We start from the raw sequence: 115,343 nt of genomic DNA on the forward strand, positions 1-115,343 counted from the left end.
CGATAATCATTTCCTCGAAAGGCGGGGCGCAAGGGATAATGCCCTTATGCGCGTAGGCCGGTGAAGGAGGCATGCTTGGTCAGGAGACAGTGCGTATGCGGCGCGCCGCTGCACGGGCTCAACACGAAGGGCCCGCAGATGTTCGGGTTCATCCCGTCGTCGTCGCTTGCCCATTACAACTACGACTGCGAGTTCGACACCGGCGTCACGCTTCCCGGCGGCCGCGTCTTCGAACAATGCCTGACGTGCGGCGCGATGACGCTGTGCGAATACCCGACGCTCGACGGCTCGCTGCGTGGCGACGATCCGCTCATCACCTACGGCCCGGGAACCGTCTACGAGCAATGCGACATCGCGTCCGTGCCCGTGACCTACCGGTCGTTCCGCGCGCTCATGTCCTCGGGCGTGACCGGCGGCGTCATGTACTCGCAGGCGTTCCGGGCCAACCTCGCCGAGCTGTTCCGCACGGACGAACGGCACATGCCCAGCTGGAAGGTCGCCAAGGACGCGATGCTGGACGTCGCCAACAACGCGCTTGACGAGTGGTGGTACGCGTCGATCGGACGCAACTTCATCGTGCTGTACGAGGACTCCAAGGCCCTGCAGATCGTCAGCGCCTGGCACCGCATCCCGGGGACGGCGATCAAGAACTCCGACATCGTGCGCATCAACGGACTCAACGCCGACCCGCTGCGCCACGACGCGAGCGACACGATCGAGATGGCCGCCGAGCGCGAGCTCGAGATCCCCGACGAGCGCCGCGCCGCGCTGCGCATCGGCAACCATGCGCGCCTGCGCCTCATCGGATCGGGCATCATCATCGGACGCGGCATACGCGAGCTCGCGTCATGGTCGAGCCCGGAGGTGCTTGCGGAAGGCGCGCGGCTGTTCGACCGCGACGCCGTCGTCGAACTCGTGGACACGTCCTTCGGCATCCGCCACGCCGTCGTGCGCGACGCGGGGCGCGACGAACAGGTGGAGCTGCTCACACGCCACGACGTCGTCGCGAAGGTCAGCTGCACCTGCGACGCCGCGCAGTCGCATCACGTGTGCGCGCACATCGTCGCGATGGTGCTTGAGATCGCGCGGCGCTACCGTTTCCGCATCACGCTGCCGACGTCCGCGGAGTCGACGGGCGGCGCGATGACGCGGACCGACGGTGCAGCGACGGTCGACGGCGCCATGTTCGGCCACTACGCGGACGTGCTCGACGTGATGCGCGAGGACGAGGTCGACGGACCGCGCTACGACTGGCTCACCTCGTACATCGAACCCTTCGAGACGCCGTCGGCGCCGCTCTACCACGTCGAGTTCCTCACAGCGGGCCCGCTCGCGATGCACAACGTGGGATACTGCGTGTACAGCGAGGTCGTCCTGAGCTTCATCGACGTCGTCATCAACCAGGGCGACCCCGACTACGTACGCACGTTGCGCGGATACGGGCTCGATAAGGATGTGTCGATCCCGATCCTCAACGTCGACACGCTCGACGCCGAGCTCATCGACGCACTCGTCGCGATGATCGTCCACCGCGAGCGCCGCAACGAGGGATACCTCGCCGAATGCCTCGAAAACGGCGTCCTCGTGCGGCTGCTTAGGCGGCTGCGCGACATCGACGGCGTCACCGGACGGCTCGTGTGACGCGGCGTGGGCGCCGATGCCGAATGCACGGCGCAGGCGCCGCCGCCGTCGTCGCGCCCACGCCGGAAGGTGAATCACGACGTGGCGGGCCGTCCGGCGCGTAGCATGTGAGGTATGAACGAAGCAATCACGTATAGGACGCTGCGCCGCGAGGACTACCCGGCGATCACGCAGATGCTGTGCGACGCATGGCACACCGATCCGACGATGGACCACGATCTGGAGATGAAGCTCGCCGAGATCGATCTGGAGCATTGCCTGGGGCGTGCGACGGCCGCGCAGGTGGCCATCAGAGCCGGCGAGGTCGTCGGCGTCGTGCTCGGCAGGATCGACTCGCATGAGACGCGCAATGGGCTCAACAGCCACCATGTGCGCAACATGCGGCTGCTCACGTCGCTGCTCGCGTCGTCGCGCGGCCGCAAGGCGCTGCTCGACCTGAAGCGTTATGAGGACACGAACCTGAAGATGATCGCCGAGGCGAAGAAGGACGGCCACGCCTATCAGGGCGAGCTCGTGCTGCTGCTCGTCAGGCCCGACATGCGCGGCCGGGGAGTCGGCGCCCATCTGTTCGAGTGGATGACCGACCGCTTCCGCCAGGCGGGCGTCGAACGGTACTTCCTGTTCACCGACAGCGCGTGCGACTACTCGTTCTACGACAAGGCCGGGCTGACGCGGCGCGCGGAGTCGATCGTGCTCGACAACGAGCCGCACACACCGAAGGAGGACGCCGAGGTGCACGCCGAGCGTGACGCGATCGACGACCATCTGCACGCCTTCGTCTACGACAACGAGACGTCGCCGGCGAACGAGGGCGTCAACCCGCTCGGCCGCGACTGAACGGTGACGTATATGCATAAGCAGGAGGCCGAAGGCGGCTACCGGCTGCCGGAAGGCTATGAACGGTGCGCGAAACTCGCCCCCGTGCGCGACGCGCCGGACGCGTTCGGGCGCGTGCGCGCGCTCGTGGCGATTCTGCATGGTCCCGACGGCTGCCCGTGGGACGGTGCACAGACGAACGAGTCGTTGCTCAAGCCGCTGCTCGAGGAGACCTACGAATACATCGACGCCGTCGAGACCGATGATCGCGACAACATGCGCGAGGAACTCGGCGACGTGCTGCTGCAGTCGGTGTTCCAGGCGCAGGTATGCTCTGAGGACCCGGAGGATCCCTTCAGTATCGACGAGGTGTGCGACAGGCTCGTCGACAAGCTCATCACGCGCCATCCGCAGGTGTTCGCGTCCGATGACGAGACGCCGCGGGCGCTCGGCGCGGATGAGACGCTCGCGCTGTGGGAACGGATGAAACAACGCGAGAAGCGCCGGGCGTCGGTGCTCGACGGAATCTCGAAGGCGCAGGGCGCACTGCCGCGCGCCGCGAAGGTCGTCTCGAGGGTCGGCAAGTCGCAGCGGGCGGACGAGCTGGACGCCGCCTTCGATACGCCGAGCACGCTCACATATGACCACGCCGACCGGATCTTGCGGATCGTGCGCGAGGCGGCGCGTGACGGCGTCGACATCGAACGCGACCTGCGCATGCGGCTGCGCGAGGTCGAGACGGCGGTCGCGGCCATCGAGGCCGCGCGTGCGGAAGACGACGCCGATGGCGGCCTCGATGGTGCAAGGGCCGCCGGCGCGGATCGGAGAACGGAAGGAGACGACGATGCAGATCAGTAAGAAGGATTTCGACGCCGCCGTGCGCGAGGCGATCGCGGGACTGCCGCAGAAGTTCAAGGACGCGCTGCAGAATATCGCGATCACGACCGCCGACGAGCCTACGAAGGAACAGCTCGAATCGGTCGACGCCGAACACGGCGAGCTGCTCGGCCTCTATCAGGGCACGCCGATCACGAAGCGCGGGTTCAGCTTCGCCGGCGAGCTGCCGGACGTCATCACGATCTTCCGCGGCCCGCACGAGCGCGTCTGCCATACGCACAAGGAGCTCGTCACGCAGATCCAGAAGACGGTGCTGCACGAGATCGGACACTACTTCGGCTTCGACGACGCGTATCTGCATTCGCACGGCTACTGACCGGCGGGCGCGTACGTCGCGGGTCGGACGCGGCGCTGATATCCGGGAACGCCGATGGCGCCCCTCATATGAATACCTGCCCGAGGTCTCACCGTCAGCGGGCTCGGACAGCTCGACCATCACGGCATCAACCTGCTCATCTCCCGCAGCGAGGTGGCCCGCGTCGCACAGCAAAGGCATGCTCGGCAGCGGTTTCCTCGTGGGTCGTGCATTACAGGCGAGGTATGCCAAAGCGGTCAAAGAGGCCAATGATTTCGTCCGGGAACTTTCGCCACGAGAACGCGATATCATCCGCACAACTCGAATAACCACAGCCCCGCCCCACGCGCCGTCATGGCGTGAGGAGCGGGGCGTTTTCTCGTATCTGAAGTTTTCATTAAATTTTCATTACATCGGTACCGATATGTATCGGCTGTGGTTGCCTGCTTCGATAGCTTGTTATACCAGTAATCGCAATGCCTCACACGATCTGCGAGCCGAAGGGCCACAGGGCCAGCTTCGCCATCTTGAAGGATTGAATGCCGAAGGGAACGCCGATGATCGTGATGCAGTTGAGCAGGCCTGCGAAGCAGTAGCCGATCGCCATCCACACGCCGACGAGCACGACCCAGATGATGTTGAGCAGCAGCGATCCGGCGCCGCCGCCGTAGACGACATGCGTGCCGAAGGGGGTCAGCGTCAGCTTCGCCATCTTGAACGCCTGCAGCCCCAAGGGGATGCCGACGATCGTGATGCACAGCACCAGGCCGACGATGAGCCACGCGAGCGCGATCTCCAGACCGCCGAGGATGAGCCACAGGATATTGCCGATCAATCTCATACCAGCAGTATACGGACGACTGCCGCTTATCGGTAGTCGTTGCTTACGGGAGGCGGTTCTCTCGCGGATGTTCGGCGCCGCTGTATGGGCGGCGGAACGCACACCGGCGGCCGTCGCCTCTTGCGCATGGATGCCTGGTCCGGCAAGCCCTGCTTTTGCACGCAGCCATCGCTCTTACGGGAAGCGATTCTCGCGTGCGCGATCCGATCGTCCATGGACGGATGCCTCTTACGGGCAACCGGTTGTCTACGGCCGATCGGCTGCCCGTAAGGTTGCTGCCCGTAAGACGACCACCTGTAGAACGGCCGCCCATAAGGCAGATGCCGACGGGACTTTATGCGAGCCGTCGCGGAATGCTGCCATACTGGGGGCGCGCGTCATGCGCATCACATCACACGCAGGGGAACCCCGCGGCCGTCGCGCCCGGGGTTGAGAAGACCTCGGTCTGACCCTTTGAACCTGTTGGTTGATACCAGCGTAGGGAGTCGAATATGATCACAGCCGAATCCGGCAATGCATCCGCCATCACGTTGACGAATCTGCCGCCGTTCGCACGGCGGATGCGCGAAGCGGCGAATCCGGTGTGGGAGGAAGGCTACAGGCAGCCGTTCATCCGCGAGCTCGGCGCGGGCACGCTGCCGACGCGCAAGTTCGCGTTCTACCTCAAGCAGGACGAGCTCTATCTCAACGATTACGCGAAGGTGCACGCGCTCGCGCTCACGAAGACTGACGACGCGGAGATCATGAAGTTCATGGTCGACGTGCAGCGTGCGATCTTCGACGTCGAGAAATCGCTGCACGGCGACTATCTGGCGTCATACGGCATCACGCCCGAGGAGATGGCGCACGCCAGGCAGTCGGCGTTCGCGCGTGCCTATACGACGCATATGCTGTCGGTCGCGTACGGCGGCGACCTGCTCGACGTGCTCGTCGCCGTGCTGCCGTGCGCGTGGGTGTACGCCGATTACGGTCAGCGGCTTGCGGCCGAGTTCGCGGACACGCTTGACGCCAACCCGTACAAGAGCTGGATCGACACCTACAAGACCGACGAGTTCTGGCAGTCGTCGGCATGGTTGCTCGAACACATCGAACGGCTCGTCGCGCACGCCGATGAAGGCAGGCGCGAACGACTCGTCGAACTGTTCATCCACGGCGTCGAGAACGAATACATGTTCTGGGCGAGCGCGTACGACGAGCAGATGAGCTGGAAGCCGCAGTGGGAGGCGCTCGACGCGCAGTGACCTCGCGATGATCGCGCCGGTGCGCCCCATAAGAGGATGCACATCCCGTAAAGAGGGGCGCCCCCGTAAGAGGGCGGACGGCCGCCGGTGAAGGATCGGCGGCCGCCGCGGCAGGGAAGGGCCCGGAACGGCCGAGAGGGGTGCGGTCCACCTTGGTTGGTGGACCGCACCCCTCTCGGCCGTTGAACATGCGCTTCGTCCGGCGCGCGTCACTCGCGCACGAGGCGGATATGCTCCACATCGTCGCGCTTCGAGATGCGGAACAGGACGAAGCGGTTGCCGATGACCTGCACGACGTCGGCGCCGAGCGCGGCAGCGAGGCCTTCGGCGGCTTCGCGCGCGTCCATGCCGGAGCCGTCCTGGACCTGCCCCTTGATCAGCTCGCGTTTCTCGATCGTCTCGTCCGCCTGCCGGATCGCGGATTCGGTCAGGTCGTTCCTGCCGATGTACACGAGCGGCCTGAGCTGGTTCGCCATCGCGCGCAGCTGCTTCGTCTGCTTCTTCGTCAATGCCATGGGCGTCGTCTTCCTTCTGTGACGTGGTTCATCGATTCATCAAGTGCGTAACCGCGCCATCATATCCGACGCACCCGATCGGCGCCCGGTGGAAGACGGCGTCGCCATGCGGCATCAGAAGTCGAAGTCGTTCGGATCGGCGCCGTTGCGCGTGTCGGTGTCCATCGCGCTGATCCTGCGCATGTCCTCGTCGTCGAGTTCGAAATCGAACACGTGGATGTTCTGCTGGATGCGCGTATTGTGCACCGACTTCGGCAGCACGATCATGTCGCGCTGCAGATGCCAGCGGATGACGACCTGCGCCGATGACTTGCCGTATTTCTCGCCGATTTCGATGAGTCGTTCGTCCTTGAGCAGGTCGCTGCCGGTGCCGCCGAGCGGGCTCCATGCCTCGACGGCGATGCCCAGCGCATGGCAGTAGTCGACCATGTCCTGGTTCGGGAAGGTCGGGGAGGACTCGATCTGGTTCACGGCCGGCTTGACGTCGGTGTTCGCCAGCAGCTCGTCAAGGTGGTTCTTCGCGAAGTTGCTCACGCCGATGGCATGTGCGCGGCCGCCGCGGTAGATCTCCTGCATCGCGTCCCATGCGTCCTGCCAGCCTTCCGCCGGCCAATGGATGAGGTAGAGGTCGACGTAGTCGGTGCCGAGACGGTCGAGGCTCTCCTGGAACGCGTCCATCGTGCGATGCCTGCGGATGTCCTCGTTCCACAGTTTCGTCGTGATGAACACGTCCTCGCGCGGCACGCCGCTCGTGGAGATGGCTTCGCCGACCGACTTCTCGTTGCCGTAGATGCTTGCCGTGTCGATGTGACGGTAACCGCATTCGAGCGCCGCATGCACGGCGTCGACGGTGGTGCGGCCGTCGGGCGTCTGGAAGACTCCGAGACCGACCTGCGGGATGAGCACGTCGTTGTTGAGTACGACGTCATGGGCTGTGGGCTTCACGATTCCTCGATTCCTCGTTCGCTGCGACGTACCTTCGGGCCGCCTGCACGCCGCGTGATCCGGATGCGCCGGATGGCAAACGGACGGGCCGAAGGGACTTGTCCCTGTGCGTCCCATCGTAGAGGTCGGGCGCAGGATATGCGCCGCAATCAGCGATGCGAGGAACGGCGATGCCCCTCTGCATCGCCTACGGGCGGTACTTCGACCATGGCGTGTCTTCTGTGTGCCGAAGACGCGCCATGCGCTTACGCACCCATCGTTTACGGGTGGGACGCGTCGTCTACGGCTGCATGGCGGTTTGCTGTAAGCGGCTGCCCTTCACTTAAGGGAGCAGGTGCCTACTGGAAGCAGTACGCACGGATGTCGAATCGCTTATGGGCGGGGGTCCTCTGCATCGTGATGGTCGACCGTCTATGGGCGATCGCTTACGGGTGGCGATGCCGCGCAACGCGATATCCGGGAATCATGAATAGGCGGGCGCGTGGAAAAAAGATGTGCGGCTGCCCGTGATTGCCGGACGGCCGCACGTATACGACTCGCGAAGGAAGCCCGTGCACGGCTTGTTCCTTGTGGGAACCGTGGGCGATGACTCCGCTCCGTTGACGTTATCGTCTTCTGTTCGCGAACAGGTGAAGATTGTGTCATCGACTGTTCGCTTGTCGCTGAATCACATCATGCCATACAGTGACCTGCCTCATATGTTTTGTTCACATATTGAACACATGTGCCACGATGACCAGGATGATGGTGAGCGCGACGCCGCCGCAGAACAGCCAGTCTCGCGCACGCATCGTCAGCGGATGCCATTGCGTGCGCCGCACGCCTTCCTGATAGCAGCGGGCGTCCAATGCGAGCGCGAGGTTGTCGGCGTGCCGGATCGCACCGGCGAAAACAGGGATGACTATCGCGCACATCGCACGCACCCGTTTGGTCATGCCGCCTGACTCGATCGAGCCGCCGCGGGCCGCCTGCGCGTCGCGGATCGAGACGGCTTCGCGGACGAGCGTGGGGAGGAACCGCAGCGCGAGCGACAGCACCAGGCAGATCTCCTGCACGTGGATCCACCGACGCAACGGGTGCAGCAGCCGTTCGAAGGCGCTCGACATCGCCGTCGGCGTCGTCGTGAGCAGCACGACCGCCCCGAGGACGATGACGAACGCGAAGCGAATCATATAGAGGAGCGCGACATGCACGCCGCCTGTGGTGATCGCCCATCCGCCGATGTGCAGCAGCGGCGTGCCGTCGCGGACGACGGCGAGGTTGAGCAGTCCGGTCACGACGAACAGCGCCAGGAAGACGCGCACCGACGAGAGCAGCCGACGCACGCCGACGCGGCTCGCGAGCGTTATCGCGGCGGTCGTGACGAAGCCGACGGCGAGCTGCGGCCATGTCGACATCGCGAAGGCCGTGAACATGAGCGCGAGGATGCCGAGCATCTTCGCGCGTGGATCCAGAGAGGAGATCCAGGAATAGTCGGCGTCGCTCATGGAGATCGTCTCCGAAGGCATCGGACGGGACGATCGTTCGCACACGCGTGCGCTGACGGCGGTGCATGCGTGTGCGTCGCCGTCAGCGCCGCTTGCGTCGAGGGTGGGATGCGGCTGCCTGTCCGTGCCACCCGTAACCTTCTCGCATGGTTCGTCGACGCCGTCACGGGCGACGGGACGCGCCTCGTGCCCGGTGACGCTCTCCTCATCGCCGATGGCGTCGGCCGAGGCGCCGCGCGCCGCCGGATCGTCCGACGGCGGGAATTCGACGACGGCGTCCGCGAGCACATGCGCCATCGTGAGGTCGTGCGTGATCATGATGATCGTGACGCCGCGCATGTGCAGGCTGCGGATGATGTCGCAGACGCGTGCGCGTGCGTCGTCGTCAAGCGAGGCGGTGGGCTCGTCCATGACGAGCACCTTCGGGTGGCATGCGAGCACCCCGGCGATCGCGACGAGCCGCTGCTGGCCGCCCGAAAGCGTGAAGGGGTCGCGGGCCGACAGATGCTCGGCGCCCACGAGTCGCAGCGCCTCGTCGACGCGCGAGCGCACATCCTCGTCGGGAAGGCCCTGATTGTGTGGGCCGTACGCCACGTCCTGCGCGACGGTGCCCGCGAACAGCTGCCGTTCGGGGTGCTGCATGATGAAACCTAGCCGACGACGCAGGGCCGAGCGCTCCCCTCGGCTTGCGTGGACGAGTTCGACGTCGGCCACGCGGATCGAACCGGCGTCGGGTTTCAACAGCGCGCACAGCAGTTTCGCGAAGGTCGTCTTGCCCGATCCATTCCTGCCGACGACCGCGAGCGTCGATCCCGACGCCACCTGTAGCGAGAAGTCGTCGAGCACCGCGGTGGCGCAACCGGGGTAGCGGAAGGTCACATGGTCGAAGACGACCGCCGGGGCCGATGCTATGGGCTGCATGCCGTGGGCGGTCGCGGACGGCGCATCCGGTAGGGAATCGGGAAGGGGGTGCCCGGTCGTCGCCGGCGCATCCCGTAAGGAATCGACGGACGGAGTCGCCGGGGTCGGAGGTACTGCGGGTAAGCGGTCGGAGGGGACTGCGGACAGCGGGGTCGGGGATGACAAGGGGCGGGCGGCGAGCGGGGATGTCGATGCGAAAGAGGCATCGTGGCCCACCGGATGCAGGCGGCCGTGCTCCAGGCGCAGTGTGCGCGTCGCATGCGCGAGTTCGGCGGCGTCATGGGTCACGATGATGATCGCGGTGCCGCGGGCCTGGATGTCGTCGAGCGCGGCGAGCACCTCGGCGCGCGCCTCGGGGTCGAGCATCGCCGTCGGCTCGTCGAGGATGAGCAGCCGCGAGCGCATCGCGAGCATGCCGGCGATCGCGATGCGCTGCTGCTGGCCGCCCGAAAGATCCGCCGGATTCGCCTCGGCGAACGCGGTCATGCCGACGGTCGCGAGCGCGTCGCGCACACGTTCGCCGATCTGTTCGCGCGGCGTCGAGAGGTTCTCCGGGCCGAACGCGACGTCCTCGGAGACGACGGTCGTGACGATCTGGTCCTCGGGATTCTGGAAGACGATGCCGATGTCGCGGCGCGCGCGGCGATAGGCGTCGGCGCGCGCGCCGACGGCGTCGTCGAAGACGGGCTCGCCGGCGAGTTCCACGGTGCCGCCGTCGGGGGCGGCGAGGCCTGCGGCGAGCAGCGACAGCGTCGACTTGCCCGAGCCGTTCGATCCGACGAGCGCGACGCGCTCGCCCTCCCGCACGAGCAGGTCCACGCCGTCGAGCGTCCAGGTCGCGCCGCCGTCGTGGCTGAACCGCACGTCGCGCATGTCGACGACGGTGCGGGGGGTCGCCGTCACTGCTGTCCCCGGTTGAGCAGCGTGGAGATCGGCTTGTAGACCAGGAACGTGATGACGCCGTTGAGCGCGAACTTGATGAGGTTGAACGGCAGCAGCACCGGGACGATGAGCTTCGCGACGTCGGCCATCGACATATGCGCGTACATCGGTGTGATGACGAGGTTCGCGCCGAGTGCGACGACGAGCGCGAACAGCGCGCCGACGAGGATGCCGACGAGCGCCGATGCGCGGGTGCGGCGACGACGGTAGATGAGCGCGGCGGGCACGGAAAGGGCGAGCGCCACGAGCACGGACATCAGCGTGCCCCACGGATTCGTGAACAGGTGGGGCAGGAAGCCGAGGACGCTTACGATCGCGGCCGCCGATGGGCCGAACGCGAAGCCGGCGACGAGGCACACGACGCCGGAGGGGTCGTATTTGAGCCATGGCGCCGCGGGCATGAGCGGGAACTCGATGAAGCTGACGGCCATCGAGAGCGCGACGAACAGGGCGTACATCGCGATGCGGCGCGTGGACCAGCGGCCCACGTCGCCGACGCCCGTCGAATGCGCGTCGTCGGGACGGTGGTCGCGCGGCGTGCGTGCGGCGGATGCCGAAGCGATCGCTGCGGCGGGGGTGCCGGTAACGGTCGTGTCGTCGTCGGCGCGATCGTCAGTGGATGCGCCGGTGGTGGCATCGGGGGTGATGGCGGTGTTACCGTCAGTGGATGCGCTACCGGTAACGGCTGGGGAGGCGGATCGGACATCGCCGTCACCGGTCGGGTGGGCGTCGGTCGTCTGGTTGGATGCGGGCATGAGGGCATCGTTGATTATGCTCATCGCAGAGCTCCGTTTCTTTCATCCGGACTGTCACCGTTGGCTTCGGAATTCGACCGAATCCACCGCTTTCGCGGGTTGCGGGCTTCGCCGCAGACGCATCGGATGCGCGGCGCTACCGCCAGTAAGGAATTGCACCTTCCCTGAAACTACGTTCTCCATCTGTATACGCAGGTCGGGATAAACGGACGCCGATGCCTCGCCCCGGACGCATCGGAAAACGGGGAGGACGGCGAATCGTAGGGCAAACGATGGGCATGAAAACCCTTATATGACGCGCAAATGTGAGGAAACGCAGCATGGCAATCGTTATCACGAAACATTGTTCCAGAATGTGGATAGTTTGCGAAACATGAATGTTTACCGACTGAACTAATATATTATGTATGTAGAGGCCGTCATCCCGGATACATGATGCTTCCGCGGATGGGCCCGAGATGGTGGATCACTGGGTGACACCCTGGAAACGGTAAGGAAGGTTGACGATGATTGAGACCGCACAGGCGTTCGGCGTGGACATTGGAGGATCGGGCATCAAGGCCGCGCCGGTCAATCTGGAGAAGGGCGAGTTCGCGGAGCCGCGCCTGAAGATCCTCACCCCGGAGCATTCGACGCCTAAGGCGGTCGGAGACATCGTTCGGCAGCAGCTCGAACACTTCGATGTGCCCGAGGACGTCCCGGTCGGCATCGCGTTCCCGGCGCCGATCAAGCCCGGACAGAAGCTCGACTACATGGCCAACCTCGATCAGTCCTGGATCGGCGTCGACGTCACCGAGGTCTTCTCGGAGGCCTGCGGTCGTCCGGTGACCGTCGTCAACGACGCGGACGCCGCCGGCGTCGCCGAGCAGCGCTTCGGCGCGGCGGCCGGCCAGGAGGGCCTCGTCATCGCGACGACGCTCGGCACCGGCATCGGCACCGCGCTCATCTACGATGGCGTGCTCATCCCGAACACCGAACTCGGCCACATCCAGCTGCCGAAGGGCAAGGGCGACGCCGAGAAGTACGCGGCCTCTTCGGTGCGCGAGAAGCTCGACATGGGCTACAAAAAGTGGGCGAAGCGCCTGACGAAGTACTACAGCCTGATGGAGCTGTACTTCAGCCCGCAGCTGTTCGTCGTCGGAGGCGGCGTGAGCCGCGTCTCGGAGAAGTTCCTGCCGTACATCGACATCAAGACGCCGATCGTCGCCGCGAAGCTGCACAACGAGGCGGGCATCATCGGCGCCGCGTACTACGCGAGCACGAAGATGCAGAAGAACGAGGACGCCGCCTGAGCCGGCGGACATGCAAGGCGTCGTGAGCGGCGCCGAAACGTTGTGAGGGGCGGACGCCGGAGCGAACACTCCGGCGTCCGCCCCTCTATTCTCCATGCGCCGTCCCGAGAATCATGTCGTCCGCCGTTACGGGCAGTCGTTTATGGGAAGCCGTTGTTACGGGCGGCTATTGCTGCGGGCTGCTGCCGTTACGGGTGGTTGTTCTTACGGGCGGTCGTCGTTACGGGCAGCCGTTGCCGCGTGTTGAGTTGTTCTTACTGGTGGTCGCTTTTACGGGCGGCAGTCGCCACGCGGAGAACGGCGCAGGCCCCATCGAAACGGTGACTCGTACGGGAAGGCGACGGCGGCAACCGCCTACGGGAGGTCGTTAAGGGCGGCGGACGGCTGCCGCCTGCGGAAAGCCGACGAAAAACGAACGAAGATGTGGAGGTGCGCGTAGATTGGTGATGTGCGTTTTTCCCGAAGAGTAGACATCGATGAACCAAATCCAATCGCGAAGGCCGAGGCCGCGTTGAAGGCGCGGGGGATACGGCCGCTCGCGCTCAATGATTCGAATCCGACGCGGCATGGCCTGGCGCCGTCGTCGCTTCCGTCGGTCTACGCCGCCGAGCCGCGCGGACAGCGCTATGCGCGCGAGGCGATCGCCTCATACATCAACGCTTCCGTCGATTCCGGCGTCCTGGACTTCGCCGGCGAGCGCATCGCGGCCGATGCGGCATGCGCGGCCGGCGTCGTCACGGGTGGCGCCGCCGGGACCGGCGCCCGTAAAACGGCGTATGCGGAGGATCGCATATATAAGGACATGGGTGAAAGAACGCAGCGTGCCGCCGGTAGCGCAGATGCCGCCGGCGATGGTGATGCGGGCGTGAACGGGGCCGGCGGAGACGATGCCGCCGATAAGGATTGCGCCGCCCGCGGCGGCAGAGCCGCCGGTGACGATGGTCGTGCCGTCGATAAGGATGGAGAAGGCGCTGCCGATGACGCCGATGACGATGCCGCTGCCCGTAAGGAGGGGAAGTCGCGGGAGGCGGAAAGGCCGGCGGATGCCGACGATGTGTATCTGCTCAGTTCCACGTCGCAGGCGTATGCATGGCTGATGAAGCTGCTGTGCGACGCCGGGGACGCAGTGCTCGCGCCGAAGCCCGGATATCCGCTCATCGAATCGATCGCACGGCTTGAATGCGTCGAGGCGCGCTTCTACCAGCTGCGTTTCGACGGCTCGTGGTTCATCGACATCCCGCAGATCGAACGGATGCTCGCCGAGGACACGGATCGTCGCATCCGGGCGATCGTCGTCATCAACCCGAACAACCCGACCGGCTCCTACATCAAGCCGGGGGAGCGTGAGGCGCTCGTCGCGCTGTGCATCCGATACGGGATCGCGATCATCGCCGACGAGGTGTTCTTCGACTACCCGTTGGAGCCGTTCGACGGCAACCGCAGGCTCAGCGGCGAGCGGCGCGTGCTCACCTTCGCGCTCGACGGATTCTCGAAGACGCTGGCCGCGCCGCATGCGAAGGTGGGATGGATCCGCGTGTCCGGACCCGCCGACGACGTGCGCGAGGCGCGGCGCCGACTCGACGTCATCGCCGACGACTTCCTGCCGATGAGCGAGCTCGTCGCCCGCGAGATTCCGACGATGCTGCGCGAGGCGCCCCGTCAGCTTGACGCCGTCGGCACGCGCATCCGCGCGAACCTGGCGACGCTGCACCGCATGCTCGACGGGGACGGCCTCGGCGTCGTCGACGTGCTGCGCGCCGAGGGCGGCTGGAACGTGCTGCTGCGTTTCCCCGGCGTCATCGACGAGAACGACCTTGTGCTGTCGATGATCGACGACGCCTGTACGAGCGGGCAGCCGGGGTATTTCTTCGACATGGCGTCGAACGGCTACCTCGCGATCTCGCTGCTGCCCGAAGCGCGGCGGTTCGAACGCAACGTCGCGACCGTGCTCGACGCGGTGCGTCAGCGGCTCGACATCGCCTGATATTTGCTGCGGATGAGCTGCGTGTAGAAGTCTGTCGCATGCTGCGGGTCGCCGTCGAAGACGATGTGCGCCTCGTCCATGACGAGCACACGCCGGATCTCGTAGCGTTCGTCGGCGATGAGTTCGACGTCGTGCGTCGTGAACACGACCGGCCTGCCGTAGCGGAACAGCCGTTGCGCGACATGCGCCGAGCTGATCTCGTCGAGGCCGCGCGTCGGTTCATCGGCGACGAGCATCGCCGGCGCATGGCAGCAGGCGACGGCCATCGCGAGCAGATGCAGCCGTTCGCCGTCGAGCGCGTCGAGCCGCATACGGCGCACGTCGCCCAGATCGAAGGCGGCGAGCAGGTCGCCGATGCGCGCGGCGCGCTCGGTCGGCGGCACATGGTGGCGTTCGAGATAGCCGTCGAGCGCGTCCTCGAGGGATTTCGCACGCTGGAAGTGCGCGCGCACATGGTCGAGGCTGACATAGCCGATCGCCGATCGGATGACCGTACGGTCGGCGCGGCGCGACAGGTCGCGCGGCTCGCCGTCGACGGCGTAGTCGACGACGCCGGACGTCGGCGACTCCTGTGCGCCGATCATCCGGATGAGCGTCGATTTGCCGGCGCCGTTGAGTCCGATGACGGCCACGTTGCCGCCGTCGTGCGTGATGCGCAGGTCGGTGGGTTCGCAGCCGACCGCGCCGTCCGCGTAGACATAGCCGGCGCCGCGCAGACCGATGTCGACGGTCTCGGCGGGCGGCCGGCGTCGGCGGGAGGGGAACAACGAATCGAAAACGCTCATGCGGCCATTGTATCCATGCGTGTCCATGCGTCGCCGCCGTTTGCGCCCGTGGGCGTTACCGGGCGCTCCGCATTCACCGTCGGCGGATGACGCCGCCGGTGGCGAAGCGCGGCGATGCCGTCGGTGACGACGGGCGTCACCGACGGCGCAATGCAAGGCGCCGCCCCGTGGATGCAAGGCGACCCCGCGCCTTTTGCGGCTACGGCAGCGCGAACCAGCTGCGCACGCGGTGGAAGAGCGCCGGGTCATTGGCGACGAGCATGTCGTCGCGGCCGACGACGAAGCAGGAGGCGATGGCGAACACGAGCGCCGCGCATACGACGATCGCGACGGGCGCGCGCGTCCACGGCCATCGGCGCATCATCAGCGCGACGACGGGCACGGCGGCCACCATGAACAGCCATCCGAAATCGGCGATGTAACGCCATCCGAGGCCGCCGACGAACGCGTCGAAGACGACGAGGAGGGCCGCGAGCGCAAGCGCAGTGGCGAGCGTCGGCCACCAGACGCCGCAACGGCGGCGCACGGCGGGCCACGGCAGCGCGAAAGCGCACAGCGCGAGCGGCATCAACGCGAACAGGCCGCCGACGCACGGCTCGGTGAACGACCAGCGCGGCAACGGCGTCGGCGACAATGCGAGGAATGGGAACGCGTCGGTGAGCCGCGGCGGCAGGAACAGGTAGTAGAAGACGGTCAGCGGCATGTTCTCGGCCGGCGTGTGGAAGCGCGTCATGTCGGTGACGGTGAGCTGGTAGGCGTTGCCGAAGTCGAAGGGCGACGCGAAGCGCAGCTGGTTGTAGACGAGGACCGGCGCCGTCACGGCGAGCGCGGGGAGCAGCAGCGCGGCGCCGAGACGCGCGATGCGCCCGCGCCGGCGCCCCCGTGCCGCGCGGCGCAGGTCGGGCAGGAACAGCGGCAGCGCGAACAGCGCCGTGAACGCGAAGGTCGGACGGCATCCGATCGTCGCCGCGATGCACAGCGCGCCCCAGGCGACGCGTGCCATCGAGACGATCCGCAATGTGCGCGGGGCGTCCCCGCCGCCGCCTTCCGTGCGCACGGCGCCGAGCCACAGCCACAGGCCGAGCATCGCAAGCAGCAGGCCCGAGGAGAAGGGGACCGAGTAGAAGTTCGTGCGGAACCACAGATACGGCAGGTTCGCGCCGAGCATCATCGCGATGCACAGCAGCGCGGCGCCGGCGAGCGATGTGCGCGGCGCGACGAGTCCGAGCAGGCGGATGACGAGCAGGCAGGCGACGACGCTCACGCCGGCCATCAGCCACAGCTGCGCGCAGGTCGTCGGCAGCATGAGGCCGCCGGGCGTGAACCATGAGGTGACGAGGCGGAACGGCGCGAACAGCGCCACCGCGGGCAGCACGCCGAAATACGAGTACCAGCGGCCGTCATGGAACGCGTGGTCCCAGTAGATCGGCGTCACGCCGTCGGCGAGCATGCGCGCGCGTGAGGCGGCGTCATAGGGATCGGCGGCGCCGGCGAGCTCGTCGGGGACGGGAAGGTCGAGCCAGACGCGGCCGTGCAGCAGCGCGTCGGCGAGATGGCCGTACTGGTCGAAGTCGAAGGTGTAGCCACCGTCCTTGTGGAAGACGAGCGGCTGCTGCGCGTAGCCGATGATCATGACGCTGCGGACGACGACGTAGACGCCGAGCGCGCCGGCGGCCAGCGCGAAGGCGAGCCGCTGACGCCGGCTCGAGACGTCCAGCGCGACGCCCCACAGTCCGGTCGACGGCAGTAGCAGGATGACGAAGGCGGCGAGGACCGCCATCGCCGCGACGCGCGCCCAGTCGAAGACGAAGGGCACGCGCACGTTCGCGCGGAAGTTCTCGATCGGCACGAGCGTGCCGCGCGGCTCCTCGATCCAGATGCGCACAAGGCCCCGCGCGGGCGCGCGGAACAGCAGCGCCGACGGCGTCGCCGGCGAGACGGTGACGGACGGGGAACGCATGTCCCAGCCGTCGCCGTCTCGCGTCGCCAGCCGCAGATGGACGGTGGAGACGACGTCGTCGCCGCGCGCGCCGTCGCTCACGGCCTGCACATGCGTCGCCGGCGTCGCGTCGGCGCGCCAGTATTCGCTGCTGCCGTCCGCCTTCACCTCGACATAGGCGCCGGCGGGATCGCGCACCTCGAGCAGCCCCTGCGCGGTGCGCGACAGTCCCGGGCCGAGGGCGTTGGCGGCCGACGCGGAATCGGTGGACGCGCCGATCGAGCGCCAGTGCGCGAGATTGCACACGACGCATTCGACGATGAGGACGAGCGCGAGCGCGACGAGCGCGGAACGCAGGACGCGCATCGGACGCGGCCGATGACCAGAGCGGGAAATCACAGCCATTATTCTAACGGCACCATGGGTATCGGCGGAGACGTTGTACATTAGTCGTATGAGACAACGGCACGCAGCGCAGGGACGACGGGGACGGCTCGAAGGACGGGGCCGCGGCGACGCGCGCGAGGACGCGCTGCCGGCGCCGGTCGAGCGCATGCTGCGCTCGCTGCGCGCCATGCTCCGCTGGAGCGACGACGTGGCGCCGGACGCGCAGACCTACCGCGTCGGCGCCTTCGCGCGCCGCCACGTGTTCGACGGATTCCCGATGGAGCGGCACGACGCCCTCCCCGGATGGCTGCAGATCCCCGGCACGCGCACCTTCGCGATCGGCCTGTTCGTCCGCCATGACCGTTTCGTGCAGCTTGCGCTCGCCGACGACCGCGGACGCGTGTTCGCGACCGGCGAGCCGCGCGCCGACCTGCAGGGCCTCGAACCGCGGCTCGTGCTCGATGCCGACGGCGCGCCCGGGCCGCGCGACGGCGTCCGGCGAGGCACGCTCACCGCGTTCGACGACGATGGCGGCGTCGTCGTGGGCCGATGGACGAAGGCGCGCGCCGGCTACACGCTCGAATCGATGCGCGCCGACTTGTCCGACGCGCTGCGGACCGGACTCGGCTACCGCGACGCCGTGACCGTGGCCTTCTTCGCCGACTACCTGCAGCCGCGGCTGCGCGGGCGCCTCATCCCCTTCGGGGCCGGCGACCTGATCTGGCGTCTGTCGCGGCAGGCTCCGTTGAGCGCGATCCGCATGAGCGTGCGCGACGAGGAGGAGACGAGGATGCTCGGCATGCGCGTCTCGGGGCTTGAGGAGTACGCGATGCGGCTCATGCGCGAATCCGGCGCGCTTGACGACGTGCCAGGGCTGCTTCCCGATCACGGCGCCGAACCGATGCACACGCTGCGCTCGCCGTATTCGGGCAACTATTTCCTGACCTGGGACACGCCGATGCCCTTCGATGCCGCCCTCACGTCGCTCAAGATCGAAGGCGCCCTCAACCGCGTGGCCGCGTTGCGAGCCTGGCTCGACGGGAACGCGGCGCGCGGCGCGCGGCCGACCGAGGACACGGCGACGGCGGCGCAGATCGCGCTCGCCGACCGCACGTTCCTCGAGAATCCGGCGCTCATCGCCTTCGACACGTCGCGGGATGTGAATCCCGACGAGCCCGACTTCGGCGTTGTGAACGACTTCGTCTCCCTGTCCGCGCTGACGGCGCGGGCAATCGCGACCCAGCATCCGGACCCGGTGCGCGAACGCGCCGCGCATACCGACGCGTTGTTCGCCGAGGACCTGCACGACGCCGCGCCCGGCGGCGGCGCGTCCGACGACCGTCACGGCGAATGGGTCGTGCGCCAGACGCTCTCACGGCTCATCCGTTCGATGCGGCTGCCGTACCGCTTCGACTGCGACTTCCGGCTCAACCTCGACGGCGGCGCCGCCTCGCTCGCCTTCACGGCCGCCGGCCCGGCGCTCATGCCGCGCGGCGTCTACGACACCGGGCAGCGGGGATGGACGAGGACCGACGACGCATGGCGCGCACGGATGAGCGCGCGGTACAACCTGCGCGCCGGCATCATCTTCGCGGCGCTCATGTTCGGCGCCGACGAACGGATCGACGAGGTGGCGATACGCATCGACTCGCCCGGCCTCGAGGAGGCGATCGCCGAGCAGGACGACGTCATCCATTCGACGATCAGCGACGCGCTCAGCGCGTTCGAACGGCTCGGCGAGGCCGGCGCGGACCATATCGGCGGCAAGTCCGGTCCGAAGGACGGCGACCGCCACGGCAACCCGACGCGCATCATGACGCCCCCGTCCATGCCGTCGATGGACGCCGCACGCGAGGACGGCGGACAGGGGGCAGGCGGGGACGACGAGGACTTCGACGCGCTGATGCGCGGCGGCGGCATCGACGAGGTCGCCTTCGCCTTCGACGACATCCACCGCGACGACGGTCCCGACGATGCGCCTCCGTTCGACGCGGCGCGCGCCGCGCGGGACGCGCACGCCGCGGGCGGTTCCCCGGAGCGTACGGACGGCCCCGGACGCGACGCGTCGTCGCCCGCGACCGGCGACGACGCGATCGAACGGCTGCGCCAGGGGCCGACGATGCGCGCGCTGACGACGGTCGTCTTCACCCGCGCCATGTTCCTCGAACGTCTGGCGACGGACGGCCTGGCCGATCCGGCCGGCACCTACCGGATGTTCGGCGCGGCGCTCTCGCTGGACGCCGACGGCGGACTGGCGCCGGTGGACCCTGGATTCTCGGTCTCGGACGCGCGCTTCTCCCCGCAGGGCGCGCAGGACGCCCCCGAGGAGCACGACAGGAGACTCGACCCGGGTGCGGCGCATGTGCTCGGAGCCGCCGACACCTTCGGACTGGCGATCCAGCGCGACGACCTCATCAGCAGCGCGCTGCGCCGCTTCCACACGCTCGCGGCCGACACGCGGATGCCGTCGGCGCTCAAGGCGCAGCAGGCGATGGACGTCATCGAACGGATCGGCGACCCCGAACTGATCTCGCGCGCGACCGACGTCACGTCGGCGCTCATCGACGGCGACGACACGCCCGACCCCGCCTCGACGCTGCTCAGGGACCTCGACGATGCGCGGCTCAAGGCGCGCGACCTCTTCTTCTCCGGGCAGCCCAAGCAGGCGCTCGCCGGCGTCGAACGGGCCGTCGAGGCCCTCGACGAGGTGTACCGCGGCATCGACGGCGTGCCGCGCTACTTCAACTCGTACGCCGACCGCGTCGTCTACAACCGGCTGTTCGCGCTGCCGGACGAGCGCACCGTGCTCATCCCGGACACGCTGTTCTACGCGCATCTCGAACTCGCCGACGCGCTCGGGCAGATCGAAGGGCCCGACGCCGCGCTCAGGCATCTCAATGCGCTCGTCGCCTATGCGCCGTCCTACGCGCTCACGCATCTCAAGCTCGCCGTGCAGCTCGCCCAGAATGAGGACTGGGATTCGGCGAGGGCGGCCTGCCTGAACGCGCTGCGGGTCTCGCTCGACCGCTCCGACGCCGCCTACGCCTACTACCGCCTCGCGCAGGCGGCGTGGATGCATGACGAGTTCGAAGTCGCCTACGCCGCATACATGCTCAGCGGGGCAATCGGCGACGACACGGCGACGCGGACGACCGAGATGAACGAGGTGGGGGCGCGCGCCCAGTCGCAGTGCATCCGCCTGCCGATGACGCTGCAGGAGGCGATGGACACGCTCGAGGCACACGACGTGCCGGTGTGGCCGCGCACCGAGGTCGTGCCGATCGTGCTCGACGCGGCGCGCGTGTGCGTCGACCGCGCGATGTTCGTCCCGGCGCGCACGCTCGTCGTCGCCGCGATGCGCCTCGTTGGCGACGAGACGGACATCGTGCAGCTGCAGTTCCTGCGCTCGCTCAACGCGTAAGGTTTTTCGCGCAGCCGGCGGCGGGTCGGCGGCGCGCGGCCGATATATTGGAGGAGGTCGGCGCCTTCGGCGCCTGCGGCGCCGCGCCGGCCGGCCATGGCGCAAGGACGGAAAGGTGCGGCAGATGCAGGCGACTCGACACGACGCGGACGGACGGGACACGAGGGACGCGAAGGACGCCGTCGGATCCGACATGCGGATCGACGCGCTCCGATACGACGACAACGACGCGATGAGCCTCGACGACCTCGATGTGGACGCGCTGAGCGCCGAACAGGCGGCGCGGCTGTGGGCGAGGCTCGCGGCCTGGGTGGAGACCGACCAGATGGCCTATTACGTCGACGACGCCCCGGTCTCCTCCGACGCCGCCTACGATGCGCGCATGCGCTGCCTGCAGCGGCTCGAGGCGGCGTTCCCGCAGCTCGACTCGCCGTCCTCGCCGACGCGGCGCGTGGGAGGCACGTTCTCGAACGAGTTCGCCTCGGTGCGTCATCCGTCGCGCATGATGAGCCTCGACGACGTGTTCTCCTACGAGGAGCTGCGCGCCTGGTACGACGGCGTGCGCGCGGCGCTCGACTGGCCCGAGGACAAGCCGCTGCCGATGACCTGCGAGATCAAGATCGACGGCCTGGCGCTCAACCTCATCTACCGCGACGGCGTGCTCACGCAGGGCCTGACGCGCGGCGACGGCGTGACCGGCGAGGACATCACGATGAACGTGCGCACGTTCCAGACGATACCCGCGACGCTCGGCGGCCCCGAAGGCGACATCCCCGAACTTGTGGAGATCCGCGGCGAGGTGTTCATGCGCTGGGACGACTTCCGCGCGCTCAACGAGCGGCAGGAGGAGGAAGGCAAGGCGCCGTTCGCCAATCCGCGCAACGCGGCGGCGGGTTCGCTGCGCCAGAAGGATCCGCGCATCACCGCGGGCAGGCATCTGAGCTTCTACGCGCATGGCCTGGGAGAGCTCGTCTGGGGCACGGGCAAGCCGGTCGACGTCGCCGACGAGGTGCACGACCAGTCCGAGGCGTACGCGCTGTATGCGAAATGGGGTGTGCCGGTCTCGCCGCACACGCGCGAGGTGACGAACTTCGACGAGATCATCGCGATGATCGAATACTACGGCGAGCACCGCTACGACATCGAGCACGCGCTCGACGGCATCGTCGTCAAGGTCGACGACCTCGCCCTGCAGCGCCGGCTCGGCGCCACGTCGCGCGCGCCGCGCTGGGCGATCGCCTACAAGTATCCGCCCGAGGAGGTGAACACCGAGCTGCTCGACGTCGTCGTGCAGGTGGGCCGCACCGGGCGCGTCACGCCGGTCGCGATCCTCAAGCCCGTCTACGTGGCCGGTTCGACGGTCTCGCGCACGACGTTGCACAACGGGTACGAGGTCAAGCGCAAAGGCATCCTGATCGGCGACGTCGTCATCGTGCGCAAGGCCGGCGACGTCATCCCCGAACTCGTCGGCCCCGTGCTCGCGCGCCGCAAGGGACGCGAAGGGCGGCTGCGCGAGTTCCACATGCCGACGCACTGCCCGTCGTGCGGCACGTTGCTGCGCCAGATGAAGGAGGGAGACAAGGACCTGCGCTGCCCGAACGCCGAATCGTGCCCCGCGCAGCTGACGGAGCGCATCATCAACCTCGCCTCGCGCAAGGCATTCGACATCGAGCATCTTGGCGAGCAGAGCGCGATCGCGCTGACGAACCCGGAGGCCGACAGGCCGGATTCGGTCGAGGCGTATGCGCCGAACATCGTCGAGGTGCGGGTGGGGCCGGGGGAGGAGCCCGAGCCGTACACCGCCCCGGAGGGACTGGGACTGCCCGACGTGCAGCAGCCGGTGCTCTCGAGCGAGGCGGACGTGTTCGACCTTGACGCGCGGCGTCTCAAGGACGTGTACGTGTGGCGCGAGGCGCCGATCATCGAGGTGATCGAACGGGTCGAGGACGGCAGGCGGCGCAAGGTGCGCAAGCGCATCGGCGGCTCGGGGCTGTGGCACCGGGCGCCGGCGTTCTGGACGACGCCGACGAAGGCGAGCGGCGCGAAGCCGGTGCCCGCCGACGGCGTCATCGTCGGCGTCGATGAGCGCAGCGGCCGCGACATCTACATCTGCCCGGCGGAGACGACGCGTAAGATGCTCGACGAGGTCGACAAAGCCAAGCACACGGATCTCGACCGCGTGCTCGTCGCGTTGTCGATCCGCCGGCTCGGACCTCCGACCGCGCGCCTCATCGCGCAGCATTTCGGCACGCTCGACGCGATCGGCGACGCGACCGCCGACGAGCTCATGCAGATCGACGGCATCGGCCCCGAGATCGCCGAATCGGTCGTTGACTGGTTCGCCCAGGCGAAGGATCCGATGAGCTGGCGGGGCAAGGTGCTCGCAGCATGGAAGAGGGCCGGCGTGGGCATGGAGGCGGACAAGAACGACCTGCCGCAGACGCTCGCCGGGCAGACCGTCGTCGTGACCGGTTCGCTGGAGACCTATTCGCGCGATTCGGCGAAGGAGGCGATCATGGAACGCGGCGGTCGTGCCGCGGGATCGGTCAGCAAAAAGACGGATTGGGTCGTCGTCGGCGCCAATGCGGGGTCGAAGGCGGCCAAGGCCGAGGAACTCGGCATCCCGATGATCGACGAACGGCAGTTCGACGAACTGCTCGTCACCGGCACCGTCGAAGGCGTCAGCCAGGCGCACGCCGACAAAAGAAGCGTGTCCGCCGAAGCATGACGGGCGCGCGATGCCGATGCGACGGCTCCGCGTCGTCGGCGTCGGCATCGGCATCGACGGCGGGTCCTCCCGCGTGGCGTCGGGACGTCGTAGGCGCCGCGATATGCGTGCGGCCGACGCGCGCATGGGCGGGACGGCTTGCTCATGGATGATGCATATGCGTGGGTGACGGAACTAACGGCGCAGTTGTCTTCGTCGCCCGACGTCGCCTGACCGGGACGACGGGCGACGCTGATGACGTCGGCGACGGCAGCCGTGTCAGCGTGGATCGTCGGCGGCCGACGAGGGATAGGCGTCGATGAGCGTGCGCGCGAGGCGGACGAAGGTGTCGCCGAAGTCGTCGTCGCGCAGCGTGCCGTCCTCGTTGAGCACGGCCGGACGGCCTTCGCTTTCGCCAATCTCGCGGATGCGCGGATCGAGCGGCAGCCGGGCGAGCAGCGGCACGTCGTGGCCGAGCGCGTGCGACAGCTGCTCGCTGACGCGTTCGCCGCCGCCGGCTCCGAAGATCTCGAGCCGTTCGCCGGCATGCTCGAAATAGCTCATGTTCTCGACGACGCCGCGCACCTGCATCGGCACCTGCAGCGCGACGAGCCCCGAACGCACGGCGATGTCGGACGCGGAGGGCTGCGGCGTCGTGACGACGACGAGTTCGGCGTTCGGCAGCGCCTGCGCGACGGAGATCGCCATGTCGCCGGTGCCGGGGGCCAGATCGAGGATGAGCACATCCGGCTCGCCCCACCACACGTCGGCGAGGAACTGTTCGAGGGAGCGCTGCAGACGCGGGCCTCGCCACAGGATCGCGCGGTCGGAGCCTGCGAACATGCCGATCGACATGAGCTTGACACCCCATGACGTGACCGGCATCAGCATGCCGTTGAGATTCGTCGGCTGGCTGTGCACGCCGAAGAGGCGAGGCAGTGAGAATCCGTAGATGTCGGCGTCGATCGCCGCCGTGTCGTAGCCGAGCGCGGCGAAGGTGGCCGCGAGGTTCGCGGAGATCGACGATTTGCCGACGCCGCCCTTGCCGGACGCGATCGCGAAGATGCGGGTCTTGGTGCCGGGCTTGTTGAACGGGTTCTCGCGGCGCGCGGCCTTGAGGTCGCTGACGAGCGCGTGCAGTTTCTCGTCGGACATCGTGCCGACGTTGATGCGCGGCGTGAGCCTCGCGTACGGGTAGCTCGCCACCGCCTGCTCGATCTGCGCGGCGAGCTGGTCGGACAACGGGCATCCCGGCACGGTCAGCTCGACGTCGACGACGACGTCATAGGCGCGGTCTGTCGTGCCGTATTCATCGCTACGGGCGGCATCCTCGGAATCGTCATGGGCGGTCCCCGGATCGTTACGGGCGGCATCGTTGAGGCCGTCGCCCGTAAGCGCGGGGGAGGCGCTGCCGGTAACAGCGGGGAACGGGGCGTCGGAGGTCGGAATGACGGTGACGTTGGCGATCATTCCCAATTGCGTCACGGAACGACCCAATTCGGGGTCGATGACGTGATCCAGACGTTCCAACACGGCGTGTTCAATGATCGTCGTCTCATCGTTCATTCGATTTCGATGCCTTTCTGCATGGAGGGGAAGGATCCCGCCGAGGATTTCGCCGGGGTTGGGACAAGGCCCCACTGTATTGCATGCGGGTCGGACGCGCCAGAGGCGAACGGGACGGAAACGGGCGGCGCGGTCCGGGAAGGACGGATCGCGCCGCCCGCAGCTTCGGATGAGAAAGAGGTCGTGTTAGCCGGATGCCGCCCGTACGCACGGTACGCGCATGCGTCGGCGCCTACGGGCAGCCCGGCGGGGAACGGACGTCATCGGCGTCCGGAGGCGAAATGGTCGAGCGCGCCGGTTTTCATCAGCATCCGGTAGAGCATCCAGCTCAGACCGCCCACGATGAGCGCGCCGGAGACCACCGACGTGGCCAGATAGACGCTTGCGCGCAGCGCGCCCCAGCCGGGATTCGTGATCCAGTAGTAGACGCCGCAGCCGAGTCCCGCCAATGCTCCCGAAAGCATCGCGCTCGCCAGATTCCACACTCGGTAGGCGAGCAGAGCGAAACCGAGCTCGGCGCCGATCCCCTGCATGATGCCGACGACAAGTGAACCGCCTGCGCCCCACTGGTTGCCGAGCAGCAGTTCAAGCATCGCCGCGACGGTCTCCGCATACAACGCCGCGCCGGGTTTGCGAATGATGATGGCCGCAAGCGGGCCTGCGAACAGCCAGAACGCGTTGAGGATGCCCTCGAATCCGGGAGTGACGGCGCCGAACAGCGTCAGCGGCGCGGTGCAGATGAAATCCCACACCCAGAAGACGAGTCCGGATGAGGCGGCGATGGCGGTGGCGGTCACCAGGTCGACGACGCGCCATCGGCGTGACATATACGGGATGCGGGCGGCGTCGGTTTTGATATCGGTCATGGAAGTGCCTTTCCTTGTCACATGCAGATGATGGAAGGCACGGGGAAAGAGACGTCCGTGCGTCGGCATTACCCGATTCACGTTCATGCGGTCGAAGCTTGTGCTTCCTCTCAGCCTGCTTGGCAAGCCCCCGTGTCCGCATCCAGTAAAGCAGGGACTGTGCACTTTCGCCGTTCGAACGGATTGCAGGACGTCGGCGGTGCGGATGACCGATGGAGGAACGACGGCCCAATGAGAAGGACGCTGCCTGTAACGAAGGCGCCGCCCGTAGGAGAGTGCGGCCGATAGGCGGGCGCTACCCGTAAGGAGTGCCGCCGGTAGAAAGAGTGCCGCCCATGGGGGAATGCCGCCCGTAAGAGGACGCCGTCCGTGGGAGAGGGCTGCCGATAGAGAAAGTGCCGCCCATAGAAGCGGTAGAAGAACAAGTGCTGCACCCGTACAGGGCATGCCGGCCATAGGGGAGGAGGATTGCGCTTACGGGCGGCCGAGAGAGAAAGCGGGAGGTATGACGGCGACGATGGAAAAAACGGGCGGCACCGGAAGGGTGCCGCCCGTTTTGCTCTCATCGGATCCGGGAAGGATCAGATGTGGAAGTAGAGCTCGTACTCGAGCGGGGTCGGCTGCAGACGGGCCTGATCGATCTCGCTGCGCTTGAGGTCGATCCAGGTCTCGATGAGGTCCTCGGTGAAGACGTCGCCGGCGGTCAGGAAGTCGTGATCCTCCTCGAGCGCGTCGAGCGCCTCGGCGAGCGAGGACGGCACCTGCTTGATGCCGGCGTGCTCCTCCGGAGGAAGCTCATAGAGGTCCTTGTCGACCGGCTCCGGCGGCTCGATGTGGTTGAGGATGCCGTCGAGGCCCGCCATGAGCTGCGCGGAGAACGCGAGGAACGGATTGCACGACGGATCCGGGGCGCGGAACTCGATGCGCTTCGCGGCCGGCGACGTGCCCGCGAGCGGGATGCGGATCGCGGCGGAGCGGTTGCGGGCCGAATAGACGAGGTTGACCGGCGCCTCGAAGCCCGGGACGAGTCGATGATACGAGTTGAGCGACGGGTTCGTGAACGCGAGCACCGCCGAGGAGTGCTTGATCAGGCCGCCGATGTACCAACGGGCCATGTCGGAAAGGCCGCCGTAGTTCTTCTCGTCGTAGAACAGCGGCTTGCCGTCCTTCCACAGCGACTGGTGGCAGTGCATGCCGGTGCCGTTGTCACCGGCGATCGGCTTCGGCATGAAGGTCGCGGCCTTGCCGGCGAGCGCGGCCGTCTCATGGACGACGTACTTGTACTTCATCAGGTCGTCGCCCGCGTGCTGCAGCGAGTTGAAGCGGTAGTTGATCTCCTGCTGGCCGGCGCCGGCGACCTCGTGATGCGCGCGCTCGAGGATGAGGCCGACCTTCTGCAGGTTGGCGACCATGTCGTCGCGCAGATCCTGCGTGTGGTCGATCGGCGGGACCGGGAAGTAGCCGCGCTTGACACGGTTCTTGAAACCGATGTTCGGCGTGCCGTCCTCCTCGACGTCGAGTCCGGAGTTCCATGGGGCCTCGACGGAATCGACCTCGTAGAAGGAGCCGCGCATGTCGTTGCCGAAGCGGACCTTGTCGAAGATGAAGAACTCGGCTTCCGGGGCGAAGGAGGCGGTGTCGGCGATGCCGGTGGCCTTCAGGTAGGCTTCGGCCTTCGCCGCGACCTGACGCGGATCGCGCGAATACGGCTCATCGGTCAGCGGGTCGACGATCGAGAATGCGACGTTGAGCGTCTTGTGCTTGCGGAACGGGTCGACGTAGGCGGTCGTGATGTCCGGGACGAGCTTCATGTCGGACTCGTTGATGGCCTGGAAGCCTTCGATGGAGGAGCCGTCGAACGGCATGCCCTCGTCGAACGCGTCCTTGAGGAATTCGCTGGCAGGGACCGTGAAGTGCTGCTGAACACCAATCAGATCGGTGAAGCGAACGGAGACATACTCAATGCCTTCCTGATTGATCAGGGCCTCGGCGTCTTCCTTGGTTTCGAGTGTGGTCACGGGACCGCTCCTTTCAATAAGTGGATTACGCATATCAGCATAGGTCACAGCGTTTCGCTCACTCGAAGTTTGAGTTACGAACATGTTTCGGATGGCGCGGATGGGGTCGACGGAGCGTCGGAATCGTTCGAACGGCCGCGCTGGCGTGATGAGGGGAGCCTGGCCGCGTGCGCCGTGCGGCTGCACACGATGTGGACGCCGCGTCGCCGTGGCGGTAGTTCCTGCCGGTGGCGATCGTTATGGGTGGCCGTTCCTCGGGCATCGCACCGCGATACGCGGACGGTCATCGCAAAACGCCGGCAGGAAGGCCGACGCGGGACGCGGACGTCGACAGACAAGCGGCGTCCAGAGAAACAAAAAGGGACCGGAGAAACCGGTCCCGGAAAATCTGGGCGACGACGGTCAGCGTCCGCGCATCGCGCGCTTGCTGACCTTCTGCATGCGCATCGGGTCGATGCCCTTGGGGACGCCCATGCCGCTCTTGCGCTGCAGCGTATGCAGACGCTCGTTGAGCGTGATGAGCTGGTCCTTGGTCATCATAAACCGACGGCGCTTCTTCACCGTGCGCACAAGCTTGTTGGAGGTCGTGTTCGGAATGTACGTGCGCTTCTTGAGGATGACATTGCGCAGATCCTTGAGACGCACCTGCTTGGGGCCGGTGCCGACGCAGATGCGGTAGATCGGGATCTGCGAGCCGGCGGTCACGCCCTTGATCATCTTCTCCTGGCGGTCCATCGCGCGCATGACGCGGCCGTAGTCGCCCTCGCCGATCAGATAGATGCCCTGATAGCCGGTGCCGCGCCAGATCGCGTCATGCGAGCGCGGGTCGACCCACGCCGGTTCCTGCGGGAAGTCATAGCCCGCCCTCTTCATGTTGCCGAGGACGCTGATGGCCGCGCCCGGCTGCCCCTCGAGCTGCTTGAAGCCGACGGCGTCCGCGCGGCGCGTGAGCATGATCGTGGCGAACAGCAGGCCGGTGACGGCGGCGAGGATCATCCAGCTGATCCATCCGAACCATCCCCAGTGGAACACGAATCCGCAGACCAGTCCGATGACGATCGGAATCGCGAACACGCCGCCGACGATCCACGGCAGCGCCTTGTCCTCCCTGTGCGTGAACTGGTAGATCTGCTTGAGCTGGCTGAACATGCCGCGCTTTTTCTTCTTCGGCTGCTCGTCCTTCGATGCCATGTATCGCCTCTCCTAATTACTTTGCGAACATTTTGCGAACGCTATCGGATGCGTGCTGTTGCAATGGTTTCATACTCTATCAGCTGACCATCCCCATCTTGCGTCGCCTACGGGGCGCCCGTGGAAACGCAAGACCATGGTTGTGCATCCGGCAGGGATCGGCGTCTCGCAGGCAGGCGTCGTACTGCCCGTAAGATGTCGTGCCGCCATAAGACGTGAAGACGTCGCACCGCCCATAGGGACCCATAAGGAAACCGCCATAGGGAACGTCGGGAGAATATCCCACCGGGTGATGTCGCATTGCCGGTAAGGGATTCACGCCACCCGTAAGACGACGGCGGCGCCCGGTCCGCGCCGTGGCGTGACGCGACCGTCTTGCGCCACCCGTAAGACGGGAAGGGGATGCGTATCGGCGGGGCTGCGTCGGCTTGGACGGCGTAGCCCCGCCGTGAAGGCGAGCGGGGTCGCCGATATCAGCGGGTGTGCAGCGGACGGCCGTCGGCTTTGAGCAGCGTCTCGCCGATCATCTCGCTGAAGGTCGGATGCGGATGGATCGCGTCGGCCGCCTCATGCAGCGGGGTGTGGTTGGCGACGATCTGCTGGGCCTCGGCGATCATGTCGCTCGCGTCCGGCGCGACGACGTGCACGCCGAGCACGACCTCGACGCCGTCCCGTTCCGCGTCCCGCCCGGTGACGATCGAGAAGGAGCCGCCCGTGCCGCTCATGACCATGCGTGGATTCGACATCACCGGGAACACGGTCTCCTTGACGTCGGCGTAGCGCGCGTCCGCCTGCGCGTCGTGCAGCGTGAGGCCGACGGTGGCGAACTCCGGCGAACTGAACACGATGTTCGCGATGGCATCCTCGTTCACAGGTCTCGCGTCGAGCCCGGCGATCGTCTCGGCGACGACGAGTCCCTGCGCGAAGGCGCGGTGCGCGAGCGCATGGCCGGCGGTGATGTCGCCCAACGCCCAGACATGGTCGAGGTTCGTGCGGCCGTATGCATCGATGACGACCATGCCGGCGTCGTCGAGCGCGACGCCGCTGTCGGCGAACCATGGCTCGTCCGTGTTCGGCGTGCGGCCGATCGCGCCGAGGACGATCTCCGCGCAGATCGTACGCTCCTCATCGTCGTCGCCGAGCGTGTAGTGCACGCACGCGCCGAGGTTGATGCCGGTGTCGACGCCGCGAACATGGGCATCGCGGATGATGTGGATGCCGCGGCGCTTGAGTTCGCGTGACAGCGCGAGCGCGGCGCGGCGGTCGCTTTTCGACAACACATTGTCCTTGCGGATGAGCAGCGTCACGTCGCTGCCCGCACTGTTCCAGATCGACGCGAACTCGAGCGCGACGGCGCCGGACCCGATGATCACCGCGCTGTGGGGGAACGTGTCGAGCGACAGCGCGGCCGTCGAATCGACGATCGCGCCGTGGTACGTCGTGCCGGGCAGCTCGCGCGGACGCGAACCGGTGGCGAGCACGACGTCGTCGGCCGTGATGTCGAGGTCGCCGTCGATTTCGTCGAATCCGCCGTTTTTCGCGAATCGATGCACGTGATCCTGGCCGGGGGAGGGCACGACGCGCACGTGGCGGTCCGCTCCCAGCGACGCGTCGCCGTGGTAGACGATGATGCCGCGGTATTCGACCAGTGCGCGCAGGCCGTCGACGAGCGTTGCGACGGTGCGCTCGCGGTAGTCGCGCAGACGGCCGAAATCGATCTCCTCGAGTTTGGAGACGATGCCCATCGCCTCGCCGTGCGCGAGCGCGTCGAGCGTACGGGTGGCGGTGATGAGCGCCTTCGACGGGATGCATCCGCGGTTGAGGCAGGTGCCGCCGAGCGTCTCGTCGCGTTCGACCATGACGACCGATTTGCCGAGCTCGGCGGCGCGCAGGGCGGCGGAATAACCGCCGGGGCCTGCGCCGATGATTGCGATGTCGAATTGTAGCGATGCCACGATGCCTCCAGAAAGTTGCGATATGCGACCGATAATTGGCAACCATTGTAATGCAAGGCGTCACGGCAAGGCGCCATGGCGGTGCACCGCTACGGGGCGGCACATAAGGAAAAAGTGGAAAAAGAGATAGGGGCGGGGAATGCAGGTGCAAGCGGAAGAAGGTCAGGACCGGAGGTGATGGCGCCGTGCGTCGTCGAGACGGGACGGGGGAAGATCGGGATAAGAAAGGGGAAAAGGCAAAAGCAGCGAAAAGGGCCGGGAGGGCGTCTCGCGTCCTCCCGGCCCTTTGGCGGTGTCTTACTTAGGCCAATGGCCGCGCTTCTTGTAGCGCGGCTTCGGCAGACGCCAGCGACGCAGCTGGATCGCGCGGCTCCACGCGTAGGATCCGGTGCGCATGCCCTTGGCGACCGCCTGCTCGCCGTATTTGGCGATGAGCAGCTTCTTGAGCTTGCGCCACATCACGACGACATCGATGATGATCGCGAACAGATACAGATACAGGAGCGTCATCAGGATAAGCGTGATCTGGATGCTGTAGGGGATCTGCCTGGCGAAGGCCGTGACGATGACGGACAGGACAAGGATGACGAGCGCCACGGGGATGAAGAACTCGCCGATGTTGAAGCGGGCGTCCACATAGTCGCGCACATAGACGCGCCAGGGAAGGCGCTCGGCCTTCGGCATGTGCTGCAGGTCGCCGGTGCGCATCGCCTCGTATTCGCGGTTCTCGCGCTCGCGCAGGCGACGCTTCGCCTCCTTGCGCTGCGCCGCGCTGTCCTTCGGCACGAGCGGCCGGATGTTCTTCGCCTGCGCCTCCTTGCGTTTCGGCGTCGGACGGCCCTTGCCGGCCTGCTCCTCCTTGGGCTGCGCGTTCGCGCCGTGCACGTTGCGCTCGACCTGTCCTTCGTTGCCTTCGTCCTTCTTGTTCACTGCCATGATGCACGAGCGTACGTGAAGACATCGACGCCGAGGAGACTGCGCCGCCCTCGGCGCAGGTGGCGGCGCAGGGCGACGGAGCCGCCTACAATCGACAATCGAGACATACGACCCGTAAGCGTCCGGACCGCCGATGCGGCCGGCGCCGCGTTACGGGCGGCGCATGCGGCGCCCCGCGGATGCCGTGGTTCATACGGCGGCCGGCGAGGCATGTGCCGCCCGTAAGCGACGCGGCCCGTAGTCAGACGTTGCTCGCAGGCGCGTTGCAGACGTCGCCCGTAAGGAAACGACGTCGTCCATGCGGCGCACACGCCGTCGCGCGGCTCGTAAACACGACGTGCCGCCCGTAAGGGATTCGCGTCGCGCGCGGCGCATACGGCGCGCATGCGCGCGTCGTGCATGGCGTGCGCGGCGTGACGGGGACGGACGCTCGCTGCCGGCAGGTGCGGGCGGCGACGACGAAAGGAACGACATGGAGATATCGGCACAGGAGATTCGCGCGCGCGTGGCGGCAGACTGGCAGGGCATCATGGACGTCGTGCGCCAGAAGGTGGCGCTCAGGTCGGTGTCCGCGCAGGGCATCACCGGCGACCATATGGAGCAGTCCGCGCAGTACGTCGCGCGGATCATGCGCGAGGTCGGCGTCGACGCGCGCGTCGTGCAGTCGCACAACCCGGACGGAACCGCCGGCGCGTGGGAGGTCATCGGCTCGCTTGAGACGAATCCGGACGCGCCGACGGTGCTGCTGTACGCGCATCACGACGTGCAGCCCGTACCGGATCCGAACGAATGGGACACCGACCCCTTCGAGGTCACGCAGGTGGGCGACCGCCTGTATGGACGCGGCACCTGCGACGACACCGGCGGCATCGCGATCCACTACGGCGCGCTCAAGGCGCTCGGCGACGACCTCGGCGTCAACATCAAGATCTTCTTCGAGGGCGAGGAGGAGATGGGCTCCGCGAGCTTCATCCCCTTCATCGAGGAACACCACGACGAATTCGACTCCGACGTGATCATCGTCGCCGACTCGGGCAACTGGGCTCCCGACGTGCCGTCGCTGACGACGTCGCTGCGCGGCAACGCGACCTGCGACGTGCACGTCAAGGTGCTCGAGCATCCGGTGCACTCCGGCCAGTACGGCGGCCCCGTGCTCGATGCGAACACGCTCGCGGCGATGCTCATCGCGAAGATGTACGACGAGGACGGCGCGCTCGCGATCCCGGGCGTCGAGGGCGGCGAGCCGATCGGCGGCCTGCAGCGCGACATCGACGAGACGGACATGCGCGCGGCTGCGGGCGTCGTCGACTCCTACCGGCTCGCCGGCGACGGCTCGCTCGCCTCGCGGCTGTGGACGAAGCCGAGCGCGACCGTCATCGGCTTCGACGCCCATCCGGTCGACGGCTCGTTCAACGTGATCAGCCCGGAGACGACGTTCCGCGTGAGCCTGCGTGTCTCGCCGCTGCAGGACCCGCACGCCGCGATGAACGCGATGGTCGAGTTCTTCGAAGGCAACGCGCCCTTCGGCGCCGACGTGCGCGTCACGCCGCTCGACGCCGGCATGGGCTGGGCGATGGATCCCGACTGCGAGGCGAGCGCCGACGCGTCCGCCGCGCTCGAGGAGGCCTTCGGCGTCGCCCCGGTGAACAAGGGCGAGGGCGGTTCGATCCCGTTCATTCCGCAGCTGCAGAAGATCTTCCCCGACGCGCAGGTGCTCGTCACCGGCCCCGAGGACCCGATCTCGAACGCGCACAGCCCGAACGAATCGGTGAGCGTCTCCGGACTCGAGAAGGACGTCGTCGCCGAGGCGCTGCTGCTTGATAAGCTTGGCAGGAACTGAAGCCGCGGATGATCCCGAATGAGATCATCACGAATAAAGGAGAAGATCATCATGTCCATTGCCTCCATCATCGCCTCCATCGGTCTGGTATGCTCCCTGCAGGCCGCGCCGGCCGCCTCCATGCAGGTCGACACGATGGACGCCGCGCCGACCACGGCCGAATCGGGCAGGGCCTGCAATGCGTTCCTGCATTTGCTCGGCCTGTGCTGAGCGGCGGGATGCGCGCGCAATGACGTCGAAACGACGCGGGATGAGGCGCATCTGGCACCCATACATCGCTTTCTTCATCATTATGTTCTCGCTGTTGTATGAGCTGAATGTATGGGTGTACGCCATGCCCGTGCCTCCGCCCGGCACCTTGGCGTGGCTGATGCTGGCCCAGGCCATCGTCGTATGCTGCTATTGGTCCCCGGTGTGGGCGTCCGTCGCGGTGCTGCTTCTCAACGGCGTCGGCGAATACGCCATCCCTGGTTACGCGCAGTTCACAGCCTACTTTCTGTTCCTCGCCGTGGTGCTGATCAGCTACAGGACGTCGGTCAGGATCGCCGCGGTCCTGTGGTGCATCATGGCCGTATATACATGCATAGAGATGGCTGTGGAGCAGGGTTCCTTCTCCCTCTACGGCTGCACGGCGTTCTGCGCGGTGTATCTCGTCATGGTCGTCGTCGGCCGGTTCCTGGCCTGGAACGACCGACGCAACGAACAGTTGCGCAGGACCGTGCAGCTCGAAGTCAAGGTCAGGCAGCTGGAATCGAACCAGTACCTGGCGGCCTATCTGCATGACGCCCTGTCCCAGGAGCTGGCCCTCATCGCCATGGAGGTGCAGCTGCGGAACGCGGATCCGAGCAAGTCCGACGACGAACGGTGGGAACGCGTCGGGGAATACGCCGGCAACGCCTTAGGTGACCTGCGTGAGATCATCATGCAGCTGCGTGATGATTCGATGTCGCTGCGGTTGTCCGACAGTCAGGACAAGGACATCGCCACGGTACTGAAAAACCAAGGGAAGGCGGGCGACGAACTGCTGCACAGGCATGGATTCTCCGGCGGCACCGAGGTGGATGTCATACACGACGCGAACAGTCAGGACCGTGAGATCAACGGACTGGTCATGCTGATCTGCCACGAGATCTATGCCAACATCCTCAAGCACGGCGACGCCGCGGGACGATACCGGGTGCGCATGGAGGAAACCGCCACCCGCGTGCGCATCGTCTACGAGAACGATGTCGCCGAATCAGGCGAAGCGAAGATACAGGGAGGCAACGGCATCCGCGTCCTGCGTTCGCTCATCACGTCCATGGGCGGTACCTTCAGCCATGAACGGGCGGATGGCGTCTGGAAGGGGTGCGTCGAACTGCCGATCAGCGCAGATGAGCTGCACCCGGCGCGCGCCGTCAACGTCCGTTCAGCGGCGGCCTGACGTTCCTGGGGCGTGAGCTGGCCGGACGGGGAATGCGAAAACAGTGACCTTCCCCGTCTGGACCGGCGCCTGTGCGATTTGCGGCATGCGGGTCACGGGCAGTCCGGAATCCGCCCATCATGCCGCCGTGGACGAGCAGCCCGACGAGCTTGGGCATGGAGACCGGCTGCTCCTTCTGCATCGGTCCCCGTGCGCCGGTCGCTGTGATCTCGTCGAGATAATGCTCCATCGCGAAGCATATCATGCCGAGCACGGGAGCGTGATCGTTGATGGCGCGAAGCCGTCTGCAAATTGCCGGACCCGACCGGGGAATGAGATGCATGTCGAGGAGCACGATGTCCGATTCGTCGCACTGCGACGCCATGTCATGTTCGTAGCCGCGCAAGACGTGGATGCTGATGCTTGGCCATTGCGGCTTCAGATAGCCGTCGATGCTCCCGGCGGCGCGGGTCGTTCTCCGCCATCGCCGGAGGCATGTCTTCCTGCGTTCCATGAAGCAATGTTCATGTCCATTCCGATCTCGGCGCCCTCATGCCGGCCATGCATGGATCCATGATTTCCGCCATGCCATTGGCGTTCATCAGCCGAATGGTTTCCATGGGTCGGTGTCGTCGGTGTACATCTGATTGGCGTTCGCGACCAGACAGGTGACGACGTCGCCGTTGCCGAGATCCAGCCTGTACTGTCTGCGCGCCTGCTCGTAACGGTCTGGGTCTTCGGAATGCTGCGATAGATATGTTTCGTAGGAGGCGTTGTCCCGGCGGTATTCGGCAGCAGTGTACGAGGATTCGGCGGCGTGTTTACGGTGCAGACAGTCGACGGCCGCCTCCTCGTTGTTGGAGAGCATATCCGGATTGGCTATGCTGTAGCGGTACATCTCGTCCACTGCGACATAATGGTTCGAGCATGCGTGCATATCCGCCATCAGCTTGTCGCGTTCCTCCTCGGTCAGCGTCGAGCTGTCGGTGGATTTGATCGGACTGTACAATCCGTTGGCGTACCGAGGCAGATCGGGCTTGGTGTATCCCTTGTCGACGAGGCACTGTTTGTAGTTCTCCCACGCCTGCTCGTAATCCGCTTTGCTGACGATGCCGTCATGCGCGAGCGCCCGCTGCAGCATGTCCCGCTGCTGCTGGCTCATGCGGTCCGCTTCGTCGCTTTGGTCGTCGAGCTCAAGCAACGTGTTGATGCGTTCCGTGAAGGATGAGGCCAGCTTCGCGTTGGCGCCTGCATCGGATACGTCGGATTGTGGTGCGGCCGTCGCGCCGTCCATGCCGGCTTGATCGCGGCCGTTCGTGCATGAAGCCGTCGTGACCAATACCGCGATGGCGAGCACCGCGATCTTCCGTCCATGTGAGTTCCTCATCATCTAACCTTCTTCATCTTCATGCGTTGATGTCCGATGGAGTACGTGGGTGTCGTCCGTTATACCTTCATGATTCCCTCATCATGGCGTGGACGTTATTGGTTGTTGCGGAACGGGTACCACACACCTTCGTCTGATTCGGGATCCCATGTCTTCACATCATGCCCATTGGTGGCGAAGCAGTATTGCACCTGACTGTCGTAAAAATCAAAGGAATAGACTTCCTGTGACTTCTGCCAAGCTTCTTTGGGGGGATACTGTTCCAGGTTTGCCGAGTACTCCTCACCGTTTTGCTCGAATTCCTTCTTGAACTGTTGTGCGGTGTAGGAGGGATCCACCAGTTCTTTGCGTTTGAGGCAGTCCACGAAGCCTTCATCACGGTCGGCGTACAGCTGTGGATTGCCTAAAGATAGTCGGTACAGCTCATCCACCGACTGATACTCGCTCAATCTGCAGGCGCCTGAATCATCTTGGGCCTTATGCAGGGCGTCCTCCCCTCGGTCTTCAGCGTCGGTCACTGTTGCGTCGCCGCGGATCCCGTCGGAATACATGGTGCTGGTAGGGGCTGCATAGCCTTTATCGATGACGCACTGTTGGTAGTTGCTCCATGCTTGATCATAATCGGCTTTGGACACCTTGCCGTCATGGTCAAGAGCTCTTTTGAGAATCGCTATCTGCTTCTCGGACATCGGCTGTGTCATCGTGCCGTTCATCGCAAGAAGATTCTGAATGCGCTCGGACAGCGATGACGCGATTTTCGCGGAGGCCACCTCAGTGGATGACCCAGTGGGTGCATGCTGGGATGATGATGTATCGACGGTGCCGCATCCGGTAAGGATAAGAAGACCCACTGCTAGGACCGTGCAATATAGTCGCTTGGTATTCATTGTCTGGTATCCATTACTATAAATGATTGGAATTCCGTCAGGTTGAATCGATTGAGGCTCTGGTCCAAACTGACGGAATCGTTGGTGATATTGCAATTGTTAGGGTCAGGACACTACATACCTGACATAGTCCCCGACGGTGAGATTGGTGCCGGTCTGAACGGCGCTGCATCCCATGCCGGGGTTGCCGACGCTGGACGCCTCCTTGGAATGGCCGTCCTGCTTTGCGTAGCATTTCGTGGTATGCGACATGGAGCTCAAGGTGATGTACGAACGGTCGGCGGCGGCCGTATAGTTGCCACGGTAGTAGCCGTTCTCGATCACACCACTGCTGATCGGGTAGTAGGTAGCACTTGCCGCGTTGGCCACGGATACGCAGCTGACAGCAACGCCGGCGGCCAGCAGTGCGGACACCGCACCTTTGACGAAGGATTTCACTTTCATGATTCCTTCTCCTTTTTTCTTCGTAGGACTTCTTCGTCCAATTTGTTTCGCATCGATTCCCTGCGTCGATGTTGAATACAGCATGGCATTGGACGTTGAGTGTCGTCAACCGACCTGCGCGTTTTGCGTATATGCGGCACGCCGGGGGACTCATATGCGCAAAATGCGTAGATTGGTTGCATTGCGCGTTTATCGCTTGTATCACTGAACAATAAATACGCGGAGCGCAACGGCAGGGAAGCCGGTCGGAGGGGAGGAAGACCTATGGTTCATCAGGGAACGAAGCAGTGCAAGCGGCGTAACATGAGACATGGCGGCGCGGCATGGACGTGGGTGCTGCTCACGGCGATCACCGTGGCCGCATTGACCGTAGGCGCATGCGCGTTATGGCTGCCGGACAGGGCTCCGGCCGCATTGGACGCCGCGAGGACGCTGACGTCGGCGGGCGCGAGCGTGCAGGACTACTCCGGCGCGCAGCAGGTCAACGTGGTGCCCACCATCTCCGCGGACAAGGACCTGCTCGGCAATGCATCCGGCATCGTGACGGAGAACTGGACGGGCGATGAGATTCGTTCGGGCACGCGCGTCTACCAGGTCAACGACAGGGCGGTCGTGGCGCTGCACACGGCCACGCCGCTGTACCGCGATCTCCGGACCGGCGACAAGGGCGAGGACGTGCGCTCGCTCAATGACGAACTGGGCAGATTGGGCTATGATTCCGTGCCCGGTTCGAATGTATTCAACTGGAACACCGGCAACGGCTGGAGGCAGCTGATGATCGACGCGGGCAACGCCGGCACCGAGGAGCTGAGCCTCGCCGACACGATGTGGATACCCGCCGATGTGGTCGAAGTGCGTGACTGGAAGGCGCAGCAGGGCGCCACCGTCAGCGCGGCGACCGCGATCGGCACGGTTCCCGGCGCACTGACGAAACTCACGATCCGCGGCGGACGGCCGTCGGATCAGGAACGCAGCATCACCGTGTGCGGCGTGACATCGGCGTTGCCGGCCGGCAGCGTGGAGATCACCGATGCCGAGGTTCTGCGGCAGATCGCGCAGACGGAAGCCTACGCCGGCAAAACACCGGAGGAACGGGCGGCGGGCATAGACGCGCAGGTGACGCTCGCCGACACGATCCAGGTGTTGCGGGTGCCGGCGGCCGCCGTGTTCGGCGTCGACGGCACGGCCGCATGCATCGCCGTACGCGGCTCCGATGACGTCTCCGTGATGCCGGTGCAGATCATCAGCAGCGAACTCGGCGCGAGCCTCGTGCAGCCGGTCAACGGCAATATCGGCCAGATCAAGACCGTGGCGATCGGGCCGCAGCTCAACACGTTGCATTGCGAGTGATCATGCGATTGATTGTGGAGGATCTGGCGCATCGTTTTCCCGGCACCGATCTGCTGTTCGAACATCTGAGTTTCACCGTGCAGCCGGGAAGCACGGTGGCCATATGCGGGCCGTCGGGCTGCGGCAAATCCACGCTGCTGTCCATATTGGCCGGTTGGGAGCGGCCGTACGCCGGTCAGGTCAGGCGTGAGGGAATCATACGCACCGGCTGGGTGTTCCAGAACCCGTACGGCGTGGCCGACCGCAGCGCGCTGGACCATGCGGTCTTCCCGCTGCTCGCCAAGGGGATGACCCGCAGTCAAGCCGAACCGCAGGCGTTGGAGGCGATGGGGTTGTTCGACCTGGAATACGCCGCGGACCGCCGGTTCAGCGACCTTTCCGGCGGCGAGGCGCAGCGCCTCATGCTCGCCCGGGCCGTGTGCTCGCATCCGGACATGCTGCTCGTGGACGAGCCGACCGCCCAATTGGACACCCGCACCGCGCACTCGGTGAGCCATGTGCTCGGCAATCTGGCCGGTCAGGGCATGATCGTGCTCGTCGCCACGCATGACCCCGATACCCGGGACGCCTGCGGTCGCATCATCGATCTGGCGCATTATGCGCCACGTGAAGGGGAGGGGGTGCAGGAGGCATGAGGATCCGTTCGGTGCTATCCGAAGCCATGCGCAACATCGGTTCCGGCACGGCGCATGCCGTCGTCCTGTGCCTCGCCGTCATGCTATGCGGCGCATTGTTCGGCGGCTATGAGGCATACGACATCATCATGATGCAGCATGAGGCGCAGGCGCGCGTGGACGCGCTGGCCGACGCCGACATGGTCGCCACGGACGGCGGCGTGGACGGTGCGGCATGCGATGGTCTGCCGCAGGGCGCCGCAAGCACGGGCATGCATGCGGGAGCCGTGGACGCCGGCGCGGAGATCGCATTGCTGTCCACGCCGGGCAAGGCTTTGCAGTCGTTCGAAGTCAGCCCGGGGATGCTTGAGCTCATCGCGTCCAACGATCCGCACATCGCGTCGGTGGATTTCTCCGGCGTGTGGATCCCCGAAGACGTGGCGCGTGACTTCGGGATGAGCGCAGGGAGCCATGTGCAGACCAGCCAGGGCGCCATGGACATCGCACAGGTGTATGCATGGCCCAATGACGGGCGCGACACACGGTTCTCGTACACGTTCCTGATCCCTCGGCAGGCTTTGGGGAAGGGATTCGACGAATGCTGGGTGAGGCAATGGCCGCGTTCGCAGGAGGTGAGCGATCTGCTGTACTCCACATTGGTCGCCGACGGCCGTAGCATGCAGGCGGCGGTCATCGGCGTGAACAAGGGATTCGACGCGCAATACGACCCGCATGCGGCGTATGTCGCGCGCGTCACCCGATGGTCGCCGATGCTCGCCGCGTTGTGCGGTGCGGCGATCGGCGTCTATGCCGTGCAGCGCAGACGTCTGGAATATGCCGGCGCGCTGCATTCGGGCCAGTCCAAGGGCGCGCAGCTATTGGGCATAGGGGCGGAGGCGCTCGTCTGGTCGGCGTTGGGCGCCGTGAGCTCCTGCGCGCTGATATGCGCCTATTGCGTGCGGACGTCGCCGTCCGATGCGCAGACGGTCGTGCAGGCCGCGTGCAGGGCGCCGCTGGCGGCGGCGGCCGCAGCGGTCGTCGCGGCCGTGGCGGCCGGCGTCACGGTGCGGCAGTCGCAGCTCTTCAGACTGTTCAAGCATCGTTGATTCCCGAATGCGCGCCTTATGGGCGGCCCGCGCGCAGCCTTACGGGCGGTGCGTGCGCATCCTTACGGGCAGCAGTCGGAATCTTACGGGTAACGCGGATTCGAGTGATCGTCGCATGCGGCACCGGCAATGCCACGGGTAAGCGGCGCGGATGCGTCGCATCGCCCATCGGGCGCCGGCGGCAATGCGCACTCTACGGTCGTTCGTCACGCCCGAGTGCGGTGTGCGCGCATATGGGATGGTCGACGACGTGTGGCGAGCCGTCGGTGGGGATGACGGTTGGCGCGCGCGTCTGAACGGCGGCGCGCGATGGCGGTCGGGCGCCGTGGGCGTCGGTCGGCTGCCGGCAGATGCTACCGGTTGCGGCGTCGCAGCAGCAGACGCATGAGGTCCTTCGTCGTCGGCAGGTCGAGTTTGCGGCGTATCGCGCGGATGTGGGTGCGCACCGTCGACGGTCTGATGCCGAGCTGCGCTGCGATCTGCGTCGGATCGTTGCCGTATTCGCCCATGAGACGGTATACGTTGCGTTCGGTCGGCGTCAGCGCGTCCGTCATGTCGTCGGCCGTCGCGTCCGGTCGGGCGTCGCGTGCGAGCACGGCGCGCCGCGCCGCGTCCGTTGGCAGGTAGCCCGGCTCGGCGCCCCCGTGCAGCAGCAGGCCGATCATCGTCAGCAGCGTGCTGAGCTCCTCCTTATGCACAAGCGCCTGGCCGCCCGCCTCTCTGAACTGCTCGTCGTAGCAGGCCTTCGGGAAGCAGGTCATGCCGAGCACGGGCGTACGCCCGTTGATCCTGCGCAGTCTCGCGCACAGCTCGGGACCTGATTCCTCGAACAGCTGCATGTCCATCACGACGAGGTCCGCGACGTCGCATTCCTCGATGATGTCCTGCTCGGTGCCGCGCAGCTGATGGATGATCGCCTGTGGATAGGCGGACCTGATGAATCCTGTGATGCTATCCGCGGCGCGCGGGTCGTTGTCCACGATGATGAACTGCATATCGGCCTTCCCTCGGGCGTGGCATGTGGCTGCACGCCATGCCGCCCATAAGATCATACGATACTGAGCACGACTATAGTCGCCGCGGCGGTCGTCGGCGTCATGCGGACGCCGTCGTGCGCGGCGGGGCGGCGGAGCAGTCCACGGTCGTCGGGTCGCAATAGACTCTTGGGCGACACGGGGGCTGACGCCCGCGCGATGACGTATCGCGCGGGCGCCGGCTGAGAGAGGGTGAACCTCGACCGATTGAACGTGAATCCGGACAATGCCGGCGCACGGACGTCGTAGATCTCCCGTGCCTGAACATCCATGACGACCATCGTCATGGCGAGACAAGAAAGGCACAAGTCATGTCTGCTTCCGTCATCGAAGCGAAACCGAATATGAAATGGCGAGTCGTCGACATCGCCGTGGCTTCCGTCATAGGCGTCGCGTCCGCGCTGATCTACTGGCTGGTCGCCTGCTTCTCCGCGGCCCCGTGGGGGTTCCTCGAGGCCGTCGTGCCGGGGCTCGCCGGCGTCATCAACGGGCTGTGGCTGTTCGCCGGCCCTCTGGCGGCAATCATCGTGCGCAAGCCGGGTGCGGCGCTGTATGCGGAGATCGTCGCCGGCGTGCTCGAGGCGCTCATGGGCAACATGTGGGGCGGCGTCGGCACATTCCTCATCGCCTTCGCCCAGGGTCTGGGCGCCGAGATCGCCTTCGCGGTGTTCCGCTACCGCAAATGGAACCTCGGCACGATGGTGCTTTCGGGCGCGTTGAGCGCAGTCGGCTGCTGGGCGTATTCATTCCTCACGAACCTGCAGGCGATCGATGTGGGAAAGACGTACGGCGTCGTCTATCTGTTGGCGACCGTGGTCTCCGGCGCGCTGATCGCCGGCGTCGCGATGTGGTACCTCTATATCGCGATCGCGAAGACGGGCGCCCTCGACAACTTCGAATCAGGACGCCGGATCCGCCGCGCGAAGAAGGCGACGCTCGCCAGGTAGCGTCCCCTGCGGCGGACACGGACGCCGCACGCCCGTCGTATCGGTCGAGACGAAATCAATCCCCGTCGTTACGGGCGGCACATCGGAGGGTGCCGCCGACGTACTGGATGCGGAGGGGATATGCCGTACCCGCCGTGCTCCAACGCTTACGGGCAGCGCATCGGGGGATGCCGCCCGTAAGGTCGCGGGGTGTACGACATGCGATGAGCATCGGACGATGGGCGAGGGGCGGACGGGACGCGGCGACGATGGCGAGCATTGTCTTCCCGCATCGCTTACGGGTGGCGTATCGGAGAGCGCCGCCCGTAAGCGATGGACGCCGCGGCGACGTGCCTCCGGTAACGCAGACGACGCGCCGCGCGACGCCACGCGTTGCGCGACCCGTAGCATGACGGCGCGCGGCGGGCGACACGATACCACCCGTGACGATCGGTGTGGCGACCGGCATGGCGATTGATACGTCGGACGCCCGCAGCGGGCCGATGCGGGCGTCCGACGTGCCGACGAGTGCGGCCGGTAACGTTATGGGCGGCGCTCGTCGGCGCATGTCGGCGGCCGCGAGCGCACAACGAGTTAGACAAAGGAAACGATTCCAGTGCCCCAGACAAACGAACACACGACCACGTCGGCGACGCGTCCGGACGCTCGCGCAAGCGGAGCGGAACACGACGTCCGGCGCGGCGGCACGCTGCGCATGCGCAAGTGGGGATACCGCCACGCGTCACGTGAACGATTCGCCGTGCGAGGCCTCGACCTGACGATTGAGGCGGGCGAGCATGTGCTGCTGCTCGGAGCGTCGGGAATCGGCAAATCGACGATACTCGAAGGAGCCGCGGGACTGCTCGGCGACGAGGACGCGGCCACGCTCGCCGAACACGACGGCGACGAGCCGGTCATGGACGCGGACGGCGGCGTCACCGAAGGCGCCATCGACATCGACGGGATCGAGGTGCACCGCGCGCGCGGTGCGGTCGGACTCGTGCTCCAGGACCCGGACGCGCAGGCGATCTTTCAGCGGATCGGCGACAATGTGGCGTTCGGTCCGGAGAACCTCGATGTGCCACGGGACGAGATATGGGAGCGCGTCGACGGGTCGCTCGCCGCAGTCGGACTCGGAGGACTACAGCTCGACCGCTCCGTCATGCATCTGTCGGGGGGACAGATGCAGCGCCTCGCACTCGCCGGCGCGCTCGCGATGGAACCGAAGGTGCTGCTGCTCGACGAGCCGACGGCGAACCTCGACCCCGACGGCGTCGTGCAGATCGTCGGCGCCGTACGGGACGTGCTCGAGCGTACCGGATGCACGATGATGCTCGTCGAGCATCGCGCGGACCGCTGGATTGAACTCATCGACCGCGTCGTCGTGCTCGGACTCGAGAGGGACGACGACGAGCGCGCCGTCAATCAGGAGGGATACGACGACGAGATCGCGCGCGACGGCTTCCGCAACACGGTCGTCATCGCGGACGGCACGCCGGACGAGGTCTTCGGCGACGACACGATCGATTTCGCCGAACTCGGCATCTGGGTGCCCCAACGCTACCGGCGGCGTGGCGACGAGATCGAGCGGATGCACGTCGACGGCGAACCCGGGTGCGATCCCGCGAGCGGCCGCGGCGACGTCGTGCTGGGCACCGACGACCTCGGCATCGGCAGGAACGGCGACGCCATCGCCGAACACATCGGCATGTCGTTCCGACCCGGGCAGATCACGGCGCTCGTGGGCGCGAACGGCGCCGGCAAATCGACGTTGTCGCTCACGCTCGCGGGACTGCTCGAGCCGGTCGTCGGGCGCGTCGTGGCCGGAGCGGCGCTCGCCGAGGGGGCGCGCGGCGCGTGGCCGATCGACTGGAGCTCGACGGAGCTCGCGTCGCGCATCTCATACGTGTTCCAGAATCCGGAGCACCAGTTCGCGTGTTCGAGCGTTCTCGACGAGGTCATGCTTGGCCCGCGGCGCACCGGCGTCGACGAGGAGACGGCGCGGGCGCGTGCACGGGAGCTGCTCGGGCGGTTCCACCTCGCGCGGTACGCGGACGTGAACCCGTACACGCTCTCGGGCGGCGAGAAACGGCGGCTCACCGTGGCCGCCGCGCTTGCCGCCGCGCCGAAGGTGCTCATCCTCGACGAGCCGACCTTTGGGCAGGACAGGCGCACATGGATGCAGATCGTGCGTCTCATCCTGGGTCTGCGCGGCGACGGCGTGAGCATCATCGTCGTGACGCACGACCGCGAACTGGTGACCGCGCTCGGCGCGCGCGTCGTCGAACTCGTCGCCGCCGGCGCCCCCACACTCGGCGCCGGCGATATCACGGCGGACGATGCTACCGGTAGCGGCATGGAGGATGCCGCCCGTAACCGGAAGACGACGGATTCGCAGGCGGCGCAGACGTCGCTGGAGACAGAAGACCGTACAGAAGACCGTGTCGCCCGTAACAACGGGACGACGGCTTCGGCGGATGCGGCGATGCACGGCGAGCAGGTCGTGCGGGTGAGCGCGGTCAATGAACGGCGCGATCGCATCCGGCCGGCGAGCCGTTCGCCGTATCTGGCGTCGCTCAACCCGGTGTTCCGGCTCGGCGGCGCGTTCCTGGCATCGCTGCCGCTGCTGCTCAGCCTCGATTGGGTCTCGGCCACGGTCGCGCTCGTCGCGGAATTCCTCGTGCTGATGGCCATCGGCTTCACGCCGTGGCGCGTGATCCGGTCGACGTGGCCAATCTTCATCGGCGCGCCGGGTTCGGCGCTCGCCGTGCTGCTGTACGGCAAGCAGGGCGGCGACGTCTGGTGGCAGTGGGGATGGATCGCCGTCACCGATCGTTCCGCCCAGCTGGCGCTCGCCACGGCGCTGCGCATCCTCGCGATCGGCATTCCGGCTATCATCGCAGTGCTCGGCATCGACGCGACCGATCTGGCTGACGGGTTCAGCGAGCTGCTCCATCTGCCCGATCGTTTCGTCTACGGCGGATTGGCGGGGATGCGGCTGTTCTCGGTGCTTCAGGATGATTGGACGGCGCTCACGGCGTCGAGACGTTCGCGTGGACTCGGCGACGACAACAGGTTCGCCGCGTTCTTCCCGCAGGCGTTCGCGCTGCTCGTGCTGTCCATCCGCAGGTCGACGACGCTCGCGACGGCGATGCAGGCGCGCGGTTTCGGCGGGGGCGCCCCGCGCAGCCATGCGCGTGTGAGCGAGGTGCACGCGCGCGACTGGTGGTTCCTTATCGGCTGCGCGGCGCTGCCGACGATCGCGCTGGTGTGCGCGGGGCTCGCCGGGACCTTCTCGTTCATGGGCAACTGAACGGTCTCCGGGGGATCGATTCGTCGGACGGAACCGTCGTGCCGGCGTACCACGGCGCTACCGGTAGCGGCTGGTCCGGTCTGCCGCCGTAAGCGACGAGGGTGCGGATCGCTTACCGGCGGCGGCAATGGATGGGCACCGCCGGTAAGCGCACTTTGGCGGATCGTTCAGCGCGGCTGCGGATTGAGCTTGAACACCGTATCCGATTGCGCGGCGATCTGCGGGCTGTGCGTGACGATGATGACGCAGCGGCCGTCCTTGTGCGCCAGGTCGGTGAAGATCCTCATGATGTCCGCCTGCGTCGCACCGTCGAGATTGCCGGTCGGTTCGTCGGCGATGATGACATGCGGGTCGTCGCTCAGCGCGCGGGCGATCGCCACGCGCTGCTGCTCTCCGCCGGACAGATGCAGGATGCGTTCGCCCGCGTATCGTTCGGGAAGATGCACCTGCCTGAGCAGATCGAGCGCGATCTCCTTCTTCGGGCGGTCGAAGCGCTTGCCGGAAGCGTCCATCGTCAGCATGATGTTCTCCAGCACGGTGAGCTGCGGCAGCAGGTTGAAGCTCTGGAAGATGACGCCGATGTCGCGGCTGCGGTAGCGGTAGCGGTCCATCGTCGCCAGATCGCGGCCATCGAAGAGCACGGCGCCCCCGGTCGGGGTGGTCAGTCCGCTGATCAGCGACAACAGCGTCGTCTTGCCGGCTCCCGACGGGCCGACGATCGACGTCACTTCGCCGCTGCGGAACGATGTGCTGATGTGGCTGATGACGTTTCGGCCGCCTTTCGCGTAGGCGTAGCTCACGTCGTCCAGGACGAGTACCGGGTTACGGGCGGCGGCCTCGTCGTGCGCCGCGTTCGTCTGCTCTACGGGTGCCTTCGTCATGATGTGCTCCTTCGGATTCGATATGCGTTCGATATGTGAGTGATGATTGACGGATGCGGACGCCGTCGACGGCGTCCGCTGCGGATGATGGATGTGCTACCGGCAGCGGCCGCCGGAAGCACGGCAAACCGCTGCCGCCATAGCGCGGTCGCCACCGCCGGCGCATCCGGGGGAGTGGCGCTGCCGGCGGCACCGCTGTGCATGCTGCCGGTAACGGCGCCGTCGGCACGCCGCCGGACGCCGGCGGGCCGGAAGGCGCCGGCCTGGACGGCGGTGGGGGTCCGGTCGCGGATGGCGTCGAGACGCGGCGTCATGAACGGTCGGCCAGGATCTGCAGCGGTTCGTATCGCATGACGAACACCGCGGCGACCAGTGCCGCCAGTAACGTCAGGCCGAGCCCGACGAGGAGCATCCATCCGAGCGTGGCCCAGTTGACGGTCGCGTTGAGCTTCGCGATCGCCTGCGAAGCGCTGCCGGCGTCCTTATGCTCGCCGACCTGCTGCTGCCCGTTGTCCGGAGCGTCGCCGGAGGTCGCGTCGCTCGTGGCGCCGGCGCCCGGACGCTGCCCGGGGGCCGCCTGCATGTCTCGGCCGAACTGCTCGCGCTGCTGGGCGATTTGCGTGTGCTGCGCCTCGACCTGGGAGGAAAGCAGCGCGTTCGACACCGGTACCGATGCGGCCGCCCCGGCACCCACTCCCACCGCTAGTCCGATGAGCGTCACGGCGAGCAGCTCCACCGCGTACTGCGCCGCGACCTTGACCTTCTTCACGCCGATCGCCGTGAGCACGCCGATCTCGTATTTGCGCTCGCGGATGTTGAATATCGTCAGCACGACGAGTACCACGGCGCCCACCGTCAGCACCACGATGAGCAGCGTCCTCGCGAACTTCGCGAGGTTCTCTATCGGCAGCAGGCTCGATTCGTATTGTTGCACGTCCTGCGAGGTGACCGTGTATTCGTCGCCGAGCCCCGCCGCCTTCACGTCGCGCACGAACTCGTCGTAATTGGATTTGCCGTCGAACACATAGGTGTAGCTGAGCGTCGCCGCCTGCGTCTGACGGGCGTTGCCGTGTGCGTCGGTCACGTCGACCGTCTTGTCGGGGGTGAGCCCGAGCTTGTCGAGCGTGGAGACGGATGTGTAGATCGCGTTCGCCGGGTCGCTCGCCGTCGACGCCATCGGGCCGCCCATCGGCGTCGACGCGTCGCTTGAGTTGCTGTAGACGCCCACGACCTTGAACGTGTACGTCGTGTCCTCGTCGGCGACGTTCGCGACCGTGATCGAATCGCCGACCTTGACGTCGTTCGCCTGTGCGAGCGTGTCGGAGATGATGACGTCGCCGTCGTCGGCCGTGCCGTAGCCGAAGACCTGCCCGTCATCCATCGTGAAGACGCCGTTCGGCGCGTTCGCGATGGCCTCGTCGCTGGAGAATCCTACGAGTGAGAAGTCGCCGACCGTCATCCGTGCGCCGCCGGCGCCCATGCCCTTGCCTTCCTGAGGCGTCTGCGGAAGGTCCTGCGGTGCCGAGGCGCCGCCGTCCGATGACGCATCGTCCTCCGCGTCGGACGTCTGGTCGGAATCCGCATGTTCGGTGATGACGCCGCCGTTTGAGTCGACCGCATCGATGCCGCCGTCCGTGGCGGCGACGGACGCCGTCTCGATGTAATACGACGATGCGACGCCGTATGACTCCTTGGCGTACTGTTCGTAGTCGGCGAGCGTCATCGTCTTGCCGGCCACGGCCTCGCGCATCGCGTCCATGTCCGGCTTGCCGTCGGCGCCGTCCGAACGTGTTCCGCTCATCAGCGCGCTGCGGTCGAGCGTGATCTGCGCCGAGATCGTCGTGTTCGCGAGCGCATCCGTTCGCGCCCGCTGCGCCGCCTGCACGATGGCGAGTCCGATGGTGGCCGCCGCGGTGACGATCGCGACGATGATGATCATGAGCGCGCTGCGCCCCTTGTTGCGGGTGATGTTCCTCAGCGCGTTGGTGATGATGAACATGGTCGTCCTTCAATGGTTCATTGATCTGGATTGGTATGCCGACGGATGTCGTATGCCGACAGCGTAAAGACCCAAGTTGAGTCCGGGCGAATGAATCGCTGGGATAATGCCGAATCGGTGCCGACTGTTTTCTGAAATCTTTCTGTGAATTGGCTGACAGTGCTTCGTGGCGCCGCACCGGCGGGCGCGTCCTGCGACGCTTCCCCGTCGTCGCCGGTCATCACGTTACCGGCCTGCGCGTTGCCAGCGTCCTACAGGCTACCGGTAAGGGCATACGTCATCTGTGGTGCATGCGCTACGGGCTGCGCTCGAGTCGCTTTGGGACGGCATGAGGAAGGGGCGGATGCGTAGGGGGTGCTGCCGCCCGTAAGGATCAGCAGGAATCAGGAAGAAAAGGATGCCGCCGCCCGTAGTGGGTCATACGCGGCGGCGGGTGCTACCGAGGCATGCGTCCGGCTGCGGACAGGACGGGGTATCACGGTAGTGTGGCGGGTATGCCGATCGACAACCATGTAATCACGAACACGAGATCCGAACGCGTGCGTAGGCTCGGCGAGCTTGCATCCCGTAAGCACAGGGAGCGAAGCGGGCGGTTCATCATCGAGGGGCCGCAGGCGGTGCGCGAAGCGCTCACCTGGCAGCCCGACGTCGTGCGCGACCTGTACGTCGCCGCGGACGGGGACGCCCCTGACGCGGCGTTCGCGAACGCGACCGTCGCGTCCCTCGCGGGACTCGCGATGGGCGAGGGCGTCTATGTGCACAAAGCCACCCGTAACGTCATCGACCATGTGAGCCGGGACGCGCAGGGCGTGTTCGCGGTCGGCGACCTCGAACGGTGCCGCGAACGGCTGTCGGCACCGCCCGAGACGCCGCGTCCGTTCATCGCCGCGTTCTGGCAGGTGCGCGACCCCGGCAACGCGGGCACCGTCATCCGCAGCGCCGACGCCGCCGGATGCGACGCCGTCGTCCTCGTCGGCGACTGCGTCGACGTGTTCAATCCGAAGGTCATCCGCGCGACGACCGGCTCTCTTTTCCATCTGCCGGTGATGCGCATGGACGAGGACGCGTTCTTCGCGATGTGCGACGCCCGCAAGGCGACCGTCATCGCGGCCGACGTGTACGGAACGGAGGGCATGCCGCCCGTAGGCCTTCCCGACCTCGTTCGGCAGGGGGACGGGCAGGACGGGGCGAAGGCCGTCCTCTTCGGCAATGAGGCGCGCGGACTCGACGACGCGCTGCTGTCGCGCGCCGACGTCGTCTGTTCGATTCCGATCTACGGGAAGGCGGAGTCGCTCAACCTCGGCACGAGCGCGGCGGTCATGCTGATGACGTTGGCTATGTCGAGTCGTATTGAAAGAATGTGAAGTCGTTAAAACGTTGGAATGACGCGATTTCGCGCCAAAAGACGCCTGTTGATGAAAGGTAACTCGTGGCAGGGAACACGCAATTCGATGCCGATGCGGTGCAGCAAGCCGTCGCCGAAGGCATCGCCGCAATCGAACAAGCCTCCAGCATGGAGACTCTCAAGGCCATCCGCAGCAAGTACGCCGGCGCGCAGTCGGCGATGACGCTCGCCAGCAAGGCGATCGGCTCGCTCGACAAGGATCAGAAGAAGGAGGCCGGCAAGCTCATGGGCAAGCTGCGCGCCGACTTCGGCCGCGCGTACGGCACGAAGGAGGCCGAGGTCAAGGCCGCCGAGGAGGCCGCCGAACTCGCCTCCGAGACGGTCGACATGACGCTGCCCGTACGCCGCAAGCCGCTCGGCGCGCGCCATCCGCTGCCCAAGCTCATGGAGGACATCGAGGACTTCTTCGTCGGCATGGGCTGGCAGATCTCCGACGGCCCGGAGGTCGAGACCGAATGGTTCGACTTCGACGCGCTCAACTTCGGCCCCGACCATCCGGCGCGCCAGATGCAGGACACCTTCTACGTCAAGGGCAGTCAGGCCAAGGACGCCGCGGGCTTCGTCGGTTCGAACATGATCCTGCGCACGCAGACCTCCTCCGACCAGGTCCGCGGCCTGATCGGCCACGGCGTCCCGCTGTACATCGCCTGCCCGGGACGCGTGTTCCGCACCGACGAGCTCGACGCGACGCACACGCCGGTCTTCCACCAGGTCGAGGCGCTCGCCGTCGACAAGGACCTGACGATGGCCGACCTCAAGGGCGTGCTCGACAAGCTCGCCGTCGCGATGTTCGGCCCGGAGGCGAAGAGCCGCCTGCGCCCGAGCTACTTCCCGTTCACCGAGCCGAGTGCCGAGATCGACCTGTGGTTCCCCGACAAGAAGGGCGGCCCGGGCTGGATCGAATGGGGCGGCTGCGGCATGGTCAACCCGAACGTGCTGCGTTCGGCCGGCATCGACCCGGACGACTACACCGGATTCGCGTTCGGCGTCGGCGTGGAGCGCACGCTGCTGCTGCGCCACGATATCAACGACATGCACGACCTCGTCGAAGGCGACGTGCGTTTCAGCGAACAGTTTGTGATGGGGGAGTGATACCCAATGCCAATGGTAGATATTGACTGGCTGCGCGACGACGTCGAGGTCCCCCAGGGCCTGACCTACGAGCAGCTCGCGAAGGACCTGGTGCGCGTCGGGCTCGAGGAGGAGGAGATCCACACCTCGCAGCTGACCGGCCCGATCGTCGTCGGCTACGTCGTCGACGCGACGCCCGAGCCGCAGAAGAACGGCAAGACGATCAACTGGTGCCACGTCGACGTCGGCGACGAGTACAACGACGTCGACGAGGACGGCAACAAGGTGCCGCGCGGCATCGTGTGCGGCGCGCCCAACATGAAGGCGGGCGAGAAGGTCGTCGTCACACTGCCCGGCGCCGTGCTGCCCGGCGACTTCAGGATCGAGCCGCGCAAGACCTACGGCCACATCTCCGACGGCATGTGCGCGTCGGAGCGCGAGCTCGGACTCGGCGACAGCCACGACGGCATCATCCTGCTGCGCGACTACGGCTTCACGCCCGAGGAGTACGACGCGCTCAAACCCGGCGACGACGCGATGCGCCTGCTGCACCTCGACCAGCCGATCCTCGAGATCAACGTGACGCCCGACCGCGGCTACGCGTTCTCCTACCGCGGCATCGCGCGCGAGTTCCACAACTCGACCGGCGCGAAGTTCACCGATCCGGTCGCCGCGCTCGACGAACGTGTCCCGCACGTCGAGGACGCCGAGGACGAGACGCGCGACATCGACGTCATCATCGACGACGACAACCCGATCCACGGCGTCGTCGGCTGCAATCGCTACTACGCGCGCGCCGTGCGCGGCTACCAGCCGGGCAGCGCGACGCCGAACTGGATGCGCCGCAGGCTCACTCGCGCCGGCATGCGCTCGCTGTCGCTGCCGGTGGATGTCACGAACTACGTCATGCTCGATCTGGGGCAGCCGATGCACGCCTACGACCTCGACAAGATCGAGGGGCCGATCGTTGTGCGCCGTGCGAAGGCCGGCGAGAAGCTCACGACGCTCGACGGCAAGGAGCACGACCTCGACCCCGAGGACCTGCTCATCACCGATTCGCCCAACGGGCAGCAGGGTTCGCGCATCCTCGGCATCGCCGGCGTCATGGGCGGCATGTACGGCGAGGTGACCGACGAGACGACGAACATCCTGCTCGAGGCCGCGCACTTCGACCCGATCACGATCGCGCGTTCGGCGCGCCGCCACAAGATCCCCTCCGAGGCGTCGCGGCGCTTCGAACGCGGCGTCGACGACAAGCTGCAGCCGGCGGCCGCGCAGATGGCGGCCGGGCTGCTGGAGCAGTACGGCGAGGCGACGCCGTCGCCGACGCCGCAGGACGTCGACACGACGCCGCGGCGCACGCCGATTGTCTTCAAGGCGAACGAGGTGAAGCGTCTGGCCGGCCTCGACCTCGACCTCAACGAGATCAACGGCATCCTCACCGACATCGGCTGCGCCGTCGGCGGAGGCGGCAACGGCGAGTTCACGGTGACGCCGCCGTCGTGGCGTCCCGACCTGGCCGAGGCATGCGACCTCGTCGAGGAGATCGCGCGCATCTACGGCTACGACCGCATCCCGACGCGCGTGCCGCATGCGCCGGTCGAAGGTCATGTCGGACTCACCGCCGACCAAAGGCGCAAGCGCGAGGTCGCCGACGGGCTCGCCGAGTACGGGCTCGTGGAGACGCTCAGCTACCCGTTCGTCGGTCCCGCCGACTACAAGGCGTTCATGATCGACGCCGATCAGGTCGGGCCGGTGAGCGTGCAGATCGTGAACCCGCTCGCCGACGACCGTCCGTTCCTGCGCCGCGAGCTGCTGCTCACGCTCGCGCAGACGGTGCGCCGGAACCTGCGTCGGGGCATCGAGAACGTGAGCTGCTACGAGATCGGCCATGTCTATCTCGCCGACCCGGACGCCCCGGCTATCCCCGCGCTTCCGGGCGCCGTCAAGCCGACCGACGAGCAGCTCGCCGCGCTCGATGCGGGCCTGCCCGAGCAGCCGCTGCACGTGGCCGCGATCATGACCGGGCTCGCCGAGGACGATGGATGGCTCGGCGACAGGCGCGCCGTCGACTGGAGCGACGCCGTCGAGGCGGCGCGCCGCGTCGCGAAGCGCCTCGGCGCCGACGTCGTGCTCGATCAGCCGAAGGCCGAGGACGTGCCGACGCAGTGGCATCCCGGCCGCGCCGCGCGCATCGTCGCGGCGGGAGAGACCGTCGGTTTCGTCGGCGAGCTGCATCCGAAGGTCGACGGCGAGCTCGGCTTCCCGCATCACACGGCCGCCTTCGAGATCGATCTGACCGCGCTGTTCGCGACGCTGAGCGACAAGCCGGTGCAGGCCAAGCCGATTTCGACGTTCCCGCCGGTCAAGCAGGATCTCGCGTTCACGATGCCGGATTCGCTGACCGCGCACGAGCTCGAGGAGGCGATCCGTCAGGCCGCCGGCGACGTCCTCGAATCGATCGAGCTGTTCGACGTCTACGAAGGCGACCAGCTCGGCGAGGGCAGGAAGTCGCTCGCGTACGCGGTGACCTTCCGCGCGCCGGACCGCACGCTCACGAGCGAGGACAGCGAAGCGATCCGCGCGAGGATCGTCGAACGCGCGGCGACGCTCGGCGCGCAGCTGCGCGCGTAAGCACCCGAGGCGGGAAACCGGCGCCGATGCCGATGCGGCGCCGGCCCCCGTCTCCCGTCTTGGCGTCGTCACTCTTACGGGCTGCGGCGTCGAAGTCGATGGCGCTCGATGCGCCTACAGGCGGCATCCATGCTTACGGGCGGTATGCGGCGTGCGCAAACGTTGCGCATGGCAGGCGCGCTCGTTCGTCCTATGGGGGCCTCCTTATAGGTGGCGACTGTTCGCGACATGCACGGCCGGCGCCCGTCGTGCGCAAACGTACGGGCGGCGAACGCCGGCGTTCTTCGAGGGACGCCCATCGCGACCTTACCGGCGGCGGTCTCCCGCAATCGCGCGGGCGACGCCATTATTCGCCGTTTTCTTACTGGATGCCGCACTCGCATGGACGGTGTGCGGCATCCGCGTTTACGGGCGGCTGTTCCATGGGCGGTCAATGATCGGCGGCCAATGATCGGCGATTGCGCTTACGGGCAGCACGTCACGTAGGCGTTTTCTTTTACTGGTAGCGTGTATAACGATGAACGTCGTTCGCGTGCCCACACAAGCCGAAACGCCGCGCCATCGCCGATGGCGGGCCGCCGCGGCGGACGGCGCAGAAGCCCGCAAACGGCTGCCGCCCGTAAGGCCGGGCCGGTTGTCGCGGGCGGTTCTGCGACGTGGAAGGCGGCCGTGTGCGGCTGGCGGATGGTCGCCGCCGCGAGACGTCTCCACCCGTAAGAGGACTCGGCATCGACGGCATCACATACGTCAGGGCAACGCAGGAACGGACGTCGTGATCGACGCCCGGTAAGGACATGAGATGAGCGAACCGGAACAGAACAAGCCACAGGGCGCATCCGAGCGTGATGCGAACGTCGTGCCGACCGCATCGCATCCCGATGCGTATGCATCGGCGGCCGAGCCCGACGCGGGGCGTCATGCCGCGTCGTCCATGCAGGATGCCATGGCGCCGACGCCAGTCGATTCGAAGGACAAGAGCGCGGCGGACATTCCGGAATCGGAGGTGTCACAGGCCATCCTGAAGACCGACATGCCGGTGGAGGGAAAACCGAACGGCCTTGCGTACGGCGCGATGGACAACCAGTTCCCGCCGGACTACGACCCGTACATCTTCGGGCGTCCGGAAAACGGGGAGACGCACGAACAGATCGAGCGTGAGGCCCGTGACGAGGAGATCCGCCTCGCGCAGCGCCGCGCGCAGCTGCGTACGCCGAACCCGATGGCCATGCCGCCCGCCGCGGGCTACGGGCAGTCGTCCGGCGCGCCGCAGCCGGGACGGAACGTCGACCCGAACGCACCCTTCGGCGACCGGCGCAACTACGGCGCCGACAATCGCGGGAAGCTGCCTCGCTATGTGCAGGGCATCGATCTCGACGACCCCAAACAGAACGTGTACTACGGCCGGTGGGACATGAGCTCGATCATCGCGTTCGCGCTGTCGCTGCTGTTGCCGGTGCCCTTCCTGCCGGCGCTGCTGGGCGCCTTCGGGATGTACCGCACGAAGCTGATGAGGATGAGGGGCTTCGGCTTTGCCCTGACTGCGGTCATCATCAACGTCATCTACTCGATCGCGATGATCTGGATGATGATCAACGGCGTCTCCACCCAGGACGTCTTCAACGACATGCTGCATATGCTGGGACTGAGCGGCACCGTGGACGGCTCCTCGCCGACGCCTACCGGTACGCCGACGTCGACGCCTTCGCCTTCATCTACGGGCGACGCGTCCGGTAGCGATGTGACGTCCGCGATGGGAATGTGACGCAAATGTGCGCCGATTCCCGGCGACGACGTTCGCGATGCCGCGCAAGGCGAACAAGGAAAACGGCGCAGATCGGGAGGAAAAGGCGCCCTGGAGGAAGTTATCCACATCGACACGCCGTCGACACGCCGTCGACACGCCGTCGACACGCCGACGACACGCCCATCCGGTCACATGCCCCCGTCCGGATGGACACGGCTCATGGCGCGTCCGTACCGTCGATGCATGGAAACGCAGATGGATGGGTCGGCGTATGGGCCGACCGGATACGAAGACGAGTGCGAGCGCAGGCTCCGCGAGGGCGCGCCGCCGAACCTGTTGCCGATGCGCATGCGGCTCATGGAGCTGCAGGCGCACGAGATCACGCGATGCATGGACGCCCTCTCGAGGGTCAGCCGTGATCTGCTGTTCGGCGGCTTCACTGCGCTGAGGCTGCAGGGGGTGCCGCTGCCGCACACGCTGCAGCGGTACGGGGACACGGTCGGCGGCGACGACCTGTGCGTTCTCGCGCCGCGCCGCAACGCGCGCACCCGATTGTGCGGCGCGCGATTCTACCATATGAACATCCCGTTGCAGATCGTCGAACCGATGCCCGGCATACGATGCGTGAGCGTCGTGTGCACGTGGTTCATGCTCGCCCGCTTTCTTTCGCTGGAGGAACTCGTGACACTCGGCGACTGCCTGCTCATGCGCCGCGTCGCGCACGACCCGGTCACGATCGAGGATTTCGACGTGTTCGTCACACGGATGGAGAAGCTGGGCAAGCTGCACGCCCTCGGCAGGAAGCGCGCGCCCCGCGGCGTGAAAAAGGCTCGGCGCGCCATCGCCCTGCTGCGGGGGAACATGGAGTCGCCGCAGGAGGCGCGCCTGTCGCTGGAACTCAGGAAACGCGGGTTGCCGGAGCCCGTCGCCAATCCGTCGATCATATTGGACGACGGCACCGTCGTGCGCGGCGACCTGGTGTTCGTCGACGCCGGCGTCATCTGCGAGTACGACGGCGCGCATCATCTCGGCCAGCTGGAGCAGGACCGCATACGCCGTGCGAAGATCGAGTGTTCCGGCTGGCGGTACGTGCAGGTGACTCGCGTCGACATGGCGACGCCGGATGCGCGCGCGTGGATGGCCAGACGCGTCGCATACGCTCTCGAGGAACGCACCGGCGTGCGATATCCGACCGATGACGTGATCCCGCTCGAGGCGATCGCCGACCGTGAGCTGCGGACGATGCTTCCCGCTTGGGGGCGCGTGGCCTAGCCCGCGCCGCGTGGACGCGTGGCGGTGCACGGCGGATGCGGCGTCGCGAGCCGTCACATATCGTCACGAGGTCGCCGTCGCCATGTGCCGTCGCTCATATGGCTTATAGGTTGCATCCATGGGCAGCGTCCGTGGGATATCTGGAAGACCGCCAACCGGATGGACGCGCTTACGGGCGGTCGTGCCGGATCGACCCGGGTCCTCTCCGGGCTCTCGCCGACCGGCTGTGCTTACGGGTGGTCGTTTTCGCTGGTGCCGGAGGCGCAGGGGAGGATGCGGTGCTCCCGCTCGATTATGAATGCATAATTATGCAATGTACTGCATAAAGTGTATCGTCGTCTGTATAACTAAAACGTTGGTCGCACCGGATGCTCGGATGATGGCCCCTGCCGTTACCGGTGGCATGCGTGTGAGCGGGGCCGTCCCCGGCTCTGGCCGCGCACCCGCATGCATTCGCATGACGATCTGCCGCCGCCGGTAAGCCGTGCGGTGTTCCGATTCGGGCGGCGCGTCCCCGTCGCGGATGCCGCCCGTAAGGAATTGGCCGCCGGATGCGGAGGCGATGGGCTGCCGCCCGTAGACGAAAATGCATGGACGTGCGGACGTCTGCTTGCGCCGCCCGTAAGGAAACGGGCGGCGCAAACGGGGCGCGGAGTCATCGCCCGCCGCCGGTGCACGGCACGCGGCGGATGATCGGCGACCAACGGAGAACACTGACGACACGGCCCCGGCGGGGTCGGGAAGGAAGGCAACGGGAATGACGAAGTACACCGTCGCGGTCGCGGGTGCGACCGGCTATGCGGGTGGGGAGGCGCTGCGCATTCTCGCGACCCATCCGGATTTCGAAGTGACGACCGTCGCGGGACACTCGTCGGTCGGCGAGAAGCTCGGCGTCTACCAGCCGCACATCCCGCAATTGGCCGACCTGACCATCGCCGACACGACGGCCGAAGCGCTCAACGGCCACGACGTCATCATCCTGGCGTTGCCGCACGGCGCATCGGGCGCCCTCGCCGCGCAGCTCGACGAGTCGGCGACCGTCGTCGATCTGGGCGCCGACCATCGTCTGGAGATGCGGCAGGCATGGGACGACTACTACGGCGGCGCGTTCTACGAGCATTGGACCTACGGCATGCCCGAGCTGATCCTGGGCAAGGACGCCAACGGGCGGTACCTGCGGCAGCGTGACGTCATCAGCGGCGCCGCTGCGGCAGGCGATGCGCAGCCCGTAAGCGAGACTCAGCCCGTAAGGACGGGGGCACGGCGCATCGCCGGCCCCGGCTGCAACGTCACGGCCACGACGCTCGCGATGCAGCCGGCGGTCGCCGAGAACCTCATCGTGCCGCACACTATCGTCGCCGATCTGGCCGTCGGCTATTCGGGGGCGGGCAAAAGCCTCAAACGCACGAATCTGCTCGCCTCGGAGGCGCTCAACTCGGCGACGCCGTACTCGGTCGGGGGCACGCATCGCCACATCCCCGAGATCCTGCAGAACCTCGCGCACGCGGCGGGACTCGGCGCCGAGGGGGCGAACGAGTTCACGCTCGCGTTCACGCCGATGCTCGTGCCGATGTCGCGCGGCATCCTCGCGTCGGTGAGTGCGAAACTCACCGACAAGGCGCTCGACATGGGCGACGACGGCATCCGCGCCGCGTGGGCGAAGGCGTATGCGGGGCAGCCGTTCGTGTCCGTGCTGCCCGAAGGCGTGATGCCGGCGACACAGAACGTCCTCGGCTCGAACGCCGCGCACGTGCAGGTGGCGGTCGACCGACGAAGCCGTACGCTGCACGCGTTCGCGGCGATCGACAACCTCAACCGGGGGACGGCGGGGCAGGCGGTGCAATCGCTCAACCTCGCGTTCGGACTCAATGAAGAAACAGGACTCAGCAAGATCGGAGTGGCACCATGAGCGTAACGTTCGCACAAGGATTCACGGCCGCCGGCGTGGTCGCCGGCATCTCGTCGACCGCGGGGAAGAAGGACCTCGCGCTCGTCGTGAACGACGGTCCGCTCAAGGCCGCCGCCGGCGTCTTCACGACGAACCGATTCTGCGCGGCGCCGGTGCAGTGGTCGCGCGAAGCGGTCAAGGACGGGCGCCTCGACGCCGTCATCCTCAACTCCGGCGGCGCCAACGCCTGCACCGGTGTCGAAGGCTACGAGCAGTCGGCGAAGACCGCGCGCAAAGTGAGTGAACTGCTCGGCTGCCCCGTGGACGACGTGGCCGTATGCTCCACCGGGCTCATCGGCGAGCTGCTGCCGTTAAGCAACGTGCTCGCCGGCGCCGAGGCCGCGTTCGCCGCCCTTGACGACACCGTCCAGGCAGGCGAGGACGCGTCGCATGCGATCATGACGACGGATACGAAGCCGAAGACCGTGACGCGGCTGGGCTCGAACGGGTTCCGCATCGGGGGCATGGTTAAAGGGTCCGGCATGATCGCGCCGCAGCTCGCGACGATGCTGTGCGTCATCACGACCGATGCCGTCGTCACGCCCGAACAGTTACGGGTCGCACTCGCCGCCGGCGTCGACACGTCGTTCAACCGCATCGACGTGGACGGCTGCATGTCCACGAACGACACCGTGCTGCTGCTTGCGTCCGGTGCGTCCGGCATCACGCCGGACGCGGACGAGTTCAACGCGATCGTCGCCGACTGCTGCGCCGCGCTCGCCCGCCAGATCATCGGCGACGGCGAGGGCGCGAGCCACGACATCAAGATCACCGTGGAAGGCGCCACCGACGAGGACGCCGCGCTCGCCTGCGGGCGTGCAGTGGCCGCGTCGAACCTGCTCAAATGCGCGATCAGCGGCAACGACCCGAACTGGGGGCGCATCGTCAGTTCGCTGGGCACGGTGCCGGTGGGCGTCGCGCCCTACGATCCCGATCAGGTGACCGTCGACGTCAACGGGGTGCGGGTGTGCGACGGCGGCAAGCCGGGGCGCGACCGCGGCGAAGTCGACATGACGCCGCGCGAGGTCGACATCGTCATCGGACTCAACATCGGGGGCGCCACCGCCACTGTGTGGACCGACGACCTCACCCATGAATACGTGCACATCAACGCCGACTACGAAAGCTGAACCGTGCTCGTCGACGGCCCGCGCCGCTTACGGGCGACGGTCGGACCGACCGGTAGACGGCCACGGGACGTCATCCGTCGTTACGGGCGGCACGGCCCATGTTCGTCACGGGTGACCGTCCCTCGGCGCGGCGGCGGACATTCGTAACGGTCGGCCATTGCGGGTGGCGTGCGGCGCCGCCCGTAAGCGGATGCGACGCACGTGCAACGGTGTCCGACATGAACGTGCTGCCCGTAGGAGATGCGCCGCCTGTAGGCGGATGGGACGATGGAGAACATCGGGTCCGTGCGCATATGCGTCACGGATGCGCGACCACGGCACGCTTCGCAAGGGATGGTCGGCGGCCGCCGCGGCCTGCATGGGCCGCCGACGGCGCGAGAACAGGAGAACGATAAAGAATCATGACGAAACAACTGAAAGGTCCGGGATTCCACCTGGACGTGCATACGGATCTGCGTCCGGACCAGAAGGCCGAGGTGCTCATCGAGGCGCTGCCGTGGCTGGAGGAGTTCTACGGGAAGACGGTCGTCATCAAATACGGCGGCAACGCGATGGTCGACGATCATCTCAAGAGCTGCTTCGCCGACGACATGGTGTTCCTGCGGCAGGTGGGGCTGCATCCCGTAATCGTGCACGGCGGCGGACCTCAGATCTCGCAGATGCTCAAGGCGCTCGGCATCCATTCGGAGTTCAAGGGCGGCCTGCGGGTCACGACGCCCGAGGCGATGGACGTCGTGCGCATGGTGCTCACCGGCAAGGTGTCACGCGAACTCGTCGGCCTCATCAACGCCCACGGCCCGTACGCGGTGGGTCTGTCAGGCGAGGACGGAGCGCTCTTCTCGGCGACGCAGCGCATGCCGATCATCGACGGCAAGCCCACCGACATCGGTCTGGTCGGCGACGTCATCGGCGTCGACGCGTCCGCCGTCATCGACCTCATCCACTCGGGACGCATACCGGTCGTCTCGTCGGTCGCGCCGAACGAGGAGGACGCGACGGAGGTGCTCAACGTGAACGCCGACTCGGCGGCCGCCGCGCTCGCGACCGCGCTGGGCGCGCACAAGCTCATCATCCTCACCGACGTCGACGGCCTGTACGCCGACTGGCCGAACCGCGATTCGCTTATCGGCCGCATCGGCGCCGAGGACCTGCGCGACATGCTGCCGCAGCTCGAAAGCGGCATGCGCCCGAAGATGGAGGCGTGCATCCGCGCCATCGACGGAGGCGTGCGGCAGGCGCATATCATCGACGGCCGCAAGCCGCATTCGATACTCAACGAGGTATTCACAAGCGCCGGAATCGGCACGATGGTCGAACCCGGCGAGGGACTGGAAATGAGGAACTCATATGACAACCGAGCATGACACGAACACGGCGTCGGTCACCGGCGGCGCGGACATGGACGCGGCCGTTGACGCGACGCGCGGCACGCTGACCGAGGACAAGCGGCTGCTCGACGAATACAACGACGTGCACATGCACGTCTTCGGCACGCCGCTGCGCGTCCTCGACCACGGACAGGGCGTGCGCGTCTGGGACGTCGACGGCAACGAATATCTCGACTTCCTCGCGGGCATCGCCGTCAACTCGATCGGCTACGCGCATCCGAAGTGGATCGAGGCGGTCGCCGCGCAGGCCGCGCAGGTCGCGCACGTGAGCAACTACTTCGCGACGCGCCCGCAGATCAGGCTCGCGCAGAAACTCATCGCGCTCGCCGGCGCGCCGGAGGGATCTCACGTCTACTTCGGCAACTCGGGCGCCGAAGGCAACGAGGCCGCGCTCAAGATGGCGAAGCTCCACGGGGCGCGCCTGTGCGACGAACTCGGCACGGACAAGCCGTACCGCATCATCGCGTTGACGCATGGCTTCCACGGGCGCACGATGGGCGCGCTCTCCGCGACCTGGAAGCCCACGATCCGCGTGCCCTTCGAGCCGCTCGTGCCGAACTTCGAATTCGTCGACGCCAACGACCTCGACGCGATGAGGGCGGCCTTCGACGCAGCCGATAAGGGACCCGTGGCCGCGGTCATCATGGAGCTCGTGCAGGGCGAGGCGGGCGTGCTGCCGCTCGACGCCGCATACGTGCGCGGCGTGCGTGCGCTGTGCGACGAGCGGCGCGCGCTGATGATCGTCGACGAGGTGCAGACCGGCATCGGACGCACCGGATCCTGGTTCGCGTTCCAGCGCAAGGACCTCGGCGGCGTCACGCCGAACATCGTCACCTTCGCGAAGGGCGTCGCCGGCGGCTTCCCGATGGGCGGCATGATCAGCTTCGGTGAGGAGCTGTCCTCGCTGTTCTCGCCGGGAACCCATGGCTCGACCTTTGCCGGCAACCCGTTGGGCGCGGCCGCCGCGCTCGCGACGATCGGCGTGATCGAGGACGAGGGGCTCGTGCAGCGCGCCGAAGTGCGTGGCGAGCAGCTGCGTGCCGACCTGCGCGCCACCGACAACCCGTTGTTCGGGCAGGTGCGCGGACGCGGCCTGCTCAACGCGATCGTGCTGAAGCGTCCGTGCGCGCACGCCGCCGTTGACTGGGCGCTCGAGCATGGGCTCATCATCAACGCCTGCGCTCCGGACGTCATCCGTCTGGCGCCGCCGCTCGTCGTCAGCGAGCAGGAGGTGAACGAGGCGGTGGCGATCCTTTCCCAGCTGCCCGACGGCCTGCCGGACGACTGAGCCGCGCCGCCGCGGCGGCATAAGCCTACGGGTGTCATCACCTGCCGCATCCGCCGGCTCTTACGGGAGACATGCCGTCCTTGCCCGAGGATCGATTTCCGGATGACTTGTAAGGCCGTGGTTTGCCGGCGGGTGCGCCGTCCATCACAGGTAATGCCACCCCTGAACGACGCTCCACGCCGTTACGGGTGGCGCCGCCCGTAACGGAGCCGGAGGCGACCACCGACGACTGCCCGTAAACATGCGGGCCGGCATCGCCGATCATCGTCCGATCCGCTGCCCGTAACGCAACGGCAATCCCCGCCCGGCCACAACGCCAACACGCAAACAACCAACCACAACAGACACAGAAAAGAAACACAACAGACACAGAAAAGGAAAAGGAGGCCATCATGGGACAGCTCCGTCACATGCTGCGCGACGACGACGTCAACCATGACGAGCAGAAGCAGATTCTCGAACTCGGCATGAAGTTCCGCGAGAACAGGTTCCATCATCGTCCGTTCGAAGGGCCGCAGGGCGTCGCCGTGCTGTTCGACAAGCCGAGTACGCGCACGCGTTCCAGTTTCTCGATCGGCGTCGCCGAACTCGGCGGCTATCCGCTCGTCATCGACAAGTCGGGCTCCCAGCTCGGCCGCGGCGAGCCGATTCGCGACACCACCGAAGTGCTCACGCGCATGGCGTACGCACTCGTATGGCGCACCTTCGAGCAGTCGCGCATCGAGGAGATGGCGCGCGTCGCGACGGTGCCCGTGGTCAACGCGCTCACCGACGAATTCCATCCGTGCCAGGTGCTCGCCGACTTCCTGACGATCGCGCAGTTCAGGGGAGGCGTGGACGCGCTCGAGGGCATGACGATCGCCTACCTCGGCGACTCGGCTAACAACATGGCCAACTCCTACCTGCTCGCCGGCGCCGTCGCCGGCATGCACGTACGGGTGGCGGGGCCGAACGGATTCCTGCCCGACGACGCCATCGTGCAGGACGCCGAGGCGATCGCGGCCACTACGGGCGGCAGCATCCTTGTGACCACCGATCCGCAGGAGGCGGTACGCGACGCGGATTGCGTCTTCACCGACACGTGGGTGTCGATGGGCGAGGAGGACCAGTATGCCGTGCGTTCGAAGCCCTTCTGGCCGTATCAGGTCAACGAGGAGCTCATGGCGCTCGCCAAGCCGGATGCGCTTTTCCAGCATTGCCTGCCCGCCTACCGCGGCAAGGAGGTGACCGCCGCCGTCATCGACGGTCCGCAGTCCGTGGTCTGGGACGAAGCCGAGAACCGTCTGCACGCGCAGAAGGCGCTGCTGACGTGGCTCATCGGCAAGCAGCGCGGCGACGAAAGCCTGCTTGTCTGATGACGGATCCGACGATGCCGCTGCAGCGTCCAGCCAGCCGTGCCGCGCGTCTCAACGCGATCGAGCAGGCGCTCGCCAACCACGTGGTCACGTCGCAGTCGCAGCTCTCCGAGATCCTCGCGAATCAGGGGATCGAGGTGACGCAGGCGACGCTCAGCCGCGACCTCGACGAGATGAATGCGACGAAGACGCGGCTGCCCGACGGCAAGGTGGCGTACACGATCGACGACCAGCCGATCCCCGCCGCCGGCCTCGACAGCGACGAGCGTTCGCAACAGCAGATGACGCGCATCCTGTCCGGACTCGTGACGTCCGTGGCCGCCGCGCGCAACCTCATCGTCGTGCACACGTCGTCGGGCGCCGCGCAGTACGTCGCGAGCGTCATCGACAAGCATCCGATAGGCGGCGTCCTCGGCACGATCGCCGGCGATGACACAGTCCTCGTCATCTGCGTGGACGATGCGATGGCGGAGCGCCGCTCCGTGTGGCTGCTCGAGGTCGCCTCCACGCAGAACTGAGCGCGCCCGCCCGGCGTGGAGGCGCGCATGCGGAAGGCCGTACGACGTGTACGGCCTTTCGTTTTCCGTGTGTTGTTCGTGTGTTCGTGCGGCCGTGCGCCGTCGTCGATGCCGCCGGCGGGGTCGGCGACGGCGTTCGTGGACACGGAATGAATATTTATACAGAGGACTGTATATACTCATGAATATCTGAACAGAAAGGTCAACTCATGAGCGAACAGAATCGCATTGTGCTGGCGTATTCCGGTGGTCTCGACACCTCGGTCGCCATCCCGTACCTCAAGGATCGCACGGGCAAGGACGTCGTCGCCGTCTCACTCGACGTCGGCCAGGGCGGCGAAAGCCTCGAGACGATCAAGGAACGTGCGCTCGCGTGCGGCGCCGTCGAGGCCTATATCGTGGACGCGCGCGATGAATTCGCGAACGAGTACTGCATGCAGGCGCTCAAGGCGAACGCGATGTACGAGGGCGTCTACCCGCTCGTCTCCGCGATCTCGCGCCCGCTCATCACGAAGCACCTCGTGCGCGCCGCCCATCAGTTCGGCGCCGACACGATCGCGCACGGCTGCACCGGCAAGGGCAACGACCAGGTCCGCTTCGAGGTCTCGATCCAGTCGATCGACCCCGAACTCAAGGCCATCAGCCCGATCCGCGACCTTTCGCTGACGCGCGACGTCGAGATCGCCTATGCGAACGACCACAAGCTGCCGATCGTGCAGACCGAGAAGAGCCCGTTCTCGATCGACCAGAACGTGTGGGGGCGCGCCATCGAGACCGGTTTCCTCGAGGATCCGTGGAACGCGCCGACGAAGGACTGCTACTCCTACACCGACGACCCCGACTTCCCGCCGGTCGAGGACGAGGTCGTCATCGAGTTCAGGCAGGGCGTGCCCGTCAAGATCGACGGCCGCGACGTCACTCCGCTGCAGGCGATCGAGGAGATGAACCGCCGCGCCGGCGCGCAGGGCATCGGCCGCGTCGACCTCATCGAGGATCGTCTCGTCGGCATCAAGTCGCGCGAACTGTACGAGGCGCCGGGCGCGATCGCGCTCATCACCGCGCATCAGGAGCTCGAGAACATGTGCCTCGAGCGTGAGCAGCACCGCATCAAGCGCGACATCGACAAGCGCTGGGCCGAGCTCGTCTACGACGCGCAGTGGTTCTCGCCGGCGGTCAAGTCGCTCAATGCGTTCATCAACGACACGCAGCAGTATGTCTCCGGCGAGATCCGCATGGTCATGCACGGCGGCCGCGCCGTCGTCGTCGGCCGTCGTTCCGCGGAATCGCTTTACGACTACAACCTCGCGACCTACGATTCCGGCGACACCTTCGACCAGAACGCGTCGAACGGCTTCATCGAGATCTACGGCCTGCCGACGAAGGTCGCCGCCGCGCGCGACGTCAAGTTCGGCAACGGCATCGAGGTTCCCGTCAACGACGTCGAGTGACGTTGCATGCAACGCGCATGTGAGCGTTCCTATCATGGGGAGGGTGGCGGCCGCGCGCCGTGCGCCCTCCCGGCCGTCCCGGCCCATGCTCCTCGCATCGCCTGCGGGTGATGCGCCGTCCGATGGTGTCGCATCCTATCGGCGGTGCATCGCTACGGGGCTTATGGGCGGTATCGTCTCCCATAAGCACTGCCTCGGGCGTGCATCGCTCACGGGCGGCCCCCGTCGTATGCTTGCCGATCATGCTCCCGGCCCCGGTTCGCGGACGGTTCTCTTACAGGATGCACGGTCTGCTTTCGGGTGGCGCCGTCGTTTGCCTATGGGCGGCGGCGCTCATCTGCGCGCCGTCGTGCATTTCTTCTTATATATCGGCCGCCGCTCATTTTCCGCGTATGGGTGGTGCGGGATCCGCCCGGGTCCGCATCGCGTCTGGCAGGCGGTTCCTCGCCGGGGGAGGTGTCTCCCGTAAGCGTCGTGCAATCCGGCTCGCCGTCCCTGGGCAGCCGCATCCCGTAGAGGATTTCCTCATTCCCGTAAATGGCCTGCATCCTGTGATGAATCGCCGGCGCGGGCTTGATACGACCCGTAACGGTGTCGGTGAAGCGACCGGTGACGCTTGGCGCGATCCGATGCAACCCGTAACAACATGGAAGGGAAGGTGCGACCCGCAACGATGCCGGAAGCGGGTGGTAACGGGCGGCGGCCATGGAAACCGGCGGCGGATTTCGGCGAACACCGGTAGGATGAGCACCGGCAGGAAGAACAAACAGGTGCGCCTGACGCCGCGCGCCGCGCATATCACGCCGTCGGCATGACGGCGAAGGAGACATGGAGACATCATGAGTGACGAACGCATCGTCGAAACGACCGACACCGAGACCGCGGCGGGTGCGCCGGAGCAACAGTCGGGCGAACATCTCGCGCTGTGGGGAGGACGTTTCTCCTCCGGTCCGTCGGCGGAGCTCGCGCTGCTGAGCAAGTCCACGCAGTTCGATTGGCGGCTCGCCGACGACGACATCGCCGGTTCGCGCGCCCATGCACGAGCGCTCGGACGCGCGGGCCTGCTCACCCCCGACGAGCTGCAGCGCATGGAGGCCGCGCTCGACGAGCTGCAGCGCCGCGTGGACGACGGCGAGTTCGCGCCGATTGAGGACGACGAGGACGAGGCGACGGCGCTCGAGCGCGGGCTCCTCGCCATCGCAGGTGATGAACTCGGCGGCAAGCTGCGCGCCGGACGTTCGCGCAACGACCAGATCGCGACGCTCATCCGCATGTGGCTGCGCCGCCACGCGCGCATCGTCGCCAAGCAGGTGCTCGCGCTCGCCGACGCGTTGTGCGATCAGGCGAAGGCGGCGGGACGCACCGTCATGCCGGGGCGCACGCACATGCAGCATGCGCAGCCGGTGCTGCTCGCGCATCAGCTCATGGCGCACGTGTGGCCGTTGCTGCGCGACGTCGAACGGTTCATCGACTGGGACGGCCGCGTCGATGCGAGCCCCTACGGCTCCGGCGCGCTTGCCGGCAACACGCTCGGCCTGGAGCCGACGGCCGTCGCGCGCGAACTCGGCTTCACGAAGGTCACCGAGAACTCGATCGACGGCACGTCGAGCCGTGACCTCGTCGCCGAATACTCGTTCATCGCCGCGATGATCGGCGTCGACGTCTCCAGACTGTCGGAGGAGATCATCATCTGGAACACGCAGGAGTTCGGCTTCGTCACACTCGACGACGCCTACTCCACTGGTTCGTCGATCATGCCGCAGAAGAAAAACCCGGACATCGCCGAACTCGCGCGCGGCAAGGCGGGACGTCTCATCGGCGACCTCACCGGCCTGCTCGCGACGCTCAAGGGGCTGCCCACCGCGTATGCGCGCGACCTGCAGGAGGACAAGGAGGCGGTGTTCGACCAGACCGACACGCTCGAGGTGTTGCTGCCCGCGTTCACCGGCATGGTGCGCACGATGCGCTTCAACGCGGAACGTCTCGAGCAGGAGGCGCCGACCGGCTTCGCGCTCGCGACCGATATCGCCGAGTGGCTCGTGAAGAACGGCGTGCCGTTCCGCCATGCGCACGAGCTCTCCGGCGCGTGCGTCAAGTTGGCCGAAAGCCGTCATGAGGAGCTGTGGGACCTGTCCGACGACGATTTCATCGAGATCTTCCGTGATTTCGTGCCGCCGGAGCAGGCGGTGAAGGTGCGCGAGGTGCTGTCGACGGAGGGCTCCGTCTCCGCGCGCGCCGGCAAGGGAGGCACGGCGCCGACGCGCGTGCGCGAGCAGATCATGTCGGCGAAGTCGCAGATCGAACGTCTGCACGGCATGTTCCAGCCCAAGAGCGATGGCATCGCCTACAAGGCGGCCGGCTCCCTCGCGAAGAACGAGAAGAAGCAGTGATCGCACGGCACATGGCGGCGTACGCCGCGGACACCGTTTGGTGAGGCGGCCGCCCGGCCTTCGCCTGATGCAAAGATCGGGCAGCCGCCTTGTGCCATGTCACATGACCGACGTGGCACGGTCGTCGTGGCGTCGGCCGTCGGGTGTGACGGTCAGCGGTACTGCATGCCGCCGTCGACGATGATCGTCTGCCCGGTGACGTAGCGTGCGTCGTCGCTTACCAGGAATGCGACCACGCCGGCGACGTCCTCGGGCGTCTCGCAGCGTCCGAGCGCGATCGTCTTGACCATGTCGTCGAAGTTCTGCCCTTTCGGCTTGCCGTTGAGTTTGCCCATCTGCTCGTCGATGAACGTCCACATCGGCGTATCGACGATGCCGGGGGCGTAACCGTTGACGCGGATGTTGTGCGGGGCGAGCTCCTTCGCCGCGGCCTGCGTGATGCCTCGTACCGCGAACTTCGTGGAACTGTAGGCGGGAAGGATCGGGAATCCTTCGAAACCTGCGATCGACGAGGCGGAGACGATGCTGCCCGTGTCCTTGCCCAGTTCGATCATCTTCTTCGCCGCGGCCTGCACGCCGTACACCATGCCGAACAGATTGATGCGGTAGATCGTTTCGAGTTCCTCCGGAGTGACTTCGAGGATCGGCTTGATCTGGCAGATGCCGGCATTGTTGACCATGGCGTCGAGGGTGCCGAGTTCGGCGACGGTGTCATCGACGAGCCCGAAGACCTCGTCGTGGTCGGCGACGTCGGTGGGGCGGAAGAACGCGCGTCTGCCGAGGTTTTCGATCGCCGCGATCGTCTTGTTGGCCTCCTCCTGCTGGGCGCGAAGGTCGGCGAGCGCGATGTCGAAGCCGTTTTTGGCGAGTTTGACGGCGATGCCACGTCCGATGCCGCGCGCCGCACCTGTCACGATGGCTACTTTGTGTGTATTCATGCGAATCCTTTCCGCCGACGGGCACGGCGGGACTCCATTGTCCACTGAAGACATGCCCATGGCTCACATGCACATCCCATTGTATTGGATATCGGCTGCATGCATTGGAACATATGGGACGCCACGCCGCTGACTGTATAATCCGTTACGTGTCCGGCGAACAGGCCGACCGGAAACCGAGGTGCTGTGCGCCTACGGGCGCCGCCAGGCGTCGGATATGGATTCACCGGCGCCGAGGAGGAAATGATGCTCAGTGACGAACGTATGGATCAGATCATCCATCATTACGGGAAGGACATCCTTGCGCATGCGCATATGGACATCGAGCGGCGCAGCATGCAGCACGGCGACGTCACCACGTACGACCATTCGCTGCGGGTGGCACGGTTGAGCGTGAAGATCGCGGACCGATTGCGGTTGTGGAACCATGTCAATCTACGTGCGCTCGTCCGGGCGGCGTTGCTGCACGATTATTTCCTCTACGATTGGCATGACTACGACAATGGGGCGCACCGGCTTCACGGCTTTCGGCACCCGTACACGGCCGAAGCCAACGCGCGCGCGGATTTCCAGATTGACGACATCGTCGCGAACAGTATCCGTACGCACATGTTCCCGCTTACTCCGGTGCCGCCGAAATATCTTGAGGGCGTCATCGTGAACATCGCGGATACGTTGAGCGCGGTGTGCGAGACGGTCGGGGCCCGACTGCCTCGTCGCGGACATGCCCCTGCCGCCGGTAAGCGGCGATGCCGCTGCAGGCGGGCGGACCGTCGTCGCTGAAGCGAAGGCGCCGCCGGCGGATGGCGGACGGTGTGCGAATGCCGCGGTCGGGCAATGCGGAGGCGCAGCCTTGTGCCGACGGCGTTTTCCTATGCCGCGGGAATGCGCCCATGGCGGCGCAAACGGTGTCTGCGAGGTGTGACACACTGACAATGTTTGCCCCGCGCCGATCGGAGGGCGGGGGAACCCCGTTCGAAAACTTCACAAGGAGATGTTTGGCATGGCTCACGTCATCGATTTCAAGGAAGCCGGATTCGACTCCGTGCTCGATGAATTGCAATGGCGCGGGTTGATCTCGCAATCCACCGACAGGGATCGACTCGCCGAGACGTTGAACGGGGACCCCATCCATTATTACTGCGGCTTCGATCCGACCGCGCCGTCGCTGCACATCGGCAATCTCGTGCAGCTCATCATCATGCGCCACCTGCAGGAGGCCGGCCATCATCCGATCGCCCTCGTCGGCGGCGCCACCGGCCTCATCGGCGATCCGCGCCAGTCCGGCGAACGCGTCCTCAACCCGAAGGACGTCGTCGAGCAGTGGTGCGAGCGTCTGCGCATCCAGATCGGCGACATCCTCGTGCAGGAGGGCGGCAACCCGGTGAACTTCGTGTCCAACTACGACTGGACCGCGACGATGAACGTGCTCGACTTCCTGCGCGACGTAGGCAAGAACTTCCGCGTCGGCACGATGCTGTCGAAGGACATCGTCGCCCGCCGGCTCAACTCGGAGGAGGGCATCTCCTTCACCGAATTCAGCTACCAGGTGCTGCAGGGCAACGACTTCCTGCATCTGTACGACCATTTCGACTGCGTCCTCGAGCTCGGCGGTTCCGACCAGTGGGGCAACCTCACATCCGGACTCGACCTCATCCACAAGGTGCGCGGCGTCAACGTCAACGTCATGGCCAGCCCGATCATCACCGACGCCACCGGCAAGAAGTTCGGCAAGTCCGAAGGCAACGCCGTGTGGCTCGACGGTTCGATGCTCAGCCCGTACAAGTTCTACCAGTTCTGGGTCAACCGTCCGGACGCCGAGATGGAGCGTCTGCTCAAGGTCTTCACGTTCCTGCCGAAGGCGCGCATCGAGGAGCTGATCGAAGCCACCGAGACGAATCCGGGCGCGCGCGAGGCGCAGCGCGCGCTCGCCTGGGAGGTCACGAGCCTCGTGCACGGTGAGGACGCGACGCGTCAGGCCATCGAGGCCTCCACCGCGCTGTTCGGCCGCGGCGGCGACGTGACCGAGATCGGCGAGGACATCCTCGAGGCCGCGCTCGAAGGCCTCAAGGTCGAGGACGAGGACGGCGCCAAGGCCTTCGCGAAGGCCGCCGCCGGAGACCGCGTCAGCGAGGCCGGCGTCAGGGCCGGCCTTTTCAAGTCGATCTCCGAGGCGCGCAAGACGATCAAGTCCGGCGGAGTGTACCTCAACAACGCGCGCGTCGAGGACGAGGAGCAGCTGCTCGGCGGCGACGACTTCCTGCAGGGGCGTTTCGCGATCCTGCGTCGCGGCAAGAAGGCTCTCGGCGCCGTCGAACTCGGCTGATCCTTACACACCGACAGCCGAAACGGCGGATCCGGAACGCCGATTGGCTACACTGGAAGACAATGACGGACGAGGCGGGCGCGCATGCCCGCCTCTTGATTGAAAAAGGTACGAACATGGCAGACGAACGCGGATCACAGCATCATTCCCAGGGCGGCAACCGCCGCTACGGATCGGGCAACGGCGGCCATCGTCAAGGCAACGGCGGCGGATTCCGCTCGCGGGGCGGCTCGGACTCCCGCCGCGGCAACCGCAACGGCGCAGGACGCAACTTCCATCGCAACGGCAACGGCGCAGGCAGGAACAACGAGTTCCGTCGTGACGGCGAAGGCGGCGGCGAGTTCCGTCGCGACGGCGAGGGTCAGCGTCGTTTCCACCGCAACGGCAATGGCAACGGCAGCTACCGTTCAGGCAACCGTTTCCGTGGCCGTGACGACGAGCGCGGCGGTCAGCGTCGCGGCTTCCGCCGTGACGGCGAGGGTCGGCATCGCGATTTCCGTCATGGCGACGACGACCGCCGCGAGTTCCGCAACGGCGGCAACGGCGGTCAGCGTCGTGACTTCCACCGTCGCGATGACGACCGTCGCGACTTCCGCCGCGGCAACCGCGACGGCGGCAACGGCGGTCAGCGTCGTGACTTCCACCGTCGTGACGACGACCGTCGCGACTTCCGCCGCGACGAGGGCGGTCAGCGCCGTGACTTCCGCCACGACCGCAACAGGGACGACCGTCGCGACTTCCGCCGCGACGACCACCGCAACCCGCGCCGTGACGGCGCCGATCGCCAGGCGCACCACGACCGCAAGCGCGCCGAATACATGGCGCATTCGCGCAAGAATTCGGACGGCACCGTCAGCTTCCCGTCGCAGAACCCGTACACGGACCGCCGTCCGGGCGAGCCGGTCATGCCGAAGGGCCTCGAATGGAGCATGCTGAGCAAGGACGAACGCGAACGTCTGCGCGGCCTGTCGAAGGAGCACGCCGAGAACATCGGCCTGCACATCCTCGCCGCGTACACGCTCGAGGCCGACGATCCGCAGGCGGCGCTCGCGCACGCCAAGTGGGCCGCCAAGCAGGCGTCGCGCGTGGACATCGCCCGTGAGACGCTCGCGATGGTCGCCTACCGTCAGGGCGACTACAAGCTCGCGCTGCGCGAGTTCCAGACGGCGTTCCGCATGAACGGCTATCTCGACTACCTGCCGTTCATGGCCGACTGCGAGCGCGGCCTGGACAAGCCGAAGAAGGCGGTCGAGATCGCGCTGTCCGACAACGCCAAGCAGCTCGCCGGCGAGGCGAAGGCGGAGATGTTCCTCGTCTACGCGGGCGCGCTCAACGACATGGGCATGATCGACCAGGCGATCGAGGTCGTCTCCAAGCTCGTGCACGCCAAGGGACTGGCCGGCGAATACCGCATGCGCGCCGCGCAGGCCGAGCAGTACTTCCTGTCCGAGGCGGGACGCGACGACGAGGCCGTTGCGCTCGATGAGCTCATCGACGACTTCGAGGCGCGCTACGCCGACGTCGACGAGGACGAGACAAGCGACGACTTCGTCGTCGACTACGACGTCGAGGACCTCCCGGAGGACCTGCAGGCGAAGCTCGGCGTGACGCCCGACGACGCGCAGTACGCGCCGCTGGACGACGAGGACGGCGTCAACATGGACGACGAGACGCGCATCCCCGAGGAGGAGGAGCGCGCCGGCGCCGAAATGGACATCGAGCCCGCCGAGATGCAGGAGCGCAACTCCCGCCGCGACGAGGAGGGCGTGATGGGCGATCCCGATCTGAGCGACGCCGAGGACGACGTCGACGAGGAGGACGTCGAGGTCGGCGACTACGAAGAGCAGCTCAAGAGCGAAACGGAGTGAACGCGGCGTGCTGAAACCAACGAACACGCCGTTGTCGCGGCGCTACCGTCTCGCGTTGCTCGACCTCGACGGCGTCGTCTACTACGGCAGGAAGCCGGTCGCGCACGCCGCCGACGCCATCCGCGACGCCGAAGGCCATGGCATGACGGTCGAATACACGACGAACAACTCGTCGCGCATGCAGGAGACGGTCGCCGGGCAGCTGCGCGGCTTCGGACTCGACGTGGACGCGTGGCAGGTGATCACGTCGTCCGTCGTGGCCGCGCGCATGGTCGCGCGCCATGCGGGCGACGGCGCGGACGTGTTCGTCGTCGGCGCCGATCATCTGCGCGATGAGGTGCGCAAGGCGGGGCTGCGCATCGTCGACGCCGGCGTGGACGACGAAGGCCGCGCGCCGACCGCCGTCGTCCAGGGCTGGTACCCGCAGATGACGTGGCAGCAGCTCGCCGAGGCGTCGTTCGCCGTCGAGCGCGGCGCGCGGTACTTCGTGACGAACCGCGACCTGACGATTCCGCGCGAATACGGCGTGGCGCCCGGCTGCGGATCGATGATCCAGGCCGTCGTCAACGCGACCGGCGTGCAGCCGGTCGCTTCGGCGGGCAAGCCGGAACCGGCGATGTACGACGAGGCGCGCATGCTCGCGGCGCACGACGGCGAGGACATGGTCTCGGTCGGCGACAGCCTCGCGATCGGCGACCGGCTCGACACGGACATCGAGGCGGGCAACCGCGGCGGCTACGACTCGCTGCTGGTGCTTACCGGCGTCACCGATCCGGACCTGCTCATCCGCGCGCCGAAGGAGCTGCGACCGACCTATGTGGCGCTTGACCTGCGCGGGCTCAACGAGGCGCAGCCGGCCGTGACGCGCGAACATGGCGGCGTGGGCGGCGCAGGCGCGCGCGGCGACGTGTTCCGCTGCCGTGGCGCGAAGGCGTGGTTCGTCAACGACGCGATCGTCGTCGACGACGTGACGAGCGTCGACGCGCTGCGTGCGGCCTGCGCGCTCGGCTGGGCCCTGCAGGACGACGGCGTCGATCTGGACGGCGCGGCATTGCCCGGGTTCTCCTTCGCCGGAGCGTGACGTGGGCGCGGACGAACGGCTCGACGTCGCGATGACGGCTCGCGCGTTGGCGCCTTCGCGCGCGAAGGCGCGCAGGCTCGTCGATGACGGCCATGTGTACGTCGACGGCGTGCAGGCGCGCAAGGCGTCGACGAAGGTGGGGCCGTACGCGCGCATCGAGGTGCGCGGCGCCGACGATTACGTGTCGCGCGGCGCATACAAACTGCTCGGCGCCTTCGACGTCTTCGCCGCCGACGGTCTGACGGGGCCGGAGGGACTCGACTGCCTCGACATCGGCGCGTCGACGGGCGGTTTCTGCGACGTGCTGCTGCGCGGGGGAGCGCGTCGCGTCATCGCGTTGGACGTCGGGCACGGCCAGCTCGACCCGAAGATCGCCGGCGACGCGCGCGTCATCGAGATGAGCGGCGTCAACATTCGCGACGTGGACGCCGACGATCTGCCGTACCGTCCGCAGATGGTCGTCTCCGACGTCTCCTTCATCTCATTGACCTATGTCCTGCCGGTCGTGGCCGGGATCGCGGCGCCGGGCGCGCAGGTCGTGCTGCTCGTCAAGCCGCAGTTCGAAGTGGGGCGCGAGGGGCTCGGCAAGCACGGCATCGTCACCGATCCGCACAGGCGCCGCGCCGCGCTCGAACATGTCGTCGAGTGCGCCCGCGCCTGCGGGATGCACGTTGTGGCGACCGCCCCCTCGCCGATCGAAGGCACCCACGGCAACATGGAGTACCTGCTCTACGCGCGTATGGGATGACCTGCCACGCGGTATACGCCGATGCCGCCCCGTCCACGGGACCTCATGCCAGGGGCGGCCGATCTTACGGGCAGTCGATCTTACGCAGCCGTTCTTACAGACTGCCGCCCTTATGGGTTGTTTTTAGAGGCAGCCTCTTGCCTGCGGTCGTCCTTATGGGTCGCCGTCCGTATGGGAGGGCGTGCCTACGGGCGGTATCCTACGGGCAGCTGTGCCTATGGGAGGTGGCTCCCAGGAAGGCGCTTTCCCCTCCATGAGCCGTTGTGCCTACGGGCGGCCGCGCGGTGGTCGAGGGGCTTATGGGACGTATTCGCATTCGCGCATGTGCGGCGATGACGATGGCGTCGTCCTGCGAACGGCGATCGATTCTCCTCCAGCCGCGATCGCGACGTTTCCTGTGCTGCGGACGGCGCGCCTGCTGCGGGCGGCGGCCGTCACGAAACTGATTGTCCGCCGACGACGCGCGTCATGCGCGCACGTTCGCGGCGCGCGCCACCCGTAAGAAAAGCGCGCCACCCGTAAGAAAACGACAGGGAACAACGCCATGCCGCTCGCGAATCGTCACCAGCGGGCGGACGTGCCGCCCGTAACGGTCAGCCCCGAATGAAGTGGTCTATCTGGTCCTGCTTGCCCATGATGATGAGTTCGTCGTTGCGGCGCAGCTCGAGGTCGTTGGACGCGTACTGGAACTCATGTCCCGGCGATTTGACGCCGACGATCGTGATGCCGTAGCGGTCATGGATCTTCGCATCGCCGATCGTGTAGCCGACGAACTGGGATGGCGTGTGGATCTTGACGACGTTGTATGCGCCTTCGAGCTCGATGTAGTCGAGGTAGTTGCCGGAGACGAGATGGCCGACGCGTTTGCCTGCGTCGGTCTCCGCGTTGATGATGTGGCGCGCGCCGATGCGCTGCAGGATGCGCGCATGCTCCTTGGACACCGATTTCGCCCAGATGTCGGAGATGCCGGCGTCGAGCAGGTTGCCGGCGGTGATGACGGAGGCCTCGACGCTGTCGCCGATCGCCACGACGGCGATGTCGAAGTCCGCGGCGTTGAGCTGCTCGAGCGCGAGGACGTCGGTCATGTCCGCCTGGACCGTGGGGATCTGCGCGGACCAGCGGTTGACGAGTTCTGCGTCCTTGTCGACGGCGAGCACATCCTGTCCCATCCCGTCGAGCGTCGTGGCGACCGCGCTGCCGAAACGGCCGAGTCCCACGACGAGCACGCTGCGATTATCTGCCATCCTGACCTCCTAAGGGCTGCTGCAGGCCGCTTACCGGTAGTCGATGCGTCGACGGCGGCGAGCTGACCGTCCACCTGTTTGGTGCTCCGCTACAGCATGCTACCCGTAACGATGTGCATCCGGTAGCGGGTGCATCCGGTAGCGGATGCACGGCGCGTCGGCGCGCGGACGACCGGCCATCGGCGACGGTCGCCGTCGGCGCTTCCCGTAAGCATGGGCTGCCGGTAACCGGTGACGCCCATCAGGATGCATGCGCCACCCATAAGCAGGAAGTAGTCGGGGAGCAGGCAAAAAGCGGGGGTGAGTGCAGTACGGTCCGCAAGTGGTATGCGGACGGCGACGATCGACGGGGGAAAAGCGCCGCCCGTAAAGGATGTGCATCCCGAAGGATGCGCCATCGCCTCCCGTAAGCGATCGCGGCGGGAGGATCTGCGGTCAGCCGACGACGATCTGGTCGGTGGGGTAGCGGACGAGCTCGGTCTGACGGGGGCGGCTCACGGCGTATGCAAGCGTCATCGGTCCCATGCGGCCCACCAGCATCGTCGCGGCGAGGATATACAAGGACGGCGCGTTGTCCACGTTCGCGACGCCCACCGAGTAGCCGCCCAGGCCGAAGGCTGAGCAGGCGTCGAAGACGGCGTGGCTGAACGACGCGTCCGAGATGAGCATGAGCGCCACCGACGCGACGAGCACGAGCGCGAAGCAGGCGGTCGTGATGCTCACCGCCGTCATGACGACATGCGTGTGGATGCGCCGCTTGAACGCCGTGACGTCGCTGTGCCCGGTGAACGCGGCCCTGCACACGAGCAGGATTACCGCAAAGGTCGTCACGCGGATACCGCCGGCCGTCGACGTGCTTCCTCCGCCGATGAACATGACGGCGCTCATGAACACCTTTGTCGCCTCGCTCACCTGCGGCACCCACGACAGGTCGAAGCCGCTCGAACGGGGCATCACGGCGGCGACCATCGCGCGGCGCATGCGCGTCTCGACGTCGGCGTACTTGAACAGCGCCGGGTTGTCCCATTCGACGGTGAGGAACCAGACGAGGGAGGCGAGCACGATCGCGAAGGTCGTCACCAATGTGACCTTCGTGTGCAGGCTCCACCGTTTCGGACTTTGGTGCCGCCGCGCCGTGCGGTAGATGTTGAGGATGACGGGGAAGCCGAGCGTGCCGCAGAACGCGGAGAGCATGATCGGCATGCCGACCGCCCAGTTGTCGACGTACAGGCCGGCGCCGTCGGGCGTGAAGCCGGCGTTGTTGTACGCCATCACGGCGAAGAAGAGCGACTCCCACAACGTGCCGCCGACGTTGCCCTTGTTGACGTGGAACAAGCCGGGGAACAGGGCGATGAACGTGACGAGCTCGATGACGAAGGTCGTCGTGAGGACGACGGCGAGGACGCCGCGGATCTCGCTGAGCTTGTTCGTGCCGAGTTCGTTCGCCGTGAGCAGACGCTGCATCGCCTTGAGATGATGGTTGACCGCAAGCGCGATGAGCGACGCGAAGGTCATCACGCCGAGGCCGCCGAGCTGGACGGAGAAGATGAGCACGGCCTGTCCGAAGTACGTCCAGTGCGTCGTGGTGTTCACGATTGCGATGCCGCAGGTGGACAATGCGGACACGGCGGTGAAGAACGCGGTGGAGAATTCGGTCCTCTCCCCGGGCTGGGTGGATATCGGCAGCAGCAGCAGTCCCGTCGACATGCTGATGAGCAGCAGGAAATAGAGGATCGTCAGTCGTCCCGGGTGCGAGTTGAGCCGGTAAGAGAGCGAGCGTTTGATTGGACGGCGTTCATCAGCGGCTGCTTGTTCGAAGGTGTCGCCCGAGAACCACCAGGCGTATCCCTTCGACGCGTCGCTGTTCGACGCCGATTCGTCGAACAGGAGATTGGCCATGCTGCCCTCCGATTGGTTGCCATCCTTGTTTTCAGTACGCTGCCATTGTAGATGGGTCGGTGACGTTTCGCCGAGCGGGGCGGGGGAAGCGCTGCGTATGCCGTCTGCCGAAGGCGGGCGATGATCGGGGCCCGTAAGGACCGCCGCCCGTAAGGAGGGTCGCCTGCGGGGAGCGTCGCCCATAACCCCGCAGCGAGAGGCGGCCGGGGGACGGCGGCGATGGCCGGGGCGTCGGGTCCGCGGGATGTCACGGGACCGCCTTCGCGCATTCGCCGGTTCCATTACACTGTGAGTGGAAACATCATGCGTAAAGGGGTGTCCATGCAGGCAGCGGAAACGAGAGGGGCACGTCGCGTCGTCGTCGTGACCCACGAAAAGCTCCGGCGCAGCGCGGTCGTCGAGAACGCGATCGCACAGCTGCGCGACGAGGGCTTCGACGTCGCCGTCATCGACAACACGGCGGCGCCCGACTTCGGCTCGCCGTCGCCGAAGGTCGACCCGGACACCGAGATCGTGCTCGTGCTCGGCGGCGACGGCACTATCCTGCGCGCCGCCGAACTCGTCACCTGCACCGACGTGCCCATCCTCGGCATCAACATGGGTCATGTCGGCTTCCTCGCCGAATTCGAAAGCTTCCAGATCCACGAGGCGATCCATCGCGTCGCCATGCACGACTACAGCATCGACGAACGCATGATCGCGCATGTGGACGTGTGGCTGCCCGGCTCGCATGCGCCGCTCGGCGACTGGGCGCTCAACGACATCACGATCGAGCGCGCCGACCGAGGCAAGATGGTCGAGCTGTCGATCGCCGTCGACGGCGTGGCGATGAGCTCCTTCGGCTGCGACGGCATCATCGTCTCCACGCCGACCGGTTCAACCGCGTACGCGTTCTCGGCGGGCGGCCCGATCATCTGGCCGACGGTGGAGGCGCTGCTGCTCGTGCCGCTCGCGGCCCACGCGCTGTTCTCCCGTCCAATCGTCATCGGCTCGGATTCGACGTTCTCGATCCGCATCGACGACGATTCGACCTCCGACGGCTGGATCTGCTGCGACGGCCGACGCCAGCGCCCGCTGCCCCGGGGCGCGCGCGTCGACATCCGCCAGTCCTCCGGGCGTCTTCGCCTCGCCCGACTCTCCGATGCGCCGTTCACGAGCCGGCTCGTCACGAAGTTCAACCTTCCGGTCGTCGGATGGCGCGACCTGCACCCGGGCGCAGACGCGCGCGTCGACACGTCGCTGCGCGGACAGGGCGACTTCGACGACCCCGAACGCGGCGGCGGGACGACGGCGGACATGACGATGGCGGCGCGACGCGACGCGCCGACGGAACAGGAACGGTGACAGGTGCTGGAGGAACTCGAACTGCGTGATCTGGGACCGATCCGTGAGGCGAAGCTCGTCCCCGCGCGCGGCATGACGTCGATTACCGGCGAGACCGGTGCCGGCAAATCGATGCTACTCAGCGCGATCAGGCTCATCTCCGGAGGCGCCGCCGATTCCGGCCGCGTCTCGGCGGGCGCGAAACAGGCGTGGGCGCAGGGTGTCTTCCTGGTCGGCGACGGCGACGCGGCGCTTGCGGTCGCGGAGCAGGCGGGGGCGACGGTCGACGACGGGGAGATCTTCGTATCGCGCACCGTGCCCGCGTCCGGACGCTCGCGCGCCATCCTGTGCGGCAGGACGGCGCCGAAATCGGTGCTCGCCGCGCTCGCGCAGGAGCTCATCACGATCCACGGGCAGAGCGACCAGCTGCGCATCGCGTCGCCGGCGCGCCAACGCGAGTTCCTCGATCGCTGCGCGAACAACGAGAAGGAACGACGCGCCTACGCGAAGGCGTGGGACATGTACCGCGAGATCGACGACCGCCTGCGCAGGCTCAGTTCGCAGGAATCGTCGATGCGCCAGCAGGCGGACTATCTGCGCGAGTCGATCGCGCGCATCGACCGCGTCGACCCGCAGACGGGCGAGCTCGAGGAGCTCAAAAGCCAGCGCGAGCGCATCGAGCACGCCGCGCAGATCAATGCGGGGGTCGCCGGCGCGCTCGCGGCGCTCGACTCCTCGCAGGGCGACGGCGGCGACGACTACCGGGGCGCCGATGAGCTCGTCCGCTATGCCGCGCAGGCGCTGCGCGGCATCCGTCTGGGAGGCGTGTTCGAACAGTGCGCGGACCGTCTCGATTCCCTGCAGGCGGAGCTCGAGGACATCTCGTTCACGCTGTCGCAGCAGCTCGACCTCGACGAGTCGGGGGAGGACCTCGATACGATCAACGGTCGCATCCATGAACTCGATGAGCTCACGCGCCGCTGGGGGCCGACGCTCGACGACGTCATCGCATGGCGCGACAAGGCGCGCTTCGACGTCGAGGATCTGGACGCGTCCCCCGAAAAGCTCGAGGAGCTCTCGGCGGAGCGCGACCGCCGCCTGCTCGCCGCGCGCAAGGCGGCCGCGGCGCTGACGAAGACGCGCGAACGTGCGGCGAAGCGGCTATCGAAGGACGTGGACGGCGAGCTCGCGCAGCTGGCGATGGCCGACGCGTCGCTGACGATCGCCGTGCATGCGCGCGACGGCGCCGACGCGCTCGACATGAACGGCGGCGACGACGTCGAATTCCTGTTCACGCCGTTCAGGGGGGCGCCGGCGCTCGCGATGGGCAAAAGCGCGTCCGGCGGCGAGCTCAGCCGTCTCATGCTCGCGTTGGAGCTGTCGTGCGCCGACGAACGCGCGGGCGGTGAAGCGGATGCGGACGGCGAGGCGATGCCGGCGATGACGTTCATCTTCGACGAGATCGACGCCGGCGTGGGCGGCAAGGCCGCCGTGGAGCTCGGCAGGAGGCTCGCCAGGCTCGCACGGCGCGCGCAGGTGATCGTCGTGACGCATCTGCCGCAGGTCGCGTCATGGGCCGACAGTCAGTTCGTCGTCGGCAAAAGCGAGGATGGCGACGGCGTCGTGAGCACGCATGTGCGCGAGGTCATCGGTGATGCGCGCACCGAGGAGATCGCGCGCATGCTCGACGGCAGCACGACGCCCACGTCGCTCGAGCATGCGCGCGAACTGCTCGTGTCCTCGAAGCTTGCATGACGCGCCGCCCGCCCGCCATTACGCCTGCAGGCGGTGTCCGAAGTCCCCTCATGCTGACGGGCGGCATCGTTTACGGGCGGCGGCCGTGTCTGGAGGAGGCATCGCGCCTGCGGGCGGCCATGCCGGCCGTCGTCGTCATGTCCACGTCGTCATGTTACAGGTGGTACGGATGGCATTGTGCTCTTATGGGCGGCGCTGCGCGTGGAGGAGGCAGCCGGCAGCCGCCGTCCTGCTTACGGGAGGCCGATGCCGGTTACGGGGCGCGCGCTTTTGCGAGTGCCGCCCGTAAGTCGTCATGCTTACGGGAAGCAGTGTGCTCGACGATGGCTGAACGATTCGACTCGACAGGAGGCAATGCGATGAACGACGCGCTTACGGGCGGCACATCGGCGAACGATGCGGCGACGGACGGCTTCGTCCGCGCCGCCCACGCCGTTACCGGAGGCACCCCCGATAACACGGGGTGTGCCGCGATCTTCGATCTGGACGGCACTCTGCTCGATTCGATGGGCGTGTGGGATCGGATCGACGAGGAGTTCCTCGCAAAACGCGGCATCGCCGTGCCGGACGACTACATGGCGAAGGTGAGCGCGATGCAGTTCATGGAGATCGCCGAATACACGATTGAACGATTCGGCCTGCGCGACACGCCGGAGGAACTCGTCGCCGAATGGAACGGCATGGCCAAGCGGATGTACGCGCAGGTCGTGGAGCCCAAGCCCCACGCCGTCGAGTATCTGCGCGCGCTCAAGGCGAGCGGCGCGCGACTCGCCGTCGCCACGACGATGCTGCCCGATCTGCGCGCGCAGGCGTTGGCCCATGCGGGGATGGCGGACCTGTTCGATGCAGTCGTCGGCGTGGACGATGCCGGCGACCGAGGCAAGGAACATCCGGACGTGTATCTGCTGGCGGCGCGGCGGGTGGGCGTGGACCCGGCCCGTTGCACCGTGTTCGAGGATCTGCTGGCGGGCATGCGGTCGGCGAAGTCCGTCGGGATGCAGGTGTGGGCCGTGCACGACGATTCCTCCGACCATGACTGGGAGCGGATCTGCGCGCTCGCGGACGGCGTGCTCTTCGACTTCGCCGATGCGCCGCGCCGGCTGCGGTGAGTCACGCTACCGGTAGCATCACGTGTGATCATCGTCGCCGCTACCGGTAGCGATTGCGAACGCGACCCGTAACGACGAACGACCGCCCGCGCTCCTCAAGGAGCGCGGGCGGTCGTTCGTCGTTACGGAAGGCGGCGGGCGCCGCGCGTCCGATGACACGGCGCCCATGTCACAGGCGGTCGGCGCATTGTTCGACGTAGTGGCCCATGTCGGAGATCTCGACGCAGTCGCGGAAGCGCACGTCGGCGGTTTCGAGGGCGCGCAGCATCGGCGGAATCTCGGTGTCCGTCTTGGCGCTCAGCTCGTCCATGCATTCGAAGTCGGTGCCGTCGTGCTTGAGCCCGAGCGCCTCGTTGACGACGCGCGGGAACTTGTACGGGCTGGCGGTGCTCAGCAGCACGCGCGGCACGCCGGGTTCGGCGGGCATCTGCTGCATGACGAAGTAGCCGCACGCGGTGTGCGGGTCGAGCACGTAGCCGTGTTCATGGAAGCAGTCGGCGATCATCCGGCGCACCTGGTCCTCGTCGGCCCAGCCGGTGGCGAACAGGCGGCGGATCTGGGCGAGCAGCTCCGGCGGCACCTCGAACGCGCCCCATTCGGCGAGGTCGTTCATCAGGTAGGTGATCAGGCGCGGGTCCTTCTCGCTCATGTAGTAGAGCATGCGTTCGAGGTTCGAGGAGATGAGGATGTCCATCGACGGCGAGATCGTCTCGTAGAACGGGCGCTTGCGGTTGTAGGTGCCGGTCGTCAGGAAGTCGAAGAGCACGTTGTTCCTGTCGGAAGCGACGACGAGCTGGCGCACCGGCAGCCCGAGCATCTTCGCGTAGTAGCCGGCGAGCACGTCGCCGAAGTTGCCGGTCGGTACGACGAAGTCGACCGGGTCGCCGACGTTGACGGCCTGCTTCTCGAGCAGCTGCGCGTACGCGGAGAAGTAGTAGACGACCTGCGGCACGAGGCGTCCGACGTTGATCGAGTTGGCCGACGAGAGCACGACGTGCGCGTCGCTTTCGAGACGCGCGGCGAGATTCTTGTCGCCGAAGATCGTCTTGACGGTGGACTGCGCGTCGTCGAAGTTGCCCTCGACCGCGCACACATTGACGTTTCCGCCGGTCTGCGTCGTCATCTGGAGCTCCTGCACGCGGCTGACGCGGCCCTGCGGGTAGAAGACGGTGATGCCGGTGCCCTCGGCGTCGGCGAAGCCGGCGAGCGCGGCCTTGCCGGTGTCGCCGGAGGTCGCCGTGACGATCATGATCTTCTCGTCCGGGTCGCCGTCGGTCGGCGTCGTGCGCGCCATGAAGCGCGGCAGGATCTGCAGCGCGACGTCCTTGAACGCGCAGGTGGGGCCGTGGAACAGTTCCATGACCCAGTCCTCGCCGAGCGGCCTGACCGGGGTGATGCGTTCGTCCGACCACTGCGGCCCATAGGCCTTTGCGATGCACTCCTTGAGCTCATCGGCGCCGAAGTCGTCGAGGAGCACGGAAAGCACGTCGTAGGCGATTTGCTGGTAGCTCTTGCCGGCCAGGTCGTCGATGGGGACGAGGCGCTCGCCGAGTTCGTCGGTGACGAAGAGGCCGCCGTCGTCCGCGATGCCCTTGCGGATGGCCTGCTTCGAGGTCAGTGAGTCGGTGGTGCTGCGTGTGCTGTGGAACTTGTTCACTCGTCCGTCCTTGCGATGTAGAGAGATGAAAGTGTGCGGATGATTACAGTATAGAGCTCTCAAACGAAAGCCGCGGGACCGCTGTCCGGGTTGCGGAACGCGCGGCCGGGGACGGCGGCCGCCATGAGGGCAGGGCGTCCACTAATGTGCAAGTATGACGAACACACAGAGCGAACACAACAAGGTCAGCGACGACGTCTTCGACGCGGTGTGCGCGATGGCCGACCGTGCGGCGGCTGCGCAGGCGAAGCTCGCGAAGGCCACGACCGACGTCAAGAACGGACTCCTCAATGCGATCGCCGACGCGCTCGACGCGCGCGCCGATGAGATCGCCGGCGCGAACGCCCTCGACATGAGCCAGGCCTTCGACGACGGCATGGACGCCGGCAAGCTGGACCGTCTCAAGTTCGACGTGACGCGCGTCGCCGCGTCGGCGAACGATATGCGCCACGTCGCGACGCTGCCCGACCCGGTCGGTCAGGTCGTGCGCGGCTTCGAGGCGCCCAACGGCCTGCGTCTGCAGCAGGTGCGCGTGCCGATGGGCGTCATCGGCATGATCTACGAGGCGCGGCCGAACGTGACCGTCGACGTCATCGCGCTGTGCATCAAGTCGGGCAACGCGGCGATCCTGCGCGGCGGCCACGCGGCGGAGCACACGAACGCGGCGACGCTCGCGATCGTCGGCGACACGCTGCGCGAACTCGGCTTCGACGACGCGCTCGTCGCCTCCGTCGACACCTACGGCCGTGAGGGCGCGACCGCGATGATGGAGGCGCGCGGCCACGTCGACCTGCTCGTGCCGCGCGGCAGCGCCAGGCTCATCCAGGCCGTCGTCGAGAACTCGAAGGTCCCCGTCATCGAGACCGGCGCCGGCAACGTCCACATCTACGTCGACCGTTCCGCCGACCTCGCCAAGGCCATCCCGGTCGTCCTCAACGCGAAGACGCAGCGCGTCGGCGTGTGCAACGCCGCCGAGAAGCTCATCGTCCACCGCGACGTCGCCGGGGAGTTCCTGCCGGCCGTCGCGCGGGCGCTCGCCGACGAGCACGTCGTCATGCACGCCGACGAGGTCTCCTACAGGATCATCGGCGACGCGAACATCCGCGACATCAAGCTGTTCGAGGCAGACGATGCCGACTGGGGCACCGAGTACCTCGCCCTCGAGATCGGCGTGCGCGTCGTCGATTCGATGCAGGAGGCGATCGCGCACATCAACCGCTATTCGACGCATCACACGGAGGCGATCCTCGCCGAGGACTACGGCGCGATCGAACGCTTCACGAAGGACGTCGACTCGGCGGTAGTCATGGTCAACGCCTCCACCCGCTTCACCGACGGCGGCGTGTTCGGCTTCGGCGCCGAACTGGGCATCTCCACGCAGAAGATGCACGCGCGCGGCCCGATGGGCCTGCAGGAGATGACGACGACGAAGTGGATCGGCTACGGCACGGGCCAGGTGAGGGCATGAGCGGGCGCGATCGGCTGGACGACGCCGCGAACGGCGCCGGGGGCCCCGTCGGGACGCGCGACGAGGCGACAACCGTCACCTTCGACGACGCCCATGTGCTCGCGAACCCGTGGGGCGTGGACCTCGCCGACCGGCGCAACCTGCTCAAGATCGCCTCCGAACGGCTCAGCCTCGTGCGTTACGTGTTCCTCGTGCAGATCGAGGACGGCATCGCCTCGGCGGCGCAGCGAGCATCGCTCGAATACGCCGACGCCGTGCTCATCGGCTGGCCGGAGACGGACGCCGACGACGTCGTGGCCGTCGACGACGAACGCTGCCGCGACGTCCTCGGGCAGGCCGTGCTGATGGAGGACTACATCGACCGCTTCCGCGCGATGGAACGCGACAACGACATCGACGGCATGACCGACACGCTCATCCGCATCACCGAACGCGTCGCCCATGTGCGTCGCGCGTTCCAACCGACCTTCCTGCTGCCGACCTTCGCCGAGATACGGCGCGTCGTGCAGGACGAGTGGAACGAGGACATGGGCAAGATCGACCCCGACGGCGAGGCGGCCGACGACCGCGCGCAGGAGCTCACGCTGCAGCAGGAGATCGACCGCGTCGCCGCGGACAGCGCCGCGGCGGACGCCCAGGAGAGGCGCTGACATGGCGCGCAGCGATGCCGGCGACGCCGCGAACGCCGCCGGGGCGCCACGGCGCATGGCCGAACTGTCCGTGGCCGACGCCGCCACGGCGCATCTCGTCTCACCGCCGGGGCGGCGGTCGCCTCGCGGCAACTGGCACGCGCGTCCGCGCATCGGCATCATGGGCGGCACCTTCGACCCGATCCACAACGGCCACCTCGTCGCCGCCTCCGAGGTCTCGTGGGTGTACGACCTCGACGAGGTCGTCTTCGTGCCGACCGGCCGCCCGGTGTTCAAGCTCGACAGGCACGTGACGAACGCCGAGGACCGCTATCTGATGACCGTCATCGCGACCGCGTCGAACCCGAAGTTCACCGTCTCGCGCGTCGACATCGACCGTCCCGGCGTCACCTACACGATCGACACGCTGCGCGACCTGCGCGCGCTGTACCCGGACGCCGAGCTGTTCTTCATCACCGGCGCGGACGCCGTCGCCGAGATCATGCGCTGGAAGGACGTCGAGCAGATGTTCCGCATCGCGCACTTCGTCGCCGTCACACGCCCCGGCTATTCGTCGGCGGTCACGCTGCCGGCGGGGCGTGTCGACATGCTCGAGATCCCGGCGCTGGCGATCTCGTCGACCGACGTGCGAGAGCGCGCGACGCACGGCGAGCCGGTGTGGTATCTCGTGCCCGACGGCGTCGTCCAGTACATCGGCAAGCACGGCCTGTACCGCGACCGCGGATGAACGCCCCGCGCCGGCGCACGTCAGCTGCCGGCACTACACTGGGTGGGGCACGGTTACGAACCAACTGACGTTTGGAGATACGGTGAGCGCAATCCTCGAAGGCAAACCAGACAAGAACCTGATACTCGTCACCGGAAGGGCGCATCCCAAGCTCGCCCGGGACGTCGCCGACCAGCTCGGCATCGACGTGCTCGAGACGACCGCCTACGATTTCGCGAACGGCGAGATGTATGTGCGCTACACCGAGTCCGTGCGCGGCGCCGACGTCTTCGTGCTGCAGAGCCACAGCAGCCCGGTCAACCAGTCGATCATGGAGCAGCTCATCATGATCGACGCCCTCAAGCGCGCGTCGGCGCGTTCGATCACCGCCGTGAGCCCGCTGCTGGGCTATTCGCGCCAGGACAAGAAGCACCGGGGACGCGAGCCGATCTCGTGCCGTCTGGTCTTCGACCTGCTCAAGACGGCCGGCGCCGACCGCATCATGAGCGTCGACCTGCACGCCGCGCAGTCGCAGGGCTTCTTCGACGGCCCGGTCGACCATCTCATCGCGATGCCGGTGCTCGTCGACTACATCCGCGACCGGTTCTCCAATCAGCTCGACAACGTGACCGTCGTCTCCCCGGACGCCGGCCGCATCCGCGTCGCCGAGCAGTGGGCGCAGCGCCTCGGCGGCGGCCCGCTCGCCTTCGTGCACAAGACGCGCGACATCACGCGGCCGAACCAGGCCGTCGCGAACCGCGTCGTCGGCGACGTCAAGGGCAAGGACTGCGTGCTCGTCGACGATCTGATCGACACGGCCGGCACGATCGCCGGCGCGTGCAAGGTGCTGCAGGAGGCCGGCGCGAAGTCGGTGACCGTCGTGGCGACGCACGGCGTGCTCTCCGGACCGGCCGTCGATCGGCTCAAGAGCTGCGGGGCGCGCGAGGTCGTGCTCACCGACACGGTGCCGATCCCCGAGGAGAAGCGCTGGGACGGCCTGACGGTCCTGTCGATCGCGCCGCTGCTGGCGAGCGCGATCAAGGCCGTGTTCGAGGACGGCTCGGTCGCCGAGCTCTTCGACACCTATCCCGAACACCACGGCAAAGGCTTCCTCTTCGCCTGATTCGCCGCGGGGCGGCGTATGGTCCGCCCCTATGGCATAATGGACACTTGGCGGGCGCGACCCGCCGTTCCCCCATGGTGTAATGGCAGCACACGGGTCTTTGGAACCCTTTGTCTTGGTTCGAGTCCAGGTGGGGGAGCCAGCGGCGTCCGCATCCGGCTTTTCGGCGTTTGGATGCGGGCGCCTTTCACATCCGGGACCATCAGACCATCGGGCACATCCACAAAAGGAGAACAGATGACGGTAACCGCCGCAATCGTGCTGGCAGCCGGCGAGGGCACGCGCATGCGCTCGTCGAAGCCGAAGGTGCTGCACACCTTCGCGGGCAAGACCTTCCTCGAGCGTGTCATGTCCTCCGTCGGGGCGCTCGGGCCCGACACGCTCGCCGTCGTCGTGCGCCATCAGGGCGAACGCGTCGCCGAGGCGGCGCGCGGCTACGACCCCGCCGTGACGATCGTCGAACAGGACGACATCCCCGGCACGGGACGCGCCGTGCAGTGCGCGATGCACCGGCTCTCGCCGGACGGCGACCTCGACGGCGACGTGCTCATCACGGCCTCGGACATGCCGTTGCTCGACACGGCGACGCTGCAGGCGCTGCTCGACTACCATGCGGCGAGCGGCGACGACGCGACGGTGCTCACGACGGTGCTCGACGATCCGACCGGCTACGGCCGCATCATCCGCGACTCCGACGGCGACGTCCTCAAGATCGTCGAGCAGAAGGACGCGAACAGCAGCGAGCTGGCCGTGCGCGAGGTGAACACGTCGGTGTACGTCTTCGACGCGCATGTGCTCGCCGACGCGATCGCCGGCCTCGACGCGGACAACGCGCAGGGCGAGTTCTACCTGACCGACGCGCTCAAGGCCGCGAAGGCGAGCGGCAAGGTCGGCGCCTTCGCGGCACCCGATCCGCTGAGCGTCGAGGGCGTCAACGACCGCGTGCAGCTCGCCGCGCTCGCCGGCGCGCACAACGCGCGCGTGTGCGAGCATTGGATGCGCGAGGGCGTGACGATCCTCGACCCGTCCACGACGTGGATCGAGGACGACGTGACGATCGGCCGCGACGCGACGGTCCTGCCCGGCTGCTTCCTGCAGGGGCGCACCGTCGTCGGCGAGGAGGCCGTCGTCGGGCCGTACACGACGCTCATCGACGCGACCGTCGACGCGGGCGCGACCGTCGAGCGTTCACGCGTGCAGGAGTCGCACATCGGCCGCGACGCGAACATCGGCCCGTGGACGTACCTGCGCGCCGGCAACGAGCTCGGCGAGGGCTCGAAGGCGGGCGCCTTCGTCGAGATGAAGAAGGCGCATATCGGCGACGGCACGAAGGTGCCGCATCTGAGCTACGTGGGCGACGCCGACCTCGGCGAGCGCACGAACATCGGCGGCGGCACGATCACGGCGAACTACGACGGCGTGCACAAGAACCACACGACGATCGGCTCGGACGTGCACATCGGCGCGGGCAACCTCCTCGTCGCGCCGGTCGAGGTCGGCGACCACGTCACGAGCGGCGCCGGATCGGTGATCCGCCACGACGTCCCGCAGGACGCGATGGTCTATTCGGAGAACACGCAGCACATCGTGCAGCATTGGAAACCAGCTTGGGAGCGTTGATATGACGGCACTTGAATCATCCATCGAATCGGTGAGGACCGCGGCGGCGGCCGCCGACCGCATGAAGGCGGCGGACATCGCCGCCTACGACGTGAGCGACCTGATCGGCATCACCGACTGCATGCTGCTGGCGTCCGCGACGAACGAGCGCCAGGTGCTCGCCGTCGCCGAGGAGATCGAGAAGGACTTGTACACGAAGGGCGGCAAGCTGCAGCCGCGGGGCCGCGAGGGCATCCAGGAGGCGCAGTGGATCCTGCTCGACTACGGCGACTTCATCGTCCATGTCATGCATGAGGAGGCGCGCGACTTCTACCATCTCGAACGGTTGTGGCGCGACTGCCCGCGCATCGACCTCGAGCTGCCCGACATGGACGCCGCCGACGCGGACGCCGCCTGACGGGGGAGCGGCGATGACGGCGATCGGAACGGTACGTTCGATCACGCTCGTGCGCCATGGGCGCACCTCGTACAACCTCGCCGGACGCGTCCAGGGTGGCATCGACATCCCGCTCGACGACGTCGGGCTGTGGCAGGCGCGTAAGACCGGCGACGCGCTGCGTACGCTCTACGTCGAGCGCGACCCCGGCGCGCGTCAGCTCGTCGTCGCCTCGGACCTGAGGCGCGCGAGCCGCACCGCGCATCTGTTCGCCGACCCCCTGGGACTCGAGGTCCATCCGGACCCGCGGCTGCGCGAACGCAGCTTCGGTGATTGGGAGGGCATGTCCGGCGACGAGCTCGACGCGCAGTGGCCGGAGGACTTCGCAATGTGGTGCCGGGGCCTCGGCGGCGAGATGCGCCACCATGCCGAGTCGCACGAGCACGCCGGCGCGCGCGGCGTCGAGGCGCTGCGCGACTGGTCGCACCGGGCGGACGCGGACACCGATTTGTTCGTGTTCTCCCATGGCGCGCTCATCGAGAACACGCTGCAGGTGCTGTTCGGCATCGGCGCGGCCCTGCCGGACTTCGTCTCCGTCACCTCGATGCGCAACGCGCACTGGGCGCGTCTGGTCAACGCGGGACTCGACGACCCGGACCGTTGGATCCTCGTCGACTACAACCACGGCCCGGCGCTCGCTGACACTGAGCTATGGGAGAACCCGACGCGGCATGCAGCCGATACCCGGTGAACTGGTCTATGCTTATGGCAGTTTTGCCCACCGATGCGTCTGACGCCCGATTCGGGCGCCGGGCGCGCCATGACCGGATGAATCGACCGTGAAGAATTTTTTCAAAGGATTATCGTTCTCCCAGCTGCTCGCGGGCGCTCTCGCGGCGGTCACGTCGTTCCTGCTGTCGTCGAAGATCGGCATCGCAGGCTCGGTGATCGGCGTCGCCGTCGCCTCGATCGTCTCGACGTCGGCGTCGCAGATCTACCAGAACGTCATCGACGCCTCGAGCAAGAAGCTGCAGGACGCGGCTGCGCAGCAGCTCGGCGAACAGGCGGATGGCGCCTCCTCCGACGGCGCGCGGATCGACGCGCCGGCCGACCCGGCGTCGAAGGAGGGGAAGCGCAAGGGACGCGTCGTCGCGTCGGACGCCGCCGACGCGTCCGGGACACCGGCGTCCGGCAAGCCGCAGCTCACCGGCCACGACAAGCGCGTGGCGATCGTCGTGGCCCTCGTCTCGGGCCTGATCGCCGTCGCGGTGACCGCCGGCGTCATCCTCGCGCTCACCGGCGGCAGGGGCACCGATTCGGTCGTCCACGACATCGTCAGCCCGAGCGTGACGAGCGAGGAGGGTGGTGATCTGTCGCCGTCGCCGTCGCAGGGCGTCATCACGCCGACGCCGGATGCGACGTCGACGCCGGATGCGACATCAACGCCGGACACCGGTTCGACGCAGTCGACGGAGGAGCCGAGCCAGCAGGGCGGCTCGGGCACGAAGGACGATTCGGACTCGGGTTCGCAGGTCGTCGAACCGAGCGCGTCGCCGTCGGCGAGCCAGAGGACGGGCGCCGCGGACGGGGCGCAGGACGACGGCTCCTCGGACGCGGGCCAGGACGGTGCGACCCAGCAGGGCGACGGACGGCAGAAGGACGACTCCGGACAGCAGGCGCAGTGATCGCGCAGTGACGGGGGACCGGCGTGCCGCACAACGCGACACGCCGGTCCTTTGCGTATCAGGAATTCATGATGTATGCTATCTCGAGTTGGCTGAAACAAGCCGACGGGGCTATGGCGCAGCTGGTAGCGCATCTCCATGGCATGGAGAGGGTCAGGGGTTCGAATCCCCTTAGCTCCACGAAGGTTCCTGATGACAGGTTCCCCTTATGGGGCTATGGCGCAGCTGGTAGCGCATCTCCATGGCATGGAGAGGGTCAGGGGTTCGAATCCCCTTAGCTCCACGATTCACACCCGGCTTCGGCCGGGTTTTTCGTTATCGACGCACGGGGCGCCGATGTGGGCGGCGTCACATGTGAGCATGCTGACGTGTGTCGCGCTCATTCCACAGCGCAACGGGGCATGTGGCGGCCCGCGGACGCGTAGTGTGGGGAACGCATAGAAAGGAGCCCCCAATGGCACAGCTTACCGAAGCGATGAAGGACTTCATCAAGGACAATCTCGCATGGGTCGCCACCGTCAGCCCCGACGGCGTACCGGACCTCGGCCCGAAGATGAGCATGTTCGTGCTCGACGACGGCCATCTCGCCTACCATGAACGCACCGCCGGCCAGACCTACCGCAACCTCGAGAACGGCAGCCCGCTCGTCATCGCGTTCGTCAACTTCGAGCAGAAGAAGGGATACCGCTTCCGCGGCGAGGTCGTCCTGCACACCGACGACGCGGTCTACGAGGACCAGGTCAGGCTCGCGAAGGAACGCGGCACGAAGGTGCCGGCATGCGTGCCGGTCATGACGATCGACACGATCGAGGACCTGTCCGCCGGCGCGCACGCCGGCACGACGATCGCGAAGGACTGAGAGGCGGACCCGTCCCCGTGAACGCCCACGACCGCGGCGCCCGGCCCGGGCGCCGCGGTCGTGGGCGTCCTGAAGCTTAAGGAGCCAGAAGGAAAGATGATCACCGACATCGTCATGCTGCGCCACGGGCGCACCTCGATGAACCTCGAACGCCGTCTGCAGGGCCAGGTCGAGGTCCCCCTCGACATCATCGGCCAGTGGCAGGCGGATCAGAGCGGCTTCGCGCTCGCGCAGCGCTACTACTGGGCGAAGGTGAGCAACCTCGCCGCCCATCCCGAGCAGCTTCCGACGCCGCCCGTCGCGGCGGTGCGCGCCGTCGACGTCGAGGAATACCGCAAGGCGCCGGCGGCCGCGCGCACGATGGTCGTCGTCAGCTCCGACCTGTTCCGCGCGCAGCAGACGGCGCACGCCTTCGCCGACATCCTCGGCCTCGAGGTGCATCTCGATCCGAGGTTGCGCGAACGCAGCTTCGGCGAATGGGAGGGCATGACGCGCGAGGAGATCCTCGCACGCTGGCCGGAGGACTTCCATGCCTGGAAGCGGCATGAGGGCGGCGAGCTCGCCCATGGCGTCGAAAGCAGGCGCGAGGTCGGCGCGCGCGGCGCCGAGGCGATCCGTTCGTATGTGCGTCAGGCGCGGGATGTGCCCGGCGAGGAGACGCTGTTCGTCGTCTCACACGGCTCGTGGATCGTCGCGACGATCGCGACGCTGCTGGGCATGGACGTCGACGACGCCAACGGCCTCGACGCCATGCGCAACGCCTTCTGGTCGCGCATGAGCCTCGAGCGCGGCGCCGACGGCGACCGCTGGCTGCTCGCCGAGTTCAACCGGGGGCCGCAGATCGCCGAATTCGTCGACTGGGAGAACGGCCCCGAGGCGTTGCGCAACCCCGACATGCCGACGTGGAAGCCGATCGCCGGCTGACCGCGTCGCCGCCGCGCCGCCCGGGTGCGCCTTGGGCGGCGTGTCTCATAGGTGCGGCTAAGCTGTTGATGTTTGCACAAGGACAGGCCGCGTCCGTCGCGCGGCTCGACGAATGAGAGGCGGGTGATTTCATGCTGCGCATGTTCAGCACCGTTCACGGACAGGTGGAACAGATAGACAAACCGGAGAACGGCTCATGGCTTGCGTTGTGCGACCCCACCGACGTCGAGCTCACCACCGTCGCCCAGGAGACCGGCATCGACCTCGCCGACCTGCGCGCGCCGCTCGACGACGAGGAACGCTCGCGCGTCGACGTCGAGGACGACTACACGATGATCATCGTCGACATCCCGACGGTCGGGGAGCGCTCCGGTCGCAACTGGTACGAGACGATCCCGTTGTCGATCATCGTCACGCGCACGCTCATCGTCACCGTGTGCATGCAGGACACACCGGTGCTCCATCCGTTCATGGAGGGCACGATCCGCGGCTTCAACACCTTCATGCGCTCGCGCTTCATCCTGCAGATCCTCTACCGCAACGCGACGATGTACCTGCGCTACCTGCGCATCATCGACGGCGAGACCGACAAGCTCGAGCTGAGGCTGCGCCATTCGATGCAGAACCGCGAGATCCTGATGCTGCTCGAACTGAGCAAGACGCTCGTCTACTTCAACACGTCGCTCAAGTCGAACGAGATCGTCATGGAGAAGCTCACGACGCTTTCGCGCATCAAGCAGTACCCGGAGGACGAGGACCTGCTCGACGACGTCATCACCGAGAACAAGCAGGCGATCGAGATGGCGAACATCTACAGCGGCGTCCTCGCGAACATGACCGACGCGTTCTCGTCGGTCGTCTCCAACAACCTGAGCAACGTGATGCGCATCTTCACGATCATCTCGATCACGCTGTCGATCCCGACGCTCATCTTCTCGATGTACGGCATGAACTTCCAGGACGGCATGCTCGGCATGCCGGTCACCGACTCGCGGTGGGGCTTCCTGATCATCATCGTCCTGGCGATAGTGCTCGCCCTGCTCGTGATGTGGTTCCTCACCCGTTCCCGTCTGTTCAAGTGAGGCAGCATGCGTAGCCGCGGACGTCTGAGGATCCTCGCCGCGCTGTGCGCGGCGGCCGTCGTATCGCCACTCGCCGGCTGCGGCACGTCGGTGCAGGTGTCGGTGCCCGGACAGGCCGACGGGCCGATGATCAACATCGGCGTCGCCGTCGACGAGCCCGGCGTCGGCTGGTACCACGAGGAGGGCTACAGCGGCCTGAGCGTCGAGGTGGCCAAATACGTCGCCGAGAAGATCGGCTACAGCAACCGCCAGATCGTCTTCCACCCGATGACGATGGCGCGGCGCGACTCGATGCTCGCCGACGGCACGATCGACTTCGCGATGACATCGTACGCCTACGAGGGCGGCAAGGACGCGCGCACGTTCACGAAGGAGCTCGCCTCGCGCGGCGGCGACGTGCGCTATTCGGGGCCGTACCTGATCACCGAGGACGAGCTGCTCGTGCGCAGCGACGACCGCGCGGCGATCCACGGCGTCGGCGACATGCGCGGCCGCACCGCGTGCGTCGTCGAGGACGACGACGTGCGCGAGCAGCTCGCGCGCCGGGTCGACGGCGTGCGGTTCCGCGAGGAGGGCGACTTCTCCAAATGCGTCTCCGCGCTGCTCGCCGGCGAGGCCGACGCCGTGGCCGGTTCGCGGCCCGTCCTCACCGGGCTGCGCTCGCAGGCCGGCGCCGAATACGTGAGCCTGCTCGACGACCCCTTCGGCGAACGCGCCTACGGCATCGCGATCGCAGGCGGCGACGAGCTGCTCGGGCAGATCAACACGACGCTGCAGGCCATGGTCGACGACGGCGTATGGAACCGGATCGTCGACGATGCGGGGCGCGCATCGGGCTTCGACGCGGATCCGAGGCTCAACCCGCCCAGCATCGTCGCCCCGCGCTCCGAGGACTGAGCGCGCGTTCGCACTGCGGACGGGGCGCGACACTGTCCAGCTGAAAAACGATAATCGTGCCCTATGAGTGAGATCGAACCGAACGCGCAGGCGCATGATGCGGACCAGTCCGCATTCCGGTACAACGCCGCAATGGCGCAGACCATCGAAAACAAATGGCAGAGGATCTGGGACGAGCAGGGCACGTTCTGGGCGGCGAACGTCGAAGGCGGGCTGACCGACGGCGAGGGGCGTCACGCTGACGGCCGCCGGCCGTTCTTCGCGATGGACATGTTCCCGTACCCGTCGGGCAAGGGACTGCATGTGGGCCATCCGCTCGGTTACCTCGCCTCCGACGTGGTCAGCCGCTACCACCGCATGAAGGGCGAGAACGTGCTGCACGCGATGGGCTACGACGCCTTCGGCCTGCCGGCTGAGCAGTACGCCGTCAAGACCGGCCAGCATCCGCGCGTGACGACCGAGCAGAACATCGCGAACATGCGCCGCCAGCTGCACCGTATGGGCCTGAGCTTCGACGACCGCCGCTCCTTCGCGACGATCGAGCCCGGCTATGTGCGTTGGACGCAATGGATTTTTTCTCGCATCTTCGACGCCTGGTACGACCCGGACAAGAGGAACCCGAGCGGTTCGATGGGCTGCGCGCGGCCGATCGGCGAGCTCGTCGAGCAGTTCCGCTCCGGAGAACGCGCGATCGACGGCCATGAGGGGCGCGCCTGGGACGACCTGAACGAGGCCGAGCAGGCGGACGTGCTCAACGAGTATCGCCTCGCCTACATCTCGAAGTCTCCGGTCAACTGGTGCCCCGGCCTGGGCACCGTGCTGGCGAACGAGGAGGTGACCGCCGAGGGCCGTTCCGAACGCGGCAACTACCCGGTGTTCCAGCGCGAGCTGCGCCAGTGGTCGATGCGCATCACCGCCTACGGCCACCGCCTCATCGAGGACCTCGACACGATCGACTGGCCCGAGAAGGTCAAGCTCATGCAGCGCAACTGGATCGGCGAGTCGCACGGCGCGTCCGTGCATTTCCAGGTGCGCGTCGGCGACGGCCTCGAGGACATGGAGATCTACACGACCCGTCCCGACACGCTGTTCGGCACGACCTTCTGCGTCGTCTCCCCGGAGCATCCGCTGCTGCTGCACGTGCCCGAGCGCTGGCCCGACGGCGTGCCCGAGCAGTGGACCGGCGGCTATGCGACGCCGACCGAGGCCGTGGCCGCCTACCGCATGACGGCGGAGGCGAAGACGGCCGCCGACCGCGTCAACGACGCCGGCGAGAAGACCGGCCTGTTCACCGGCCTGTACGCGGTCAACCCGATCACCGGCGCCGAGCTGCCGGTGTTCACCGCCGACTACGTGCTGATGGACTACGGCACCGGCGCGATCATGGCGGTGCCGGGCGGCGACCAGCGCGACTACGACTTCGCGTCCAAGTACGGCCTGCCGGTCATCTACACCGTCGAACCGCTGCCCGACAGCGGCGACACGCTCGCGAACTACGAGGGCAAGGCGCCGTTCGGCTCCCATGACGGCGTCGTCGTCAACTCGTCGGTCGACGCCACCTGGGCGCGCGGCGACGCGCTTGACATCAACGGCATGCGCGTCGACGAGGCGATCGCGGCCGTCACGGCATGGCTCGAGCAGGCGCAGGTCGGCCGCGGCACCGTCAGCTACCGTCTGCGCGATTGGCTCTTCAGCCGCCAACGCTACTGGGGCGAGCCGTTCCCGATCGTCTACGACGACGAGGGCGTGCCGCACCTCGTGCCCGATTCGATGCTGCCGATCGACCTGCCCGAGGTGCCCGACTACAGCCCGAAGACCTTTGACCCGGAGGACGCGCAGTCCAACCCGGAGGCGCCGCTGAGCCGCAACGAGGACTGGGTCGAGGTCACGCTCGATCTGGGCGACGGGCCCAAGCGCTACCACCGCGAGACGAACACGATGCCGAACTGGGCCGGATCGTGCTGGTACTACATGCGCTACCTCGACCCGCACGACGCCGAGCACATGGTGGAACGCGACGAATACGACTACTGGATGGGACCGGACCACAATCCGACGGCCGGCCGATCCGGCGGCGTCGACCTGTACATCGGCGGCGTCGAGCACGCCGTGCTCCATCTGCTCTATTCGCGTTTCTGGCACAAGATCCTCTTCGACCTCGGCTACGTGGATTCGAGTGAGCCGTTCCACAAGCTGTTCAACCAGGGCATGATCCAGGCCTGGGCCTACACCGACGACCGCGGCGAGTACGTTCAGGCCGATGAGGTCGAGGAGGGCCCGGCGGACGTCTCCGGCGACCCGACCTTCACCTGGCACGGCCAGCACGTCAACCGCGAGTTCGGCAAGATGGGCAAGAGCCTGAAGAACATCGTCACGCCGGACGACATGTACGACGACTACGGCGCGGACACGTTCCGCCTGTACGAGATGAGCATGGGTCCGCTCGACGAGTCCCGTCCGTGGAACACGCGCAACGTCATCGGCGGCATGCGCTTCCTGCAGCGTCTGTGGCGCAACGTCGTCGACGAGGCGACCGGCGAGGTCACCGTCAGCGACGAGACGCCCGACGACAAGACGCTCAAACTGCTCAACAACACGATCGCCGAGGTGACGGTCGAGATGGAGGCGATGCGCCCGAATACGGCCATCGCGAAGCTCATCGTGCTCAACAACCACCTGACCGGCCTCGGGCGCGTGCCGCGCGCGGCGGTCGAGCCGCTCATCCTCATGGTCTCGCCGATCGCCCCGCACATCGCCGAGGAGCTGTGGAGCAGGCTCGGCCACGACCGTTCGCTCGCGCACCATCCGTGGCCGCAGGCGGACGAGCGCTATGTGGGCCAGGACGTGGTCACGGCCGTCGTGCAGATCAAGGGCAAGGTACGCGCCAAGCTCGAGGTGAGCCCGGACATCGACCCGGACGAGCTCGAGAGGATGGCGCTCGAAGCGGTCGCCGACCGTCTCGGCGGCGTGCCTCCGCGCAAGGTCATCGTCAAGGCGCCGAAGATCGTGTCGGTCGTGCCCGGCAACTGATCGCGACACGCCGCGAGGGGGAGGACGGCCCGTATGGGCCGTCCTCCCTTTTCGTTGCGGCCGCGCCGTTCTTGGCCCACGGAGGAATGTGGACGACGGGACCGTCCGTACACATTCCTCCCCCCGGGTGGACGCTGCCGCATCCGTGACGCGATAGTGGGGCCATGTTCGATGACGACGATGATGAGGTCCCGCCGGCCGCACCACCTAGCCGACGCGCAGCTGTGAAAACGGCCCAAACACTGGGATTAGTGAGCAACGCCCATAGACGAGTTGGCAGCCGTGGACACGGTTTGGACATGATTCGCCGACGGACATTCCACCGCGATCGTCGCATCCACCATGCGCGCGACATCATCCAAATCACTGTCGAACAGATCCGCGTACACGTCGAGCGTCATGCTCGCGGTTGCGTGGCCGAGCATCCGCTGCAGTGCCTTGATATTCGCCCCCGCGTGCACCGCGATGCTCGCGGCCGTATGTCGCAGCTCATGCGGCGACACCAACGGCACGCCCGCATGACGCAACGCGGAGATATACCAGGTGCGATTAGATTTCGCACGGCTGACGGACTGCTGACGCGGAGGTCGCCCGTTCTCGACGAACACACGCTCGCCTGCCGCGCGTCCGTCCGTCACCATGCGCAGTGCGTCGGCGACGACGCGCGGCATCGGCACGCTGCGCGCCTGACCGTTTTTCGGCGTCCCCTCCACCCACTCGCCCAGTTTAACGAGGTTCGCATGCACCTCGACGCGACCGCGCTCGTAGTCGATGTCGCCCACTCTGAGCGCGCACATCTCGCCCCAGCGCAGCCCGCAGAATCCGAGCAGCAGCACAATGGCGCGTCGCTGCACGGCGAGCCGCTTCCCGTTGAGGCATTCATCAGCTAACCGCATCAGCTGCGGCACCGTCAGATACGTGCGCAGCAGCTTGCGCTGCGAGCGGCTGGGGAGCGTGACGTCATCCATAGGGTTTCGCACGATGCGTCGGTCGCGCACCGCGAGCCGCAGGATTCCCGCCATGATGTGCGCGGTCGCGCACGTCAGGCTCGACGAGCGTTTCGCGGCCAGTTCGCTCACCCACTGCTGCAGCATCGCCCGCGTCACACGATTCACCGGAATATCAGCGAACGTCGGCGCGATGTGTACCCTCCAACGGGATTTGACCGTATACGCCTGCGACGGTTTCCAGATCGGCAGTTTCTCTGTCTCGTACTGCTCGTAGAGCTGTCCGACCGTGACCATTCCCGCTTCATGCGACACGAAACTATCGGCCGCCTTCGCGGCGGTCACATGCTCCGCCATCCACAACTCCGCGTCACGACGGCGCATGAACCCGCGTTTTCGGCTGCTCCTGCCGTCGGGTTTGAGGTATCTCACCTCCCAGCGCCGCCCGGACCGCGTCTCATAGCTCGTTACGTTCGCCATCGCGCATCCTCCTCACTGGACCGCCAGATACGGGTTGTCGTGCAGGCGCTCGCGGTAGGCGGCGATCACCCATGGGAGCACGTTCAATTCGCGGGCCATGCCCATCACATTGCCGTCATACACGGCTTCCGCATAGGCGTATTCGAGCGGGTCGATGAGCATGGCGGCGGCCTCATGGTCGGCGCGCCGTTCGACCCATTTGTCCACGCGGCACCCGGTATCCATGTGGCGTGCGTGGCTGATCTCATGCGCGAGCACGCAACGGCGTTGCACGCCACATAGCCGCGAGTCGAGCAGGATCAAGTTTTTCGCGCGGATGTATACGCCCTGTTTGCCGTCATGCAGCCGCGCCTCATCTACCCGGCAGAGTTTCTCCGCCTCGGTTATCAATGCGTCCTCAGACGTAGCCAACCCCTTCTCGTTCCAAAGGCACCGAAAATCGATGCCTTTTACCTTTCCTTCATCTAATTCCCTCGAATTCGATGGAATTGAAAACCTCACTCGCTCGAAGATCCATACGATTCCAGACGACGCTCGTTCGCCAATGTCTTCTTCGTGTCGCCAGTGTATTTGCGAGAGGCTTTTCCGAGCCCTGTGTGCTCGATGGCGGCAATAACCGCATACTTCACAAGAAAGTAGAAAATTGCCGCGCTGATTACGAATGCGATGATTCCGACAAGAAAAGCTCCCATGATACTTCCTCTCCTATAGCTATTGATTCCATTTTGAGTAATGGCGTGCGGATGCGTCACGCTCTGTGTACTGTCATCACTCTTTGCGGGGCCGTCTGCGACGACGTTCGCGTATCCCGTTACGCCCCGGCAGGCGATGCGATATTCCTTGACATCGACTGTGTTTATCGGGCCGGGATTCTCCAGTTCACATCCATCCGCCTCACCCGCCATGCCACTCAGGCCACTCTCATGGTGCAGTGTGATGATGAAATCGTCGATACTGTCGATATAGGTTCCGTCTGCCAATGAGCCGTCGTAGTCAACCTCGACGAATGTGACAGGATCGCTCTCGTTTTGACCATTGCCACCGTTGCATGCCGCCATCGAGAGCAGCAGCGCGGCGGCTATGGGTATGATTGCGGTCTTGGTGCGCCATCGTATCCGCATTCTCTCCTCCTTCTTCTTCCTGGATTGGATTTACGGCATGTCTTCGTACGCTTCTTGCTCGGCTTCGGTGTCGCCGTATTTGGCGGCGTAGTCGAATTGGTCGAGGTGGTCTGCGATCCACTGCGCGCTCACCTCACGTCCATTGTCGGAGGCGTCGCCGGTGCCTGTCCAGCGCGCGGGCGGTTCGCCGGTCTCGGCGATGCCGTCCAGTAGCAGGTCGAGCCGGTCGGACACCTCCCGCGTTTTGCGGCCGCGCAGCTGCGGCGTCGCGTCCTCGCCGGCCATGTGAGCCGTCACCTCGTCGAGATGGTCGCCGTACTCGAGCATGCACGCGGCCGCGGCCGCCGCCGGTGTGACGCCGAGTCGTTTCGCCAACCGGATCTCCGACAACGTCGGCACATGGGTCCGCGACCGGGCGCCGTAGCGTTCGGCGGCGAGGTTGACGATGCGGTCGGACAGGTCGCGCATCAACTGGGGGAGCGACTCGTCGACGAGCGCTGCGGTGACCGTCTCGAGGACGGATGGTCCTTCGATGCGGCAGGTTCGGCCGCTGACCGCGTCGCGCACTCCGTGACGGTCCGTGTGAGCGTCGTCGCCGATGTCGACGGGGCCGTCGCCGGCGAACAGGTCGGCGAGCGTGACCTTTTCTCCGGTGAGGTCGGTCAGGCAGGCGCACAGGATGATCAGGTTCTCGAGCGTCGCGGAGGAGCGGTTGCGTTTGAGGCCGCTGAGGAATCCGGGCGTCCAGCGTGCGCCGTATCGGCGCGACGCTGCTGCGATGTTGTCCAGGGTGATGCCGTGTGCGTTGCGTATGGACTGCATCGTCTCGTACGCGATCTCGTTGATTCTCGTCGTGTTGCTCATGTTGTCAGTCTAACAACTCGACACGCCGTAAACGTTAATCAGGTTGTCAACACGATAACCTGTGATATGCTGAGGTTATCAACCCGACAACCTGACCCAGAGAGGAGGCCCGGATGACAGCCACCAGCAACAGACCGGACACCGGCCAGAGAGAGCAGATGCTCACCGCGGCGCAAGTCTCCGCCCGATACGGCATCACCCCCGAAAGCCTGCGGGGGATGCGGCACCGGCGCGAAGGCCCGCCGTTCTACCGCGTCAGCGAGAGAACTGTGCTCTACCGCATCAGCGAACTCGAGCACTGGCTCAACGGCAAAAAAATTCAACCAGACAATGACCAGCCGCAGATGAAAAGGAAATGACATGACCCGCATCAACATCCCGTTTGAGCTCACCGACCGCGAACGCGACCTGCTCGACGGATTCGCCCAGCTCATCATCGCCGACCTCGACAAATGGCAGGAAGCGCTCAGCATCAACGAGGAACGCGCCATAGAAAACGGGCACCCCCGGCAGGCGGAACGCCTCAAGGACGCCTGCCGCCACTACGGGGCGGTCAAGACCCGCATCGTCCAGCACCGACTGCAGGAGATCCTCACCGACGACCTACCCAAGGGGGAGCGGTGACCGCTCCGGACGGCATCGCCGACTGGTGGACGCCACGGCAGACGGCCGACTACATCGGCGTCCAACCGCAGACGCTCGCCAAATGGCGCTCGCAGGACACGCACCCCGACCTGCCCTACCACCGGCTCGGACGCCGCATCCTCTACCAGCCCTCAGCGGTACGCACGTGGTTCGACAACCACCTGCAACGCCGCACCTCAACCCAACCAACCGATTGCACCAGACACAGGAGCCTGACATGAGCACCACACGATTCCTCATCCCCCTCGACGCCATCATCGACCTGCTCGACGAGCGACGCGCATTCTATACCGGCTACAAGGCCTATCAGGAGGAGCTAGGCGCGGCCGACTGCTACGAGCTCGGCCTCCTCCAGGCGACCAAGGACATCGACGGCAAATTGCGCGACCTGCACGTACCGATCATCGAAGCCGGCGTCTACGAATATGAGCCGCTGCCGAGCATCGGCGAGGTCGTCGACCAGATCCGCGCCCAGCGCGAGGAGGCACGGGCATGAGCCGCAGCACCATCGTCAGCCGTGTGCTGCGCGTCGCCGCCACCCTTGCCGGCGGAATCCTGCTCGGCATGAGCATCGCCGCCCCCGACTACCTGTCCACACCATGGCCGCAAGGCCTCATCACGCTCACACTCGTCGCCGGCATCGCCGCCGCCACAGTCGGCATCATCGCCACACTGTTCGACGATTACGAGCCAGAGGAGGAGAGGCGACCGTGCAAGCGTTAACGCTCATCATCCCCCGACCTCCGGTACCCAAGGGACGTCCGCGCGTCTACAAGGGGCGCGGCGTCACCCCGGAACGCACACGCCGTGAGGAGCAGGCCATCCGCGACATATTCCGTGAGGAGTATCCAGATTTCACGCCGCTCACCGGCCGACTCCTCGTCACCTGCCAGTTCTGGATGCCACGCAACGGCCGCCCCGACGTCGACAACCTCCTCAAACTCGTCACCGACAGTCTCAACGGCCTCGCTTACAAGGACGACGAGCAGATCGAACTACTCATGGGAATCCGCCACCTGCCCGACCGCAAAGTCCCCGGCAGAAACGGCAAACCGCGGTGGCGCAAAGCGGGCGACCCGCTCACCTGTTGCGGCGAACCATATGAGCCGCACACCTCGATTCGTATCGAGGAAACCATCAACCAGGAAGGAAATCAATCATGACTGCAGAAATCATCCCGAACGACCTGACCGGCCCCGAGCTCATTGAGCAGCTGCTGTTCGAGGACATCGACGAGATCAACATCGACCTCGCCGAATTCGTGCCGCTCGCCAACAAAATCGCCGACGCCGCGGCGACGTTCATCGCGAAGGCCGACAAGCGCCTCTCCGACGACAAGCGTCCGCTCCTGGGCGAGAACCGTCGGCGTATCAGCACGGCCATCGTCGCCGCGAAACAGGTCATCAAGATCAGCGACGACATGTCTCGCCAGCTGCGCCTGCACGGCACGCGCATCACCAAGCAGCAGCCCAACACCGACGACGTGGAGGCTGCCGATGAGTGAACCTCGACACGCCTCCTACGTGGCGTCCTGCCGCAGCTGCGGCATCCTGCACGAACCCTGCAGCCTCAACACGGCCGTCACCAGCATCGAGGCCCACAAGCTCGTGCATAAACATCACAAATGCTCATACACGCCCATCAAACCAAATACCGAGAGGACCACATCATGACCGACAGCAGCATTGATCTGACCGCGGCGGCGGAAGAGCTCGCCACCCTCGAGGAGCGGAAAACAGCCATCGAGCAACGCATCAGCACGCTCAAAGGCAACATCCTGCAGCATGCAGCCGACGGACGCTATGAGGCGGGAGACCTGACGCTCACCGTCAGCGCCGGAACACGCAGCATCGACCCGACCCGCTTCGCGGCGGAATTCCCCGTCGAACAGTTCCCCCAGTACTACGAGCTCAAGCCGAAGGCTCTCTCAAAGATCGAGAAGATCGAAGGCAGCGCCCGCATCGCGGACGTCGTCCGTCAGGGTAGCAGAAGGGTGAGCGTCAAATGAGCGAACTCAACAACGAGGAGGACGTGCAGTGACGAGTCCGGACATCGCACGCCTCGTCGCCGCCGCCAACGCGGATGACGCGTACACGCCTCCCCTCACACGCCGGAGCCCACTGTGGGCTCCGGTCCGCGACCGCATCGAACAGCACATCGCCACGCAGCCGCGCAGCCTGCAAACCAATATCGGGCCCAGCGAGCTCGGCACGACATGCGTGCACTGCCTCGCCGCGAAACTCGCCGCATGGCCCAAACCGCAACAGGTCGCATGGATCCCGTTCATCGGCACCTGCGTCCACAAACAATTCGAGCAGCTGTTCAGCAACTGGCAAGGATGCATGACCGAACGCCAGGTCGTCGTCGGACGACTCAGGGGACGCATGTACGCCTACAACGTCGCCGGCAGCATCGACCTATGGGTGCCCGCGCACCGCATGACCGTCGACTGGAAAATCGTCGGAAACACGACACTCCAGCAGGTCAAACGTCATGGCGTCAGCCAGCAGTACACGGTGCAGGCGAGCCTGTACGGCATCGGCCTCGAAAACGAGGGCCTCAAAGTCGACACATCGGCGATCTACTACCTGCCACGCAACAGCGTCACCCTATCCGACGCGCTGCCCATCGAATTCGCGTTCGACCCGCAGCCGGGCAGGTGGGCGCTCGACCGCGCGCAACGCCTCACCACCATGCTCGACGACATCGAAACCGAGCTCGGCGCCGAGGCGCGTGACGAATGGATCAGCCTGCTGCCGCGTGACCGTGAGCACTGTTTCGACTGCGACCGATGGGCCGACAGCAACCCGTTCGACCTGCCGCAAGGCACGCTCTACGAGCTGCCCGAACGGTGGACACGACTCGCCAACAGCATCGAGTCCCACTACCAACCAACCAACCAATCAACCAAGGAGAACCAGTGATGTTCGGACAACCAAACAACTACCAGCAGCCCTACAACAACGCCTACAACAACCAGTACGGCGGCCAGTACGGCAACGACCCATACCAGCAGCAGCCACAGGTCGACCTCGGCAGCGTCGCGGACTTCGCAGCCGGCGGCGGAAAGAGCTTCTTCAACGCCGACTCGCAGCCAGGCGCATCGGTCACCGGCGTCGTCACCGCCATCGAGGTAACCCAATACCACGATTTCCAGACCAAAGCGCCCGGATTCTGGAAAGACGGCAGGCCTCAGAAGCAGCTGCACATCACGATCCAGACGGATCTGCAGACCGACCCTGATGACGACGGACTGCGCAGCATCTGGATCAAGGGGTGGGGCAAGCAGATGGCGGCCTACCGCGATGCGAGGCGCCGTAACGGCGGCAAGGACCCGCGGCCGGGCGACACGTTCACCGCAACCTACATCGGACTCGGCGAACGCGGAGACGCGCCGCAGCCGCCGAAAATCTACCGCTACGAGATCCAGCGCGGCAACAGCCCCGAGGTCGCCGCATTCGGCGCGGAACCACAGCAGCCGCCGATGCAGCAGGCGGCGCCGCAGCAGGTCAACCTCACCCCGCAGCAGCCGGCAGCGGTGAGCGATGAGCAGCGCGCGCAGATCATCGCGCTGCGCGATCAGGGCATGGCGCCCGCACACGTCGCCGCCCAACTCGGCCTGACCGAACAGCAGGTCTACGACGCTGGTCACCGCTGACAGTAGCCCCAACAGCCCTGAACACGAACCAGCGTGCACGCGGACTGCAACAGGCCGCACAGGGCACCAACCACACACCAACGATGAGAGAGGGGAGGAGACGCAATTGACCCACACGCCCATATGTCCCACCTGCGGCAAACCACGCCCATACCTACGCAGAGACGGCGAATGCGAAAACTGCCACCGATGGGGCCGCTACCACACCGACACCGACTACCGGCTACACGTCCTCGAAACCAACCGCACCAACTACCACCGCAGAAAGGGCCGAACACAATGAGCAACAGCACTCACATTGACGCCGACACGTTCGGCTACGCAGCAGCCGCACCACTCTACCGCGCAGCAGGCTGGGCCCAGATCATCCCCCTGCCCGAAGGCAGGAAAACACCACCACCGAGCGGCTATACCGGACGCCACGCAACGCCGGTCGACGACGATACCATCCGCCGGTGGGGCGCAGCCATGCCCGACGCGAACACCGGCATCGTCATCCCCGACGGCGTCCTCGTCCTCGACATCGACACCGCCGACGACCACCGCCGCAAGGCCAACGGCATCGACGGCATCCACGAACTCGAACACACACTCGGCCCACTGCCCACCACATGGAGCAGCACCGCCCACGGCGCCGACCAACCAGCACGCCACCTGTTCTACCGCGTCCCCGAAGCCCTGTCGTGGCGCGGCGGCGCCATCGACGGCGTCGACATCCTCCAACCCGCACACCGATACAGCGTCGTGTGGCCCAGCATCCACCCCACCGGTGAACAATACCGCTGGTACACACCGACCGGCGAACCCGCCTACCACATCCCCGCCATCACGGAACTCGCCAACCTCCCCGACCCGTGGGTGCAGCACCTGCGCAAACCCGCACGCCCCGCAGCGGAACGCACACTCGCATTCACCGCGACCACCACTGGCAATGACGGCATGTGCCAGGCCATCCGCACATTCCTCGACACCGTCATGACCGCACCGGCAGCCAAGGGCAGCCGCCATGACACCATGCTCGAGGCCGTCTGGGCTCTCATCCGATTCAAGGAGGAGGGCCACCGGGGCGTCGATGAGGCGATCCGCATCCTGCGGCCAGCATTCATCACTGCGGTCGCGCCCGACCGTGAGGGCCATGAGGAGGAGGCGGCGCGCGAATTCGACCGGCTCCTCGCCGGCGCACGCGCCCAAAACCACGACATGCAGGGAGCCATCGACCCATGCGCTCACACGCCAAACATGGACACGCGCATGAGCGACGCCGAACTCGCCCAGATCGAACAATACGCCAACACGCCACAAACAGCCCCTGACGGCGGCACAGACACGTGCACGGCACCAGCCACGACAAATACTACTCGGCCACAGTCGCAAACCGTCGTAGAGGCGGCGCAGACGACACCACAGCAGCTGACCGAACAGCAGCAGCCGACACGACAGGGCAGCTGGGGAGCGGTCGACCTCACCGCGTGGGCTGCCGGCAACCCCAACCCGGCCCCCGACCTGCTCGTCCGCGCCGACGGCATCGGCCTGCTCTACCGCGGCCGCATCAACGACCTGCACGGCGAACCCGAATCCGGAAAATCACTCATCGCCCAATACGTTACAGCAGAAAGCCTCAACAACAACATGATCTGCGCATACATCGATTTCGAGGACAACGCCGGCAGCATCCTGCAACGCCTACGCCTCATGGGCGTACCCGACGACATCATCCTCGACCAGACCCGATTCACCTACCACAACCCCACCGGCAACCCGTTGGACCCCATCAACCTCGACCAGTTCAGGCAGATCATCGACGCCGACAACGACCTCATCGTCATCGACGGCCTCAACAACATGCTCTCCGGCATCGGCCTCGACCAAGACAAAGCGGCCGACATCGCCCGGCTATACACGACGATTCTCAAACCCATGTCGGCGGCCGGCGCATGCGTCCTCCTCGTCGACCACGTCGTCAAAAACAGGGACAGCCAGGGACGTTTCGCCGCCGGCAGCATCCAAAAACTCGCACAGATCGACGGCGCCAGCTACTACGCATATCCAAGCCGTCCTCTCGGGCGCGGCATGCGCGGCGAAATCACCCTCAAACTCGCCAAAGACCGCAACGGGTACCTCGGTGAGCACTGTGCGCCGCCCAACAACAAAAACGACCGCCTCCGCGAGGCCGCACGCATCAGCGTCGACAGCACAACTCCGAACCGCATGGAGGTCACCGTAGGCAAGCCGACCAATCTGCCTGTCGCCGGAGAACCCGCCGACACGAGGCCGACATGGGTCATGCAGAAGGCAAGCGAGGTGCTCAAGAGCGATGGCGGCTGGTGCGGCGTCAACAAGGTCTACATGTGGCTCAAGGAAGATCATGTCGGTGCCAGGAAGAGCACTGTCAGCGAAGCGCTCGAGGAATTGCGCACCGCCGGATATGTCGAGGAGCGCAGCGGGCCGCGGGGCAGCCGCGAATACATTCACCGCTCCCTCTATGTCGAAACCGACGACCCGCAGTCACCCAACTATCAGCCACGAATAACAGACGAGGAAATAGCAGCAATAAATGGAAAAGAAGATTATGATGACGACGATTTTTAAACGTTCGCTAATTCGACTGCCGACCGGTTCCCACTGGTTCCCGACTGGTTCCCACTGGTTCCCGGAACCAGTCGCATAACTGCATTGACTGGATCCCGGTGATGTATTGATGCTCCCCCTGTGATGGGGAGCATCATACACCGGGAACCAGTCAGATGCACCCCCGCGGAACCGGACAAAACCACTCAAATAGTTCTTACATAAGGCGACACGCCCAACACGCCGAAAGGACAAAAACCATGAACACACCACTCATCGACCAAATGGAAGCGGTCAGCACACTACTCGCCGAGGAAGGCCCCATCCGCAGTGAAAAATCCATCAGACAGCGGTTAGACGGGCACGGCTACGAACCGTTCAACCCACACCGCGCAATCATGTGGCTGCGAGCACTCGGCATAGTTAGCAAACACGGTCTGCACGCATACACGTTCCACTCCAAACTCCGATTCCCGGACGAGCACCTGCGCACGGCGACCTATGAAACGGCCATCAACGCGAGACAGGACCTCGCAGACACACTGCGAGAACTCGCCGACTGGGTCGAGGAATCCATCGGCGAACCGGACGAGGAGGAATGGGCATGAGTCCGCTCATGGCATTCGCCTTCGGCGGCATCACCGCATGCACACTCATACGCATCCTCACCAACATCATTCAACACCTGACCGACCAGCACGAGCGGAGACGCAAACCATGATCAACCTCATCAGCCTCATCATCATCCTCGCGGCACTCATCGCAATCAGCTGGTGGGCAGGCACCCACCACTTCTAGAAGGGAACGCCATCATGGCAACGAACATCAGCGAAAAAGACCGAACCCTGCGACTCCTCGACGAATACATCAACGACCTCGACCTCGTCGAATACAGGCATGTTTTACGTTGGGTCAGGGAGGGGCGTGACGCTCAGATCAACATCAGGCCCGGCACGAGCATGGACGACCTCATCATTCAACGTGAGTTGAAATTCGACTCCGATACAGGTGAATTCCGTCGCGAATTGCTCACGGTGCATGGCCCCGAGGCCGGGTTCACTATCAACGATCCGACGCCGGAGGAGAGAGCGCGGTTATATCTCTATGCCGGCTACCGCCACGCACTTGCCAGGGTGCATCGGTGGGTGCTGGAAAATCTCGGCTACAGCGGCGGCATGCCCAACGAGGTACCCAACCAGAGCGAGGGGGCCAACGCATGACGCAGACCTATACGAAACATGGCTTCCATGAGGGAATGCGAGTCGGCCGACTGACTTTGCTGACCTACTATCGCGGCGGCAGCCAGCATCATCGCAGCAGAGAGCGCGGATGGTTCACCTGCCGTTGCGACTGCGGCAGAAGCATCGACTTCGATGTGCAGCAGCTCACGCGCGCCCAATACCTCATGTGCCGCGACTGCCGTAGCGACGTCATCAGGGCCGCACGGCACGACATGGACGCGCCGCAGGACTGGGGAGCGGTCATGAACGAACAGTCAGACTGGATCCGCCGCATGCGCAACCACAGTCCACGAAACAACGAGGAGGTGCCGGCATGACGGACGATAATCGTTTCGACAAACGTCAGGCATGCCTCGACGCGGTTAAACAGCTCGACGTCAAGGGCATGAACCCGGCCGAGGCGCTCATGGTCGCGTGGATGGACGGCTGGAATCGTGCGCTCGACCTATGCATCCAGCTCGAGCAGCAGCTCGACCCGCCGGAGACTCAGCAGCGGCCAACGTTCAGCGACGGCGGCCATGAGTGAGCAGCCGACATTGTTCGACGCGCAGCCCACGGATCCATGGGGTTCGGCCCCGGATCCGTGGGCAGCTCCCCCCGCTTCACACCGCAGGCGCCCGAAACGTCCGGCATGGCTGACGGTCGCATGCCGCAAAAACAATCCATGCGGCCTCAAACCTGTCAGATGTGTATGCGGCGCGTGGACCGTCCAGTCGCAGCCACGTCACAACGTGTGGGACATCTACGACCCATATGTTGTCACCGGCAGCCAGGTGGCGTGTGCTCGCATCCTCAATATCGTGCTCGACCGGTTCGAGTGGGACGCGGACCGGCGGTCCGTCTACCTGACCTCGCAGGTGGTCTATGACGAGACTCTCAAGTATCTGCAGCAGCACTGCTGCGGGCGGCCGCCGTTGAGCGGCATGACGCCGACGCTCACGCCACGGCGGCGTACACGCCAAGCCGTGCCGTTCCCGTACACGGGTTCGAGTGCGGACGACGTGGCCCGGTTCGAACGCATATGGTACGCGTCGCTCGACACGCTCGCGTCTGCGATGGGATAATCAAATATGGGGAGAGGCCGCGCACCGAGGTGGGGAATGGTTGTAAGAGAGAACGCACGCAGAGTGCGCGGCCGAGAGGAATCAATCACTCCGTGAACGACGATAGCCGATCCACGGAGGAATCATTGTGAACTACGACTGCCCCATCTGCAAAAAGGTAGGAGATGTGCCGGGGCTGTGCGGCAGCTGCGAGCTGCGGTTCAGCCTCGACCTGCTGCGCCTCATCGCTACGCTGCGCCCGTTGCGTGACATGCTCGACGCGACCGTGCATTACGGCGGCCATGAGATCTCGCGCACGCAGACCGCGACGCCGCCGACGCCCATCAGGCTCGGCGTGCTCGACCTGCTCGACGACATCGACGCCGCAGCATACGAACTCCACCGCACGCTCATCGGCTGCACTCTCGCCGGCGAATACCGACTCGAGGACGTCGTCGGCACGCTCTGCGACTGCGCGCAGGCCGACAACCTCGGTACTGTCCCTGACGCTGCGCAATGGGTACGGCGCGTGAGCAAACTCAATGCGGCGGCCGACATGTTGCTCTTTCCGCCGGACCTGCACGCGATCGGGCACTGCCCCAACGAGCTGTGCGGAGTCATGCTCTACGCCTCGGATGGTCAGCATGAGGTGACCTGCGGCGTGTGCGGCACGACGTCGTCGGTAGCCGATATCCAACTGCGCACGCTGTACCGGCTGTGCTGGGATACCGAACATGTCGGCTCGGCGGCGCAGATCGCACGCACGTTCACCGGGTGCGGTGTCCCGTTGCGGCGCAACACCATCACGCAGTGGGCTGCCCGAGGAAAAATCCAGAGCGTGAAAACCGTTGGGACGACACCGTTCTACCGGTATTCGGACGTGTTCAGGCAAGCAAACTTCGCAATGAAAAACTTCGACTGTCACCATAATAGGCAGTGGGAGTAGTGGGTCTACTCTTTCCTTTCATTTAGGAGCATTGCGCTCTGGACTGCGGGGCCGTAGCGGTCACCTTCCTGCCGCCGGCCCCGCCCCCTCCATCCATCAATGACCGGCAATCCCGGAGGCATCGGACCATGCGGCGTTGCGCCTACCATCTCTGCCCCGTCCTCGTCCCCGATGAGGCGCGGTATTGTCGTGACCATCTCGTTGTGCGTGACCATGAGCGTGCGAGCAGTCGCGAGCGCGGCTATGGCACGGCGCACCGTAGGATGCGCCGACAGTGGGGGAGGCGGCTCGAGGCCGGCGAGCTGGTGACGTGCCCCCGGTGTGGGCTCCCTATCCTCCCCGGCCAGGCATGGGACCTCGGTCATAATGATGCGCGCACCGCGTGGACTGGCCCGGAGCATGCGCACTGCAACCGTGCGGCCGGGGCGGTCGCGTCGCATCGCATGCGCGAGCATTGGTCGCGATTGTGATCGATGAATGAACAAGCGTCGGCGAGTCGGGCGCTGTGTTCGTCGCGTTCCGTCGTCGCTTCATGCTGTCGTCGCGCGCGGGAGAGCGCGACGTCGATGGGTTTGCTGAAAATTTTTCGTTTCGTTTTGTCGCGTCGGCCGTCAGCGACGACAACAGCGAACATGATTGATGATTTTATTTTTTAAATCGTGTTCGCGTATTTTTTGAGGCCGGGTACCCCCTACGGGGTTATCCCTGAAGGGTTCGGCTCGGCACCGCCGGTGAGGGGACTCGCAAGTGCGGAGGGTTCAAGATGTTGCCGGCGTGGCATCAATGTGTTTTTCAATTATCGTTTGGTGAGGTGGTTTTATGGCTGGATGGGGTGGGGCGAGGTCTCGTTCCGGTCCGCCGCCGGACCCGAATTCGGATCGTTCCGAGCGGAGAGGCATTCCCGCGGGGCTTATCCGTCTGCCGGCGAGCGGTTACAAATACCGTCCGAAGAAATTCCCGCTCGCGGAGTATGAGGTGCGGCGTCCGGTCAGGGATGGTGACGCGGTGATGCTCGTGCGTGACGACGAGGCGACGGCCGAGTGGGCGAGGCGCGAGCAGGAACTGTGGCGCCAGCTGTGGAAGCTGCCGCAGGCGGTTGCGTGGCATATGCCGCAGAACCGCTATCTGGAGCTGACGGTCGCATTGTATTGTCGTCAGGTGCGGTTGTGCGAGACGCCGGAGGCGAAAAGCGCGGACCGCACCACATTGCAGCGGTATGCGGACACGTTGGGCCTGACGCCGCAGGGATTGAAGCTCAACGGGTGGATCATCGTCGACGACGCCGACGTCGCACCGGAGCCGAAGCCAGGCGTCACGTCGTCAGGCTCATCGGGCAAGGTGATCCCGTTCCCCGATCCGCGTGACGAGTGGGAGTCGCTGCAATGAGCGAGCAGGGGCGGAAGGAGCCGCCGAAGAGCCTCGGGTTTCTCCTGGCGTCGTGGATCACGGCGCATTGCGTGGTGCCCGCCGGCTACGACCTGAACCGGCCGTTTCGCCTGACCGGCTGGCAGCTGCGGAACGCGGTCGATTTCTACACGGTCAAGGACGGACTCGAGTTCAACCCGGCGCGTCCGGCGCTCGGTTCGGCGTTTAAATGGCGTCGCGGGCAGATCGTTGGCGGCCAGAAGCTCGGTAAGTCGCCGTTTGGTGCGGCGGTGGCGTGTTTCGAGGCGGTCGGCCCGTGCGTGTTCTGCGGCTGGGCCGCCGGCGGTGAGCGGTTCCGCTGCTCCGACTGGGGCTGCTCGTGTGAATTCGAGTATGAGTATCGTCCGGGGGAGCCGATGGGCATGCCCCGCCGTACCGCGCTCATCCAGCTGCTCGCCACGAGCGAGGAGCAGACCGCGAACGTGTACCGTCCGTTGCAGACCATGATCCGCAACGGCCGCCTCGACGACCTGATGAAGGTTCGCGAGGGCTTCATTCGTCTGCCTAATGGCGGCCGTATCGACCCGGTGACGTCGTCCGCGAAGTCGAAGCTGGGCAATCCGGTTAATTTCGCGATCATGGACGAATCCGGCGTGTATACGAAGCGGTCGGGAATGTTTGAGGTCGCGGACACGGTTGCGCGTGGCACCGCCGGCATGGACGGCCGTGTACTCGAGCTCACGAACCCGTGGGACCCGATGGACGCCTCGTTTGGGCAGGCGACCTACGAGAGCCGCGTGAGCGACATCATGAGGTATTTCCCTCGCCATGACCCGTCTCTGGATTTCATGGATGCCGAGGACCGGCGCAAGATTCTCGAGTTTGTGTACCGCGGTTCGACGTGGATTCAGATCGAGCAGATTGAGGCGATGTGCGAGGAGCTGTTGCAGCGTGATCCGACGCAGGCGCGTCGTTTTTTC

The 115,343-nt window shown here is 66.2% G+C and carries 99 protein-coding genes, 3 tRNA genes and 3 riboswitches (1 of these 105 running past the window's edge); of the genes, 73 read left to right on the top strand and 29 right to left on the bottom strand.

Going from position 1 to position 115,343, the window contains the following annotated elements; translation table 11 throughout:
- The first annotated feature begins 75 nt into the window (after window positions 1-75).
- The 4 genes from D2E22_RS04860 to D2E22_RS04875 all read left to right on the top strand — a co-directional run bounded on the left by D2E22_RS04860 (window position 76) and on the right by D2E22_RS04875 (window position 3,670).
- The gene (locus D2E22_RS04860; RefSeq protein ID WP_126031988.1) at window positions 76-1,641 is read left to right on the top strand and encodes a DUF6508 domain-containing protein; all 1,566 of its coding nucleotides are present in this window, start codon (window positions 76-78) and stop codon (window positions 1,639-1,641) included.
- Between the two features lie 114 nt (window positions 1,642-1,755).
- Window positions 1,756-2,478 carry a GNAT family N-acetyltransferase gene (locus D2E22_RS04865; protein WP_241218185.1) on the top strand — a complete coding sequence of 241 codons (723 nt, stop codon included), beginning with the start codon at window positions 1,756-1,758 and terminating at the stop codon, window positions 2,476-2,478.
- Between the two features lie 12 nt (window positions 2,479-2,490).
- On the top strand, window positions 2,491-3,315 hold the full coding sequence (locus tag D2E22_RS04870) for a MazG nucleotide pyrophosphohydrolase domain-containing protein (RefSeq protein WP_126031989.1): 825 nt from the start codon (window positions 2,491-2,493) through the stop codon (window positions 3,313-3,315).
- Window positions 3,302-3,670, top strand: a complete 369-nt coding sequence (locus tag D2E22_RS04875) for a metallopeptidase family protein (protein ID WP_126031990.1) — start codon at window positions 3,302-3,304, stop codon at window positions 3,668-3,670. The genes D2E22_RS04870 and D2E22_RS04875 overlap by 14 nt, the downstream gene beginning before the upstream one ends.
- Window positions 3,671-4,130: 460 nt before the next feature.
- On the opposite strand, the gene D2E22_RS04880 is transcribed toward D2E22_RS04875, so the two are convergent.
- Window positions 4,131-4,490 (bottom strand): YccF domain-containing protein, encoded by a 360-nt coding sequence (locus D2E22_RS04880; protein WP_126031991.1) that lies wholly within the window; start codon window positions 4,488-4,490, stop codon window positions 4,131-4,133.
- A 389-nt stretch (window positions 4,491-4,879) separates the two neighbouring features.
- Window positions 4,880-4,991: riboswitch (TPP riboswitch) on the top strand.
- On the opposite strand from D2E22_RS04880, the gene tenA reads away from it, so the two are divergent.
- A complete protein-coding gene (gene tenA / locus D2E22_RS04885; RefSeq protein ID WP_126031992.1) occupies window positions 4,982-5,731 on the top strand; it encodes a thiaminase II in 750 nt (249 codons plus the stop codon). It overlaps the preceding riboswitch by 10 nt.
- Before the next feature lie 209 nt (window positions 5,732-5,940).
- On the opposite strand, the gene D2E22_RS04890 is transcribed toward tenA, so the two are convergent.
- From D2E22_RS04890 to D2E22_RS04910, 4 genes are all read right to left on the bottom strand, one after another.
- Window positions 5,941-6,246, bottom strand: a complete 306-nt coding sequence (locus D2E22_RS04890; protein ID WP_126031993.1) for a YhbY family RNA-binding protein — start codon at window positions 6,244-6,246, stop codon at window positions 5,941-5,943.
- Between the two features lie 114 nt (window positions 6,247-6,360).
- Window positions 6,361-7,191, bottom strand: coding sequence for an aldo/keto reductase (locus D2E22_RS04895; protein ID WP_241218186.1), 831 nt, complete (start codon window positions 7,189-7,191; stop codon window positions 6,361-6,363).
- 707 nt (window positions 7,192-7,898) lie between these two features.
- A complete protein-coding gene (locus D2E22_RS10765) occupies window positions 7,899-10,472 on the bottom strand; it encodes an energy-coupling factor transporter ATPase (RefSeq protein ID WP_241218210.1) in 2,574 nt (857 codons plus the stop codon).
- Between the two features lie 26 nt (window positions 10,473-10,498).
- Window positions 10,499-11,104 (bottom strand): ECF transporter S component, encoded by a 606-nt coding sequence (locus D2E22_RS04910; RefSeq protein WP_241218214.1) that lies wholly within the window; start codon window positions 11,102-11,104, stop codon window positions 10,499-10,501.
- A 222-nt stretch (window positions 11,105-11,326) separates the two neighbouring features.
- Window positions 11,327-11,472: riboswitch (FMN riboswitch) on the bottom strand.
- Between the two features lie 330 nt (window positions 11,473-11,802).
- Between D2E22_RS04910 and ppgK the strand changes: the two genes are divergently transcribed.
- Together ppgK and D2E22_RS04925 are read left to right on the top strand one after the other, a co-directional pair.
- Entirely contained in the window at window positions 11,803-12,588 is a 786-nt protein-coding gene (gene ppgK, locus D2E22_RS04915) for a polyphosphate--glucose phosphotransferase (protein WP_126031995.1), read from the top strand.
- An 865-nt stretch (window positions 12,589-13,453) separates the two neighbouring features.
- Entirely contained in the window at window positions 13,454-14,572 is a 1,119-nt protein-coding gene (locus tag D2E22_RS04925) for a pyridoxal phosphate-dependent aminotransferase (protein WP_420897240.1), read from the top strand.
- Here the strand turns inward: D2E22_RS04925 and D2E22_RS04930 are convergent.
- Both D2E22_RS04930 and D2E22_RS04935 read right to left on the bottom strand, forming a co-directional pair.
- Entirely contained in the window at window positions 14,551-15,357 is an 807-nt protein-coding gene (locus D2E22_RS04930) for an ATP-binding cassette domain-containing protein (RefSeq protein WP_164518421.1), read from the bottom strand. The genes D2E22_RS04925 and D2E22_RS04930 overlap by 22 nt on opposite strands.
- A gap of 199 nt (window positions 15,358-15,556) precedes the next feature.
- Window positions 15,557-17,695 carry a hypothetical protein gene (locus tag D2E22_RS04935; RefSeq protein WP_126031997.1) on the bottom strand — a complete coding sequence of 713 codons (2,139 nt, stop codon included), beginning with the start codon at window positions 17,693-17,695 and terminating at the stop codon, window positions 15,557-15,559.
- 55 nt (window positions 17,696-17,750) lie between these two features.
- On the opposite strand from D2E22_RS04935, the gene D2E22_RS04940 reads away from it, so the two are divergent.
- Entirely contained in the window at window positions 17,751-21,104 is a 3,354-nt protein-coding gene (locus D2E22_RS04940; protein ID WP_126031998.1) for a tetratricopeptide repeat protein, read from the top strand.
- A gap of 124 nt (window positions 21,105-21,228) precedes the next feature.
- The gene (gene ligA / locus D2E22_RS04945) at window positions 21,229-23,832 is read left to right on the top strand and encodes an NAD-dependent DNA ligase LigA (protein WP_126031999.1); all 2,604 of its coding nucleotides are present in this window, start codon (window positions 21,229-21,231) and stop codon (window positions 23,830-23,832) included.
- Between the two features lie 258 nt (window positions 23,833-24,090).
- Here the strand turns inward: ligA and D2E22_RS04950 are convergent, their stop codons facing one another.
- From D2E22_RS04950 to D2E22_RS04975, 6 genes are all read right to left on the bottom strand, one after another.
- Entirely contained in the window at window positions 24,091-25,377 is a 1,287-nt protein-coding gene (locus D2E22_RS04950) for an Mrp/NBP35 family ATP-binding protein (protein WP_164518422.1), read from the bottom strand.
- Between the two features lie 260 nt (window positions 25,378-25,637).
- On the bottom strand, window positions 25,638-26,243 hold the full coding sequence (locus D2E22_RS04955) for an ECF transporter S component (RefSeq protein ID WP_126032000.1): 606 nt from the start codon (window positions 26,241-26,243) through the stop codon (window positions 25,638-25,640).
- 36 nt (window positions 26,244-26,279) lie between these two features.
- A riboswitch (TPP riboswitch) is annotated at window positions 26,280-26,387 on the bottom strand.
- Between the two features lie 437 nt (window positions 26,388-26,824).
- Window positions 26,825-28,261: a type I glutamate--ammonia ligase gene (gene glnA, locus D2E22_RS04960; RefSeq protein ID WP_126032001.1), complete on the bottom strand. Its 1,437-nt coding sequence runs from the start codon at window positions 28,259-28,261 to the stop codon at window positions 26,825-26,827.
- 402 nt (window positions 28,262-28,663) lie between these two features.
- A complete protein-coding gene (locus D2E22_RS04965; RefSeq protein WP_126032002.1) occupies window positions 28,664-29,452 on the bottom strand; it encodes a DUF4191 domain-containing protein in 789 nt (262 codons plus the stop codon).
- Window positions 29,453-29,925: 473 nt separating this feature from the next.
- Window positions 29,926-31,407, bottom strand: coding sequence for an FAD-dependent oxidoreductase (locus D2E22_RS04970; RefSeq protein ID WP_126032003.1), 1,482 nt, complete (start codon window positions 31,405-31,407; stop codon window positions 29,926-29,928).
- A 297-nt stretch (window positions 31,408-31,704) separates the two neighbouring features.
- A complete protein-coding gene (locus tag D2E22_RS04975) occupies window positions 31,705-32,343 on the bottom strand; it encodes a DUF3043 domain-containing protein (protein ID WP_126032004.1) in 639 nt (212 codons plus the stop codon).
- Between the two features lie 472 nt (window positions 32,344-32,815).
- On the opposite strand from D2E22_RS04975, the gene D2E22_RS04980 reads away from it, so the two are divergent.
- The 3 genes from D2E22_RS04980 to D2E22_RS04985 all read left to right on the top strand — a co-directional run bounded on the left by D2E22_RS04980 (window position 32,816) and on the right by D2E22_RS04985 (window position 35,606).
- Window positions 32,816-34,183: a dipeptidase gene (locus D2E22_RS04980; RefSeq protein ID WP_126032005.1), complete on the top strand. Its 1,368-nt coding sequence runs from the start codon at window positions 32,816-32,818 to the stop codon at window positions 34,181-34,183.
- Window positions 34,184-34,234: 51 nt separating this feature from the next.
- Entirely contained in the window at window positions 34,235-34,393 is a 159-nt protein-coding gene (locus tag D2E22_RS10495; protein WP_164518423.1) for a hypothetical protein, read from the top strand.
- Window positions 34,394-34,487: 94 nt separating this feature from the next.
- The gene (locus D2E22_RS04985) at window positions 34,488-35,606 is read left to right on the top strand and encodes a sensor histidine kinase (RefSeq protein WP_241218188.1); all 1,119 of its coding nucleotides are present in this window, start codon (window positions 34,488-34,490) and stop codon (window positions 35,604-35,606) included.
- Here the strand turns inward: D2E22_RS04985 and D2E22_RS04990 are convergent.
- The 4 genes from D2E22_RS04990 to D2E22_RS05005 form a co-directional block, all read right to left on the bottom strand.
- Window positions 35,581-36,099, bottom strand: a complete 519-nt coding sequence (locus tag D2E22_RS04990; protein ID WP_126032007.1) for a response regulator — start codon at window positions 36,097-36,099, stop codon at window positions 35,581-35,583. The genes D2E22_RS04985 and D2E22_RS04990 overlap by 26 nt on opposite strands.
- 87 nt (window positions 36,100-36,186) lie before the next feature.
- Window positions 36,187-36,975 carry a ribonuclease H family protein gene (locus tag D2E22_RS04995; RefSeq protein ID WP_126032008.1) on the bottom strand — a complete coding sequence of 263 codons (789 nt, stop codon included), beginning with the start codon at window positions 36,973-36,975 and terminating at the stop codon, window positions 36,187-36,189.
- A gap of 92 nt (window positions 36,976-37,067) precedes the next feature.
- On the bottom strand, window positions 37,068-37,685 hold the full coding sequence (locus D2E22_RS05000) for a hypothetical protein (RefSeq protein ID WP_126032009.1): 618 nt from the start codon (window positions 37,683-37,685) through the stop codon (window positions 37,068-37,070).
- Window positions 37,686-37,964: 279 nt separating this feature from the next.
- Window positions 37,965-38,303: a hypothetical protein gene (locus D2E22_RS05005; protein WP_126032010.1), complete on the bottom strand. Its 339-nt coding sequence runs from the start codon at window positions 38,301-38,303 to the stop codon at window positions 37,965-37,967.
- A 264-nt stretch (window positions 38,304-38,567) separates the two neighbouring features.
- On the opposite strand from D2E22_RS05005, the gene D2E22_RS05010 reads away from it, so the two are divergent.
- From D2E22_RS05010 to D2E22_RS05020, 3 genes are read left to right on the top strand one after another with little or no spacing between them, the layout of a single operon-like run.
- Window positions 38,568-39,653, top strand: coding sequence for a hypothetical protein (locus D2E22_RS05010; RefSeq protein ID WP_241218189.1), 1,086 nt, complete (start codon window positions 38,568-38,570; stop codon window positions 39,651-39,653).
- A 2-nt stretch (window positions 39,654-39,655) separates the two neighbouring features.
- Window positions 39,656-40,288: an ATP-binding cassette domain-containing protein gene (locus D2E22_RS05015; protein ID WP_126032011.1), complete on the top strand. Its 633-nt coding sequence runs from the start codon at window positions 39,656-39,658 to the stop codon at window positions 40,286-40,288.
- Between the two features lie 11 nt (window positions 40,289-40,299).
- Entirely contained in the window at window positions 40,300-41,373 is a 1,074-nt protein-coding gene (locus D2E22_RS05020; protein WP_241218190.1) for a hypothetical protein, read from the top strand.
- 353 nt (window positions 41,374-41,726) lie between these two features.
- Here D2E22_RS05020 and D2E22_RS05025 read toward each other — a convergent pair whose 3' ends face one another.
- The gene (locus D2E22_RS05025; RefSeq protein WP_164518424.1) at window positions 41,727-42,368 is read right to left on the bottom strand and encodes a response regulator transcription factor; all 642 of its coding nucleotides are present in this window, start codon (window positions 42,366-42,368) and stop codon (window positions 41,727-41,729) included.
- A 350-nt stretch (window positions 42,369-42,718) separates the two neighbouring features.
- Here D2E22_RS05025 and D2E22_RS05030 point away from each other — a divergent pair, with 350 nt between their 5' ends.
- Together D2E22_RS05030 and D2E22_RS05035 are read left to right on the top strand one after the other, a co-directional pair.
- Window positions 42,719-43,354: an ECF transporter S component gene (locus D2E22_RS05030; protein ID WP_126032014.1), complete on the top strand. Its 636-nt coding sequence runs from the start codon at window positions 42,719-42,721 to the stop codon at window positions 43,352-43,354.
- Window positions 43,355-44,048: 694 nt separating this feature from the next.
- Window positions 44,049-46,646 (top strand): ATP-binding cassette domain-containing protein, encoded by a 2,598-nt coding sequence (locus tag D2E22_RS05035; protein ID WP_126032115.1) that lies wholly within the window; start codon window positions 44,049-44,051, stop codon window positions 46,644-46,646.
- Window positions 46,647-46,813: 167 nt separating this feature from the next.
- Here the strand turns inward: D2E22_RS05035 and D2E22_RS05040 are convergent, their stop codons facing one another.
- Window positions 46,814-47,527, bottom strand: a complete 714-nt coding sequence (locus D2E22_RS05040; RefSeq protein WP_126032015.1) for an ABC transporter ATP-binding protein — start codon at window positions 47,525-47,527, stop codon at window positions 46,814-46,816.
- A 310-nt stretch (window positions 47,528-47,837) separates the two neighbouring features.
- Window positions 47,838-49,526: an ABC transporter permease gene (locus D2E22_RS05045; RefSeq protein WP_126032016.1), complete on the bottom strand. Its 1,689-nt coding sequence runs from the start codon at window positions 49,524-49,526 to the stop codon at window positions 47,838-47,840.
- 494 nt (window positions 49,527-50,020) lie between these two features.
- On the opposite strand from D2E22_RS05045, the gene D2E22_RS05050 reads away from it, so the two are divergent.
- The 13 genes from D2E22_RS05050 (at window position 50,021) to argH (ending at window position 69,117) form a co-directional block, all read left to right on the top strand.
- Entirely contained in the window at window positions 50,021-50,890 is an 870-nt protein-coding gene (locus D2E22_RS05050; RefSeq protein ID WP_126032017.1) for a TrmH family RNA methyltransferase, read from the top strand.
- A gap of 65 nt (window positions 50,891-50,955) precedes the next feature.
- Window positions 50,956-52,023, top strand: coding sequence for a phenylalanine--tRNA ligase subunit alpha (pheS, locus tag D2E22_RS05055; RefSeq protein ID WP_126032018.1), 1,068 nt, complete (start codon window positions 50,956-50,958; stop codon window positions 52,021-52,023).
- A gap of 6 nt (window positions 52,024-52,029) precedes the next feature.
- On the top strand, window positions 52,030-54,636 hold the full coding sequence (gene pheT, locus D2E22_RS05060; protein WP_126032019.1) for a phenylalanine--tRNA ligase subunit beta: 2,607 nt from the start codon (window positions 52,030-52,032) through the stop codon (window positions 54,634-54,636).
- A 799-nt stretch (window positions 54,637-55,435) separates the two neighbouring features.
- On the top strand, window positions 55,436-56,398 hold the full coding sequence (locus D2E22_RS05065) for a hypothetical protein (protein ID WP_126032020.1): 963 nt from the start codon (window positions 55,436-55,438) through the stop codon (window positions 56,396-56,398).
- A 225-nt stretch (window positions 56,399-56,623) separates the two neighbouring features.
- Window positions 56,624-57,652 (top strand): hypothetical protein, encoded by a 1,029-nt coding sequence (locus tag D2E22_RS05070; RefSeq protein ID WP_126032021.1) that lies wholly within the window; start codon window positions 56,624-56,626, stop codon window positions 57,650-57,652.
- A 757-nt stretch (window positions 57,653-58,409) separates the two neighbouring features.
- A complete protein-coding gene (locus D2E22_RS05075; protein ID WP_126032022.1) occupies window positions 58,410-59,561 on the top strand; it encodes an N-acetyl-gamma-glutamyl-phosphate reductase in 1,152 nt (383 codons plus the stop codon).
- On the top strand, window positions 59,558-60,730 hold the full coding sequence (argJ, locus tag D2E22_RS05080; RefSeq protein ID WP_126032023.1) for a bifunctional glutamate N-acetyltransferase/amino-acid acetyltransferase ArgJ: 1,173 nt from the start codon (window positions 59,558-59,560) through the stop codon (window positions 60,728-60,730). Before D2E22_RS05075 ends, argJ begins: the two co-directional genes overlap by 4 nt.
- Before the next feature lie 401 nt (window positions 60,731-61,131).
- Entirely contained in the window at window positions 61,132-62,094 is a 963-nt protein-coding gene (gene argB, locus D2E22_RS05085; protein ID WP_126032024.1) for an acetylglutamate kinase, read from the top strand.
- A 34-nt stretch (window positions 62,095-62,128) separates the two neighbouring features.
- Window positions 62,129-63,406, top strand: coding sequence for an acetylornithine transaminase (locus tag D2E22_RS05090; protein ID WP_126032116.1), 1,278 nt, complete (start codon window positions 62,129-62,131; stop codon window positions 63,404-63,406).
- A 389-nt stretch (window positions 63,407-63,795) separates the two neighbouring features.
- Window positions 63,796-64,761, top strand: coding sequence for an ornithine carbamoyltransferase (argF, locus tag D2E22_RS05095; RefSeq protein ID WP_126032025.1), 966 nt, complete (start codon window positions 63,796-63,798; stop codon window positions 64,759-64,761).
- The gene (locus D2E22_RS05100; RefSeq protein WP_126032026.1) at window positions 64,761-65,279 is read left to right on the top strand and encodes an arginine repressor; all 519 of its coding nucleotides are present in this window, start codon (window positions 64,761-64,763) and stop codon (window positions 65,277-65,279) included. Before argF ends, D2E22_RS05100 begins: the two co-directional genes overlap by 1 nt.
- Before the next feature lie 209 nt (window positions 65,280-65,488).
- Window positions 65,489-66,727 (top strand): argininosuccinate synthase, encoded by a 1,239-nt coding sequence (locus D2E22_RS05105; protein ID WP_126032027.1) that lies wholly within the window; start codon window positions 65,489-65,491, stop codon window positions 66,725-66,727.
- 839 nt (window positions 66,728-67,566) lie between these two features.
- Window positions 67,567-69,117 carry an argininosuccinate lyase gene (gene argH, locus D2E22_RS05110; protein ID WP_126032028.1) on the top strand — a complete coding sequence of 517 codons (1,551 nt, stop codon included), beginning with the start codon at window positions 67,567-67,569 and terminating at the stop codon, window positions 69,115-69,117.
- Window positions 69,118-69,269: 152 nt separating this feature from the next.
- Here the strand turns inward: argH and D2E22_RS05115 are convergent, their stop codons facing one another.
- The gene (locus tag D2E22_RS05115) at window positions 69,270-70,055 is read right to left on the bottom strand and encodes an acetoin reductase (protein ID WP_126032029.1); all 786 of its coding nucleotides are present in this window, start codon (window positions 70,053-70,055) and stop codon (window positions 69,270-69,272) included.
- Window positions 70,056-70,301: 246 nt separating this feature from the next.
- Between D2E22_RS05115 and D2E22_RS05120 the strand changes: the two genes are divergently transcribed.
- The 5 genes from D2E22_RS05120 to D2E22_RS05140 all read left to right on the top strand — a co-directional run bounded on the left by D2E22_RS05120 (window position 70,302) and on the right by D2E22_RS05140 (window position 76,078).
- Complete coding sequence (locus D2E22_RS05120; protein WP_126032117.1) at window positions 70,302-70,838, top strand: HD domain-containing protein; 537 nt, start codon at window positions 70,302-70,304, stop codon at window positions 70,836-70,838.
- A gap of 220 nt (window positions 70,839-71,058) precedes the next feature.
- The gene (tyrS, locus tag D2E22_RS05125; RefSeq protein ID WP_126032030.1) at window positions 71,059-72,381 is read left to right on the top strand and encodes a tyrosine--tRNA ligase; all 1,323 of its coding nucleotides are present in this window, start codon (window positions 71,059-71,061) and stop codon (window positions 72,379-72,381) included.
- Window positions 72,382-72,497: 116 nt separating this feature from the next.
- A complete protein-coding gene (locus D2E22_RS05130) occupies window positions 72,498-74,249 on the top strand; it encodes a tetratricopeptide repeat protein (RefSeq protein WP_126032031.1) in 1,752 nt (583 codons plus the stop codon).
- Window positions 74,250-74,256: 7 nt separating this feature from the next.
- Entirely contained in the window at window positions 74,257-75,330 is a 1,074-nt protein-coding gene (locus tag D2E22_RS05135; RefSeq protein ID WP_126032032.1) for an HAD-IIA family hydrolase, read from the top strand.
- Window position 75,331: 1 nt separating this feature from the next.
- Window positions 75,332-76,078, top strand: a complete 747-nt coding sequence (locus D2E22_RS05140; RefSeq protein ID WP_277600007.1) for a TlyA family RNA methyltransferase — start codon at window positions 75,332-75,334, stop codon at window positions 76,076-76,078.
- 593 nt (window positions 76,079-76,671) lie between these two features.
- On the opposite strand, the gene D2E22_RS05145 is transcribed toward D2E22_RS05140, so the two are convergent.
- Window positions 76,672-77,322, bottom strand: a complete 651-nt coding sequence (locus tag D2E22_RS05145) for a potassium channel family protein (protein ID WP_126032033.1) — start codon at window positions 77,320-77,322, stop codon at window positions 76,672-76,674.
- Between the two features lie 435 nt (window positions 77,323-77,757).
- Complete coding sequence (locus tag D2E22_RS05150) at window positions 77,758-79,221, bottom strand: TrkH family potassium uptake protein (protein ID WP_126032034.1); 1,464 nt, start codon at window positions 79,219-79,221, stop codon at window positions 77,758-77,760.
- 321 nt (window positions 79,222-79,542) lie between these two features.
- Between D2E22_RS05150 and D2E22_RS05155 the strand changes: the two genes are divergently transcribed.
- The 3 genes from D2E22_RS05155 (at window position 79,543) to D2E22_RS05165 (ending at window position 83,408) form a co-directional block, all read left to right on the top strand.
- Window positions 79,543-80,565: an NAD kinase gene (locus D2E22_RS05155; RefSeq protein ID WP_126032035.1), complete on the top strand. Its 1,023-nt coding sequence runs from the start codon at window positions 79,543-79,545 to the stop codon at window positions 80,563-80,565.
- A 3-nt stretch (window positions 80,566-80,568) separates the two neighbouring features.
- On the top strand, window positions 80,569-82,299 hold the full coding sequence (gene recN / locus D2E22_RS05160) for a DNA repair protein RecN (protein WP_126032036.1): 1,731 nt from the start codon (window positions 80,569-80,571) through the stop codon (window positions 82,297-82,299).
- A 323-nt stretch (window positions 82,300-82,622) separates the two neighbouring features.
- Complete coding sequence (locus D2E22_RS05165; protein ID WP_277600008.1) at window positions 82,623-83,408, top strand: HAD family hydrolase; 786 nt, start codon at window positions 82,623-82,625, stop codon at window positions 83,406-83,408.
- Window positions 83,409-83,577: 169 nt separating this feature from the next.
- On the opposite strand, the gene thrC is transcribed toward D2E22_RS05165, so the two are convergent.
- Complete coding sequence (gene thrC / locus D2E22_RS05170) at window positions 83,578-85,065, bottom strand: threonine synthase (RefSeq protein ID WP_126032037.1); 1,488 nt, start codon at window positions 85,063-85,065, stop codon at window positions 83,578-83,580.
- Between the two features lie 154 nt (window positions 85,066-85,219).
- Between thrC and D2E22_RS05175 the strand changes: the two genes are divergently transcribed.
- The 16 genes from D2E22_RS05175 to leuS all read left to right on the top strand — a co-directional run bounded on the left by D2E22_RS05175 (window position 85,220) and on the right by leuS (window position 99,485).
- The gene (locus D2E22_RS05175; RefSeq protein WP_126032038.1) at window positions 85,220-86,533 is read left to right on the top strand and encodes a glutamate-5-semialdehyde dehydrogenase; all 1,314 of its coding nucleotides are present in this window, start codon (window positions 85,220-85,222) and stop codon (window positions 86,531-86,533) included.
- Window positions 86,530-87,183, top strand: a complete 654-nt coding sequence (locus D2E22_RS10770; RefSeq protein WP_241218192.1) for a phosphoribosylglycinamide synthetase — start codon at window positions 86,530-86,532, stop codon at window positions 87,181-87,183. The genes D2E22_RS05175 and D2E22_RS10770 overlap by 4 nt, the downstream gene beginning before the upstream one ends.
- Before the next feature lies 1 nt (window position 87,184).
- A complete protein-coding gene (gene nadD / locus D2E22_RS05185) occupies window positions 87,185-87,910 on the top strand; it encodes a nicotinate-nucleotide adenylyltransferase (RefSeq protein ID WP_126032039.1) in 726 nt (241 codons plus the stop codon).
- Between the two features lie 82 nt (window positions 87,911-87,992).
- Entirely contained in the window at window positions 87,993-89,012 is a 1,020-nt protein-coding gene (locus D2E22_RS05190) for a ribose-phosphate diphosphokinase (RefSeq protein WP_164518427.1), read from the top strand.
- A gap of 68 nt (window positions 89,013-89,080) precedes the next feature.
- Window positions 89,081-89,154: transfer RNA gene (locus tag D2E22_RS05195), tRNA-Gln, on the top strand.
- Window positions 89,155-89,249: 95 nt separating this feature from the next.
- Window positions 89,250-90,632: a bifunctional UDP-N-acetylglucosamine diphosphorylase/glucosamine-1-phosphate N-acetyltransferase GlmU gene (glmU, locus tag D2E22_RS05200; RefSeq protein ID WP_126032040.1), complete on the top strand. Its 1,383-nt coding sequence runs from the start codon at window positions 89,250-89,252 to the stop codon at window positions 90,630-90,632.
- Window position 90,633: 1 nt separating this feature from the next.
- A complete protein-coding gene (gene rsfS, locus D2E22_RS05205) occupies window positions 90,634-91,029 on the top strand; it encodes a ribosome silencing factor (RefSeq protein ID WP_126032041.1) in 396 nt (131 codons plus the stop codon).
- A gap of 13 nt (window positions 91,030-91,042) precedes the next feature.
- A complete protein-coding gene (locus D2E22_RS05210) occupies window positions 91,043-91,759 on the top strand; it encodes a histidine phosphatase family protein (protein WP_126032042.1) in 717 nt (238 codons plus the stop codon).
- An 88-nt stretch (window positions 91,760-91,847) separates the two neighbouring features.
- Window positions 91,848-92,693, top strand: a complete 846-nt coding sequence (locus D2E22_RS05215; RefSeq protein ID WP_126032043.1) for a hypothetical protein — start codon at window positions 91,848-91,850, stop codon at window positions 92,691-92,693.
- A gap of 107 nt (window positions 92,694-92,800) precedes the next feature.
- A tRNA-Ala gene (locus D2E22_RS05220) sits at window positions 92,801-92,873 on the top strand.
- Window positions 92,874-92,903: 30 nt separating this feature from the next.
- A tRNA-Ala gene (locus tag D2E22_RS05225) sits at window positions 92,904-92,976 on the top strand.
- Between the two features lie 171 nt (window positions 92,977-93,147).
- On the top strand, window positions 93,148-93,552 hold the full coding sequence (locus D2E22_RS05230; protein ID WP_126032044.1) for a pyridoxamine 5'-phosphate oxidase family protein: 405 nt from the start codon (window positions 93,148-93,150) through the stop codon (window positions 93,550-93,552).
- A gap of 96 nt (window positions 93,553-93,648) precedes the next feature.
- Window positions 93,649-94,476: a histidine phosphatase family protein gene (locus tag D2E22_RS05235; RefSeq protein WP_126032045.1), complete on the top strand. Its 828-nt coding sequence runs from the start codon at window positions 93,649-93,651 to the stop codon at window positions 94,474-94,476.
- Between the two features lie 131 nt (window positions 94,477-94,607).
- Complete coding sequence (locus D2E22_RS05240; protein ID WP_126032046.1) at window positions 94,608-95,558, top strand: magnesium transporter CorA family protein; 951 nt, start codon at window positions 94,608-94,610, stop codon at window positions 95,556-95,558.
- 6 nt (window positions 95,559-95,564) lie between these two features.
- Window positions 95,565-96,455 (top strand): substrate-binding periplasmic protein, encoded by an 891-nt coding sequence (locus D2E22_RS05245; RefSeq protein WP_126032047.1) that lies wholly within the window; start codon window positions 95,565-95,567, stop codon window positions 96,453-96,455.
- A gap of 63 nt (window positions 96,456-96,518) precedes the next feature.
- Entirely contained in the window at window positions 96,519-99,485 is a 2,967-nt protein-coding gene (gene leuS, locus D2E22_RS05250; protein WP_126032048.1) for a leucine--tRNA ligase, read from the top strand.
- Between the two features lie 248 nt (window positions 99,486-99,733).
- On the opposite strand, the gene D2E22_RS05255 is transcribed toward leuS, so the two are convergent.
- From D2E22_RS05255 to D2E22_RS05270, 4 genes are read right to left on the bottom strand one after another with little or no spacing between them, the layout of a single operon-like run.
- Window positions 99,734-100,912, bottom strand: coding sequence for a tyrosine-type recombinase/integrase (locus D2E22_RS05255; RefSeq protein WP_126032049.1), 1,179 nt, complete (start codon window positions 100,910-100,912; stop codon window positions 99,734-99,736).
- A 12-nt stretch (window positions 100,913-100,924) separates the two neighbouring features.
- The gene (locus tag D2E22_RS05260; protein ID WP_126032050.1) at window positions 100,925-101,413 is read right to left on the bottom strand and encodes an ImmA/IrrE family metallo-endopeptidase; all 489 of its coding nucleotides are present in this window, start codon (window positions 101,411-101,413) and stop codon (window positions 100,925-100,927) included.
- Complete coding sequence (locus tag D2E22_RS05265; RefSeq protein WP_126032051.1) at window positions 101,410-102,033, bottom strand: DUF2062 domain-containing protein; 624 nt, start codon at window positions 102,031-102,033, stop codon at window positions 101,410-101,412. The genes D2E22_RS05260 and D2E22_RS05265 overlap by 4 nt, the downstream gene beginning before the upstream one ends.
- Before the next feature lie 30 nt (window positions 102,034-102,063).
- Complete coding sequence (locus tag D2E22_RS05270; protein WP_126032052.1) at window positions 102,064-102,897, bottom strand: hypothetical protein; 834 nt, start codon at window positions 102,895-102,897, stop codon at window positions 102,064-102,066.
- Between the two features lie 113 nt (window positions 102,898-103,010).
- On the opposite strand from D2E22_RS05270, the gene D2E22_RS05275 reads away from it, so the two are divergent.
- The 17 genes from D2E22_RS05275 to D2E22_RS05345 all read left to right on the top strand — a co-directional run bounded on the left by D2E22_RS05275 (window position 103,011) and on the right by D2E22_RS05345 (window position 112,998).
- Window positions 103,011-103,256, top strand: a complete 246-nt coding sequence (locus tag D2E22_RS05275) for a helix-turn-helix transcriptional regulator (RefSeq protein WP_206431360.1) — start codon at window positions 103,011-103,013, stop codon at window positions 103,254-103,256.
- A gap of 1 nt (window position 103,257) precedes the next feature.
- The gene (locus D2E22_RS10665) at window positions 103,258-103,521 is read left to right on the top strand and encodes a hypothetical protein (protein WP_206431361.1); all 264 of its coding nucleotides are present in this window, start codon (window positions 103,258-103,260) and stop codon (window positions 103,519-103,521) included.
- On the top strand, window positions 103,518-103,763 hold the full coding sequence (locus D2E22_RS10670) for a helix-turn-helix domain-containing protein (RefSeq protein ID WP_206431363.1): 246 nt from the start codon (window positions 103,518-103,520) through the stop codon (window positions 103,761-103,763). Before D2E22_RS10665 ends, D2E22_RS10670 begins: the two co-directional genes overlap by 4 nt.
- Entirely contained in the window at window positions 103,760-104,038 is a 279-nt protein-coding gene (locus D2E22_RS05285) for a hypothetical protein (RefSeq protein ID WP_126032054.1), read from the top strand. The genes D2E22_RS10670 and D2E22_RS05285 overlap by 4 nt, the downstream gene beginning before the upstream one ends.
- Entirely contained in the window at window positions 104,035-104,265 is a 231-nt protein-coding gene (locus D2E22_RS10775) for a hypothetical protein (RefSeq protein ID WP_241218194.1), read from the top strand. Before D2E22_RS05285 ends, D2E22_RS10775 begins: the two co-directional genes overlap by 4 nt.
- Complete coding sequence (locus D2E22_RS05290) at window positions 104,253-104,705, top strand: RusA family crossover junction endodeoxyribonuclease (RefSeq protein WP_241218196.1); 453 nt, start codon at window positions 104,253-104,255, stop codon at window positions 104,703-104,705. Before D2E22_RS10775 ends, D2E22_RS05290 begins: the two co-directional genes overlap by 13 nt.
- A complete protein-coding gene (locus tag D2E22_RS05295; RefSeq protein WP_126032056.1) occupies window positions 104,702-105,046 on the top strand; it encodes a hypothetical protein in 345 nt (114 codons plus the stop codon). The genes D2E22_RS05290 and D2E22_RS05295 overlap by 4 nt, the downstream gene beginning before the upstream one ends.
- Window positions 105,047-105,211: 165 nt before the next feature.
- Window positions 105,212-105,550: a hypothetical protein gene (locus D2E22_RS05300; RefSeq protein ID WP_126032057.1), complete on the top strand. Its 339-nt coding sequence runs from the start codon at window positions 105,212-105,214 to the stop codon at window positions 105,548-105,550.
- Window positions 105,551-105,578: 28 nt separating this feature from the next.
- Window positions 105,579-106,466, top strand: coding sequence for a hypothetical protein (locus D2E22_RS05305; protein ID WP_126032058.1), 888 nt, complete (start codon window positions 105,579-105,581; stop codon window positions 106,464-106,466).
- Window positions 106,466-107,200 carry a helix-turn-helix domain-containing protein gene (locus D2E22_RS05310; RefSeq protein WP_126032059.1) on the top strand — a complete coding sequence of 245 codons (735 nt, stop codon included), beginning with the start codon at window positions 106,466-106,468 and terminating at the stop codon, window positions 107,198-107,200. Before D2E22_RS05305 ends, D2E22_RS05310 begins: the two co-directional genes overlap by 1 nt.
- A 279-nt stretch (window positions 107,201-107,479) precedes the next feature.
- Entirely contained in the window at window positions 107,480-109,789 is a 2,310-nt protein-coding gene (locus tag D2E22_RS05315) for a bifunctional DNA primase/polymerase (RefSeq protein ID WP_164518428.1), read from the top strand.
- Between the two features lie 239 nt (window positions 109,790-110,028).
- Complete coding sequence (locus D2E22_RS05320; protein ID WP_126032061.1) at window positions 110,029-110,376, top strand: hypothetical protein; 348 nt, start codon at window positions 110,029-110,031, stop codon at window positions 110,374-110,376.
- A gap of 204 nt (window positions 110,377-110,580) precedes the next feature.
- Window positions 110,581-110,988 (top strand): hypothetical protein, encoded by a 408-nt coding sequence (locus tag D2E22_RS05325; RefSeq protein WP_126032062.1) that lies wholly within the window; start codon window positions 110,581-110,583, stop codon window positions 110,986-110,988.
- Window positions 110,985-111,326: a hypothetical protein gene (locus D2E22_RS05330; protein ID WP_126032063.1), complete on the top strand. Its 342-nt coding sequence runs from the start codon at window positions 110,985-110,987 to the stop codon at window positions 111,324-111,326. The genes D2E22_RS05325 and D2E22_RS05330 overlap by 4 nt, the downstream gene beginning before the upstream one ends.
- Window positions 111,323-111,535 (top strand): hypothetical protein, encoded by a 213-nt coding sequence (locus D2E22_RS05335; RefSeq protein ID WP_126032064.1) that lies wholly within the window; start codon window positions 111,323-111,325, stop codon window positions 111,533-111,535. Before D2E22_RS05330 ends, D2E22_RS05335 begins: the two co-directional genes overlap by 4 nt.
- A gap of 274 nt (window positions 111,536-111,809) precedes the next feature.
- Complete coding sequence (locus D2E22_RS05340; protein ID WP_126032065.1) at window positions 111,810-112,073, top strand: hypothetical protein; 264 nt, start codon at window positions 111,810-111,812, stop codon at window positions 112,071-112,073.
- A gap of 127 nt (window positions 112,074-112,200) precedes the next feature.
- A complete protein-coding gene (locus D2E22_RS05345; protein WP_126032066.1) occupies window positions 112,201-112,998 on the top strand; it encodes a hypothetical protein in 798 nt (265 codons plus the stop codon).
- 361 nt (window positions 112,999-113,359) lie between these two features.
- Here the strand turns inward: D2E22_RS05345 and D2E22_RS05350 are convergent, their stop codons facing one another.
- The gene (locus tag D2E22_RS05350; RefSeq protein ID WP_126032067.1) at window positions 113,360-113,632 is read right to left on the bottom strand and encodes a hypothetical protein; all 273 of its coding nucleotides are present in this window, start codon (window positions 113,630-113,632) and stop codon (window positions 113,360-113,362) included.
- A gap of 371 nt (window positions 113,633-114,003) precedes the next feature.
- Here D2E22_RS05350 and D2E22_RS05355 point away from each other — a divergent pair, with 371 nt between their 5' ends.
- Together D2E22_RS05355 and D2E22_RS05360 are read left to right on the top strand one after the other, a co-directional pair.
- Entirely contained in the window at window positions 114,004-114,384 is a 381-nt protein-coding gene (locus D2E22_RS05355) for a hypothetical protein (protein WP_241218197.1), read from the top strand.
- Window positions 114,381-115,343, top strand: partial view of a hypothetical protein gene (locus tag D2E22_RS05360; RefSeq protein ID WP_126032069.1) — the 5' portion only. The gene runs 666 nt beyond the window's last position; only the first 963 of its 1,629 coding nucleotides appear in the window; its start codon is at window positions 114,381-114,383; the stop codon falls past the right edge of the window. Before D2E22_RS05355 ends, D2E22_RS05360 begins: the two co-directional genes overlap by 4 nt.

This window comes from Bifidobacterium castoris (assembly GCF_003952025.1).
In the GTDB taxonomy this organism is placed as follows: Bacteria; Actinomycetota; Actinomycetes; order Actinomycetales; family Bifidobacteriaceae; genus Bifidobacterium; species Bifidobacterium castoris.

Excerpts from the sequence above, each read along its gene's own strand:
- D2E22_RS04865 (WP_241218185.1), top strand. The coding sequence starts at position 1,756 with ATGAACGAAGCAATCACGTATAGGACGCTGCGCCGCGAGGACTACCCG.
- D2E22_RS04870 (WP_126031989.1), top strand. The coding sequence starts at position 2,491 with ATGCATAAGCAGGAGGCCGAAGGCGGCTACCGGCTGCCGGAAGGCTAT.
- D2E22_RS04875 (WP_126031990.1), top strand. The coding sequence starts at position 3,302 with ATGCAGATCAGTAAGAAGGATTTCGACGCCGCCGTGCGCGAGGCGATC.
- D2E22_RS04880 (WP_126031991.1), bottom strand. The coding sequence starts at position 4,490 with ATGAGATTGATCGGCAATATCCTGTGGCTCATCCTCGGCGGTCTGGAG.
- tenA (WP_126031992.1), top strand. The coding sequence starts at position 4,982 with ATGATCACAGCCGAATCCGGCAATGCATCCGCCATCACGTTGACGAAT.
- D2E22_RS04890 (WP_126031993.1), bottom strand. The coding sequence starts at position 6,246 with ATGGCATTGACGAAGAAGCAGACGAAGCAGCTGCGCGCGATGGCGAAC.
- D2E22_RS10765 (WP_241218210.1), bottom strand. The coding sequence starts at position 10,472 with ATGCGCGACGTGCGGTTCAGCCACGACGGCGGCGCGACCTGGACGCTC.
- ppgK (WP_126031995.1), top strand. The coding sequence starts at position 11,803 with ATGATTGAGACCGCACAGGCGTTCGGCGTGGACATTGGAGGATCGGGC.
- D2E22_RS04930 (WP_164518421.1), bottom strand. The coding sequence starts at position 15,357 with ATGAGCGTTTTCGATTCGTTGTTCCCCTCCCGCCGACGCCGGCCGCCC.
- D2E22_RS04940 (WP_126031998.1), top strand. The coding sequence starts at position 17,751 with ATGAGACAACGGCACGCAGCGCAGGGACGACGGGGACGGCTCGAAGGA.
- ligA (WP_126031999.1), top strand. The coding sequence starts at position 21,229 with ATGCAGGCGACTCGACACGACGCGGACGGACGGGACACGAGGGACGCG.
- D2E22_RS04950 (WP_164518422.1), bottom strand. The coding sequence starts at position 25,377 with ATGAACGATGAGACGACGATCATTGAACACGCCGTGTTGGAACGTCTG.
- D2E22_RS04955 (WP_126032000.1), bottom strand. The coding sequence starts at position 26,243 with ATGACCGATATCAAAACCGACGCCGCCCGCATCCCGTATATGTCACGC.
- D2E22_RS04965 (WP_126032002.1), bottom strand. The coding sequence starts at position 29,452 with ATGGCATCGAAGGACGAGCAGCCGAAGAAGAAAAAGCGCGGCATGTTC.
- D2E22_RS04975 (WP_126032004.1), bottom strand. The coding sequence starts at position 32,343 with ATGGCAGTGAACAAGAAGGACGAAGGCAACGAAGGACAGGTCGAGCGC.
- D2E22_RS04980 (WP_126032005.1), top strand. The coding sequence starts at position 32,816 with ATGGAGATATCGGCACAGGAGATTCGCGCGCGCGTGGCGGCAGACTGG.
- D2E22_RS10495 (WP_164518423.1), top strand. The coding sequence starts at position 34,235 with ATGTCCATTGCCTCCATCATCGCCTCCATCGGTCTGGTATGCTCCCTG.
- D2E22_RS04990 (WP_126032007.1), bottom strand. The coding sequence starts at position 36,099 with ATGGAACGCAGGAAGACATGCCTCCGGCGATGGCGGAGAACGACCCGC.
- D2E22_RS04995 (WP_126032008.1), bottom strand. The coding sequence starts at position 36,975 with ATGATGAGGAACTCACATGGACGGAAGATCGCGGTGCTCGCCATCGCG.
- D2E22_RS05000 (WP_126032009.1), bottom strand. The coding sequence starts at position 37,685 with ATGAACGGCACGATGACACAGCCGATGTCCGAGAAGCAGATAGCGATT.
- D2E22_RS05005 (WP_126032010.1), bottom strand. The coding sequence starts at position 38,303 with ATGAAAGTGAAATCCTTCGTCAAAGGTGCGGTGTCCGCACTGCTGGCC.
- D2E22_RS05010 (WP_241218189.1), top strand. The coding sequence starts at position 38,568 with ATGGTTCATCAGGGAACGAAGCAGTGCAAGCGGCGTAACATGAGACAT.
- D2E22_RS05015 (WP_126032011.1), top strand. The coding sequence starts at position 39,656 with ATGCGATTGATTGTGGAGGATCTGGCGCATCGTTTTCCCGGCACCGAT.
- D2E22_RS05025 (WP_164518424.1), bottom strand. The coding sequence starts at position 42,368 with ATGCAGTTCATCATCGTGGACAACGACCCGCGCGCCGCGGATAGCATC.
- D2E22_RS05030 (WP_126032014.1), top strand. The coding sequence starts at position 42,719 with ATGTCTGCTTCCGTCATCGAAGCGAAACCGAATATGAAATGGCGAGTC.
- D2E22_RS05035 (WP_126032115.1), top strand. The coding sequence starts at position 44,049 with ATGCGCAAGTGGGGATACCGCCACGCGTCACGTGAACGATTCGCCGTG.
- D2E22_RS05040 (WP_126032015.1), bottom strand. The coding sequence starts at position 47,527 with ATGACGAAGGCACCCGTAGAGCAGACGAACGCGGCGCACGACGAGGCC.
- D2E22_RS05045 (WP_126032016.1), bottom strand. The coding sequence starts at position 49,526 with ATGTTCATCATCACCAACGCGCTGAGGAACATCACCCGCAACAAGGGG.
- D2E22_RS05050 (WP_126032017.1), top strand. The coding sequence starts at position 50,021 with ATGCCGATCGACAACCATGTAATCACGAACACGAGATCCGAACGCGTG.
- pheT (WP_126032019.1), top strand. The coding sequence starts at position 52,030 with ATGCCAATGGTAGATATTGACTGGCTGCGCGACGACGTCGAGGTCCCC.
- D2E22_RS05065 (WP_126032020.1), top strand. The coding sequence starts at position 55,436 with ATGAGCGAACCGGAACAGAACAAGCCACAGGGCGCATCCGAGCGTGAT.
- D2E22_RS05070 (WP_126032021.1), top strand. The coding sequence starts at position 56,624 with ATGGAAACGCAGATGGATGGGTCGGCGTATGGGCCGACCGGATACGAA.
- D2E22_RS05075 (WP_126032022.1), top strand. The coding sequence starts at position 58,410 with ATGACGAAGTACACCGTCGCGGTCGCGGGTGCGACCGGCTATGCGGGT.
- argJ (WP_126032023.1), top strand. The coding sequence starts at position 59,558 with ATGAGCGTAACGTTCGCACAAGGATTCACGGCCGCCGGCGTGGTCGCC.
- argB (WP_126032024.1), top strand. The coding sequence starts at position 61,132 with ATGACGAAACAACTGAAAGGTCCGGGATTCCACCTGGACGTGCATACG.
- D2E22_RS05090 (WP_126032116.1), top strand. The coding sequence starts at position 62,129 with ATGGACGCGGCCGTTGACGCGACGCGCGGCACGCTGACCGAGGACAAG.
- D2E22_RS05100 (WP_126032026.1), top strand. The coding sequence starts at position 64,761 with ATGACGGATCCGACGATGCCGCTGCAGCGTCCAGCCAGCCGTGCCGCG.
- D2E22_RS05105 (WP_126032027.1), top strand. The coding sequence starts at position 65,489 with ATGAGCGAACAGAATCGCATTGTGCTGGCGTATTCCGGTGGTCTCGAC.
- argH (WP_126032028.1), top strand. The coding sequence starts at position 67,567 with ATGAGTGACGAACGCATCGTCGAAACGACCGACACCGAGACCGCGGCG.
- D2E22_RS05115 (WP_126032029.1), bottom strand. The coding sequence starts at position 70,055 with ATGAATACACACAAAGTAGCCATCGTGACAGGTGCGGCGCGCGGCATC.
- D2E22_RS05120 (WP_126032117.1), top strand. The coding sequence starts at position 70,302 with ATGCTCAGTGACGAACGTATGGATCAGATCATCCATCATTACGGGAAG.
- tyrS (WP_126032030.1), top strand. The coding sequence starts at position 71,059 with ATGGCTCACGTCATCGATTTCAAGGAAGCCGGATTCGACTCCGTGCTC.
- D2E22_RS05130 (WP_126032031.1), top strand. The coding sequence starts at position 72,498 with ATGGCAGACGAACGCGGATCACAGCATCATTCCCAGGGCGGCAACCGC.
- D2E22_RS05145 (WP_126032033.1), bottom strand. The coding sequence starts at position 77,322 with ATGGCAGATAATCGCAGCGTGCTCGTCGTGGGACTCGGCCGTTTCGGC.
- D2E22_RS05150 (WP_126032034.1), bottom strand. The coding sequence starts at position 79,221 with ATGGCCAATCTCCTGTTCGACGAATCGGCGTCGAACAGCGACGCGTCG.
- D2E22_RS05155 (WP_126032035.1), top strand. The coding sequence starts at position 79,543 with ATGCAGGCAGCGGAAACGAGAGGGGCACGTCGCGTCGTCGTCGTGACC.
- D2E22_RS05165 (WP_277600008.1), top strand. The coding sequence starts at position 82,623 with ATGGCTGAACGATTCGACTCGACAGGAGGCAATGCGATGAACGACGCG.
- D2E22_RS05175 (WP_126032038.1), top strand. The coding sequence starts at position 85,220 with ATGACGAACACACAGAGCGAACACAACAAGGTCAGCGACGACGTCTTC.
- D2E22_RS10770 (WP_241218192.1), top strand. The coding sequence starts at position 86,530 with ATGAGCGGGCGCGATCGGCTGGACGACGCCGCGAACGGCGCCGGGGGC.
- nadD (WP_126032039.1), top strand. The coding sequence starts at position 87,185 with ATGGCGCGCAGCGATGCCGGCGACGCCGCGAACGCCGCCGGGGCGCCA.
- glmU (WP_126032040.1), top strand. The coding sequence starts at position 89,250 with ATGACGGTAACCGCCGCAATCGTGCTGGCAGCCGGCGAGGGCACGCGC.
- rsfS (WP_126032041.1), top strand. The coding sequence starts at position 90,634 with ATGACGGCACTTGAATCATCCATCGAATCGGTGAGGACCGCGGCGGCG.
- D2E22_RS05210 (WP_126032042.1), top strand. The coding sequence starts at position 91,043 with ATGACGGCGATCGGAACGGTACGTTCGATCACGCTCGTGCGCCATGGG.
- D2E22_RS05230 (WP_126032044.1), top strand. The coding sequence starts at position 93,148 with ATGGCACAGCTTACCGAAGCGATGAAGGACTTCATCAAGGACAATCTC.
- D2E22_RS05235 (WP_126032045.1), top strand. The coding sequence starts at position 93,649 with ATGATCACCGACATCGTCATGCTGCGCCACGGGCGCACCTCGATGAAC.
- D2E22_RS05240 (WP_126032046.1), top strand. The coding sequence starts at position 94,608 with ATGCTGCGCATGTTCAGCACCGTTCACGGACAGGTGGAACAGATAGAC.
- D2E22_RS05245 (WP_126032047.1), top strand. The coding sequence starts at position 95,565 with ATGCGTAGCCGCGGACGTCTGAGGATCCTCGCCGCGCTGTGCGCGGCG.
- leuS (WP_126032048.1), top strand. The coding sequence starts at position 96,519 with ATGAGTGAGATCGAACCGAACGCGCAGGCGCATGATGCGGACCAGTCC.
- D2E22_RS05255 (WP_126032049.1), bottom strand. The coding sequence starts at position 100,912 with ATGGCGAACGTAACGAGCTATGAGACGCGGTCCGGGCGGCGCTGGGAG.
- D2E22_RS05265 (WP_126032051.1), bottom strand. The coding sequence starts at position 102,033 with ATGCGGATACGATGGCGCACCAAGACCGCAATCATACCCATAGCCGCC.
- D2E22_RS05270 (WP_126032052.1), bottom strand. The coding sequence starts at position 102,897 with ATGAGCAACACGACGAGAATCAACGAGATCGCGTACGAGACGATGCAG.
- D2E22_RS05275 (WP_206431360.1), top strand. The coding sequence starts at position 103,011 with ATGACAGCCACCAGCAACAGACCGGACACCGGCCAGAGAGAGCAGATG.
- D2E22_RS10665 (WP_206431361.1), top strand. The coding sequence starts at position 103,258 with ATGACCCGCATCAACATCCCGTTTGAGCTCACCGACCGCGAACGCGAC.
- D2E22_RS05285 (WP_126032054.1), top strand. The coding sequence starts at position 103,760 with ATGAGCACCACACGATTCCTCATCCCCCTCGACGCCATCATCGACCTG.
- D2E22_RS10775 (WP_241218194.1), top strand. The coding sequence starts at position 104,035 with ATGAGCCGCAGCACCATCGTCAGCCGTGTGCTGCGCGTCGCCGCCACC.
- D2E22_RS05295 (WP_126032056.1), top strand. The coding sequence starts at position 104,702 with ATGACTGCAGAAATCATCCCGAACGACCTGACCGGCCCCGAGCTCATT.
- D2E22_RS05300 (WP_126032057.1), top strand. The coding sequence starts at position 105,212 with ATGACCGACAGCAGCATTGATCTGACCGCGGCGGCGGAAGAGCTCGCC.
- D2E22_RS05310 (WP_126032059.1), top strand. The coding sequence starts at position 106,466 with ATGTTCGGACAACCAAACAACTACCAGCAGCCCTACAACAACGCCTAC.
- D2E22_RS05315 (WP_164518428.1), top strand. The coding sequence starts at position 107,480 with ATGAGCAACAGCACTCACATTGACGCCGACACGTTCGGCTACGCAGCA.
- D2E22_RS05320 (WP_126032061.1), top strand. The coding sequence starts at position 110,029 with ATGAACACACCACTCATCGACCAAATGGAAGCGGTCAGCACACTACTC.
- D2E22_RS05325 (WP_126032062.1), top strand. The coding sequence starts at position 110,581 with ATGGCAACGAACATCAGCGAAAAAGACCGAACCCTGCGACTCCTCGAC.
- D2E22_RS05330 (WP_126032063.1), top strand. The coding sequence starts at position 110,985 with ATGACGCAGACCTATACGAAACATGGCTTCCATGAGGGAATGCGAGTC.
- D2E22_RS05335 (WP_126032064.1), top strand. The coding sequence starts at position 111,323 with ATGACGGACGATAATCGTTTCGACAAACGTCAGGCATGCCTCGACGCG.
- D2E22_RS05350 (WP_126032067.1), bottom strand. The coding sequence starts at position 113,632 with ATGTTCGCTGTTGTCGTCGCTGACGGCCGACGCGACAAAACGAAACGA.